Origin of the sequence: Paenibacillus sp. MMO-58 (genome assembly GCF_037146255.1) — a bacterium.
Classification (GTDB): domain Bacteria; phylum Bacillota; class Bacilli; order Paenibacillales; family Paenibacillaceae; genus Pristimantibacillus.
Genome location: NZ_JBBCVY010000002.1, coordinates 1 through 115343, shown reverse-complemented (window position 1 = coordinate 115343; position 115343 = coordinate 1). Strand labels below are relative to the sequence as shown.

Annotated in this window: 113 protein-coding genes and 1 riboswitch (1 of these 114 running past the window's edge); of the genes, 102 read left to right on the top strand and 11 right to left on the bottom strand. The window is 51.0% G+C overall.

Going from position 1 to position 115343, the window contains the following annotated elements; genetic code table 11:
* From WFJ73_RS06275 to WFJ73_RS06115, 33 genes are all read left to right on the top strand, one after another.
* On the top strand, positions 1-613 hold the 3' portion of the coding sequence (locus tag WFJ73_RS06275) for a polysaccharide deacetylase family protein (protein ID WP_336772233.1). It extends 386 nt beyond the left edge of the window; the window shows 613 of its 999 coding nt (coding positions 387-999); its start codon lies off the left edge, out of view; the stop codon is at positions 611-613.
* A gap of 289 nt (positions 614-902) precedes the next feature.
* The gene (locus tag WFJ73_RS06270) at positions 903-2168 is read left to right on the top strand and encodes a M16 family metallopeptidase (protein WP_336772232.1); all 1266 of its coding nucleotides are present in this window, start codon (positions 903-905) and stop codon (positions 2166-2168) included.
* The gene (dut, locus tag WFJ73_RS06265) at positions 2149-2592 is read left to right on the top strand and encodes a dUTP diphosphatase (RefSeq protein ID WP_336772231.1); all 444 of its coding nucleotides are present in this window, start codon (positions 2149-2151) and stop codon (positions 2590-2592) included. Before WFJ73_RS06270 ends, dut begins: the two co-directional genes overlap by 20 nt.
* 239 nt (positions 2593-2831) lie before the next feature.
* The gene (gene dpsA, locus WFJ73_RS06260) at positions 2832-3728 is read left to right on the top strand and encodes a dipicolinate synthase subunit DpsA (protein ID WP_336772230.1); all 897 of its coding nucleotides are present in this window, start codon (positions 2832-2834) and stop codon (positions 3726-3728) included.
* Positions 3728-4321 carry a dipicolinate synthase subunit B gene (locus WFJ73_RS06255; RefSeq protein WP_127495783.1) on the top strand — a complete coding sequence of 198 codons (594 nt, stop codon included), beginning with the start codon at positions 3728-3730 and terminating at the stop codon, positions 4319-4321. The genes dpsA and WFJ73_RS06255 overlap by 1 nt, the downstream gene beginning before the upstream one ends.
* A 232-nt stretch (positions 4322-4553) precedes the next feature.
* Entirely contained in the window at positions 4554-5756 is a 1203-nt protein-coding gene (dapG, locus tag WFJ73_RS06250) for an aspartate kinase (RefSeq protein ID WP_336772229.1), read from the top strand.
* 48 nt (positions 5757-5804) lie between these two features.
* Complete coding sequence (gene dapA, locus WFJ73_RS06245; protein ID WP_015844971.1) at positions 5805-6677, top strand: 4-hydroxy-tetrahydrodipicolinate synthase; 873 nt, start codon at positions 5805-5807, stop codon at positions 6675-6677.
* A gap of 202 nt (positions 6678-6879) precedes the next feature.
* On the top strand, positions 6880-8559 hold the full coding sequence (locus WFJ73_RS06240; protein WP_336772228.1) for a ribonuclease J: 1680 nt from the start codon (positions 6880-6882) through the stop codon (positions 8557-8559).
* A 136-nt stretch (positions 8560-8695) separates the two neighbouring features.
* A complete protein-coding gene (locus tag WFJ73_RS06235) occupies positions 8696-9439 on the top strand; it encodes a ClpP family protease (protein ID WP_336772227.1) in 744 nt (247 codons plus the stop codon).
* A complete protein-coding gene (locus WFJ73_RS06230) occupies positions 9439-9666 on the top strand; it encodes a YlzJ-like family protein (protein ID WP_336772226.1) in 228 nt (75 codons plus the stop codon). The genes WFJ73_RS06235 and WFJ73_RS06230 overlap by 1 nt, the downstream gene beginning before the upstream one ends.
* A 79-nt stretch (positions 9667-9745) precedes the next feature.
* Positions 9746-12490 (top strand): FtsK/SpoIIIE family DNA translocase, encoded by a 2745-nt coding sequence (locus WFJ73_RS06225; protein ID WP_336772225.1) that lies wholly within the window; start codon positions 9746-9748, stop codon positions 12488-12490.
* 120 nt (positions 12491-12610) lie between these two features.
* The gene (gene sleB, locus WFJ73_RS06220) at positions 12611-13405 is read left to right on the top strand and encodes a spore cortex-lytic enzyme (protein WP_336772224.1); all 795 of its coding nucleotides are present in this window, start codon (positions 12611-12613) and stop codon (positions 13403-13405) included.
* A gap of 88 nt (positions 13406-13493) precedes the next feature.
* On the top strand, positions 13494-14816 hold the full coding sequence (gene yfmF, locus WFJ73_RS06215) for an EF-P 5-aminopentanol modification-associated protein YfmF (RefSeq protein WP_336772223.1): 1323 nt from the start codon (positions 13494-13496) through the stop codon (positions 14814-14816).
* 5 nt (positions 14817-14821) lie between these two features.
* Positions 14822-16117 carry an EF-P 5-aminopentanol modification-associated protein YfmH gene (gene yfmH / locus WFJ73_RS06210; RefSeq protein WP_336772222.1) on the top strand — a complete coding sequence of 432 codons (1296 nt, stop codon included), beginning with the start codon at positions 14822-14824 and terminating at the stop codon, positions 16115-16117.
* Positions 16117-16863 (top strand): elongation factor P 5-aminopentanone reductase, encoded by a 747-nt coding sequence (gene ymfI, locus WFJ73_RS06205; RefSeq protein ID WP_336772221.1) that lies wholly within the window; start codon positions 16117-16119, stop codon positions 16861-16863. Before yfmH ends, ymfI begins: the two co-directional genes overlap by 1 nt.
* 100 nt (positions 16864-16963) lie before the next feature.
* Positions 16964-17215, top strand: coding sequence for a DUF3243 domain-containing protein (locus tag WFJ73_RS06200; protein WP_015844962.1), 252 nt, complete (start codon positions 16964-16966; stop codon positions 17213-17215).
* Positions 17216-17362: 147 nt separating this feature from the next.
* Positions 17363-18136 (top strand): DUF3388 domain-containing protein, encoded by a 774-nt coding sequence (locus WFJ73_RS06195; RefSeq protein WP_127495771.1) that lies wholly within the window; start codon positions 17363-17365, stop codon positions 18134-18136.
* An 18-nt stretch (positions 18137-18154) separates the two neighbouring features.
* Positions 18155-19093: a helix-turn-helix domain-containing protein gene (locus WFJ73_RS06190; RefSeq protein ID WP_336772220.1), complete on the top strand. Its 939-nt coding sequence runs from the start codon at positions 18155-18157 to the stop codon at positions 19091-19093.
* A gap of 35 nt (positions 19094-19128) precedes the next feature.
* Positions 19129-19620 (top strand): YajQ family cyclic di-GMP-binding protein, encoded by a 492-nt coding sequence (locus tag WFJ73_RS06185; protein WP_127495769.1) that lies wholly within the window; start codon positions 19129-19131, stop codon positions 19618-19620.
* Between the two features lie 206 nt (positions 19621-19826).
* Positions 19827-20405, top strand: a complete 579-nt coding sequence (pgsA, locus tag WFJ73_RS06180; RefSeq protein WP_127495768.1) for a CDP-diacylglycerol--glycerol-3-phosphate 3-phosphatidyltransferase — start codon at positions 19827-19829, stop codon at positions 20403-20405.
* A gap of 92 nt (positions 20406-20497) precedes the next feature.
* Positions 20498-21748, top strand: coding sequence for a competence/damage-inducible protein A (locus WFJ73_RS06175; protein WP_336772219.1), 1251 nt, complete (start codon positions 20498-20500; stop codon positions 21746-21748).
* Between the two features lie 285 nt (positions 21749-22033).
* A complete protein-coding gene (recA, locus tag WFJ73_RS06170; protein WP_336772218.1) occupies positions 22034-23089 on the top strand; it encodes a recombinase RecA in 1056 nt (351 codons plus the stop codon).
* Between the two features lie 79 nt (positions 23090-23168).
* Positions 23169-23849 (top strand): RecX family transcriptional regulator, encoded by a 681-nt coding sequence (locus tag WFJ73_RS06165; RefSeq protein ID WP_336772217.1) that lies wholly within the window; start codon positions 23169-23171, stop codon positions 23847-23849.
* 181 nt (positions 23850-24030) lie between these two features.
* Positions 24031-25572, top strand: a complete 1542-nt coding sequence (rny, locus tag WFJ73_RS06160) for a ribonuclease Y (protein WP_015844954.1) — start codon at positions 24031-24033, stop codon at positions 25570-25572.
* Positions 25573-25646: 74 nt separating this feature from the next.
* Positions 25647-26444, top strand: a complete 798-nt coding sequence (locus WFJ73_RS06155; protein WP_336772216.1) for a TIGR00282 family metallophosphoesterase — start codon at positions 25647-25649, stop codon at positions 26442-26444.
* 139 nt (positions 26445-26583) lie between these two features.
* Positions 26584-26844, top strand: coding sequence for a stage V sporulation protein S (locus WFJ73_RS06150; RefSeq protein WP_005550495.1), 261 nt, complete (start codon positions 26584-26586; stop codon positions 26842-26844).
* 109 nt (positions 26845-26953) lie between these two features.
* On the top strand, positions 26954-27898 hold the full coding sequence (locus WFJ73_RS06145; protein ID WP_336772215.1) for a dipeptidase: 945 nt from the start codon (positions 26954-26956) through the stop codon (positions 27896-27898).
* A gap of 197 nt (positions 27899-28095) precedes the next feature.
* Positions 28096-29829 (top strand): 2-oxoacid:acceptor oxidoreductase subunit alpha, encoded by a 1734-nt coding sequence (locus WFJ73_RS06140; RefSeq protein WP_336772214.1) that lies wholly within the window; start codon positions 28096-28098, stop codon positions 29827-29829.
* Positions 29830-29831: 2 nt separating this feature from the next.
* Positions 29832-30698: a 2-oxoacid:ferredoxin oxidoreductase subunit beta gene (locus WFJ73_RS06135; RefSeq protein ID WP_336772213.1), complete on the top strand. Its 867-nt coding sequence runs from the start codon at positions 29832-29834 to the stop codon at positions 30696-30698.
* A 182-nt stretch (positions 30699-30880) separates the two neighbouring features.
* The gene (pduL, locus tag WFJ73_RS06130; RefSeq protein WP_336772212.1) at positions 30881-31456 is read left to right on the top strand and encodes a phosphate propanoyltransferase; all 576 of its coding nucleotides are present in this window, start codon (positions 30881-30883) and stop codon (positions 31454-31456) included.
* Positions 31457-31710: 254 nt separating this feature from the next.
* Positions 31711-33288 carry a tRNA (N6-isopentenyl adenosine(37)-C2)-methylthiotransferase MiaB gene (gene miaB / locus WFJ73_RS06125; RefSeq protein WP_336772211.1) on the top strand — a complete coding sequence of 526 codons (1578 nt, stop codon included), beginning with the start codon at positions 31711-31713 and terminating at the stop codon, positions 33286-33288.
* Between the two features lie 31 nt (positions 33289-33319).
* Positions 33320-33793 carry a RicAFT regulatory complex protein RicA family protein gene (locus WFJ73_RS06120; protein WP_336772210.1) on the top strand — a complete coding sequence of 158 codons (474 nt, stop codon included), beginning with the start codon at positions 33320-33322 and terminating at the stop codon, positions 33791-33793.
* Between the two features lie 150 nt (positions 33794-33943).
* On the top strand, positions 33944-35107 hold the full coding sequence (locus WFJ73_RS06115; protein ID WP_336772209.1) for an iron-containing alcohol dehydrogenase: 1164 nt from the start codon (positions 33944-33946) through the stop codon (positions 35105-35107).
* A 405-nt stretch (positions 35108-35512) separates the two neighbouring features.
* Here WFJ73_RS06115 and WFJ73_RS06110 read toward each other — a convergent pair whose 3' ends face one another.
* Positions 35513-36130: a biotin transporter BioY gene (locus WFJ73_RS06110; RefSeq protein ID WP_336772208.1), complete on the bottom strand. Its 618-nt coding sequence runs from the start codon at positions 36128-36130 to the stop codon at positions 35513-35515.
* 113 nt (positions 36131-36243) lie between these two features.
* Between WFJ73_RS06110 and WFJ73_RS06105 the strand changes: the two genes are divergently transcribed.
* Together WFJ73_RS06105 and WFJ73_RS06100 are read left to right on the top strand one after the other, a co-directional pair.
* Positions 36244-37089, top strand: a complete 846-nt coding sequence (locus WFJ73_RS06105; RefSeq protein WP_336772207.1) for an ATP-binding cassette domain-containing protein — start codon at positions 36244-36246, stop codon at positions 37087-37089.
* Positions 37086-38888, top strand: coding sequence for an ATP-binding cassette domain-containing protein (locus WFJ73_RS06100; protein WP_336772206.1), 1803 nt, complete (start codon positions 37086-37088; stop codon positions 38886-38888). The genes WFJ73_RS06105 and WFJ73_RS06100 overlap by 4 nt, the downstream gene beginning before the upstream one ends.
* A 5-nt stretch (positions 38889-38893) precedes the next feature.
* Here the strand turns inward: WFJ73_RS06100 and WFJ73_RS06095 are convergent, their stop codons facing one another.
* Complete coding sequence (locus WFJ73_RS06095; protein ID WP_336772205.1) at positions 38894-40081, bottom strand: MFS transporter; 1188 nt, start codon at positions 40079-40081, stop codon at positions 38894-38896.
* A 149-nt stretch (positions 40082-40230) separates the two neighbouring features.
* Between WFJ73_RS06095 and lepB the strand changes: the two genes are divergently transcribed.
* From lepB to WFJ73_RS06015, 16 genes are all read left to right on the top strand, one after another.
* Positions 40231-40767 (top strand): signal peptidase I, encoded by a 537-nt coding sequence (lepB, locus tag WFJ73_RS06090; RefSeq protein ID WP_336772204.1) that lies wholly within the window; start codon positions 40231-40233, stop codon positions 40765-40767.
* 29 nt (positions 40768-40796) lie between these two features.
* On the top strand, positions 40797-41606 hold the full coding sequence (locus WFJ73_RS06085) for a VanW family protein (protein ID WP_336773070.1): 810 nt from the start codon (positions 40797-40799) through the stop codon (positions 41604-41606).
* 80 nt (positions 41607-41686) lie between these two features.
* Positions 41687-42013, top strand: coding sequence for a YqzG/YhdC family protein (locus WFJ73_RS06080; RefSeq protein WP_336772203.1), 327 nt, complete (start codon positions 41687-41689; stop codon positions 42011-42013).
* A 128-nt stretch (positions 42014-42141) separates the two neighbouring features.
* Entirely contained in the window at positions 42142-42453 is a 312-nt protein-coding gene (locus WFJ73_RS06075) for a YbjQ family protein (protein ID WP_317981937.1), read from the top strand.
* Positions 42454-42559: 106 nt separating this feature from the next.
* Positions 42560-42940: a DnaJ family domain-containing protein gene (locus WFJ73_RS06070; protein ID WP_336772202.1), complete on the top strand. Its 381-nt coding sequence runs from the start codon at positions 42560-42562 to the stop codon at positions 42938-42940.
* Position 42941: 1 nt separating this feature from the next.
* Complete coding sequence (locus WFJ73_RS06065) at positions 42942-43250, top strand: rhodanese-like domain-containing protein (protein ID WP_201000397.1); 309 nt, start codon at positions 42942-42944, stop codon at positions 43248-43250.
* Positions 43251-43395: 145 nt separating this feature from the next.
* Positions 43396-45630 carry a heavy metal translocating P-type ATPase gene (locus tag WFJ73_RS06060; protein WP_336772201.1) on the top strand — a complete coding sequence of 745 codons (2235 nt, stop codon included), beginning with the start codon at positions 43396-43398 and terminating at the stop codon, positions 45628-45630.
* A gap of 32 nt (positions 45631-45662) precedes the next feature.
* Positions 45663-45877, top strand: a riboswitch (cobalamin riboswitch).
* 171 nt (positions 45878-46048) lie between these two features.
* Positions 46049-47032 (top strand): ABC transporter substrate-binding protein, encoded by a 984-nt coding sequence (locus WFJ73_RS06055; RefSeq protein ID WP_336772200.1) that lies wholly within the window; start codon positions 46049-46051, stop codon positions 47030-47032.
* Complete coding sequence (locus tag WFJ73_RS06050; protein WP_336772199.1) at positions 47033-48067, top strand: FecCD family ABC transporter permease; 1035 nt, start codon at positions 47033-47035, stop codon at positions 48065-48067. It abuts the gene before it with no gap.
* Positions 48067-48873: a heme ABC transporter ATP-binding protein gene (locus tag WFJ73_RS06045; protein WP_336772198.1), complete on the top strand. Its 807-nt coding sequence runs from the start codon at positions 48067-48069 to the stop codon at positions 48871-48873. The genes WFJ73_RS06050 and WFJ73_RS06045 overlap by 1 nt, the downstream gene beginning before the upstream one ends.
* Positions 48874-48899: 26 nt before the next feature.
* Positions 48900-49967 carry a nicotinate-nucleotide--dimethylbenzimidazole phosphoribosyltransferase gene (gene cobT / locus WFJ73_RS06040; RefSeq protein WP_336773069.1) on the top strand — a complete coding sequence of 356 codons (1068 nt, stop codon included), beginning with the start codon at positions 48900-48902 and terminating at the stop codon, positions 49965-49967.
* Positions 49968-49978: 11 nt separating this feature from the next.
* The gene (gene cobU, locus WFJ73_RS06035) at positions 49979-50587 is read left to right on the top strand and encodes a bifunctional adenosylcobinamide kinase/adenosylcobinamide-phosphate guanylyltransferase (protein WP_336772197.1); all 609 of its coding nucleotides are present in this window, start codon (positions 49979-49981) and stop codon (positions 50585-50587) included.
* Positions 50584-51564, top strand: coding sequence for an adenosylcobinamide-phosphate synthase CbiB (cbiB, locus tag WFJ73_RS06030; RefSeq protein ID WP_336772196.1), 981 nt, complete (start codon positions 50584-50586; stop codon positions 51562-51564). The genes cobU and cbiB overlap by 4 nt, the downstream gene beginning before the upstream one ends.
* Positions 51546-52358 carry an adenosylcobinamide-GDP ribazoletransferase gene (gene cobS, locus WFJ73_RS06025; RefSeq protein WP_336772195.1) on the top strand — a complete coding sequence of 271 codons (813 nt, stop codon included), beginning with the start codon at positions 51546-51548 and terminating at the stop codon, positions 52356-52358. The genes cbiB and cobS overlap by 19 nt, the downstream gene beginning before the upstream one ends.
* Positions 52359-52379: 21 nt before the next feature.
* The gene (gene cobD / locus WFJ73_RS06020) at positions 52380-53471 is read left to right on the top strand and encodes a threonine-phosphate decarboxylase CobD (RefSeq protein WP_336772194.1); all 1092 of its coding nucleotides are present in this window, start codon (positions 52380-52382) and stop codon (positions 53469-53471) included.
* Positions 53468-54178, top strand: coding sequence for an adenosylcobinamide amidohydrolase (locus WFJ73_RS06015; protein ID WP_336772193.1), 711 nt, complete (start codon positions 53468-53470; stop codon positions 54176-54178). The genes cobD and WFJ73_RS06015 overlap by 4 nt, the downstream gene beginning before the upstream one ends.
* 61 nt (positions 54179-54239) lie before the next feature.
* Here WFJ73_RS06015 and gluQRS read toward each other — a convergent pair whose 3' ends face one another.
* On the bottom strand, positions 54240-55208 hold the full coding sequence (gene gluQRS, locus WFJ73_RS06010) for a tRNA glutamyl-Q(34) synthetase GluQRS (RefSeq protein ID WP_336772192.1): 969 nt from the start codon (positions 55206-55208) through the stop codon (positions 54240-54242).
* 125 nt (positions 55209-55333) lie between these two features.
* On the opposite strand from gluQRS, the gene corA reads away from it, so the two are divergent.
* The 12 genes from corA to bacA all read left to right on the top strand — a co-directional run bounded on the left by corA (position 55334) and on the right by bacA (position 68796).
* Positions 55334-56281 carry a magnesium/cobalt transporter CorA gene (corA, locus tag WFJ73_RS06005; RefSeq protein WP_336772191.1) on the top strand — a complete coding sequence of 316 codons (948 nt, stop codon included), beginning with the start codon at positions 55334-55336 and terminating at the stop codon, positions 56279-56281.
* A gap of 30 nt (positions 56282-56311) precedes the next feature.
* The gene (locus WFJ73_RS06000; protein ID WP_336772190.1) at positions 56312-57136 is read left to right on the top strand and encodes a hypothetical protein; all 825 of its coding nucleotides are present in this window, start codon (positions 56312-56314) and stop codon (positions 57134-57136) included.
* An 85-nt stretch (positions 57137-57221) separates the two neighbouring features.
* Positions 57222-59714, top strand: a complete 2493-nt coding sequence (hrpB, locus tag WFJ73_RS05995) for an ATP-dependent helicase HrpB (RefSeq protein ID WP_336772189.1) — start codon at positions 57222-57224, stop codon at positions 59712-59714.
* 25 nt (positions 59715-59739) lie between these two features.
* Positions 59740-60030 (top strand): DUF1294 domain-containing protein, encoded by a 291-nt coding sequence (locus WFJ73_RS05990; RefSeq protein ID WP_336772188.1) that lies wholly within the window; start codon positions 59740-59742, stop codon positions 60028-60030.
* A gap of 73 nt (positions 60031-60103) precedes the next feature.
* Positions 60104-62185 carry a HelD family protein gene (locus WFJ73_RS05985; protein ID WP_336772187.1) on the top strand — a complete coding sequence of 694 codons (2082 nt, stop codon included), beginning with the start codon at positions 60104-60106 and terminating at the stop codon, positions 62183-62185.
* Between the two features lie 176 nt (positions 62186-62361).
* Positions 62362-63102 carry a DsbA family protein gene (locus WFJ73_RS05980; protein WP_336772186.1) on the top strand — a complete coding sequence of 247 codons (741 nt, stop codon included), beginning with the start codon at positions 62362-62364 and terminating at the stop codon, positions 63100-63102.
* Positions 63103-63107: 5 nt separating this feature from the next.
* Positions 63108-63554: a disulfide oxidoreductase gene (locus WFJ73_RS05975; protein WP_127495163.1), complete on the top strand. Its 447-nt coding sequence runs from the start codon at positions 63108-63110 to the stop codon at positions 63552-63554.
* A 242-nt stretch (positions 63555-63796) separates the two neighbouring features.
* Entirely contained in the window at positions 63797-64891 is a 1095-nt protein-coding gene (locus WFJ73_RS05970) for a nitric oxide synthase oxygenase (RefSeq protein WP_336772185.1), read from the top strand.
* 30 nt (positions 64892-64921) lie between these two features.
* A complete protein-coding gene (locus WFJ73_RS05965; protein WP_442955926.1) occupies positions 64922-66058 on the top strand; it encodes a DUF3900 domain-containing protein in 1137 nt (378 codons plus the stop codon).
* Between the two features lie 14 nt (positions 66059-66072).
* Positions 66073-66432 carry a Lin0512 family protein gene (locus WFJ73_RS05960; protein ID WP_336772183.1) on the top strand — a complete coding sequence of 120 codons (360 nt, stop codon included), beginning with the start codon at positions 66073-66075 and terminating at the stop codon, positions 66430-66432.
* A 127-nt stretch (positions 66433-66559) separates the two neighbouring features.
* Entirely contained in the window at positions 66560-67858 is a 1299-nt protein-coding gene (locus WFJ73_RS05955; RefSeq protein ID WP_336772182.1) for a hemolysin family protein, read from the top strand.
* Positions 67859-68007: 149 nt separating this feature from the next.
* Positions 68008-68796, top strand: a complete 789-nt coding sequence (bacA, locus tag WFJ73_RS05950) for an undecaprenyl-diphosphate phosphatase (protein WP_127495158.1) — start codon at positions 68008-68010, stop codon at positions 68794-68796.
* A 52-nt stretch (positions 68797-68848) separates the two neighbouring features.
* Here bacA and WFJ73_RS05945 read toward each other — a convergent pair whose 3' ends face one another.
* On the bottom strand, positions 68849-70261 hold the full coding sequence (locus tag WFJ73_RS05945) for a hypothetical protein (RefSeq protein WP_336772181.1): 1413 nt from the start codon (positions 70259-70261) through the stop codon (positions 68849-68851).
* A gap of 219 nt (positions 70262-70480) precedes the next feature.
* Between WFJ73_RS05945 and WFJ73_RS05940 the strand changes: the two genes are divergently transcribed.
* A complete protein-coding gene (locus tag WFJ73_RS05940) occupies positions 70481-70759 on the top strand; it encodes a hypothetical protein (RefSeq protein ID WP_336772180.1) in 279 nt (92 codons plus the stop codon).
* 168 nt (positions 70760-70927) lie between these two features.
* Here the strand turns inward: WFJ73_RS05940 and WFJ73_RS05935 are convergent, their stop codons facing one another.
* Complete coding sequence (locus tag WFJ73_RS05935) at positions 70928-71554, bottom strand: DedA family protein (protein ID WP_336772179.1); 627 nt, start codon at positions 71552-71554, stop codon at positions 70928-70930.
* Between the two features lie 207 nt (positions 71555-71761).
* Between WFJ73_RS05935 and WFJ73_RS05930 the strand changes: the two genes are divergently transcribed.
* From WFJ73_RS05930 to WFJ73_RS05805, 26 genes are all read left to right on the top strand, one after another.
* Complete coding sequence (locus WFJ73_RS05930) at positions 71762-73177, top strand: MDR family MFS transporter (RefSeq protein WP_336772178.1); 1416 nt, start codon at positions 71762-71764, stop codon at positions 73175-73177.
* Between the two features lie 23 nt (positions 73178-73200).
* The gene (locus WFJ73_RS05925; RefSeq protein ID WP_336772177.1) at positions 73201-74175 is read left to right on the top strand and encodes a serine hydrolase domain-containing protein; all 975 of its coding nucleotides are present in this window, start codon (positions 73201-73203) and stop codon (positions 74173-74175) included.
* Positions 74176-74256: 81 nt separating this feature from the next.
* Positions 74257-76218 (top strand): copper amine oxidase N-terminal domain-containing protein, encoded by a 1962-nt coding sequence (locus tag WFJ73_RS05920; RefSeq protein ID WP_336772176.1) that lies wholly within the window; start codon positions 74257-74259, stop codon positions 76216-76218.
* 235 nt (positions 76219-76453) lie between these two features.
* The gene (locus tag WFJ73_RS05915; protein ID WP_336772175.1) at positions 76454-78040 is read left to right on the top strand and encodes a PucR family transcriptional regulator; all 1587 of its coding nucleotides are present in this window, start codon (positions 76454-76456) and stop codon (positions 78038-78040) included.
* 45 nt (positions 78041-78085) lie between these two features.
* The gene (locus tag WFJ73_RS05910; RefSeq protein ID WP_336772174.1) at positions 78086-79411 is read left to right on the top strand and encodes a 5'-deoxyadenosine deaminase; all 1326 of its coding nucleotides are present in this window, start codon (positions 78086-78088) and stop codon (positions 79409-79411) included.
* An 83-nt stretch (positions 79412-79494) separates the two neighbouring features.
* Positions 79495-80580 (top strand): XdhC family protein, encoded by a 1086-nt coding sequence (locus tag WFJ73_RS05905; RefSeq protein ID WP_336772173.1) that lies wholly within the window; start codon positions 79495-79497, stop codon positions 80578-80580.
* Positions 80501-81103, top strand: coding sequence for a nucleotidyltransferase family protein (locus WFJ73_RS05900; RefSeq protein ID WP_336773068.1), 603 nt, complete (start codon positions 80501-80503; stop codon positions 81101-81103). The genes WFJ73_RS05905 and WFJ73_RS05900 overlap by 80 nt, the downstream gene beginning before the upstream one ends.
* Before the next feature lie 181 nt (positions 81104-81284).
* Positions 81285-82442, top strand: coding sequence for a BMP family ABC transporter substrate-binding protein (locus WFJ73_RS05895; RefSeq protein WP_336772172.1), 1158 nt, complete (start codon positions 81285-81287; stop codon positions 82440-82442).
* Positions 82443-82655: 213 nt separating this feature from the next.
* On the top strand, positions 82656-84203 hold the full coding sequence (locus WFJ73_RS05890; RefSeq protein WP_336772171.1) for an ABC transporter ATP-binding protein: 1548 nt from the start codon (positions 82656-82658) through the stop codon (positions 84201-84203).
* The gene (locus tag WFJ73_RS05885; RefSeq protein WP_336772170.1) at positions 84200-85321 is read left to right on the top strand and encodes an ABC transporter permease; all 1122 of its coding nucleotides are present in this window, start codon (positions 84200-84202) and stop codon (positions 85319-85321) included. The genes WFJ73_RS05890 and WFJ73_RS05885 overlap by 4 nt, the downstream gene beginning before the upstream one ends.
* Positions 85322-85338: 17 nt before the next feature.
* Positions 85339-86268 (top strand): ABC transporter permease, encoded by a 930-nt coding sequence (locus WFJ73_RS05880; protein WP_336772169.1) that lies wholly within the window; start codon positions 85339-85341, stop codon positions 86266-86268.
* Between the two features lie 17 nt (positions 86269-86285).
* Positions 86286-87179 carry an FAD binding domain-containing protein gene (locus WFJ73_RS05875; protein WP_336772168.1) on the top strand — a complete coding sequence of 298 codons (894 nt, stop codon included), beginning with the start codon at positions 86286-86288 and terminating at the stop codon, positions 87177-87179.
* 122 nt (positions 87180-87301) lie between these two features.
* Positions 87302-89611, top strand: coding sequence for a xanthine dehydrogenase subunit D (gene pucD / locus WFJ73_RS05870; protein WP_336772167.1), 2310 nt, complete (start codon positions 87302-87304; stop codon positions 89609-89611).
* On the top strand, positions 89608-90141 hold the full coding sequence (locus tag WFJ73_RS05865) for a (2Fe-2S)-binding protein (protein WP_336772166.1): 534 nt from the start codon (positions 89608-89610) through the stop codon (positions 90139-90141). The genes pucD and WFJ73_RS05865 overlap by 4 nt, the downstream gene beginning before the upstream one ends.
* The gene (gene uraD, locus WFJ73_RS05860; RefSeq protein WP_336772165.1) at positions 90116-90616 is read left to right on the top strand and encodes a 2-oxo-4-hydroxy-4-carboxy-5-ureidoimidazoline decarboxylase; all 501 of its coding nucleotides are present in this window, start codon (positions 90116-90118) and stop codon (positions 90614-90616) included. Before WFJ73_RS05865 ends, uraD begins: the two co-directional genes overlap by 26 nt.
* A 15-nt stretch (positions 90617-90631) precedes the next feature.
* Positions 90632-91591, top strand: a complete 960-nt coding sequence (gene pucL, locus WFJ73_RS05855; protein WP_336772164.1) for a factor-independent urate hydroxylase — start codon at positions 90632-90634, stop codon at positions 91589-91591.
* Positions 91592-91596: 5 nt separating this feature from the next.
* Entirely contained in the window at positions 91597-91983 is a 387-nt protein-coding gene (gene uraH / locus WFJ73_RS05850) for a hydroxyisourate hydrolase (RefSeq protein ID WP_336772163.1), read from the top strand.
* 18 nt (positions 91984-92001) lie between these two features.
* Entirely contained in the window at positions 92002-93402 is a 1401-nt protein-coding gene (locus tag WFJ73_RS05845; protein WP_336772162.1) for an allantoinase, read from the top strand.
* Positions 93403-93417: 15 nt separating this feature from the next.
* Complete coding sequence (allC, locus tag WFJ73_RS05840; RefSeq protein WP_336772161.1) at positions 93418-94674, top strand: allantoate deiminase; 1257 nt, start codon at positions 93418-93420, stop codon at positions 94672-94674.
* Positions 94671-95903: a pyridoxal-phosphate-dependent aminotransferase family protein gene (locus tag WFJ73_RS05835; RefSeq protein WP_336772160.1), complete on the top strand. Its 1233-nt coding sequence runs from the start codon at positions 94671-94673 to the stop codon at positions 95901-95903. The genes allC and WFJ73_RS05835 overlap by 4 nt, the downstream gene beginning before the upstream one ends.
* Positions 95904-96060: 157 nt before the next feature.
* A complete protein-coding gene (gene add / locus WFJ73_RS05830; RefSeq protein ID WP_336772159.1) occupies positions 96061-97104 on the top strand; it encodes an adenosine deaminase in 1044 nt (347 codons plus the stop codon).
* Between the two features lie 123 nt (positions 97105-97227).
* Positions 97228-97683: a VOC family protein gene (locus tag WFJ73_RS05825; RefSeq protein ID WP_336772158.1), complete on the top strand. Its 456-nt coding sequence runs from the start codon at positions 97228-97230 to the stop codon at positions 97681-97683.
* Positions 97684-97702: 19 nt separating this feature from the next.
* Positions 97703-98374, top strand: a complete 672-nt coding sequence (locus WFJ73_RS05820; RefSeq protein ID WP_336772157.1) for a ThuA domain-containing protein — start codon at positions 97703-97705, stop codon at positions 98372-98374.
* A gap of 89 nt (positions 98375-98463) precedes the next feature.
* Positions 98464-98832, top strand: a complete 369-nt coding sequence (locus WFJ73_RS05815; protein ID WP_336772156.1) for an ArsR/SmtB family transcription factor — start codon at positions 98464-98466, stop codon at positions 98830-98832.
* A 40-nt stretch (positions 98833-98872) separates the two neighbouring features.
* Positions 98873-99379 carry a metallophosphoesterase family protein gene (locus tag WFJ73_RS05810; RefSeq protein ID WP_336772155.1) on the top strand — a complete coding sequence of 169 codons (507 nt, stop codon included), beginning with the start codon at positions 98873-98875 and terminating at the stop codon, positions 99377-99379.
* A 75-nt stretch (positions 99380-99454) separates the two neighbouring features.
* Positions 99455-100177: a metallophosphoesterase gene (locus WFJ73_RS05805; RefSeq protein WP_336772154.1), complete on the top strand. Its 723-nt coding sequence runs from the start codon at positions 99455-99457 to the stop codon at positions 100175-100177.
* Here WFJ73_RS05805 and WFJ73_RS05800 read toward each other — a convergent pair.
* Positions 100168-100308: a hypothetical protein gene (locus WFJ73_RS05800; protein ID WP_336772153.1), complete on the bottom strand. Its 141-nt coding sequence runs from the start codon at positions 100306-100308 to the stop codon at positions 100168-100170. The genes WFJ73_RS05805 and WFJ73_RS05800 overlap by 10 nt on opposite strands.
* 101 nt (positions 100309-100409) lie before the next feature.
* Here WFJ73_RS05800 and WFJ73_RS05795 point away from each other — a divergent pair, with 101 nt between their 5' ends.
* On the top strand, positions 100410-100682 hold the full coding sequence (locus WFJ73_RS05795) for a HesB/YadR/YfhF family protein (protein WP_127495127.1): 273 nt from the start codon (positions 100410-100412) through the stop codon (positions 100680-100682).
* Between the two features lie 93 nt (positions 100683-100775).
* Here WFJ73_RS05795 and WFJ73_RS05790 read toward each other — a convergent pair whose 3' ends face one another.
* The 4 genes from WFJ73_RS05790 to WFJ73_RS05775 form a co-directional block, all read right to left on the bottom strand.
* Entirely contained in the window at positions 100776-101423 is a 648-nt protein-coding gene (locus WFJ73_RS05790) for a metal-dependent hydrolase (protein WP_336772152.1), read from the bottom strand.
* Positions 101424-101561: 138 nt separating this feature from the next.
* Entirely contained in the window at positions 101562-101921 is a 360-nt protein-coding gene (locus WFJ73_RS05785) for a cysteine hydrolase family protein (RefSeq protein ID WP_336772151.1), read from the bottom strand.
* Positions 101891-102181 (bottom strand): isochorismatase family protein, encoded by a 291-nt coding sequence (locus tag WFJ73_RS05780; RefSeq protein WP_336772150.1) that lies wholly within the window; start codon positions 102179-102181, stop codon positions 101891-101893. Before WFJ73_RS05780 ends, WFJ73_RS05785 begins: the two co-directional genes overlap by 31 nt.
* Before the next feature lie 42 nt (positions 102182-102223).
* Positions 102224-102532, bottom strand: a complete 309-nt coding sequence (locus tag WFJ73_RS05775; protein WP_336772149.1) for a hypothetical protein — start codon at positions 102530-102532, stop codon at positions 102224-102226.
* A 155-nt stretch (positions 102533-102687) separates the two neighbouring features.
* Here WFJ73_RS05775 and WFJ73_RS05770 point away from each other — a divergent pair, with 155 nt between their 5' ends.
* The 9 genes from WFJ73_RS05770 (at position 102688) to WFJ73_RS05730 (ending at position 111181) form a co-directional block, all read left to right on the top strand.
* On the top strand, positions 102688-103533 hold the full coding sequence (locus tag WFJ73_RS05770; protein ID WP_336772148.1) for an HAD hydrolase family protein: 846 nt from the start codon (positions 102688-102690) through the stop codon (positions 103531-103533).
* 17 nt (positions 103534-103550) lie between these two features.
* Positions 103551-104831 (top strand): D-alanyl-D-alanine carboxypeptidase family protein, encoded by a 1281-nt coding sequence (locus WFJ73_RS05765; RefSeq protein ID WP_336772147.1) that lies wholly within the window; start codon positions 103551-103553, stop codon positions 104829-104831.
* Between the two features lie 113 nt (positions 104832-104944).
* The gene (locus tag WFJ73_RS05760; RefSeq protein ID WP_336772146.1) at positions 104945-105919 is read left to right on the top strand and encodes a nucleoside hydrolase; all 975 of its coding nucleotides are present in this window, start codon (positions 104945-104947) and stop codon (positions 105917-105919) included.
* A 27-nt stretch (positions 105920-105946) separates the two neighbouring features.
* Positions 105947-106459, top strand: a complete 513-nt coding sequence (locus WFJ73_RS05755; RefSeq protein WP_336772145.1) for an acyl-CoA thioesterase — start codon at positions 105947-105949, stop codon at positions 106457-106459.
* Positions 106460-106759: 300 nt separating this feature from the next.
* The gene (locus WFJ73_RS05750) at positions 106760-107299 is read left to right on the top strand and encodes a hypothetical protein (protein ID WP_336772144.1); all 540 of its coding nucleotides are present in this window, start codon (positions 106760-106762) and stop codon (positions 107297-107299) included.
* 162 nt (positions 107300-107461) lie between these two features.
* Positions 107462-108184, top strand: coding sequence for an SDR family oxidoreductase (locus WFJ73_RS05745; RefSeq protein WP_336772143.1), 723 nt, complete (start codon positions 107462-107464; stop codon positions 108182-108184).
* Positions 108172-109272 (top strand): threonine aldolase family protein, encoded by a 1101-nt coding sequence (locus WFJ73_RS05740; RefSeq protein WP_336773067.1) that lies wholly within the window; start codon positions 108172-108174, stop codon positions 109270-109272. Before WFJ73_RS05745 ends, WFJ73_RS05740 begins: the two co-directional genes overlap by 13 nt.
* 44 nt (positions 109273-109316) lie before the next feature.
* Positions 109317-110273 (top strand): ATP-binding protein, encoded by a 957-nt coding sequence (locus tag WFJ73_RS05735; RefSeq protein ID WP_336772142.1) that lies wholly within the window; start codon positions 109317-109319, stop codon positions 110271-110273.
* Positions 110274-110296: 23 nt separating this feature from the next.
* On the top strand, positions 110297-111181 hold the full coding sequence (locus WFJ73_RS05730) for a tetratricopeptide repeat protein (protein ID WP_336772141.1): 885 nt from the start codon (positions 110297-110299) through the stop codon (positions 111179-111181).
* A 59-nt stretch (positions 111182-111240) separates the two neighbouring features.
* On the opposite strand, the gene WFJ73_RS05725 is transcribed toward WFJ73_RS05730, so the two are convergent.
* Positions 111241-112134 (bottom strand): LysR family transcriptional regulator, encoded by an 894-nt coding sequence (locus WFJ73_RS05725; protein ID WP_336772140.1) that lies wholly within the window; start codon positions 112132-112134, stop codon positions 111241-111243.
* 138 nt (positions 112135-112272) lie between these two features.
* Here WFJ73_RS05725 and WFJ73_RS05720 point away from each other — a divergent pair, with 138 nt between their 5' ends.
* Complete coding sequence (locus tag WFJ73_RS05720; RefSeq protein WP_336772139.1) at positions 112273-113676, top strand: MFS transporter; 1404 nt, start codon at positions 112273-112275, stop codon at positions 113674-113676.
* Between the two features lie 137 nt (positions 113677-113813).
* A complete protein-coding gene (locus tag WFJ73_RS05715) occupies positions 113814-114545 on the top strand; it encodes a MerR family transcriptional regulator (protein ID WP_336772138.1) in 732 nt (243 codons plus the stop codon).
* Positions 114546-115343 lie beyond the last annotated feature (798 nt).

Below are 115343 nucleotides of genomic sequence, written 5' to 3'. Positions count from 1 at the left end.
ATGGCCGATTTACAAAGGCAACCCGAACAAGAAAATGATTGCAATTATGGTTAATGTCGCATGGGGCAACGAATATCTCCCGGCTATATTGGACACCTTCGATAAAGAAAACGTGAAGGCAACCTTTTTCCTGGATGGTTCCTGGTTAAAGAAATATCCGGAGGTTGCGAAGCAGATTCAGGAACGGGGACATGAAATTTCGAATCATGCGTATTCGCATCCCGACATGAAAACCCTAAATAGACAATCCCAGTATACGCAAATTTCCCGTACCGAGGATTTGATAAAGGGAACGCTAGGCGCGCAGAACAAATGGTTCGCTCCGCCTTCCGGCTCGTACAATCAGACAACCGTTCAGGTTGCCAGCGAACAAGGTTTAATGACGGTTATGTGGACGATTGATACGGTGGATTGGCGCAAGCCGTCCCCGGATTGGATCATTCAGAAAATTTCCTCCAAGCTGGAGCCTGGAGCATTGATTCTTATGCATCCTACCGCCTCTTCCAGAGATGCGCTAACAGGCATGATACGAGAAGCGAAGCGGCAAGGATACGCGCTGGGTACGGTCAGCGAAACGCTGTCGCCGAACCGACTGCCTTCTGCGGTTGAGTAGATTCCCTAAATTTGTTATAGTGAAATCATTCATGTTCGGCTCATGCTTACGAAGCATGAATCATGCGGTAAGCTTATGCTTACGAAGCATGAATCACCACAAACGGTTGTGAACCAACCTTTGTGTGGCAATTCATTAAGCTTATGCTTACGAAGCATGAATCACCACATACGGTTGTGAACCAACCTATGTGTGGCAATTCATTAAGCTTATGCTTACGAAGCATGAATCACCACATACGGTTGATAAATCAACCTATGTGTGGCAATTCATTTTAGGAGGATACCAAGTGAATAAATATACGCTCAGCAATGGCCTCCGCGTCGTTGTGGAATATTTGCCGACATTCCGGTCGGTTTCCTTCGGCATTTGGGTAAAGACTGGTTCCCGGAATGAAACTCCCGAGAACAACGGGGTTTCCCATTTTGTCGAGCACATGCTGTTCAAAGGCACAAACGGCCGTACAGCAAAAGACATTGCCGATCTGTTTGACGGGATTGGCGGCAACGTTAATGCATTTACATCCAAGGAATACACCTGCTATTTCGCAAAGGTGCTGGATGAGCATCTGCCGCTTGCGGTAGACGCGCTTTCGGATATGTTCTTCGAATCAAAGCTGGATGCGGAAGAACTGGCGAAAGAGAAAAACGTAATCCTGGAAGAAATCTCAATGTACGAAGATACGCCGGATGACAAGGTTCATGATGAGGCTTCCCGTGCAGCCTATGGCGATCATCCGCTTGCATACTCGATTCTTGGTCTGGAAGAACGCCTAGCAGCCATGAATTCCGAATCGCTGCGCGGTTATATGAAGGATACATACACGATTGAAAATACGGTGATCAGCGTTGCCGGCAACGTAGAGGAAACCAAGCTTTTGGCACTCCTCGAGCAATACTTCGGCCGCTTCCAGAACAAAGGGAAGAGCGGTATAGTAACGGCCCCAACATTCCACGGCGAATATGTTTATTTCAAGAAAAAGACTGAGCAGAACCATCTCTGCCTTACATTCCCTGGCTGTTCCAATTCAGATCCGCAGCTCTATGCCATGATTCTGTTGAATAATGCGCTTGGCGGGGGAATGAGCTCAAGACTGTTCCAGGAAATCCGCGAGAAGCGGGGCTTGGCTTATTCCGTCTATTCGTATCATACGTCTTATGCAGACAGCGGATTGTTCACGGTCTATGCGGGAACAGCGCCGAAGCAGACGAAGGAAGTGCTTGATCTGACCCTTGAGCAGATGGAAGAGCTCTCGGTGAAAGGACTTAGCGACGAAGAGCTTCATCGCGGGAAAGAGCAGCTGAAAGGCAGTTTGATCCTTAGCCTTGAAAGCACAAGCAGCCGGATGAACCGTCTAGGCAAAAACGAATTGATGATCGGAAGACACTTTACGCTGGACGAAATGCTGCAACGCATCGACAATGTCACGATGAAGGATGTACGGGAAGTAACGGAGCGGATGTTGTCCGTGCCGTTTGCCGTTGCCATGGTTGGAACAAACGATAAAGCCGCAGCTCAGATCGGGAGGGATCGTTTTGTTTCAAATTCTGTTTAAACGGCTGCCGGGTAATGAAGATATCGCATTGCCTAGCAAAATGTCGGAATGGGCAGCAGGTTTTGACCTGCAAGCTGCGGTAACCGATCCAGTCGTGCTGGCGCCAGGGGAGCGCAAGCTGGTACCGACAGGTCTTGCGATGGCGATGCCGCCGCAAGTGGAAGCTCAAGTCCGTCCTAGAAGCGGACTGGCATTCAAGCATGGCATTACCTGCTTGAATTCGCCGGGTACCATTGATGCGGATTACCGCGGTGAAGTTAAGGTATTGCTCATTAACCATGGCCAAGAACCATTCACGATCAATCGCGGCGAGCGTATTGCCCAAATGGTCATCCAGCAGCTGCCGGAAATTGCGATCGCCGAAGCGGATGAGCTTCCGGATACTGTTCGCGGAGCAGGCGGCTTCGGGCATACCGGCGTGTAGTTGGTTTAACAATGCTTGAGGGGCATAATGGGACGGGGTATCCCCTTACCCAAGCCGCTTTCAAGCACAATTGAAAACCAAAAATATCCGGTCTGCACTCAATAGAACCATATAAGCACCAAAACCAGGTTAACCTTGGTTTTGGTGCTTTTTTGCGTTCCGAAATATTGGCTTTCACCATTCTGGGCGCAGGGCATAAGATGGTCTATAACTAGTGCGCAGAAAGGAGTGAAGCCTACATGCTAACAGGCGTTCAAATACTGCTGCTAGGAGGCGATGCGAGACAGCTTGAAGTTATTCGCAAGTTTACCGAGCTGGATGCAACGGTAACGGTGTCCGGCTTTGACGGACTGCATTCTTCCTTGGACGGCGCAGTGCAAGCCGAATTTGACGAGAGCTTGTTTGATGATGTTGATGCACTGCTGCTGCCTGCAGTAGGCACGGACGATAACGGCTTTATTCATGCTGTATTCAGTGACCGCCAGATGCAGTTGGAGGATCGACATATCGCTAGACTTCCTAAGCATTGCAAGGTGTATGCCGGGATGGCTAGACCCTATTTAAGGGATCTTTGCGATAAGCATCAGATTGGTCTTATCGAGCTGTTTGACCGGGATGATGTTGCGATCTACAACTCCATTCCGACGGCAGAAGGGGCCATTATGATGGCCATTCAGAATACGGATATTACGATACATGGATCTACAAGCATGGTATTGGGATTTGGCAGAACCGGGTTTACCATGGCCCGGACCTTGCAGAGCTTAGGTGCGAAAGTACTGATTGGAGTAAGGCGGAGCGAGCATTTCGCAAGGGCCGCCGAGATGGGTTTTACGCCGTTTTACACAAGTCAACTACTCCAAAATACGGGTAATATTGACTTGCTTTTTAATACAATTCCGACTATGATAGTCACAGCGCAAATTATAGCAAATTTGCCCTCGCGAACCGTTATTATTGACCTTGCTTCAAAGCCTGGCGGAACCGATTTCCGCTTCGCCGAGAAGAGGGGCATTAAAGCGATACTCGCGCCCGGACTTCCCGGTATCGTCGCACCCAAAACAGCTGGACGAATCATAGCGGATTGCTTGACTCAGTTGATTACGGACGATTCGATAAAGCGGGGGAATGGGTAATGGATTGGACTGGGAAAACAGTCGGGTATGCGCTGTCTGGCTCGCACTGTACTTTGGCTGAAATAATGCCTCAAATTAAACGGTTTGTGGATGCTGGCGCAAATGTGGTGCCAATCGTATCGCAGACCATTATGACAACAGACACGCGATTCGGATCGTCTGAAGAATGGCAGACGCAGCTGAAGGCGATAACCGGTAACGAAATTATTTCGACGATTGTGCAGGCTGAACCTCTTGGTCCGGCGAAGCTTTTCGATGTGCTTCTGATCGCGCCATGCACGGGCAGCACAACCAGCAGACTCGCTAACGCGATTACCGATAGTGCCGTGCTCATGGCGGCGAAAGCTCAAATGCGCAATTTAAGGCCTTTGGTGCTTGCGATCTCTACAAACGATGGGCTCGGGCTAAACGCTGCTAATATTGCAAAGCTGTTAGTAGCTAAAAATATTTATTTCGTCCCGTTTGGCCAGGATAACCCGGTACAAAAGCCAAACTCGCTTGTCGCGAGAATGGATCTGGCATTGGAAGCATGCGAAGCAGCCTTGCAGGGGAAACAACTGCAGCCGTTACTGATTGAGCGGTTTAACTATTAAAATGCTCTTATAGGTGTATCATCTATTACAAGCAGGCGGCGACGAATTAGGGACGCGGGCGACTCAGCCGGCAAACTTGGATTCGAATACGCCGCTTGTTTTGCCTTCATTTATTCAAAATTGAAATTGTTCGACTAGTGCCACAAAAACAACTACGATCGGGAAGATGTCTGCCTTCGGTTAGGCTTATCCGTTCAGACATCTTTGTATCGGTTACGGAGGAAAGACAGCAATGCGCATCCTGGTACAAAAGTTCGGGGGCACTTCACTTTCGACCGATCATGCTAGAAGCTATTGTCTTCAACATATTGCAAGAGAGCTCGCAAATGGCTATAGCGTAGTGGTCGTTGTTTCGGCAATGGGACGATCAGGGGATCCGTACGCCACGGATACTTTGCTTCAGCTCATCCGCAACAACGGCGATAAGCTGCCGGCGCGGGAGCGGGATATGCTGCTGGGCTGCGGAGAGATTATTTCGGCCGCGGCGTTATGCAGCTTGCTTTGCTCTGAAGGTATACCATCCGTCGTTTTAAACGGCGGTCAAGCAGGCATTATTACGGATGATCAATACGGCCACGCCCGGATTAAGGAGCTGCGTCCCGAGAGGATTTTACAGCATTTACGGGATTCGAAGGTCGTAATTGTAACCGGTTTTCAAGGAAGTACCGAAAGCGGCGATATGACGACGCTAGGCCGAGGCGGAAGCGACACTTCGGCAACGGCGCTTGGTGCCGCGCTTCGTGCGGAAATGGTTGATATTTATACGGATGTTAACGGGATATTGACGGCAGATCCCCGCATAGTGGAAAACGCAAAGCCTCTTCAGGTTGTTAGCTATGCCGAGATCTGCAATATGGCCCGCCAAGGAGCAAAGGTCATTCATCCGCGCGCTGTGGAGATTGCGCAGCAGGCCAGAATTCCCGTTCGGGTAAGATCGACCTTCTCCATGGAAGAAGGGACTCTCGTCTCCGATGCGGCATTTACCCCGGTAACCGACCGTCAGGCTACGGGGATTGCGCATGTATCGGGAGTAACGCAGATTACGGTTAAAGCAATCGAGGGAAGAAGCGATGTGCAGCTTCAAGTATTCCAGACGATGGCAAAGCATCATATCAGCGTTGATTTTATCAACGTGACGCCAAGCGGAGCGGTATACACTGTTTTCGATCAGGACGCTGACCGGGCAGTATCGGTTCTTCAGGAATGCGGATACGATCCTTTAGCTGTTCGCGGTTGCGCGAAAGTGTCGGTCATCGGCGGCGGTATGAACGGCGTGCCGGGCGTTATGGCCCGCATCGTGGAAGCCTTAACCGAAGAAGGTATTACAATCATGCAATCTGCCGACTCCAATACAACGATCTGGGTACTGGTGAAGGCTGAGGATATGGTGAAGGCCGTCAGGGCGCTTCATGCGAAGTTTGAACTTCATATATAGTATTTTGATACGCTAACGAAGTGAAGTACTTTTCAGGAGGTCATAACAATGGATTTTGGTAGATTAATTACTGCAATGGTCACGCCTTTTGATGAAAACGGTCAAATTGACTGGGACACGACCGGTCGCTTGATCGATTATTTGATTGAAGAACAGCAAAGCGACACGCTTGTTGTATCCGGCACTACGGGTGAATCTCCAACATTGACGGAAGAAGAGAAAGCGGAATTGTTCCGTTATGCTGTGAAGCATGCTGCCGGACGCTGCAAAATTATTGCCGGTACGGGAAGCAACAATACGGCGCATTCGATTCATTTGACGAAAGTTGCGGAAGATGCCGGTGTAGACGGAGTGCTTCTGGTTGCTCCGTACTATAACAAGCCAAATCAAGAAGGTTTGTATCAACATTTCAAAGCAATCGCTGAATCTACCAAATTACCTGTCATGCTCTATAACGTTCCGGGCCGTACAGGCATTAATATCTCCGTAGAAACCACACTCCGCCTTGCGGAACTGGATAACGTGGTTGCAACAAAAGATTGTGCGTCCTCCGATCAATTGTCGCAGATTATTGCGGCAGCTCCGGATAGCTTCCGGGTATACAGCGGTGATGACAGCGCTACGCTGCCTACACTTGCGATCGGCGGTTACGGTATTGTAAGTGTGGCCAGCCACATTATCGGCACAAAAATGAAGCAGCTCATCGAATCTTATCTGAGCGGCGATGTGAAGCAGGCAGCTAAGCTGCACGCGGAATGCTACCCAGTATTCAAAGGCTTGTTCGAATGTCCTCATCCGGTTCCTAATCCGGTTGCTGTCAAATACGCGCTTGAACTGCGCGGCATGCCCGTAGGCGGTGTTAGACTTCCGCTTGTGGCAGCCAGCGAAGCCGAGGCGGCTTTTATCAGCAAGCTGGTCTAATATAATACTAGTTTGACCCCGATAAGCAGGGCGGAGTATGTTCTCCGGCCTGCTTATTTGCGTTCAAGCGTGGACAAGCGGGCAGTTGTTTCACCTTGTTTTCCGTCTTTTTCATCATGTATAATGAGGTCAAGTGAAATGGACGGAAAATTCATACAATTGGCTGGAACGGAGACTGGCTTCATTCGAAGGAGGTAAGCACTTGTCGAAGAAAATGCAGGATAAGCTGCTCGTATTTGCCCTTGGCGGGGTTGGCGAGATTGGGAAGAATATGTATGTGGTTCAATATTCGAATGATATTGTTGTCGTGGACGCGGGACTTAAGTTCCCCGAAGAAGATATGCTGGGGATCGATATTGTTATTCCGGATATTTCTTATTTAACGGAAAATCGGGATAAGGTCAAAGCCATTTTGATAACACACGGTCATGAAGACCATATCGGCGGTCTGTCCTATGTATTGAAGCAGCTAAATGTACCCGTTTATGGAACAAAGCTGACATTAGGCCTGATTGAAGGGAAGCTGAAGGAGTCCGGTCTTCTTGGCGAGACGAAGCGGATCGTCATCGATGCGGATTCCGAGGTGCAGCTCGGGACGATCCGGGCAAGCTTTTTTAAGACGAATCATAGTATTCCAGACTCTATAGGCGTTGCGCTTGATACACCGGAAGGGACTATCGTTCATACCGGCGACTTTAAATTTGACTATACGCCGGTGAATGGACAATACGCGGATTTACAACGGATGGCGGAGATCGGCAAAAAAGGCGTGCTTGCCCTCCTGTCGGACAGTACGAATGCGGAAAGACCCGGATTTACACCGTCGGAGAAAAACGTCGGGGAAGAGCTTGAAGATATCTTCCATAAATCGTCTCAACGCGTGGTTGTGGCAACCTTTGCTTCTAACGTGCATCGGATTCAACAAGTGATCAACGCCGCAATCGCAACTAAGCGGTATGTGGCTGTTGTTGGGCGCAGTATGGTTAACGTTGTTACGATAGCATCGGATCTTGGTTATCTGCACATCCCGGACGGTATGATAATCGAGCCCGAGGAAGTGAACAAGCTGGCTGTCGATCGTGTCGTAATTCTGTGCACGGGCAGCCAAGGCGAGCCAATGTCGGCCTTAACGAGGATGGCGCGGTCGACTCATCGCAAGGTTGATATTTTGCCGGGGGATACCGTTATCATCGCCGCTACGCCAATACCGGGGAATGAGCGTTATGTCGGCAGAACGGTAGATGAGCTGTTCCGCTTGGGCGCCCACGTCATTTACGGTCCCGGTTCCATATCGGGAGTTCATGTGTCGGGCCACGGAAGCCAGGAAGAATTAAAGCTGATGCTTAACCTAATCAAACCGAAATATTTTATACCGATTCATGGGGAGTACCGAATGCTAAGGCAGCATGCTCAGCTTGGAGAAGCCGTAGGGATTGAGCGGAGTCATATTTTCGTCATTGAAAACGGGGAAACCGTCGAGTTCCAAGGCGGTCTTGCCCGCAAAGGATCCAAGGTGCAAGCCGGCAATATACTGATTGACGGGCTTGGCGTGGGGGATGTAGGGAATATTGTGCTTAGGGACCGCAAGCTGTTATCCCAGGACGGCATTCTTGTTGTCGTTGTTACTCTGAGCAAGCAGGATGGTGGATCGATCGTTTCCGGTCCGGATATCATCTCCCGCGGCTTTGTTTATGTGCGTGAATCTGAAGGGCTTCTGGATGAGGCAACCAAGATAGTCGCCTCAACGCTTAATAAATTGATGCATGATAAAGTAAACGAGTGGGCTTCACTTAAAACGAATGTAAAAGATGCCCTTGGGCGCTTTTTATACGAACAGACGAGACGACGGCCAATGATTCTTCCGATTATCATGGAAGTATAATAACGAATTTGAAAGAACGTTCCAATATGGGGGATTAGCTCCCTGAGGGACGTTCTTTTTTACTGGCGAAACCGTATAAATTCGCCATTCCACCTCATACTATGACGAGCGTTTACGTTAAGAAGGGGGAGCAAATATGAATTACATGAATGAAGATCAGCCTCAGCAGCCGGATCCGGCAGAGAGCGAGAAGAAGAAGCAAAATTCGATCGTGGAAACGATTCAGCAATTAGGGCAGACGACTACCCCTGCATCGGAATCCAATATTTTCTGTATGACGATTATTGGGCAGGTGGAAGGCCATATCGTCCTGCCGCCGCAAAATAAAACAACCAAATATGAGCATCTCATTCCTCAGCTTGTTGCCGCTGAGCAAAATCCGAAGATCGAAGGTATTCTGATCGTTCTTAATACGGTCGGCGGCGACGTGGAAGCGGGACTTGCCATTGCCGAGATGATTTCATCCTTGTCGAAGCCGACTGTTACGCTGGTGCTTGGCGGAGGCCATTCCATTGGCGTTCCGATTGCGGTAGCGGGCAACATGTCTATTATTGCCGCGACGGCCACCATGACGATTCATCCGATCCGTCTGAACGGGCTTGTTATCGGAGTGCCTCAAACGTTCGAATATTTGGATAAAATGCAGGAGCGCATCTTGAAGTTTGTAACCATGCACTCCAATGTAACGGAAGAAAAATTTAAAGAGTTGATGTTCAAGACCGGCGAGCTGACTAGAGATATCGGGACAACCGTAATTGGTTCGGATGCGGTAAAGTACGGGCTGATTGACGCCGTAGGCGGGTTAGGGGATGCGCTTCGTGAGCTTAACAACCGGATAGCCGAGCGTAAGCCGGCAGCGCAGACTGGGGTGTATAACTAATGACGCTTTATACGATTATGCCGCTTGAGAACGTGCTCGACGGCATACACGGGGAACCGGAATCTTACCAGGAAGTATGGGTTAACGGCGTGTTTATGCAGGTTTCACCCGTAGCGCCGGGAATGGGGAAAATCGTTCGCCTGATTCATTGCGGCCTCGATGATTACTTGAAGCCGGAGCTGGCTCCGGGTAATTTCGTCATGTTCGGACAACCCCCCGTGTCGTAAAAATACGCACAAAGGTTCTTATGTCCAATAGGAACCTTTGCCTGGATATGGTATAATGCTAGGCAGAGGTGACGGAACATTGGCTAAGAAAAGACGAAAGAAAAAATCGATTACAACGCAATTAAAATATGAAGTATACGGTATTTTGCTTATTACGGTATCGGTTATTGCTTTATCAGGAGAGGCTACGGTCGGACGCTCCTTGTCCAAGCTGTTTGGCTTGTTCCTGGGCAAGTTTTATTTTGTATTGGCACTGGTCGGCATCTACGTCGGACTGGTCGTCATGGTCAAAAGGGCTTGGCCGCGCGGTTGGACCAATCGTCGGACAGGCCTTCTTGTGTTTGTTTTGGCTCTCACGTTATCCAGCAGTATAGCCGAAATCGACCGCAAGCTGCTACCGACTTCCGACCTTACGGGTGGAGCTATTCTTCACCAGCTGGGCCAGGATATGAAGGACGAGCTGCTGGCATTTGACGCTACCGATGACAGGCCCATCAGCCAGCGGGCGATAAGTGGCGGCTATATTGGGGCGATTGAATATTCGATGCTGTTTTCGCTGTTTGGTTATTTTGGCTCCAAGCTGATTGCAGGCGTTATGTACGCCATAGCGATTATGCTGCTTACGGGTAAATCATATGTTGAGCTTGCCCGAATCGGCCGGGACAAGAGTTTACGGATATTCAAGCTGCTGGCCGCCAAATGGTCGAAAGGGGCAGTCCTCCGGAGCGCTGCCAAGTCGAATAAAGCCGTTAAACCGCCGGTATTCGCGCAATCCGATGCGATTGACGACGATGACGACGAGGATGATTACGCGGCAGCAATGCCGCCACGGCGCAAGAAGTCCCTGTTCTTCTCCTGGAGACATCAGGAGCAGAATAATCCGCAGGAAGCTCAAATGGCCAACGACGATTGGTCGATGAACGAAGAGCCTTACAACGGAGGGCATGATAACGGCGCGAAGCCGCATTGGGCCAATGCCCAGGCTTGGGATGATAACGAGAACTGGGACCGAAATGGCGAGGATGATTCCGGTTCTGATCATAAACAGCAGGACGACGGGCTTCCTCCTTGGGAAGAGCAGCAGCCAGACCGTGTGAACCCGTCTTCTGCTTCTCCTGCGTATAGCGAGTTTGAGGAAGACGAGGAGCCGGCCGTTATTACAAGAATCGTTCCGCGTGCAGATACATACGACGAAGATGATGAACAAGAGAATTATCCTGTACCTGCAGCGTTGAATGCGGATGCGGCGAGATATACGGAAGATGACGATCAAACCGAGATTGAACCTGCTGCCCTTAATGAAGTTTACGAGGGTCAAGATATACAGGAAGATATAGCGGAAACGGACAAATCCGCAACAACGGGAATCCATCAACCGGCATCGGATGCGCCAATTAAGAAGCCTTACTTGCTGCCGCCTTTTTCTCTGCTTGCCAAGCCCAGCTTGTTGGCAAGAGGCGGAGACGGAGCGGATGCCATGGATTCGAAGCGCAAGTTGGAAGCGACGTTAGAGAGCTTTGGAGTCAAGGCTAAAGTTCTCGACGTAGTACGCGGTCCTGCGGTTACTCGCTATGAGGTGCAGCCGGCATCCGGCGTGAAGGTAAGCCGAATCGTAAGCCTCACAGACGATATCGCCTTGGCTTTGGCGGCAAAAGATATTCGTATGGAAGCGCCTATTCCGGGTAAGTCGGCTATCGGTATAGAAGTTCCTAATATGGAAGTATCGATGGTAACCATGCGCGAAGTCATGGAAACCGCCATCTTCCAAAATGCTCCGTCCAAGCTGTCGATCGCTTTCGGCCGGGATATTTCGGGTCAACCGATTATCGGCAATCTGGCGAGAATGCCCCATCTGCTGGTAGCGGGAGCTACGGGTTCGGGTAAATCGGTATGTATTAACGGCATTATCACAAGTATTCTGTACAAGGCTGCTCCGGATGAAGTAAAGTTTCTGATGGTTGACCCTAAGATGGTCGAATTAAATGTATATAACGGAATTCCGCATTTGCTTGCGCCGGTAGTAACCGACCCAAGACGTGCGGCATTAGCTTTGAAAAAGATCGTTGTAGAGATGGAGAAACGGTATGAGCTGTTCTCCAAATCGAGCACGAGAAATATTGAAGGCTATAACGCCTTAATGGCGGAGAATCCCAAAGCCGTCTTGCCCTATATCGTCGTTATTGTCGACGAGCTTGCGGATTTGATGATGGTCGCCTCTAACGACGTCGAGGATTCCATTGCAAGGCTTGCACAGATGGCCCGCGCAGCGGGTATTCATCTCATTATCGCTACGCAGCGACCGTCTGTAGACGTTATTACCGGGGTTATTAAAGCGAATATCCCGTCCAGGATTGCCTTTGGCGTATCTTCTCAGGTCGACTCCCGTACCATTCTGGATATGGTCGGCGCAGAGAAGCTGCTTGGCAGAGGAGATATGCTGTATCTGCCGGTCGGCATGTCGAAGCCGATTCGCGTCCAGGGAGCCTTCTTGTCCGACCAGGAGGTCGAGGCGCTTGTCGACTACGCAAGAGGCCAGGCTGAAGCGGAGTATAAGGAGGACCTTGTACCTGAAGTAGAGGAAGATTCGGCAGATCCGGAGGAAATTCTGGACGAATTGTATGATCAAGCCGTGCAGATCGTTCTTGAAGCGAAGCAGGCATCCGTGTCGCTTCTGCAGCGGCGGATGCGGGTTGGTTATACCCGCGCGGCAAGGCTTGTGGACCAGATGGAAGCGCGGGGGATCGTTGGCCCTTACGAGGGCAGCAAACCGCGGGAGGTCTTGATGTCGATGGAGCAATACCAGGCCAGCCGTATTCCTTCCTAATCCGCGTAACCGTCTTAAGCAATTGGCAATGATGAATAGAAGCAGGATTCCCTTCTCATACTAGAGTTAGGTAACGCAGCTAATCGCGGACTAACTTGCAAGAGAAAGGCAGAATCCTACATGAAAAATCGATTACTTGTCGTCACTATCATCATTGTGTCGGTATTGTTCGGAATGCATTCCCTCCAGCGATATTCGCAGGATGATGCGAAAGCAACGTTCAGCAATGCTACTTTAACGGTAGGTTCCTCCGGCTCGGATGTATACGAGCTGCAGGGTAGGCTTAAATATTTGGGCTATTACAATGGTGCAATCGACGGAAGCTTCGGTACCAAAACCAAAAATGCGGTGACCTGGTTCCAATGGAAGTTCGGGATGAAATCCGACGGCGTAGTTGGGGCAAAAACGAAGCTCAAGCTATGGGAAGCTACGAAGAATTGGCAACCATCTGCTGCGGACACAGGCAATGCGACCGGCGGCTCGGACAATAGCAATAACAGTGGTTCAAACTCAGGATCGTCGGGTGGCAGTACGCCATCGAAATCCAATAATCTCGGGCTTTCGGAAAGCGATTTGAAGATTATGGCGAATGCGGTATACGGGGAATCGCGCGGTGAACCGTACGAAGGTCAGGTAGCGGTAGCTGCGGTTATCCTGAATCGCTTGAAGTCGCCAAGCTTCCCGAACACGATCTCGGGAGTCATTTTCCAGCCTCTTGCGTTTACAGCCGTTGCGGACGGTCAGATCTGGCTTACGCCAAACGAAACGGCACGCAAAGCCGTGCAGGACGCCATCAACGGATGGGATCCGACAGGCGGCTGCACGTACTATTTCAATCCTGAGACAGCAACGTCCAAATGGATCTGGTCCAGACCTCAAGTCAAGACCATCGGCAAGCATATTTTCTGTATGTAACGATTATCAGAAGCAGCCTTTCTGCCTTGGGGCAGGCAGGTTGCTTCTTCCATTTCGTATCGGTTAGAATGGTATAGGAAGCAAGAAAATGGAATACATTACTATATTCCATTTTACTCGGAAGGAGCAAACGGAAGTGACATTATTCGAAAGAGGGCAAATAGGCCGGATCAGGCTGCATGTAATGCCAACAAAACGTTTCAAGACGTTTGCGATATCGCTGTTCGCAGGACTGCCTTTATCTGAAAACGCTGTAACCAAAACCGCACTAGCCCCGTTTGTATTGCGTCGAGGCACGGTATCTACGCCCGAGACCAAGGCTTTCCGCGAGAGGCTGGATGATTTGTATGGCGCCGGATTCGGCTTTGATGTATATAAAAGAGGCGATTCTCAAATCGTTCAATTCCGCATGGACGTTATCAACGATCATTTTGTATCGTCCGATGTGCCTTTATTGAGTTCGTCCTTGCGATTCCTTGGCGAAGTCGTAACGGAGCCGGTAACGGAAGACGGAGTGTTCCGCCGCAAGTACGTAGATGCGGAGAAGCAGACGTTGACGAAGCGGCTGGAATCCATCGTGAACGATAAAATCCGATATGCGGCTGAGCGCTGCATGGAAGAGATGTGTGCCGGTGAGCCTTACCGTCTTCATCCGCTCGGCAAGCTGGAGGAAATCGGCTCCATTACGCCGGAATCTTTATATAGTCAATACAAAAAGTGGCTTAGCGAAGCCGCGTTTGATTTATATGTCGTTGGCGATACAACGATGGAGGAAGTCACTGCGCTTGCAAAAGAAGCTTTCCGTATTGAGGATGGCAGTCCTGCAAGCTATTCAACTCCGTATATTGCCCATGAAGTCCGCAATGTCAAAACCGTTGTGGAACGCATGGACGTCAACCAGGGCAAGCTGAACATGGGACTGCGTACGAATGTCGGCTATGGCGACGAAGACTACGCCGCTTCCTTGATGTATAACGGCATACTGGGTGGTTATCCGCATTCCAAGCTGTTTTTGAATGTCCGGGAAAAAGAAAGCCTTGCTTATTACGCTGCATCCAGATTGGATGGACATAAAGGCCTGCTCACGATTCAATCGGGTATCGAGATTACCAACTATGAGAAGGCTGTCACCATTATCAAGGAGCAGCTGGAGAGCATGCGTCAAGGCAATCTCTCCGACCTCGAGATGAACCAGACGAAAGCGATGATAGCGAATCATTTGCGGGAGCTGCAGGATTCCGCTTACGAGATGATCGCTTATGACTTTAATGCCGTGCTTTCCGGCAAAGAAAGAACGGCACAGCAGCTGCTTGACCAGATTGAAGCGGTAACGGCAGATGACATCGTGCGGGTTGCGGGATTGGCGCAGCTCGATACGATTTACTTCTTGCGCGACCAGAAGGAGGCATAACGGCAATGGAGACACTCGACTATAAAGGCGTTCAGGAAACGCTATACCGCGAAGTGCTGGATAACGGCCTCGAAGTGATCGTCTTGCCTAAGGAAGGCTTCCAGAAGACCTACGCCACCTTTGCGACCAAGTACGGCTCCGTCGATAATAAGTTTTCCGTAGGCGATCAAGAGCCGGTACGCGTGCCGGACGGTATTGCCCATTTTCTGGAGCATAAAATGTTCGAAGAACCAACCGGCGATATTTTCGCGACCTTTGCATCGCAAGGGGCATCGGCGAACGCATTCACAAGCTTCGACCGTACGGTGTATCTGTTCTCGGCAACGGAGCAGATTCCGGCCAATCTCGAAACTTTGATCGATTTTGTCCAGCATCCTTATTTCACCGATCAGAACGTGGATAAGGAAAAAGGCATCATCGCTCAAGAGATCAATATGTATAAAGACAACCCGGATTGGCGCGTATATTTCGGCCTGATTGACGCCATGTATCACACGCATCCGATTCATATCGATATTGCCGGTACCGTGGAGTCGATCTATCAGATCGATAAGGAAACGTTGTACCGCTGTTATGAAACATTTTACCATCCGTCCAATATGCTGCTGTTTGTAGTGGGCGGGGTGAAGGCAGAGGAAGTGTTCGAGCTTGTCCGTCAGAATCAAGCCCGCAAGACGTTCAAGCCGCAAGGGGAAATCAAACGTTTCTTCGAGCATGAGCCAGAGAGCGTTAAGGAACCTAGGAAAGTAACGAAGCTTCCGGTATCGCTTCCGAAAGTCATGTTTGGCTTCAAGGAGAAAAAAACCGGACTTACCGGCGAGGCGCTGTTGAGCCACGAAGTGACTTCCAAGCTGATGCTTGACGCCTTGTTTGGCGCAAGCTCGGCCTTGTATCAGGATTTGTATGAGCAAAATTTAATCTCCGATTCCTTCGGAACGGAATTCAATGTAAGCACGGATTATGCTTTTTCGGTTATTGGCGGCGACTCGCCAAATCCGGATGAACTGCTTGGTCGAATCCGCACGGCCGTTGAAGAAGCGCTGCGTACGGGTATTGAACCTGCCGCTTTTGAACGGTCGAAGCGGAAGAAAATCGGTGGATATTTGCGGATGCTGAACTCCCCTGAAGCGATTGCCGGCGAATTTACGCGTTACCGGTTCCGCGACAGCGACATGTTTGATCTCTTGTCCCTGTACGAGAATTGCACGCTGGAGCAAGTGAATGAACGGATTCGCGAGCATTTTGACTTCCAGCAGTTGGCGATTTCCATTGTCGAGAAGCCGGACGGACAGCCGGTTTAATGAAACCTTTTAAACAAATGACGGTGTTAATAACCGGGGGAAGCCGCGGCATCGGCGCTGCAATTGCGCAGCGCTTTGCCGCGGAGGGACTTAACATCGTCATCCACTATAGGGAATCGCATGAAGCGGCTAACGAAACAGCCAGAGCCTGCATGCGCCTGGGCGCGAATGTCATGACCATTTCGGCCGACCTTCGTTCGAAGGAACAGCTCACGAGGATGAAGGAAAAGCTGGAGGCTCATGAAATGCTGCCCGATATCCTTGTTAATAACGGAGGAATCTCCCATTATGGCATGCTGATGGATGTGACGGAGCAAGAATGGGACGATGTAATGGCCGTCAATCTAAAGGGCATGTTTTTGTCCAGTCAGCTTTTTATGCCGAATATGATTTCGAACAGGTTCGGCCGCATTATTAATGTGTCGTCCATTTGGGGGATGTCCGGCGCTTCCTGTGAAGTGCTGTACTCCACGACCAAAGGGGGCATGAATGCCTTCACGAAGGCGCTGGCCAAGGAACTTGCTCCTTCCGGGGTAACCGTTAATGCCGTGGCGCCCGGAGCAGTCGATACAAAGATGATGAGCGGCTTTAACGATGAGGAGAAGGCGGCGCTGGAGCAGGAAATTCCGCTGGGCCGTTTTGGACAACCTGATGAAGTCGCTTCTCTAGTCTACTTCTTGTCCTTGCCGGAATCATCGTACATAACGGGGCAAATCATTAGTCCAAACGGCGGCTGGCATACTTAACACCTTGCTTTTCGTATAATTTGTTTCGCCTCTACGCAGAATAACATTTGTTGAGTGCTACACTCTTCTTAAAATGTACTTATCCAGGAGGCGAAATAAAATGTCTAACGTTCTTTCAAGTTTCGACAATTGGAAAGAATTTTTGTCGGACCGCGTAGCACAAGCTAAAAACAACGGGATGTCTGAGGAAACCATTCATAATTTGGCTTACGAGATTGGTTCCTTCCTCGATGAGAAGGTTGATCCTAAAAATGAGCAACAGCGTGTACTGAAGCAGCTATGGGATGCGGGCGACGAGCATGAGCGCAAAACGGTAGCCGGTCTTATGGTCAAGCTGGTTGAACAAACTTAATTGCTCGCATCTGCAGAAAAGCCTCCCAATTTGGAGGCTTTTCTGCAATGTCTGCGAATAGGTTGCAGGAATGTGACGAAAATTGTAGAATAAATTTTTATAAGCGAGTCAATCAATGGGATTGGTAACAACAAGGGACGGTGTGAAATGGGATCAAAGCAGCAATACTACATGGAATACAAAATACATAAGAACCGGCCGGGTCTTCTTGGCGATATTGCCTCACTGCTCGGTATGCTTGAAGTGAACATTATGACGATTAATGGCGTAGAGGACCGTACGCGGGGCATGCTGCTCCAGACGGATGATGAAGAAAAAATCGTCCTGCTGGGCAAAATGCTTCAGAAGGTTGATAACATCACGGTTAACAAGCTTCGTACGCCTACGATCGTTGACATATTGGCTGTCCGTCACGGACGTTATATCGAACGCGACTCGGATGACCGGAAAACCTTCCGTTTTACAAGAGACGAGCTGGGTATTTTGGTCGATTTTCTCGGGGAAGTGTTTAAACGGGACGGCAATCAGGTTATTGGTTTGCGTGGCATGCCGCGTGTCGGCAAGACGGAGTCGATTATTGCGGGGAGCGTATGCTCGAACAAGCGTTGGACTTTTGTTTCGTCGACGTTGCTGAGACAAACCGTTCGCAGCCAGCTGTCCGAGGATGAAATGAATGATAACAACATCTTTATCATTGACGGAATCGTAAGCACAATCCGATCCAACGAAAAGCACTATTCGCTGCTGCAGGAAATTATGGCAATGCCTTCTACGAAGGTCATTGAGCATCCGGATATCTTTATTAAGGAGTCGCAATACGATTACAGCCATTTTGATATGATTATTGAGCTGCGCAATACACCTGACGAAGAGATTACATACGAATCGTTTACGGCCAATTATTCGGATAATGAATTCTAGCAGAGAGGAGTAGACACCATGTCGGATTTAGGAGCGTTGCTGCGTAAAGCAAGGGAAGAGCGCGGATTAACGCTTGATGATGTTCAGGAAATAACAAAAATAAGGAAGCGCTACTTAGAAGCAATCGAGAGCGGCGACCATAGCGTGTTGCCGGGAACGTTCTATTTACGCGCTTTCGTGAAAAACTACTGTGATGCCGTTGGCCTGGATGCGGAGGAAGTTCTTCGTCTGTATCAGCATGAGATTCCTGCTTCCGTTACGGATCAAATCGTAGAAGCAGTTCCGGCTAGACAGCCAAAGCGGGTTCGTACCCGTTCCTCGGAACGGATCAGCAAGCTTGGCTTCAATATCATGATGTGGTCGTTCCTGATCCTCATCGTCGTTGTTGTTTGGGTTTATTTCGTTAATCAGAAAGCCGATAATCCAAAAGAAATCGACAATACGAACATTACGGATCAGGCTTCGCCGGCCCCGCCAAGCCAATCGCCTAATTCGTCGAACGACGGCGGAACAACGACGCCTACCGCAACGCCTACGCCAACTCCAAGCCAATCGCCGACTACCTTGACGTTCTCGTCCAAGGTCGGCAAGGTTGATCACTATGATGTCTCGCCGGCTGGCGTGGTACATAAAGTGGAGATCAAGATTTCCGGCGGGCCAAGCTGGACGGAAGTGCGCTCGGGAAGCTCTTCCGGCAAAGCGATTATTTCGGAGACGGCTCCCGATGGCTCGGCCTTTACGTACGATCTGGATCAACCCCTTTACATTAATGTCGGGCGGGCCGACCTGAGTACCATTACAGTCGACGGTGTGCAAATTAACGACGGAGACCGTGCAGGCTCCAAGAAAATTCAGCTGAACCCCGTGCAGGGCACCGGAGGAACCGAAGGGACATCGTCTCAAAATCCGGACAATTCATCCACGCCTGGGGACACGGCAGGTACAGAGAATCAGTAAGGATTGAATAAGATACAAAGGGAGAGTTGTCAACAATGAGTTCTGAAAGTTCATTTGATATCGTTTCGAAGATGGATATGCAAGAGCTGAACAATGCGATTCAGCAAGCGGAGCGGGAGATTGAAACACGCTTCGACTTCAAAGGAAGCAAAAGCAGCATTAAGCTGGAGAAAGAAGAGCTTGTTGTCGTTTCCGATGATGATTTCAAGCTGGAAAGCGTTCTTGATATTTTGAAATCGAAGATGGTCAAGCGCGGCGTGCCGATTAAAAACCTGGAATACGGCAAGGTTGAATCGGCTTCGGCGAGCACCGTCCGTCAGCGTATTAAGCTGAAGTCGGGAATCGATCAAGACAATTCCAAAAAAATTAATATCCTGATCCGGGATTCGAAGATTAAGGTGAAAAGCCAGATTCAAGGCGACCAAATCCGCGTAACCGGTAAAAGCCGCGATGATTTGCAAGCGGTTATGGCTCTTCTCCGCGCAGCGGATTTGACCGTCGAACTGCAGTTCACCAATTACCGTTAATAAGCCTTTTCTAGCCCTTCGCTGCCTCGTCATTTGGGGCAAGAAGGGCTTTCGCTCTATGACGTTCGATATTTTGACATAGGAAATGGCATGTATTATACTTGGTTAGATAGTTTTGGAAACGATCCGGGGGACATACATATGACAGTACAAGCAATCATGCATCAATGCAGGAACACGGCTAGACGGTCCGGGGGTGTGAACGAATGAACCTGGCAAATAGGATTACGCTGGCCAGAATTATTTTAGTGCCGATCATTATGGTATTTCTGCTCGTCAATATCGATATCAAGCCTCTTGCTTTCGGCGATGATTACTCCATTACATACAATCAGATTATAGCGGCTATAATCTTTATCATAGCGGCAAGCACCGACGGTCTCGATGGTTATATCGCCAGGAAGAACAAAATCGTAACCAACCTCGGCAAGCTTCTTGATCCGCTGGCGGACAAGCTGCTTGTGGCGGCTGTACTGATCTCGCTCGTTCAAATGGATAAGCTGGCGGCATGGATGGCCATCATTATTATCAGCCGCGAATTCGCGGTTACGGGTTTGCGTCAGATCGCTTTGCTGGAAGGCAGCGTAATGGCGGCGAGCAAATGGGGCAAATGGAAAACAGCCGTACAAATTACGATGATCATTTCGCTTCTGCTCAACAACTTCCCGTTTACGTTTATCGATTTTCCGTTTGACGATATCGTAAGCTGGATTGCCGTTATTATTACGGTGTATTCCGGATTCGACTATTTCTTCAAGAACAAACATTTGATTCCTGTGCAATAATCAGGATCATATAAGCAACAATAAAGCATCTTTCCATTCGTGGAGAGATGCTTTTGCTTCCTAATGCTGCAGGATTCGAAGGGGGAAATCGTATGAAAGCTGAAATTATCGCAGTGGGCACCGAGCTTTTGCTTGGTCAAATCGTCAATACAAACGCACAATTCTTGTCCAGAAAGCTTGCATCGCTTGGCATTGATGTTTACTTTCAGACGGTCGTTGGCGATAACCCGAACCGGATCCGCCAAGCGATTGAGATTGCCCGCCAGCGTGCCGACCTGCTTGTGTTTACCGGCGGACTTGGTCCTACGCAAGATGATCTGACGAAGGACGTCCTCGCGGCCTATCTGAACCGCGGCCTGTCCCTTCATCAGCCTTCCATGGATAAGATCGAGCAAATGTTCAGCTCTCGCGGCATCCATATGGTAGAGAGCAACCGCAGACAAGCGCTGATGATTGACGGCAGCGCCCCGATTGATAATGAAGCCGGGCTTGCCGTCGGCAACGGCCTGTCCGAAGACGGGACGCATTATTTGCTTCTGCCCGGGCCTCCTCGCGAGATGAAGCCGATGATGGAGGGGCCGGCGTCGGATTGGCTCCGGTCTATTCTGGGGGCAGAAGAACCGCTTTATTCGAGACTGCTTATGTTTGCAGGGATTGGGGAATCGACGCTAGAAGCTAAGCTGATTGATCTGATCGAAGCCCAATCGGATCCTACTATCGCGCCATATGCGAAGGAAGGCGAGGTCGCCATTCGGGTATCTACGAAAGCGGCGAACGAAACCGATGCGATAGTCAAGCTGGATCAAACCGTCGATGCGATCAAGCAGCGGGTGGGCGAGTACTTATATGCGCAGGAAGAGATTACGCTGGAAGAGCAGGTCGTGCAGCTGCTTCGGACATCGAGAAGAAAGCTCTCGACAGCCGAAAGCATCAGCGGAGGCTTGCTTGCAGAGCTTATTACCGGCATTCCCGGCAGCAGTGGGGAATATTCCGGCGGCGTTGTTACTTATACGAACGAGATGAAGCATAAGCTGCTCGGCATCCCGATGGCGCAGCTTGAAGGAGACGGAGCGCCGGGAGCGATCAGTGAATCTACGGCAGCAATGATGGCCGAACGCGTCAGACAAATCGGAGATTCCGATTTTGGCGTGTCGCTCACGGGGGTAGCCGGCCCGGCTCAGGCGGAAGGCAAGCCCGTTGGCTTGGTCTATTACGCGGTTGCCGAGAGGGGCAAGCCGACAGCCGTATTTACCGGCCATTTTTCCGGTACCCGCGCCATCATCCGCATCCGTGCGGTAAAGGCTGCCTTATATCAATTGTGGCTGAAGCTGCGCGAACATTAATTTGTCGGATTAACGCGAAAAATACTTGCCTGTTTGTACCATTTCCGCTATAATTGGTCTCATGCGGAAGAACCGTGGCGAAGATTACTTTGCTGCGGTTTTTTTATGTCTATTTTTAGAATCATGACGAATCGCGCATAGTTGCCCAAGAGGGCAAAAGCCGTTTCGCCATGCGTCTGGAAAGGACGTGGAAACAAAAAGACGAATGTATGTTCGAAAAAAAGCTTGGCAATTGAGCGGAAACAAGGTATCATACAATTATAAATAACGAAGGATGTGAGTAGCTTGTCGGATCGTCGTGCTGCTTTGGAGATGGCTTTACGTCAAATTGAGAAGCAATTTGGTAAAGGCTCCATCATGAAATTAGGGGAATCCACACATATGCAAGTTGAAACCGTACCAAGCGGTTCAATTGCTTTAGATATTGCTCTTGGAATCGGCGGTTTGCCAAGAGGCCGTATTATTGAATGCTACGGACCGGAATCTTCCGGTAAAACAACCGTTGCGCTTCACGCTATTGCGGAAGTACAACGGATCGGCGGACAAGCTGCGTTTATCGATGCGGAGCATGCGCTTGATCCATTGTACGCGAGCAAGCTTGGCGTAAATATCGACGAACTGCTGTTGTCGCAGCCGGATACGGGCGAACAGGCGCTTGAGATCGCAGAAGCGCTTGTACGAAGCGGCGCGGTCGATATTATCGTTATCGACTCGGTAGCAGCGCTTGTACCGAAAGCAGAGATTGAAGGCGATATGGGGGATTCACATGTCGGTCTGCAGGCACGTCTGATGTCGCAGGCTCTGCGTAAACTGGGTGGCGCGATCAGCAAGTCGAAAACAATCGCCATCTTTATTAACCAGTTGCGCGAGAAAGTCGGCGTTATGTTCGGTAACCCGGAAACTACGCCTGGCGGCCGTGCACTGAAGTTCTATTCCAGCGTACGTCTGGAAGTACGCCGGATTGAGACGATCAAGCAAGGCAACGATATGGTTGGTAACCGTACGCGGATTAAAGTCGTGAAGAACAAAGTAGCTCCTCCGTTCAAGCAAGCGGAGATTGATATCATGTACGGCGAAGGCATTTCGAGAGAAGGCAGCCTTGTAGATATTGGTGTAGAGATGGATATCGTTCAGAAGAGCGGTGCTTGGTTCTCCTATAATGGCGATCGCTTGGGCCAAGGACGCGAGAACGCGAAGCAGTTCTTGAAGGATCATCCGGAAGTTGCTGCGGTAATCGAGAAGCAGATCCGCGAAGCAAGCAACTTGTCGGCTTCTGCACAGCCAGCAGACTTCTCGAAAGATGATGACGATGACTTTGATGAGTCGGAACTTGACGATTAATAGTAATAATTAAGGAAGAAGCAGCGCCGTCCTTTCGAGGGCGGCGCTGCTTCTTTGCAATGAACGGGGTGTAACCAGGATGTTAATCGAGATTTCTGCGGTAGAGCAGGACCGCAAGGATCGTAAGCGATACCATGTGTATGCAAACGGCATGGAAGAGCCGTTGTTATCCGTCCACGAGGATCTTCTTATAAAATACACGTTGTTTAAAGGGAAGGAGCTTACAAGGGAAGCTATTGCCGAGATTGCCGATGAGGACGAAAGATACCGGGCTTACTCGCTTGCCGTCACCTATCTTGGCATAAAAGCAAGAACCCGCAAACAGATCGAGCAATATTTGCTCCGCAAGGAATTTGAACCCGAACCAATTGCTTACGCTCTTGAACGTTTAGAATCGGAACATATTGTTGATGATGGAGAGTATGCGCGGCATTTCGCCATGCAGCGTATCCGTTACAGTCAGAAGGGTCGCCGCTGGATCAAGCAGGAGCTGCAGCAACGCGGAGTATCGAAGCAGGCGGCTTCCGACGCGCTTGAAGCTATCGACAAGGAAGACGAACTCGCATCCGCCGTGCATGCGGCGAAGAAGAAATGGCGTTCTCTCAAAGGAGAGAACAGAGAGAAACGGCAGAAGCTGATGGCCTTTTTATTGCGTCGGGGCTTTCCTTCGGATGTCGTTAAACAAGCGGCTAAAGCGGCTATAGATGAAGCGGAAATCGAGCAGGCGGATGAGGATGAAGGGCTTTTGCTTGACAATTGATTTTGCCAAAAGATAAAATAAAATTGTATTCCTTTTATATCAAATCAATTTTCCTTCCAAAAGTTGATTTGAAACGATTATTTTCGTCAATAAGTTTGAGAATCAATCGGTATGGAAACCGGCTAAAAACCTAATATCATCCCAAGCTTGCCTTGGTGAATGCAACGAGGAGGTGAACAAGATGGACCCTATTTGGACGGTGTTGATCTGTCTCGTTGTTGGCGTTATTTTCTTTGGGATTGGTTATTTTATTCGTAAGTCGATTGCCGAAGCCAAGATTTCCAGCGCTGAGCAAGCTGCTGTTCAAATCGTAGAGAATGCGAAGAAGGAAGCAGAAGCCCAGAAGAAAGAAACGGTGCTCGAAGCAAAAGATGAAATCCACAAACTCCGTACGGAGGCTGAAAAAGACATCCGTGAGCGGCGTAACGAGTCCTTGCGTCAAGAAAGACGCTTGCTCCAGAAAGAGGAGTCGCTGGATAAAAAGATAGAAGCGCTTGAACGCAAAGAAGAATTAGTTGCCAACAAAGAGAAACGGATCGATGAAACACAAGAACAAATTGAATCCATTTACAAGCAGCAGCTTAGTGAATTGGAGCGCATCTCCAGCTTGACTATGGAGGATGCGAAATCGATTATTTTGTCGAATGTGGAGCAAGAAGTGCGTCACGAAACAGCACAGATGATCAAAGAGATCGAGCAGCAAGCGAAAGAAGAAGCCGATCGAAAGGCGCGGGACATTATTTCACTCGCTATTCAACGATGTGCGGCGGATCACGTAGCAGAGACGACTGTATCGGTCGTTACCCTGCCTAACGAAGAAATGAAAGGCCGTATTATTGGACGTGAGGGCCGTAATATCCGTGCACTCGAAACATTGACTGGTATCGATTTGATTATCGACGATACACCGGAAGCGGTCATTCTGTCTGGCTTTGACCCGATTAGACGCGAAATTGCTCGGACTTCACTTGAGAAGCTTGTTGCAGATGGTCGTATACATCCGGCTCGCATTGAAGAGATGGTCGAGAAGTCCCGCAAGGAAGTGGACGAGCGGATTCGCGAATACGGCGAACAAGCTACTTTCGAAGTTGGGGTTCATGGTTTGCACCCTGATTTGATTAAAATTCTGGGACGTCTCAAGTATCGGACAAGCTACGGTCAGAACGTTTTGAAGCACTCGATGGAAGTTGCTTATTTGACCGGCCTTATGGCTGCAGAGCTTGGCGAAGATATCACGCTTGCTAAGCGCGCAGGCCTTCTGCACGATATCGGCAAGGCGCTTGACCACGAGGTTGAGGGCTCGCACGTTGAAATCGGCGTAGAACTGGCGAAGAAGTACAAGGAGCATCCTGTTGTAATCAACAGTATCGCTTCCCACCATGGTGATGTCGAAGCAACTTCCGTTATCGCAATGCTGGTAGGAGCAGCAGACGCCTTGTCTGCCGCACGTCCTGGCGCAAGACGCGAGACGCTTGAAACGTACATCAAACGCCTGGAGAAGCTGGAAGATATCTCGGAGTCGTTCGACGGCGTAGAGAAGTCTTTCGCCATTCAAGCGGGACGCGAAGTCCGTGTTATGGTTCAACCTGAGAAGATTGACGATACGGAAGCATTCCGGCTTGCACGCGATATTACGAAGAAGATCGAGAGTGAACTCGATTATCCGGGACATATTAAAGTTACGGTTATTCGTGAGACCCGTGCAGTTGAATATGCGAAGTAGATCACAAGCAAATAGCAAGAACGAAAAGTGGCTGCTTGTCAGCCACTTTTTTTGCATACTAAAGGAGTGACAGAGTGAACGTATTATTTATTGGCGATATCGTAGGAAGCGTAGGACGCAAAGCATTAAAGCAGGTGCTGCCGGCACTCAGAAGCAAGTATAACCCGCATATTATTATCGTGAACGGCGAGAACGCTGCAGCGGGCCGGGGTATCACGGCTGCGATAGCCCGCGAGTTTTTTGAATGGGGCGTTCACGGCATTACGATGGGCAATCATACTTGGGACAATAAAGATATCTTCGAATGGATTGACGATGAGCCGCGCATGGTGCGTCCGGCCAACTTCCCGGAAGGCACTCCAGGTCAAGGTCACGCGCTTATTAAAGCCAATGGCAAGCAACTCGCGATTATTAATTTGCAAGGCCGGACTTTCCTGCCTCCGATTGACTGCCCGTTCCGGAAAGCGGAAGAGCTGGTCGCGCTAGCGAAAGAGAAAACGAAAAACATTCTGGTGGATTTCCATGCGGAAGCGACCTCCGAGAAAATTGCGATGGGCTGGCATTTGGCTGGCCAAGCTTCGATTGTTGTTGGCACTCATACGCATGTACAAACCAACGATGACCGGATCCTGCCGGGTGGTACAGCCTACTTAACGGATGTAGGCATGACAGGGCCTCGCGATGGCGTACTCGGAATGGAGCGCAACGCTGTTCTGCACAAGTTCTTGACCCAGCTGCCAACACGCTTTGTGGTGGATGAAGGCGATTGGCATTTGCATGCGGTATCGGTTCAGATTGACGACGCCACGGGGCATGCGACTAAAATCCAGAAAATTCGCCTAACCGAAGATGACTGGCTGCTCATGCAGTAGTTATATGAATATTCTAAAAGTTTAGCCAATTCAGAATTGATATGAAAGTTATTGCGGGCATAGCAGGAATTTTTTAACCTCTCTCGAATACTATCTAAATAGTGGAATCCATCCATCATTCCCGAGGAGGTCCTTTTTCATGGAAGTATTAAAAGTTTCAGCAAAGTCCAATCCAAATTCCGTTGCAGGTGCGCTGGCCGGAGTTTTGCGTGAACGCGGCGCCGCTGAATTGCAAGCCATCGGGGCGGGTGCACTCAATCAAGCGATCAAGGCAGTAGCAATTGCTCGCGGATTCGTAGCTCCGAGCGGGGTGGATTTGATTTGCGTACCGGCATTTACTGACATTGTCATTGATGGAGAAGACCGAACAGCGATAAAACTGATTGTTGAGCCTAGGTAATATCTAACCGAATAAGGCTGGATTGTACCGGGTATTGAAACCTGTTTACGAAGTAGACAGGTTTTTTGCTTTGTTGAAGCTGGAGGAGTAAGCGGAGAGGTGATCGATTGTGTCATTTGGCATAGCGGATTTTCATTGCGATGTATTAAGCAAGCTGCTTGTGCATCCCCATCTGACTTTTCAAAAAAGTGAACCGGGTATGCTTGATGTAACGTATGAACGGTTAAAGGAATCGGGTGCCGTCCTTCAAACGTTTGCGGTATACATACCGGAGAAGCTGAACGGTTCAATCGAACCTATACTAGAGTGCATAGACCATTTTTATGAGAAGGTGCTTGCTTGTCCGGATATGAAGTTGATTCGCAATCAATCCGATCTGGCAGAAAGCCTCACTAACGGAAAGATTGGCGCTTTGCTATCACTGGAAGGCGTTGATGGCCTGCAAGGGAGTTTACCGATTCTAAGGCTCCTGCACCGGCTTGGCGTGCGGGCGGCAGGATTGACCTGGAACCATGCGAACTGGGCCGCAGACGGCGTTATGGAGCCCCGTGGAGGCGGTCTGACAGCCAAGGGGAAAGACTTTGTCGCCGAATGCGACAAACTGGGCATTCTAGTGGATGTATCCCACTTATCGGAACGAGCATTTTGGGATGTCGCCGATTTGGCCGAGAGAACGATTATTGCCTCCCATTCCAATGCAAAAGCGCTTCTCCAGCATCCCCGCAACCTGACGGATGACCAGATTAAGGCTATCATCGCTCTGCAGGGTCTTATCGGCATTACTTACGTGCCTTGGTTTGTAGCGGAGGGGGAGCAGGTATCGGTTGACGATGTGTTACGGCACATCGATCATGTCGGCGGACTAGGCGGGGAGAATCATATCATGCTTGGTTCCGACTTTGACGGAATCGACAAATATGTGAACGGACTGACCCATCCCGGAGAAGTGTACAGGCTGCGCGAAGCGCTTCTTAAACACTACTCGGAGGAGCAGACCAAACGGTTCCTGTCGGGTAATGCGCTTTCATTTTTGAATGAAAATCTGCCGGAGTAGCAAGCGACTCGCAACAAATCTGAATACGGTATATAAACAATCGAAAATGATTATCATTCATTAAACGTTTACATCTTGCAATTTTCAAACCGCACCTTTACACTTGGTTTGACTGTTCATTCATTATATAAATTATTGTTGGATATTGCCTTAGTAATGTACGCGGCTTAAGCCATCAAAAAGAGGAGATGGGCGTTTTGATTAGTCAATTGTCTTGGAAGATCGGAGGGCAACAAGGGGAAGGCGTCGAAAGTACGGACCGTATTTTTTCCACGGCGCTTAACCGGCTTGGGTATTACCTTTACGGATATCGTCATTTCTCGTCTCGGATCAAGGGCGGACATACAAATAATAAAATTCGAATCAGCACATATCCGATCCGGGCGATCTCCGATGATCTGGACATCCTCGTGGCGTTCGACCAAGAAAGCATAGATTTGAATGCAAAAGAGCTTCGCAGCGGCGGCGTTATCGTGGCAGATGCGAAGTTTAATCCCGTTGTACCGGAAGGAATCGATGCACGACTGTTCGCTGTTCCGATTACGGCAATGGCGGAAGAGCTTGGTACTTCCCTGATGAAGAACATGGTTGCTTCAGGCGCATCCTGGGCTTTGCTTGGTTTGCCTCTTGAGGTATTTAATAAAGCGGTAGAAGAAGAGTTCGGACGCAAAGGCGCGGCAGTCGTGGAGAAGAACATCGAAGCGGTTAAGCAAGGCGCCGAGTTCGTATTGGAGCAAGCGGGCGGACCGCTTAACGAATTCAAGCTGGAGGAGGCGGACGGCCGTCAGAAGCTGTTCATGATCGGCAACGAAGCGATTGGCCTCGGCTCCCTGGCTGCAGGCTGCCGCCTGATGTCCGCTTATCCGATTACGCCGGCATCCGAAATAATGGAATACCTGATCAAGAAGCTGCCGGCGCTTGGCGGTACCGTCGTTCAGACGGAGGACGAAATCGCGGCGGTAACGATGGCGATTGGCGCCAACTATGCGGGTGTGCGTACAATGACGGCTTCCGCGGGTCCCGGTCTGTCCTTGATGATGGAAGCCATCGGTCTTGCCGGTATGACGGAAACTCCGCTTGTAATCGTGGATACGCAGCGTGGCGGCCCATCGACGGGGCTGCCTACCAAGCAGGAGCAATCCGATCTTAACGCAATGGTCTACGGCACTCACGGGGAGATTCCGAAGATCGTTATCGCTCCGGCGTCGATCGAAGACTGCTTCTATGATATGATCGAAGCTTTCAACCTTTCGGAGCAATATCAAGTGCCGGTTATCGTGATGACCGACCTTCAGCTGTCGCTCGGCAAGCAGTCCTGCGAGCCGTTTGATTTCCAATCGATTCAAATCAACCGCGGCAAGCTCCTTCAGGAAGCGCCGGAACTGGAAGCACAGCAGCTGTTCAAGCGTTACGAATTGACGGAGGACGGCGTATCGCCGCGCGTATTGCCTGGCGCTAAGAACGGTATCCACCACGTAACCGGGGTTGAGCATGACGAAACGGGCCGTCCTTCCGAAAGCGCCGTTAACCGCCAGAATATGATGGATAAACGTCTGAACAAGCTGAACGGCTTACAAATTCGCGACGGTCTTCGCATCGATGCGGCTAACGATACGCCGGATCTTCTGATTATCGGCATGGGCTCTACGGGCGGAACGATCGATCAAGCCCGCGAATGGCTGGCTAACGACGGAATTACTTCGAATCATATTACGATCCGTCAAATTCACCCGTTCCCGACGGAGCAACTGATTCCTCACCTGCAGCAAGCGAAGAAAGTGGTTGTTATCGAGAACAACGCAACCGCACAGCTCGCCGGCCAAATTAAGATGCATGCGGGCTTCGCGGAGAAGATCCGCAACCTGCTGAAATATGACGGTAATCCGTTCCTGCCATCCGAAGTTTATAAAGCGTGCAAGGAGTTGGACTAATCATGGCAACATTTAAAGAGTTTCGAAATAATGTGAAGCCGAACTGGTGCCCGGGCTGCGGAGACTTCTCCATCCAAGCCGCTATTCAGCGCGCAGCAGCTAACGTGGGCCTTGAGCCGGAAGACCTTGCGGTGATTTCGGGTATCGGCTGCTCCGGCCGTATTTCCGGTTATATCAATGCTTACGGCCTTCACGGGATACACGGCCGCGCATTGCCAATCGCGCAAGGCGTTAAGCTTGCCAACCGCGAGCTGACCGTTATCGCATCGGGCGGCGACGGAGACGGGTTTGCGATCGGGATGGGACATACCGTTCATGCTATTCGCCGCAACCTGAATATTACGTATATCGTAATGGATAACCAGATCTACGGTCTGACTAAAGGCCAGACATCGCCCCGCAGCGCGGAAGGCTTCAAAACGAAGTCGACGCCTGAAGGATCGATCGAATCAACATTGTCGCCGCTTGAGATTGCGATGTCAGCAGGCGCCACGTTTGTTGCCCAATCGTTCTCGAGCGATTTGAAACAGCTGACGGCTCTGATCGAAGCGGGTATCAAGCATGAAGGCTTCTCTCTAATCAACGTGTTCAGCCCATGCGTTACGTTCAATAAAATCAACACTTACGATTGGTTCAAACAAAACATCGTGAACCTGGAGCAATTCCCGGATTACGATCCTTCGAACCGCATTATGGCGATGAACAAGATCATGGAAACTGAAGGCATGCTGACGGGTCTGATCTATCAGAACACGCAGCGCAAATCGTACGAGGATATGATCAGCGGCTTTGGCACTGACGCGCTTGCGAAGCAGGAGCTTTCCTTGTCGGAAGAACAGTTCAATAAGCTTGTGGCCGAATTTAAATAAGTGTATGATGGGCATACGGCATTTTTATCAACTGCCGTATGCTTTTTTTAAACTTTAAGGAAGTATAAGTTTTTATCTATACCGTGCTTATATTTCATTCGCGAAACGTACGCTGCTCCTCCTAAGGACGGCGCAGCCGTTTACGCTTGTTACCCTACATAGATACAAAGGAGTAGAAACATATGGAACAAAAATTGGTGCCCGTAGGCGTATCGGCAAGACATATTCACCTTTCTGCGGAGCATGTCGCTATATTATTTGGAGCTGGCAGCGAACTCACGGAAGCGAAACCATTGTCCCAGCCGGGGCAATACGCGGCGAACGAGACGGTTGCGGTTATCGGTCCAAAGGGCTCCTTCCCGAAAGTGAGAATTTTGGGTCCGGTACGCAATGCCACCCAGCTGGAAGTATCGCGTACGGATGCTTTTGCCCTGGGCATTAACCCTCCTGTCAGAGAATCCGGCAACATCCAAGGATCCGCAGGCATCACAATCAAAGGTCCAGCAGGCGAGGTTGCGATTGAAGAAGGCGTTATCGTTGCGGCACGCCACATTCACTTCCATACAACCGATGCGGAAAAATGGGGAATCGCCGACAAGCAGCACCTGAAGGTTCGCTTCCAAGGCGAGCGCGGAGTCGTATTCGAGCAGGTTGTTGCCCGCGTATCACCGGATTTTGCGCTGGATATGCATATCGATACGGATGAAGCGAATGCGGCAGGCATCAAAAATGGCGATACGGCTGAAATCATCGAATAGGAGCCTAGCATAGGCTGATTTAAAAGGCTGACAAGCGATCCCGTATCGTTGGTCGGCCTTTTTTGAATTTTAAGCGGTTTATAAAGTTTTTTTAAACATTGCTTAGAATTCTACGGATGGAAACGCGCCACCGCCTAAGGACGCTGAAATGGATATCCTTGCTATAGTTGTGCTATAATTTTTTAATGGGCAAAGATATGATTAAATTAAAGGGCAAACCGCAATATTTCATGTAGAGGGAAGTGTGAACAACCATGTCAAAGGGGAACACGGCAGCTCAATCCGACAAGGTTAAAGACTATTCCAAATACTTTGACTTCTCGGATGCTAAAGTGCTAAGCGAGGAAGACGGGGTAACGACCTACCGCATTAAGGGCAGGAACGTACAGATTAACTCCACTCCGAACTATAAAGACGAAAAGAAACGCGGTAAAGAAGACATAGAGGTTCATTACGATTTCTCGATTCCGGAAGAGCTGCAAAACATCGGCAAAGGGAAATTCTACTTAATACAAACATACGGCTGCCAAATGAACGAGCATGACACGGAAGTAATGAAGGGCATGTTCGAAGAGATGGGTTATACCGGAACCGAAGACCGCATGCAGGCGGACGTCATTCTTCTGAATACTTGCGCGATTCGAGAGAATGCCGAGGATAAAGTATTCGGAGAGCTTGGACATCTCAAAACTCTCAAGCTGCAAAAGCCGGACCTGCTGCTAGGAGTTTGCGGTTGTATGTCGCAGGAAGAGTCGGTTGTGGGCAAAATTCTGCAAAAGCATGCTTTTGTGGACATGATCTTTGGCACGCATAACATTCACCGTCTGCCGCACCTGCTGCAAAACGCTTATTTCAGCAAGGAGATGGTTGTTGAGGTATGGTCCAAGGAAGGCGACATTATCGAGAATATGCCGAAGAAACGGGACGGCATGCGTGCATGGGTGAACATTATGTACGGCTGCGACAAGTTCTGTACGTATTGCATCGTTCCTTACACGCGCGGCAAAGAGAGAAGCCGCCGTCCGGACGATGTCATTGCGGAAGTACGCGAGCTGGCACGCCAAGGCTTCAAGGAGATTACTTTGCTAGGTCAAAATGTAAACGCCTACGGGAAGGATTTTGAAGACATTTCTTATCGCTTTGGCGATTTGATGCACGATATTTCAAAGATTGACATTCCGCGTATCCGCTATACGACAAGCCATCCTCGGGATTTCGACGATCATCTGATCGAGGTGCTGGCGCAAGGCGGCAATCTGGTCGAACATATCCATCTGCCGATTCAATCGGGCAGCACGGAAGTGCTGAAGCGGATGAGCCGGAAGTATTCCCGGGAACAAATTTTTGAGCTTGTGGCGAAAATCAAACGGGCGATCCCCAATGTGTCCCTCTCAACCGACATTATCGTAGGTTTCCCGGGCGAGACGGACGAACAGTTTGAGGATACGATGACCTTGGTCCGCCAGGTTGGTTTTGATTTTGCCTATACCTTCATCTATTCGCCGCGCGAAGGCACTCCTGCTGCAGGTATGGAAGATAACGTGCCGATGGATGTGAAGAAGAATCGCTTGAAGCGGCTGAATGAGCTGATGGCCGAGCTTGGCCGCAGAAGCAATGAACGGATGGAAGGCGAGATTGTCGAAGTGCTGGTGGAAGGCGAGAGCAAGAACAATCCGAATATTTTGGCCGGCCGGACGCGCACGAATAAGCTGGTGCACCTGGAAGGTCCAAAAGAATGGATCGGACAATTTATACATGTTCGTGTAACGGAAGCAAAAACATGGTATATTAAAGCGGAACCGTTGGCGAATTCCGCCAGCAACGTATCCTAAAACCGACTCAAATTAGTGGGAGAGATGATAGATGTCCGAACAACAGACTGCAGTTAATTCGCACCATGACCATGAACATGGTTGCAATGTCCCGAAATTCAATACCCGCGATTTTCTGGTCCGTGAAGATATTATGCACAAGGCGAAGGAACTGGCGGATCTTATCTTTACATCCGAGGAAGTTCAGCAGTACCGCCGCGCCGAGAAGCAGATTCAAGGCAATGATCGCGTTCAATCGCTGATCGCGCTTATCAAGAAGAAGCAAAAAGAAGTCGTTGCATTCGAAACAACGTTCAAAAACGAGCAAATGGTGAAGAAGATCGAAGGCGAAATGGAAACCCTTCAAGACGAGCTGGACGGCATTCCGATCGTATCGGAGTTCCAGCAAAGCCAGACGGACATCAACTATTTGCTGCAGCTTGTTATTTCGATCGTGCGCGATACGGTATCCGAGAAAATCAATGTCGAGGACGCTACGGTAGAAGCGCCGGCTGAATGCGACTAGAATAAAGAGAGAGGCGGTCTGAATCAGAACGCTTCTCTTTATTTTTCCCTATTTTTTTGGCGAACTCTCATAATATCCCCGAGAATGTGCCAAAATGAACTGTCGGAGCATGTAAGCCCTAAAAACCAATTAGAATAGGAGAAATACGACATGAATCCATTTACATACTATAATCCGACTCGCCTTCACTTTGGTGAAGGGCAGTTGAAGCAGCTTCCCCTCGAAGCGGCTAAGCTTGGCAAACGCGTTCTGCTTGTTTACGGCGGAGGAAGCATTAAGCGAAACGGTCTTTACGAGCAAGTACTCGCAAAGCTGGATGAAGCGGGTTGTACGGTTACCGAATTGAGCGGCGTTGAACCTAACCCGCGTCTGTCGACGGTCCATCGCGGAGCCGAGTTATGCCGCTCCGAGTCGATCGACTGGGTGCTGGCTGTCGGCGGCGGCAGCACGATTGACTGCGCGAAAGCAATTATAATTTCGGCGAAATACGAGGGCAGCTTCTGGGATGTCGTAACGCGCAAAGCAAAGCCGGAAGCAGCTCTTCCGCTTGGCACTGTGCTTACGCTTGCGGCAACGGGCTCCGAGATGAACTCCGGTTCGGTTATTACCAATCAAGAAACGCTTGAGAAGCATGGCTGGGGCAACGTGCTGGCTTATCCGACGTTCTCCATCCTTGATCCGGTATTTACGGCTAGCGCACCAAAAGATCATACCGTCTACGGCATGGTAGATATGATGGCTCACGTTTTGGAGCAATATTTCCATCATGATGCGAATACTCCTGTGCAAGACGGCTTCTGCGAAACGATTCTGCGCACCGTCATTGCGACAGCTCCGGGTCTAGTGAACGATCTGACAAACGTGAAGCTGCGCGAGACGATTCTGTATTGCGGTACAATGGCGCTGAACGGAACTTTGTCGATGGGCGTTATCGGCGACTGGGCGAACCATGACATGGAGCATGCGGTGTCCGCGGTGTACGATATTCCTCATGGCGGCGGCCTCGCCATTTTGTTCCCGAACTGGATGAACTATGTGGTGGAAGACAACGTGGCACGCTTTAAACAGTTCGCGGTAAATGTATTCGGCGTTAACGCCGAAGGCCGTAACGATCTTGAAGTAGCTCGTGAAGGAATTGCGAAGCTCCGCGAGTTCTGGAATTCGATTGGCGCTCCGTCGCGCCTCGCGGATTACGGGATCGACGACAGCCGACTGGAAGAGATGGCGGAGAAAACAACCGGAAGCGGTACCCGCGGCAACTTCCGCAAGCTGACGAAGGAAGATGTCGTCGCGATTTATCGTTTATCGCTTTAATGATATAAGGTTGATAGGCAGATCAGGCGAACCTGGTCTGCCTTTTTTATTTTCCGTGGAATGGAGGGTTTTCCTAAATGGACGTCGTATTTCCGTATCCATAGAGCAGATCGAAAGGGGAAGTGGCATGATTCGATATCCGCAGCTTCAAAAAGGAGCCGTAATCGGGGTAACCGCGTTTTCATCGGGAATTGGAACATAGCTTCACCCGATGCTGAAGCTGGTTGCGGCCATGTTCCTCCTCAGATTACCTTTGTTAACGGAGCTTATGCCGAAATTGAAGCCGGTAACGGAAAAGGAACGGTAAGGCAGACTTTCATTCCTTAATGGGGTTAATTAATAAGAATGCTAAAAGCGGCTGTGCAGGATATGATCTGGCGCAGCCGCTTTTGTTTTAAGTATTTATTATATCGTTGTATGAACCTGGCTGCCGTCCTGTGCGGAATGGATTGACGATTGAATTCTAAGAATGTATGGTTTGAGAGACAGCACGATAACAGCCGCAACAAAAGATTTGATCGCGTCACCGGGCAGGTAAGGATAACAGCCGGCCGTCATGGCTTTGCCAAAATCAAGACCGGTTACATGCATCAGCCAAGGTACGCCGGGTACATAAGTAAGGAAAGAACCAAACAGCTCAAACACGATAAATAACGCGATAAAACCGACAATCCGGTTACGCATAAGAGCTTCGCTGCGGAAGATGGCTTGCGTTGCAAAGCCGACCAGCAGTGCGCTGAACGGGAAGGCAAAGATAAATCCGCCCGTATGCCCGGTCAAGGTCTCCAGACCACCCCTGCCGCTTAATAGAGGAAGGCCGGTTGCCGTTAGGGCTATGACGATCCAAAGCGAGATAAAGCTTTTGCGAGGGCCCAGAATGGCGCCGGCAAGCGTGACTGCAAGCGTCTGAAGGGTAATAGGCACATAGGAACCAACTTTGATCTGAATGGCGCTCATTACAATAAAGAGAGCGGCGAATAAGGCGATAAATACGGTGCTTCGAATATTACTGCTGGTGCGCATGGCGGATCGACTCCTTTAGTGATTGCGTTTTAAATGTTAACCGTTTATAGTTTATTTAGGTTAACAAATCGGATTTTAGCACAGCTTTTTCATTTGGGGAAGAGGTTGAAGGAATGTTTTCGGAAAAAAATTTGGCAGAGCTGACCAAGGTGTCAGTCAAGCCGCTTACATACGGGGAGCAAATGAAGGCCCAGCCATTTCTGTTGCGCAATGTGACGTTAACGATAGCTGAGGGCGAATGGATTAACCTGATTGGCAGAAACGGAAGCGGGAAAAGCACGCTGGCGAGGCTGATCGCCGGTTTTGGCGCTTTTCAGGTGGAAGGCAAGGTTAAGAAGGATCAATCGCGGTTCATAACGGGTCAGGTTCCAATGGTGCTGCAGCAGCCGGATGCTTCCATGGTGGGTTCTACTCCCTGGGAAGATGTCGTGATGATGCTGGAGCAGCATGGCGTAGAAGGAAACGGGATAGCGGCTCTCTCGGAGGATGCCCTTCGTCAGACTGGTCTGCATGCCCGCATGCATCAACCGGTGGAATCGTTGTCCGGCGGACAGAAGCAGCTGACGGCAATTGCGGGCTGCCTTGCCGTCCAGACCCCGATGCTGATTCTGGATGAAGTAACGGCAATGCTGGACCCGGAAGCTTGTATCTATGTGATGGAAAAGGTTAGAGAGCTGAACAACCGCGGGGTAACGGTCATCTGGATTACGCAAAAGCTGGAGGAGCTTGCTGCCGGCGACCGTGTCCTGGCGCTGGAGCAAGGAGAGCTCCGGTTCGATGGAACGGCGGAACGGCTGTTCGAGCGACGTTCTGCCGGGGAAAGCAGTCCATGCGAGAAGCTGGGCTTTTCTGCTCCTTACGTTATTCAGACGGCCTGGGAGCTTGAGAAGCTTGGGGTAAAGCTTGATCCGCTGCCTATGACGCCCGAGATGCTTGCGAAGGCGGTGACAGCGGTATGACGGGAGATTGGAAGCTAAAGCAGGTAGCGGTTGCCGCGGCCAATGAGCCGGACAAGCTGCTGTTAAGCGAAATTAACCTGACCTTCCGTAAAGGAGCGATTACTTTGCTTGTTGGTCACAACGGTTCGGGCAAATCAACGCTGCTGGAGACAATGGCGGGTTTGCGGCGTTTAACCGGCGGGCAAATCGATCAAGGCAACGAATCGCTTTGGACCAACATGGGGAAAAAGCAGCGGTTGAATAAAACGATTGTGATGAGAACCGGCATTGCCCTTCAACAATCCGAATCGCAATGGTTCGCATCGACGGTAAGGGAAGAGTTCGACTACTCCTTGAAACCTTATGGACTGCAGACGGAAGAGAAGGAAAGCCGCATACAAAAAGCAATGGAGCAGGCGGGACTGCCTAGGGAGCTGCTGGAGCGCGATCCTTGGACGCTAAGCGGCGGGCAGCAGCGGAGGCTTGCCATGGCCTGCCTGATGGCATGCGAGCCGGAATGGCTGCTGCTCGACGAGCCGACGGCGGGGTTAGACGCCGACGGCATCCGCCGCTTATGCGCGATCCTTGACGCGCATAGGGCGGCGGGGCGCGGAGCGGTCGTGGCCACGCACGACCTCGACGCGCTGCTGCCGCTCGCGGACGAGGTCGCCGTGCTTGCCGGCGGCTCCGTCCGCGAAGCGGCTCCCGCGGCGTCGTGGGCGGAGCACCACGCCGCAGACGCCGCCGCGCCGCAGGCGCAGCGCGCGCTGGCGCAGCTGCGCGCGACAGGCTTTGCGCCGCCGGCTGCGCCAGGCGGCGCGCCGTGGCCGGCGCCGCGCGAGCTCGCGGCGCTGCTGGCGGCGCAGCGCGCCGCCCACGGCGCAAGGACGGCGGAACGCCCGTCCTTGCGAGCCGCTGCCGCAAGTGCTGCTGCACCAACATCGGCAGCAGCACTTGCGCCGGAGCCACAGGCTCCGCCCGCTGCGGCTCCGCCCGCTACGGCTCCGCCTGCTACGGCTCCGCCTGCTACGGCTCCGCCTGCTACGGCTCCGCTCGCATTGGCTCCGCCCGCTACGGCTCCGCCTGCAGCGGCTGCGCTCGCTGCGAGGTTCGATCCGAGGGCGTTAATCGCCGCTTACCTCTTGCTCGCCACAACCATCCTGCTCCAGCACAGCTGGGCGGGGCTGGCTGTTGCAACGGCCATTTCCCTTGCGGTGATCATCCCGCTGCGGGCACAAATAAGGCCCTGGATGAAAGCCATCCGGGCCTACGTCATCATGACGGCGGTAATCGCCATTATTTCGGGCGTGCATTTTGCGCCATTTACCTTTGATTGGGAAGCCGCCCTTCAGACCATCCAGCGCTTCAGCGGTTTGCTGCTTGTAATGATGCTAGGGCTGCCTCTTATGGGGCTCGTGACGCCGCTGCGAGTCCAGCGAAGCTTGGAGCAGACGTTTGGCTGGCTGAGCCGGTTCAAAGTCCCCGTGATGTCCATCGCGCTTACGGTAACCCTGATTTTCCGCTTTATACCGCTGCTTGCGGGGGAATGGGAGCGTTACGTGAAGATCGCGCATGCGCGGGGTAAAGTCACAACGGCCGCCCGTTCGCTTCCGTTCCGGATGCTGCTGCCTGCCATGGTGCCCTACATCCGTTCCTTGCTGCGCATGGCTGAGCAAATGGCGGATGCGCTTGAAGCCCGCGGGATCGGTCATCCGCTTGCGAAGCCAACGCAAGGGCTGAGATTGAAGTTCAGCAGGGAGGATATCGGCATCGTTATCTCTGCGGCTGCCGCTGCAATCATTCTTTTTTTAATTAGATAATAGCATTAATTGTTAATGGACTTAATTAATTTGCGATCCGAACGGTAATAGACCAGACAAAGCACGGCGGCGATAAAACCAAACATCCCGCCAAGCGCAAACCCGCTGTTTAACCCCCAGCTTTCGTTCAGCCAGCCCGCAAGAAATGGTCCGGCGAACATGCCTGCCGCGTAGACCGCCTGGTACAGACCCATAGCGGTAGCGCGGCCGGGAGGATCCACGTCTCGGATCGCAAGCCCAAGCAGAAGAGGGATATGCAAGCCCTGCGCAAATCCGTTAATCATTTGCGTAAGCATAAGAACCCAGATGGAATGCACATAGCAGATCGAGACGGTGCAGATGGCGCTTAGAATAAATCCGGTGCCAATCGTCGTCCAATTACCGAAGCGCGGCGCAAACCATCTGGCCGTAAACATGGAAGCGAGGGCATGCGGCGCCATAAAAGCGAATACGAGTAACGTAAGCTCGAGTCCGCTGCCGCCCATGTCCTCCGCTTTTAACGGCGTAAATCCGAACATCGTAATGAACAGCACGCAATGCGCGAGCAAAGAGAGCAGGGCGACCTGCAGCAGCAGCTTCGTCCGGATTACGCTTTGAATCTTCGAGAACGATATTCCGCTCCGCTCATGAAGCGGTTTGGCCGGCTCGTGAATGATAAGCGCCAGCAAAAGCCCCAATGCTCCGATTACCGCCCCAAGCACAAAAGGAGCATCCGCTCCAAATCCCTCGGACATCCAGCCGCTTAACAGCATCCCGATCATTTGGCCGGACACGGTCATTACGCTAATATTTCCCATCGCCTTCGTGGCATCCTCCGCCGCGAAATAATTCGCGTACATCACCGTAAAAGCAACCCAAGTCGATGCGCATAACCCCGCCATCGCTCGCCCCGCAAGCGGCCACAGCCAGCTTCCCGGAATGATGAACAGAAGACAGCTGACACTGGCGGCAAGCATGCCGAGCAGGATAAATGGCTTTCTTTTACCGTAGCGGTCCGACAACATCCCTAGCGGAAAACGGATTAACAGCTGGACAAAGCCATAACTGCCAAGCACAACCCCGATTAAATCAAGCGAAAGCCCTCTCGAGCTCAAATAAGGCGACAAAGTCGGCACGTATGTATACATCGCAATCCAGAACATTAACGTTACCGTCATAAAAAGTAGTCGCTGCGATCGTGTTGATGGTTCCATTCTGGCTACCTCCCTCATATAAATCTACTTTATAAGACATGCCACGCACCTGTCACGGTATTTTTTGGCCTCAGGTAACTTTTTGCCGGGCGAAAACGTTATAGGTGATGGTTATGTTGAATTCCTATTTATTCAAGGAGTGCCAGGTAATGGATGATCAACTAACCGGGAAACGCAAGTTGCTGCGTGAGCTGAGAGAGTGGCTGATTTCGCTTACGGCTGCCATCATCATCGCCTTGCTGTTCCAAAACTATGTTTACGCGCAGGCAGAGGTACATAATATCTCGATGCAAAAAACGCTTGTGGAAGGCCAGCGCCTGATCGAAAACAAATGGTCCTACCGTTTCAAATCCCCGGAGCGTGGAGATATCGTTATTATCCATGGTCCGGAGAGCCCCTTGCGTTTGGTGAAAAGAGTCATAGGCGTGCCAGGCGATGTTATCGATGTCCGGGAAGGAATGGTCGTCTTGAACGGGCAGCAGCTAAATGAGACTTACACCGAAGGGATAACGAAGCCGGGCGGGATGCAATTCCCTTACACGGTTGCCCGGAAAGAGCTTTTTGTTCTTGGCGACAACCGCGAGCATAGCGTCGACAGCCGGTCAATCGGGCCGATTGCCTTTTCCAGCATTGAAGGGAAGGCAGTATACCGGATATGGCCGCTTAACAAAATTGGACTTCTGTAAAGGAGAGAAGAGGGAAGTTGAATAATCAGATGCAGCATCGGCCCGTCAAACGTTCGTACCTGCGACTGCAGGCGGGTAAATGGTGGTTTACGAATAAAAGGCGGGTAAAATGGCTGTTCAGCGCCGGAAAGCTAGCGCGAATCAATAATGATCTGTCCTTGCCGTATGTGGTATTCACTCACGCAACTCCTCTTAGGAGACAGCTTCGAAATGTAGACATGTGGCTGCAGACCAACAAAGTGATCAATTTGCGGCTGGCGGCAGAGAAGTTGAATGGCATCGTATTGATGCCCGGCGAAACCTTCTCCTATTGGCGGGCCATAGGCAAACCGACAAGAAGGAAGGGTTATGTGGACGGCATGATTTTATTTTATGGCGGATATAAGTCCGGAATAGGCGGCGGGTTATGCCAGATGTCCAATCTCATCTATTGGATGACGCTGCATACCCCACTGCAGGTCACTGAGCGGCACAGGCACAGCTATGATGTCTTTCCGGACGCCGGGCGGACGCAGCCATTCGGAAGCGGGGCAACCTGTGCATACAATTATCTGGATCTGCAGATCCATAATCCGACGCAGCAGCCTTTTCAGCTGATCGTAGGTCTTACGGAAGAGAAGCTGGTTGGCGAGTGGCGCTCTTCTCTTCCGGTGAATTACCGGTATGAAGTCGTGGAAAAGGATCACCGGATCGAGCTGAAGCCATGGGGCGGTTACGTCAGAAGCAATTCGATCTATCGCAGGAAATACGCGCTGGATGAAGGGGAGCTGCTGGACGAGGAGTTCGTGACGGGCAATGAAGCCGTTATGATGTATGCCCCTATGCTTGAACCCGTGTGAAATAGAATAGCATGTATGCCCGCCTCCGCGAACAGCCACACTAACGGGAGTACCAAAAATGTGGTCAGGGAGGTGGCAGTATGGGATTCAAAAAAGGCAGACTATTGATCTATATGGTGATTGTCGCTTTATTTGCGATTGCGGTGCCTTCAGCGGCGTATGCGGAGCCGTCTTATGCCAAATACGGTAAAATCGCGATGGAGGAAACCGCAAACAAATATCCGGATGCCGATATTATCGATTACAAATACGAGGGACATTTCACCGCCTCGGATTCCAGGACGGAAGAGCGGTTTAAGTTATGGCTTAGAGGCAGCGGTGCCGAATTTGGGGTACGCGTCCATATTTTTGTGGCAGCAGATACCGGCCAAGTAAGAGATGTTCGGATTGAGGAGCTCAGCGGCTGAAATCGACCGCAACTCCGTATCCTAAATTTATCAAGCACTGATTTTCCTTAGTACTGAATGAAACGTTTTTTCGCACGCAACGTATTCCTCTTATTATCGGCTTAACTATTATCGGGAGGGGTCATTTTATGTTAGTAACAACAACCGCAGCGATTGAAGGACGTCCGATTATCGAATATTCCGGCATTGTAACCGGCGAAGCGATTATGGGGGCCAACGTTGTCCGCGACTTTTTCGCATCCATTACGGATATTGTGGGAGGACGTTCAGGGGCTTACGAGAGCAAGCTGAAGGAAGCAAGGGATGTTGCGTTTGAAGAAATGAAAAACCAGGCTTTCCGCATGGGAGCAAATGCGATCGTTGGCATTGATATCGACTACGAGGTCGTGCGCGACGGTATGCTGATGGTGGCCGTCAGCGGCACGGCTGTTCGTATCTGATAGAAGGTTGGGAAAGAAGCTTCTCATTGCCGGGAGGCTTCTTTTTCGTTACAATGCTTAAAGAAAGCGCTAGGGATGGCGGGCAATGACAGGAGGCGGGCAAGGCATGGATTTTATGTCCTCGTTAGTAGAGCAGCGGATTAAGGAATCCATGGCGAAAGGCGAGTTTGACGACCTGAAAGGGAAAGGCAAACCGCTGGAACTGGAGGATAACTCCCATGTACCGGAGGAGCTCCGGGTTGCCTACAAGCTTCTTAGCAACGCCGGAATGATTCCGGAAGAGATGGTTGTGAAGAAGGAAATCGTCAGCCTCCGCGACATGATCCGCCTATGCCGGAATCCGGATGAACAAGCCGTTCTCAAGAAGAAGCTGACGGAGAAAGAGCTGAGGTTCAAGATGCTCATGGAAGCGCGCGGACTCCGGCAATCGCCGGTTTTTCAGCAATATGAATCGAAGATTCTGAAGAAATACGAAGGAGTGGAATGAAGTGTACCCAGAGATTACGCCAGCCGAAGTTGAAGAGCGCCTGAAAAACGGCGAGAAGCTGAATCTGATTGACGTGCGCGAAGATGACGAGTGGGAAGCAGGACATATCGCGGAAGCGGTCAGCGTTCCTCTCTCGCAATTCGGCGAGCGCTACGAAGAGCTGCCGAAGGACCAGGCTCTGATCATGGTTTGCCGCAGCGGCGGACGCAGCGGAAGAGCTTGCGATTTCCTTCATGCCCAAGGCTATAACGTAACCAACATGACCGGAGGCATGCTCGCCTGGAATGGCGATGTCGCATACGGCAAATAAAAGGTAAAGCGTGCTTGTTAGGCGGCAATGGCCCCCTCAAGCACGCTTTTTTAATTCTACATCCCCCATTCGAATCATATAGATTAACGCAGGAGCTTGTTCAATTACGGCGGTAGAATGGACAAGCGGAAGGCGGGTGAGCTGTATGGACGAGAAGGGAATTACGATCGATTTATCCGTGCAAGGAATGAGCTGCACCGCTTGCGCGGCCAGAATAGAGAAGAATGTCGGAAAAATGCCAGGCGTTGAAGCCGTAGCGGTCAGCTATTCGGCACGTACGGCCTGGGTGCAATATAAGCCTGGAATGATTGAGCCGTCAGCCATCATGCAGCAGATCGCCAAGCTGGGCTTCAAAGCTGATCTGCCCGAAAATGCGAAGGAAGGCTTCGAGAAGGAACGAAGCCGGCTGCGGCTGAGATTGATCATCTCCATGATTCTAACTGCGCCTCTGCTCTCGGCGATGGTACAGCATCTGGCTCCGTTTGCCCGGATTGAGCTTCCCGAGCTTCTGACCAATCCGTGGCTCCAGCTGGTTCTTGCGACCGTTATCCAGTTCGTCATAGGTCTGCCGTTCTATATCGGGGCCTATCACGCCATCCGGTCGCGGGCGACCAATATGGATGTCTTGGTGGCAACCGGAACCTCGGCTGCTTATTTGTACAGTCATTTTCTCGTATTTAATGCGGATCGGACCGCTTTGTACGCCCACGAGGTTCCTCTGTATTTCGAGACATCCGCAGTCGTCATAACGGCCGTGCTGCTTGGCAAGTTTATTGAAGCCTCCGTTACTTCGCGCGCGCAGCAGGATGCCTCGGGATACAGCAAGCTGCTGAATACGGTAGTAAAAGTGGAGCGGGCCGGCGTAGAAATGGAAATCAAGACGGAGTTTGTCCGGGAGAACGATTACGTACTTGTGCCTGCCGGACAGATTATTCCCGTTGACGGCGTTATTGCAACCGGAGAATCGGAAATTAACGAGTCCTTGTTGACGGGCGAGAGCGTTCCGCTTGCCAAGCGCCCCGGCGACCAAGTATGGGCAGGGACTCGGAATGAAAGCAGCAGCCTCCGTATCCGTACAACCGCTGCCGGTTACGCCACCATGCTGAGCCGGATTGTTGATCTCGTCAGGCAGGCGCAACGTTCGAAGTCGCTGATTCAGCGGCAGGTCGATGCGGTATCGGCTTGGTTTGTACCGGCGATGCTGCTTCTCTCGTTAGGTACGTTTGTGATTTGGGTTTCGGCTGTTGAACCGGGCAATTGGACGACGGCCTTCCGTTGTGCCGTCGCGGTTGTATTGGCGGCTTGCCCATGCGCTCTCGGACTCGCAACTCCGATTTCCCTTGTCGTAGCCTCGGGGCGGCTCGCCAAAAGAGGGATTGTGGTAAAGGAAGCGGGTGCGCTTGAACGGCTGGCGCAGCTTAACATGCTTGTGCTTGATAAAACGGGAACGTTAACGGAAGGAAAACCGAAGATCGGCAGCATGCACGTTACGCAGGGGAGCAAGCAGGGACTCTTGAGGCTTGCAGCCGCCGTGGAAGCCAATTCGACTCATCCGCTAGCCGTCGCCATTCGGGCGGAGGCCGTGCAGACCGGCCTGGTTCCTCCTGCCGCAACCGATTTCTCCTATACGACAGGCAAAGGGGTAGAAGCATCGGTAGAGCAGAGGAGAATAGGAATCGGCAATGCCGGGTTTGCCGCACTGAAAAAGTGGGGCATCGGCAGTCCAACTATTCAAAGATTCGCGGAAGAACGCCAGAAGCTTGGGGAAACGGTGCTGTACGTAGCGGATAATAATCGAGTAATTGGAGCTATATCCTTCATCGATGCGGTAAAGGCTTTTGCCAAACCGGCCGTAACGCAGCTTCGGAAAGCAGGAGTAACCGTGGTTCTGGCAACGGGAGATCATCCTGCGCCTGCTTTGAGCGCGGCCCAAACGGCGGGGATCGATCCTTCAAAGGTCTATGCCAATATGCTGCCCGAAGATAAATTGGAGCTGGTGGACCGCCTGAAGGAGCAGGACTACAAGGTCGGAATGGCCGGGGACGGCTGGAATGACGCTCCGGCACTAGCCGCGGCGGATGTAGGCCTCGCGATGGGAGACGGTACGGATGCGGCATTAACAGCCGGTCACATTACGCTTCTCCAGCCCCGGATGACCGCTATTCCGGAGGCTTTGCTGATCAGCCGTCTAACGGTGCGCAATGTTCGGCAGAATCTGACTTTCGCTTTCATCTATAACGCGCTTATCATTCCGTTTGCCGCTTGCGGCATGCTTCAGCCGTGGATGGCAGGTACGGCAATGGCCTTCAGTTCGGTATCGGTGGTGGGTAACGCGATCAGGCTTGGAGCAAGATTAAGAAGAGCTGCTGGACAATTCTAGAATATGGGTGGTATAGTTACGTTGGTCGAAAACGAATAAATCATGGAACAGGTGCTGCAGGAGCCGACAGGCTTTTGCAAGCTTAATAGGGAAGTCCGGTTAAAATCCGGCACGGACCCGCCACTGTAAGAAGCGGTCTAATTTTATTTAGACCCGTGTGCCAGCTTACGTCACTGAATGCAAAATTCGGGAAGACGCTGGCGCTACTGCTTCAAGTCAGGAGACCTGCCTGTTCGCATAACGCTATACCTACGCGGAATTAGGGAAGTGTTGGAATGAAGGAAACCGTCTTTTTTTGCGCGCAAGCAAAAAGGACTTCCGGCATTTCCGGCACCTTTGCCGGGAATGCCTTTTTTTGTTTTCGATTCAAGATAAATAGAAGGGGTGCTTGGAAACTATGGTTGGGAGAAACAAAAGATTGTCGAAATTAATGCTGGCAATGTTGATGACCGCAATTCTGGTCTTTATGGCGGCATGCGGCGCTAACAAAGCGAACACGAACGATGCGGGGAATACGGGGAATGCCAACGCGTCGGCATCGCCGGTTCAAAGCGAGCAGCCAGCCGAAAGCCCGGCAGTGGAGACGGTATATCCGTTTAAGGTGACGGATGCTACGGGAACGGAATTGACGTTTGAGAAAGCACCAACGAAGGTCGTATCTCTCGCGCCAAGCGAGACGGAAGTTCTTTATGCGGTCGGCGCAGGCGAAGAAGTTGCCGGCGTTGACAGCTACAGCAATTATCCGGAGGAAGCGGCGTCCAAGCCTAAAGTAGGCGACATGACGACCAATATCGAAGCAGTCGCGGCTCTTAATCCCGATCTTGTAGTGGCTTCCTCTTCGATGAATACCGATGCGGTCGAGCAGCTTCGCAAGCTGAACATTACGGTTCTTGCCACGGACCCGAAAACTTACGATGAAACAATTGCCAAAATCGAGACAATCGGTAAAATAATGAATAAGAACACGGAAGCTGCGCAAGTTGCAACGCATATGCGCGATGTGAAGCAGCAGGTGACGGATGCCGTGAAGGACGCTCCGAAAAAGCTGGTTTACCTGGAATTCTCGCCAGGCTGGACGGTAGGTTCCGGCACGTTCCTGGATGAACTGCTTACGATTGCCGGCGGTACGAACGTGGGCGCTTCGCAAGCAGGCTGGTATGAAGTTAGCGCGGAAGAAGTCGTGAAGCAAAACCCTGAAATTATCCTTTATCCTGATCTGGGAGAGGATCCGAATCCAATCGTTACCGGAATAAACAGCCGTCCAGGCTGGGATGCGATTGATGCGGTGAAGAACAAGCAGATGTTCGAAGTTGGCAATGACGAGACTTCACGCGTAGGTCCGCGTCTTGCGGATGCCCTGCTGCAGGTTGCGAAAGCTCTTCACCCGGATCTTGTGAAGTAGATGAAAAGAAAATTAGCGGTCTATGGAGGAGCAGCTTTGCTCCTTCTTGCTGTTTCTATCGTTCTAAGTTTGTCGATTGGGTCCTCCATGCTCCCGTTTGCCGATGTATGGGGAATCCTCTGGCATCAGCTTCCTTGGACGGATGACGCCGGAAGTCATTGGAGTACCGGAGAGATCGCGATTGTTACGCAGGTCAGATTGTCACGCGTGCTGCTAGGCGTGCTTGTTGGCGCGTGTCTCGGGCTTGCCGGAGCGGGCTTTCAAGGCGTGCTCCGCAATCCGCTTGCCGATCCGTATACGTTAGGGGTATCATCCGGCAGCTCGGTAGGGGCGGCTTTTCTTATTTTGTTTGGTTATCAAGCCGTGCTGGGCGAATGGACGATTCCGGTTGTTGCTTTTATGACGGGAACGCTGACGCTGCTCGGCGTCTTTTTCCTGGCGCGCAGCAGAGGCGTCATGCAGATTGAGACTTTGATCCTGTCCGGTGTCATCATTCAATCCTTCTTAGGCGCGTTTGTATCGTTTATGGTATCGATGTCTGACGAAGTCATTAACCAGATTCTGTTCTGGCTGATGGGCTCTTTGGCTATGAAAAACTGGGCGGACGTGTATATTGTGCTTCCGTGCCTTGTGATTGGCTTGCCGATTTTATTTGCATACGGACAAGCGCTGAATCTATTTGTGCTTGGCGAGAGGCATGCGGCACATCTGGGAATCCGGGTTGAACGGACAAAGCTGATCGTTCTGATCGGCTCGACGCTGCTTACCGCGGCGGCGGTGTCGGTCAGCGGAGTTATCGGGTTCGTAGGCTTGGTTGTGCCGCATCTCATCCGGTTAATGGTTGGTCCCGATTACCGGCTGCTGATTCCGCTCTCGGCGATTGGCGGAGGGATATTCGTGTTATGGTCCGATACGCTAGCAAGAATAGCCCTTGCCCCGAAAGAAATTCCGCTAGGGGTCGTAACCGCTTTACTAGGCGCGCCATTCTTCGCGTATCTGCTGTACCGGCGCAAAAAAGGACAGGAGGGCTATTAATGATCTCGGTTCAACAAGTGAGCAAGAAAGTTAACGGCCGTTCTGTCCTGGAGAACCTCTCGTTTAAGCTTGAGCCCGGCCGGATTCATGGCATTATCGGGCCAAACGGCGTAGGGAAGTCAACGCTGCTGCAGCTATTATCAGGCGTGACAAAGCCTTCTTCGGGCGATGTCAGCTTATCCGGCGTGAATCTGTCGAATTATTCCCGCAAAGCGCTCGCGAGACGTTTGGCGGTGCTGCAGCAAGGCGGGTTGCCCCCAGCGGGCTTTACCGTCCGTCAAGTGGTTGAGATGGGACGTTTTCCTTATCAGAATTGGTTTGGCGATGAGCGGGAGGATCATTCTGCACTAATCGATTTCACGCTGGATTCGATGGGGCTGACGCCTTTGTCGAACCGGCCTCTTGATCAGCTAAGCGGCGGGGAGCGTCAGCGGGTAGCTCTAGCGAAGGTGGTGGTGCAGGAGCCGGAGGTTATTTTGCTGGATGAGCCAACGACATATCTGGATATCGGTTATCAAGTGCAGCTGCTGGATACCGTACGGCAGTGGCAGCAGGAACGCAATTTGACCGTTGTAGCGGTTCTGCACGATCTGAATTTGGCTTCCCTGTATTGCAATCGGATACTCGTCTTGCATAAGGGCGGAATAGCGGCAACGGGTGCTCCTGCGGAGGTGCTTAGCGTTGACCTGATTCGTGAGGTTTATCAGACGGAGGCATCGATCGTGAAGCATCCTTTAACCGGTACGCCTCAAATTTTATTGCAGCCGAAGCAACAGGATGCCGGCAGATTAATTGAAATGACATAGAGTTGTACATACGGAGAGGAGAAAACATTGTGGCAAATGAATTAGCTGCCGAGTTACAACAGATTATCGAACGAATCAGACCTTTCCAGGAACAGGCTGTAATTGAAGCAAAGGCGCATTCCGATCAGCTGACAAAGCCAACCGGCAGTCTCGGGAAGCTTGAAGAGATTGCTTTTCGCTTAGCCGGGATTTCAGGCAGTCTCTGGCCGGATTTGAGCCGCAAAGCGGTAGTCGTGATGGCTGGAGATCACGGCGTGTGCGAGGAAGGGGTCAGCGCGTATCCGCAAGAAGTGACTCCGCAAATGGTCCTTAATTTCTTAAGCGGCGGAGCGGCGGTAAACGTACTCGCGCGACAGGCGGGAGCCGATGTCTATTGCGTGGATATTGGCGTAAACGCCGAGCTTGAGCATCCGGGGCTGATCAGCCGGAAGGTGGTTCGAGGAACTGCCAATATGGCAAAGCAGCCTGCGATGAGCAGGGAGGAAGCGCTTCGGGCTATTATGGCAGGCGTTCAAGTAGCTAATGAATTAGCTGAAAAAGGCTACCGGCTGTTCGCAACGGGAGAGATGGGAATCGGCAACACGACCCCAAGCGCGGCTCTGACAACCGTATTGACGGGATTAGCGCCCGAATTATCCGTTGGCAGGGGAACCGGCATTAATGATGAAAGCTGGCGGCATAAGATTGAAGTCGTGAAACGCGCTATTGCCGTTAATAAGCCCAATGCCTCGGATCCGCTTGATGTACTCGCCAAGGTAGGCGGTGCGGAAATTGCGGGCTTGGCCGGATTTATCATCGGCGCGGCTGCAAACGGCTGTCCGGTTGTCGTTGACGGGTTTATTTCCTCGGTTGCCGCTCTGGTGGCCGTTCGGCTGGCAGAGCAGGCGAAGCCTTATTTGTTCGCCTCCCATTTGTCCCAGGAACAAGGGCATGCGGTTGTACTGGAGTCAATGGGGCTGTCTCCGATGATTCAGCTCGATATGCGGCTTGGAGAAGGAACGGGCGCCGTCTTGTGCTTCCATTTCGTTGATGCCGCCTTAAAGCTGATGCAGGAAATGGCGACCTTCTCAAGCGCCGGAGTTTCCAGGGAGTAGGTGAGGCGAAGTTGGCAATGTTGGTAACCGGCGGAGCAAGAAGCGGCAAAAGCTCCTTCGCCGAAAAGCTTGCAGCCCGGCTTGGGGAGCAAGGGATCTATTTGGCGACCAGCCGGGTCTGGGATGAGGAAATGGCGGAACGGATCGCTTTGCACCAGCAGAACCGGGAACAAGGCGGCTTTCGTTGGACGACCATTGAGGAGCCGATGGAGCTTCCGGACAGGCTGCGGCAGCTGGCGAAGGAAGCCTATGAGCTGGAGCGGATGGATGGAAAGCCGCCCGTGGTATTGGTTGATTGCTTAACCTTATGGCTGACAAACGTGCTGATGGAGGCGGAGGAAAGGGAAAAATCCGAAGCTGCGGAGAAAGCCCGCGATTGGCTGAATGAACAGGTCAATGAATTGTCAGCTGCCGTACAGGAGTATAATTATCCGCTTATCCTTGTGACCAATGAAGTTGGGGACGGCATCGTGCCGGCTTATCCGCTCGGCAGAAAATTCCGCGATGAAGCCGGACGGTTGAATCAACGGATGGCTGCCTTGTCGGACAAGGTTTTCCTCGTGACCGCCGGCATTCCGGTCGAGCTGAAAGCCTTGCAATTTCGGTGGGAGAGCTTATGATCTATTATTCTTTGCAGGAAACGCTGCTGCTTGTTGCGGCAGCTATCGTCATAGACTGGATTATCGGCGATCCGAAGTGGCCGACCCATCCCGTTATCTGGATCGGTCGGCTTATTCGCGTACTCGAGAAGCGTTTGCGCAGGAAGGAAGAAGGACGGGGCGCCAGGCGCATTAAGGGCAGGGGCATTATTTTGACGATCGTTACTTTAGCCGTATCCTATGGCATCATGTGGGTAGTAACGGCTGCAGCAGCATGGATCCATCCATGGCTGGGATATGTAGTAAGCGCCTGGTTCATCTCTACCACGATAGCTGTAAAAGGGCTGAAGGATGCGGCCATGCTTGTCTACCGTCCTCTTGCTGCCGGCAAATTGGAAGATGCGCGCAAATTCGTAGGATATATTGTGGGACGAGATACGGGAAGCCTCACACCATCCGAAGCTTCGCGGGCAGCGGTAGAGACGGTAGCGGAAAATACGGTAGATGCGTTTGTATCGCCTATTTTGTTTGCCATCCTCGGCGGTGCGCCTCTGGCCATGCTGTACCGGGCAACAAATACGCTGGATTCCATGGTTGGTTACCGTAATGATAATTATGTAAACTTCGGTTGGTGCTCCGCCCGAACGGATGATGCGTTGAATTATATTCCGGCACGCCTAACCGGCCTCCTGCTCACGCTTGCCGCATTTCTGAATAGAGGAATGTCGGCTGCAGGGTCCTGGGCTTCCGTTCGCCGGTTCGCCCGTTATCATCCAAGTCCAAACAGCGGTATTCCGGAATCCGCCGTGGCCGGAGCGCTTGGCATTGAGCTAGGCGGACTGAATTATTATTTCGGACAGCCCAGCGAACGGGCCAGGATGGGGTGGCCGACTAGAGCCATGGAGCCTTATGATATCGTCCGTTCCGTCCGACTCTTGTACACGGTTAGTATTCTTATGATGGCTGGAGTGTTGGGGTTATGGTTATTGCTGCGTTAAAACGCCATACGTTGGCAGCCGTCGCGGCTCTGCAATTTCTTACGCGGATTCCTATACCGGTAACGGTACCTTTTGAACCGGTGACGTTGGCGCGGACGGTTATTTATTTTCCCGCGGCCGGTGTGCTTATTGGTGCGATATTGGCAGGAAGCTTTGCCGTGTTGGATTTGTTCTCCCCCGCTATGCCGGCGGCCTTACTGCTGCTGGCCATTTGGACAGCGCTCAGCGGAGGTCTGCACTTGGACGGATGGATGGATACGGCAGACGGCGTGCTCAGCCACCGGTCCCGGGAGCGGATGCTGGAGATCATGAAGGACAGCCGCGTTGGGGCTATGGGCGTCATCGCGGCGGTGCTGCTGCTGCTCTTTAAATTTTCCTTGCTTGCGGAATGGTTTGGTCAGCAGGACGGCGGCCGCGCATTATCTCTTCTTGTGATCGTACCGGTCTGGAGCAGATGGTGGATGGGAGCCGCTATCGCGGGCTGGCCGAATGCCCGGCAAGGAGAAGGGATCGGAGCTTTATTCCATCTGGCTTCGGGACGACAGGTTGCGGCAGGCTTAATCGCAGCTGCCGTAGTAACGGTTCTGTGCTTGTCCCTTAACGGATTGGCTTGGCAGGAAACCCTGCTAATTCTTGCAGGATGTATGGTCTTAACGATACTTACGGGATTACTATTTGCCGTTTGGCTCAGCCGCAAGCTTGGCGGTTTGACAGGGGATACCTACGGTGCGCTGAATGAAGCCGTTGAGGCTGTATTATTATTTGCGGGAGTATTGGCTATTCACGTAATTTAGCAATGGAAGAGGGAGATATCCATGCTTGAACGCTATGGACATGGGGGAGATTTACGGACGGCGGAAGAAACCTTCGGCTTCCCGGCCCGGCAATTTATCGATTTCAGCTCGAATATGAATCCGTTTGGCCCGCCGGATGGAGTTAAACGCGCCTTGGTGCATTATGCGGAGCAGATTGACCGTTATCCGGATCCAGCTGTACGCGGGCTCCGGACCAAGCTGGCGCAGCTTCATCGCGTAGACGAGCAATCCATTCTGATCGGCAACGGCGCCGCCGAGTTGATCGATTTGGTCGTGAGGGCGCTTCGCCCGGCCGTTACGGCATTAGCTTATCCATGCTTTACGGAATACGGTGACGCGGTGATGAAGACAGGCGGTTCAATTACACCAATCATGTTGTCTGCCGATAATAATTTTGTTTTAAATTCATCGATGGTAGAAAATTCGGAAGCAGCCTTTTATATGATTGGATCGCCTAACAATCCAACCGGTCAACTGGTGGATCCTGCACTTATCATGAAGCTGGTATATAGCGGCGCAACGGTTGTTATTGACGAAGCCTTTATGGATTTTGTGCCGGAGGAAGAGAGCTATACGCTTCTGAGGGAAGCGGCGGTGCATGAGCGGTTATTCGTCATCCGGTCGATGACCAAATTTTATGCAGTACCGGGTATTCGTCTAGGCTATATGGTAGGAGCCCCACATAAAATCGCGGAATTGCGCAGACTTCAAGTGCCTTGGAGCGTAAATTCCTTGGCACAGCAGATTGGAGAAGCGGTGCTGGAAGAGAAGGAGTATGCCGCGCGCACGATGGATTGGCTGCAGGGGGAGCGTCCTTGGCTGATCGGCAAGCTTGAAGTGCTTGGCTTCCGGGTTATTCCGGGGAAGGTGAATTACTTGCTTGTTCGGCTGCCGGATATTCAGGGATTAACGGCCGCAGGTCTGCAGCACGAAATGGGACGAATGGGAATTCTCATCCGCGATGCCTCGCATTTTATCGGTTTGGATGAGTCGTACTGCCGCTTTGCGGTGAAGCTCCGCCATCAGAATGAATGGCTGCTGGAGGCGCTGGAGCGCTCTCTGTCCAAGTTCCGGGAGGCGGCAATGCAATGAGTCAGCCTTTCAGGCATGGGCAGCATTATTCTTCGAGGTTGTGGAGCGGAATAAGTATAACGCATCGGGAAGAACGTCTGGAAATTTGTTGTCCAGGAAAGTTAAGGACGTTAAGCAATGCAATTCATACCGGAGGCTTGGCCGAGGCGAATGTTATCGTTAACTGGAAGGTGCCTCTGCATTACAGCGGTAACGATCCTGCCCGTGATACGTCGACTCAATTGAGGCAATGGGGCTATAATCCGGAGCATACGATCGGCCTGCTGACCGCGGCGAAGCTGACGCATGCTTCCGTTGCAGAGCTGGAAGGGGATTGCTTCAAGCTGCTGTGCCTGACGACGGCGGGAACCCGGAATGCGGCCAGGGCGGGCTTGCCGAGGGAAACATTCTCCGCGTATTCCTCCGGCACTATTAATACGATACTGCTTGTGGATGGTCAAATGACCGATTCGGCGATGACAAACGCGATTATTACGTACGCCGAAGCGAAAGCTGCGGCCCTTGCCGATCTGCAGCTTATGGATCCGGAGACAAACCGGATTGCAACCGGTACGACGACGGACGCCGTCGTGGTTGGGGTTAGCGGCAATCCTGCCTATCAGGCTGTGCATGCTTATGCGGGAGCAGCCACAACCATAGGCAATGCGATTGGACGCCTAGTTTACGAAACCGTGCATGAGGCTTGCCGGACACAACATGAGAGCTGATTCCGCCAGTCACGTCTTGCGTGAAGGGCTGGAACCAGCTCTCGTGTTTTTGCCGATCCATTTAGTTGAACAGCTGCTTCATCACGGTCTCGCGGATCGTAATCGGTTCATTGGGGATCCGGCTTTGATCGAAATACCCGATGAGCTCGGTTGCGGCAATGGGCTCGAATCGGTCCGTTTGCCCGGCAAGAAAAGCTAGCCAGCCTATAATACGCTCGGGCCCAACGCCAGCTTCCTTTAAACCGGCAATTGAGGTATCGCCATGCCGTTTTGCCAGCCTTTTGCCATCCTCTCCCATCAAAAGGGGCACATGGGCGAATCGGGGAGCGGGAAGCCCAAGCGCTTCGTACAAGAGCAGCTGGCGCGGAGTGGAATCCATCAAGTCTGCTCCGCGCAGAACATCGGTAATATCCATGGCGGCATCATCAATAACGACGGCTAACTGATAGCTGATAATACCGTCCGCACGGCGGACCACAAAGTCGCCGCCAACGCCGGGCGGGAATTGTAACGTCCCTGCAATACCGTCTTCGTAAGTAATAGCTCTATCCTCGTCAACTTTAAAGCGCAGGGAAGGGGTTTTGACTTCGCGCCGTTCCCGCTGCTGCTCCGTCGTCAAATGCCGGCATGTACCGGCATAAGCGGGGCCCTCGGAGGATAACCCGTGTGGGGCGCTGGCAACCGCAAGCAGCTCCGCTCGGCTGCAGAAGCAGGGATACAGCCTATCGCTTGCAAGCAGCTTATCCAATGCCTCTTCATAAAGAGGGATACGCTCGCTTTGCGTATACGGAGAATGGGGGCCTCCGATATCGGGTCCCTCATCCCAATCCAGTCCTAGCCATCGAAGATCGGCAAGTGCTTGCAAGGCAAGCTCCGGACGGCATCTCGGACCGTCGATGTCTTCCATCCGCAGCACGAATTGCCCGTTTTGGCTGCGGATCTGCAGCCAGGCGAGAAGCGCTGCCCAGGCATTGCCTACATGCATCAGACCGGACGGAGTAGGAGCAAAGCGTCCGCGTATATTCGACATATCGATCGACTCTCCTTTATTGACACCGATGATAGCATGACTATTTTGAACGGCGCAACTTTTTTACAGAATGGCTGTAACACGTTAAAATAAGAGAATCGGTTAACACGTTGGAGGATTCGGCTATGATTCGGATAAAAGGTTATACGAAAGAAAAAACATGGGTTAACGACATCCCTTTGGATGATCTCAAAAAGCTTGATCTTGACTGGTATTGGGTCGATTTCAACGAGCCGGAAGCCTCGGAGACAAAGCTTCTCGATACATACTTTCATTTTCATCCGCTGGCGATTGAGGACTGTTGTCATCTGCTGCAGCGGCCTAAGCTGGACCACTATGACGATACGCATTTCTTCGTGCTGCATTCGGTTAATCCGCGCAGCCTGGACGTGGAGGAGGTCAATTTATTTATTGGCCCCCGGTTTATCGTGACCTATCACGTAAAACAATCCGAAGAAATTAACGAAGCATGGGCAAAAATACAAGCTGCCTCCAAACTGGGAAACGACGGCTTTTTGTTTGCGGCTTACATGGTTATCGACCAGCTAGTTGACGAGTATTTCCCTGCCGTACAGGAACTGGAGGAGCAGGTGCTTGATATGGAGATCGGCAGCGAAAGCGCGAATCAAATGACGATGGACGAAATCTTCAACATTCGTTCAAGGCTGCTGCGTCTCCGCAAGACGATCCTGCCAATGCGGGACCTGCTCTATCGAACACTGAATACGGAACGGATTGAAGGATTAAAAGGTTATCTGGCGTTCTATCACGACGTGTACGACCATCTTCTGAAGCTGACTGAAATGACCGACGCCTCGCGCGAAATGACATCGGATTTGCGCGACAGCTTTATGTCGTACAACGCGAACCGGATGAATGCCATCATGAAGACGTTAACGGTCATTACGACGATTTTTATGCCGCTGACGTTTCTGGCCGGGATCTACGGGATGAACTTCGAGAACATGCCGGAGTTGAAATGGCATTGGGGATATTTTGGGCTAATCGGATTTATGGTCATGATCGGTATAGCCATGTACATTTGGTTCCGCAGAAAAGGCTGGTTTGATTAGAAAAACAATTTTCAAGGATTGGGGTCTTTTATGGAGAATCCATCTGTTGCGGGCTTGGATAGGAAAAGAAAGCTGCAAATCGCCGGTATCATGGCGGGCATCTTTCTAATGTTAGGGCTGTTGTTTGCTGTGATGATCTACGCCTTGCAAGTGAAAAGCGAAGGGCCGAAGCGGGATGCCCATGCTCCGTCTGCCTATATCTATGAAGAGCTTAAAGCATCAAACGGCATGAAGCTTCACGTGCTGGAGACAAGACCGTCGAACATCACTCTAGCCTCCATTCAAAACAACATCTCTTTAACGCCTTTTTATGGAGTAAACGGGGGATTCTTTTATGAGAATTCCCTGCTAAGCATCGCCGTAGTAGACGGACTGCCGGTCAATGGGGCTCTGGATGATTATGGCTCGGGTGCTGAGAATGTCAAATATGCCCGAGGAACGTTAGTCTGGGATGGAGCTTCGGACAAGCTGTCCGTGCAGGTGGTACGCCAAGCAGCCGATTTAAAAATTATGGATCACACCAGGTTTTGGGCGCAGGGGGGCATAAGCATGAGTCTCGGACAGGATCAGAATTGGCTTGAGCAGATCGAGACGGAGCAAGCACCTTACCCGGACGATGATCGTTTGCGTTCTGCGGCCGTATATGACCGAGAGGGATTGCTCTATTTGGTTGTAAGCAGCTCGAAGGGCTCAATGCAGGCTTTTCGCGATGCGATAGTAGAAAAGGTTGGCAGAGGCATGCTGGTGGACGGGGTTTTTCTTGACGGGGACGGTTCGTCTCAGCTGCGTTCAGCGGAAAAAACATTAACCGGGGATAACCGGCCGGTGGTTCAAATGATCAGACTGGTCAAATAATTCATGCCATTAAATATAATGGTTAATGGCATTAAATAAAACATATTTAATGACATTAAATAAACGCGAAGGAATGTATAACTTTATGAAGCAACTGCCTATTGACGCCGTACTGCCGGAGCTGTTGCAAGCGTTGCGGGACGGTACAAACGCGGTGCTTGTCGCAGAGCCCGGAGCCGGTAAGACAACCCGGGTTCCGCTGGCGCTTCTTCAAGAGGATTGGTTAAACGGGCGGAAAATCGTGATGCTGGAGCCGCGCCGGCTTGCCGCGCGGTCCGCCGCCAAATATATGGCTGCCTCATTAGGGGAACAAGTCGGAGAGACTGTCGGCTACCGTGTAAGGTTGGATACGAAGGTAAGCGCCAAAACGAGAATCGAAGTGGTCACGGAAGGCGTCCTGACCCGCATGCTGCAGGAAGATCAGGCGCTTGAACAGGTTGGGGCGGTTCTGTTCGACGAATTCCACGAACGCCATCTTCACGGCGATCTTGGGCTGGCGTTAACCCTGCAGTCCCAGTCGCTGCTGAGGGAGGATCTTCGCCTTCTCGTTATGTCAGCCACGCTTGACGCGGAGCCTGTCGCAGAATTGCTTGGCGGGGCACCTGTGATCCAAAGCAGCGGGCGCGTCTTTCCGGTTGAGACCGTCTACCGTAGAACGAGGGTAGAAGGCAGGATTGAGACGCAAGTTGCGTCCGTTATAGTAGAAGCTATTCGGGAATATGAGGGCGACGTCCTAGTCTTCCTGCCCGGCGTAGGAGAAATCAGGCGAACGGCAGGCCTTCTTGCCCAATCCGGACTAACTTCATCGATTCGAATCGCCGAGCTTCACGGCAATCTCCCACTGGAGGCGCAGGATGCGGCTGTTGCCCCCTGCAAGCCCGGAGAGCGCAAGGTGGTATTGGCGACTTCCATTGCGGAATCCAGCCTGACCGTCGAAGGGATTCGTATCGTTGTGGATTGCGGGCTGATGAGGGTTCCGAAGTTTTCTCCCCGCACCGGGATGACACGTCTGGAGACAGTGCCTGTCTCGCAAGCCTCAGCCGATCAACGCAGAGGCCGGGCAGGACGTCTTGCGCCTGGCGTCTGCTACCGGCTGTGGACGGAGCAAGAGCATCCTTATTTACCGCCGCATAACACGCCGGAGCTGCTTGATGCGGATCTGGCTCCGCTTGCTCTGGAGCTGTCCGCATGGGGGGCCGCCGAACCCGGCGAATTGATGTGGCTGGATGCTCCCCCGCAGGCTGCCTACCGTCAAGCGCTTGAGCTCTTGATGCTGCTCCAGGCTCTTGATCCGGATGGCCGGATAACCAGCCGGGGAGCCCGAATGGCTAAGCTTGGCCTTCATCCAAGGCTAGGGTTTATGCTGCTTAAGGCCGAAGAGTTGAATCTATTAGATGAAGCTTGCGAGCTGGCCGGTCTGCTTAGCGAGCGTGATTTATTGCCTCAGGAGCGGAATGTCGATGTATCGCTACGGCTGGAAGCTCTGCACGGAGCAGGCGGTAGACTCGAGGCTGACCGCGGTGCCGTGCAGCGGATTAAAGCACAAGCAAAGCAGTGGAGGCAGATGGTGAAGGATAAGGAGCAGGAGGATGAACGCAAACGGGATTGGAAGGGAACTTCCTATGTGGGTCTGCTGATTGCTTTGGCTTACCCGGACCGGATCGCGCAAAGACGGGCCGATGGGCGTTATTTGCTGGCGAATGGCCGCGGTGCTGCGCTGCCCGAGCTTCAGCCCTTGTCGCGGTCTGCCTTTCTGGCTGCTGCTGAGCTTGACGATGCGGGCGGCGAAAGCCGCATACGCCTGGCAGCCGAGCTGGATCTGGATATGCTGGAGCGGGCAGCCGGTGAGCAGTTCCAAACGGAAGAGAGCGTGGAATGGGATTCCGGAGCGCAAGCGGTGCGCGCACGAAGACGCATACGGCTTGGCTCGATTATATTAAAGGAAACGCCAATTCAGCAGCCAGCGCCGGAGCTGATTGCAGCAGCGTTAGCTGACGGCATAGCAAGCGTTGGTCTTGGTCTGCTCTCAATGTCAAAGGCCGCAAGGCAGTTACAGGCAAGAATGCAGCTGATGGCGCATCATAACAGCGGATGGCCGGATGTATCCGAGGCGGCGCTGCTTGCTACCGTTCACGATTGGCTGCTTCCGCATCTGTACGGCATGAAGAACAAGTCGGATTTGCAGCGTCTTAACATGGTGCAGCTGCTGGAAGGGCTGTTGTCTTGGGGGCAGCGGCAGGAGCTTGACGAGCAGGTGCCTACGCATATGACAGTGCCTAGCGGCTCGAGGATTCCGATTGATTACAGCGATCCGGACGCGCCTTTTATTGCCGTAAGGCTTCAGGAGCTGTTCGGACTGCAAGAGACGCCGCGCCTTGCCGGCGGAAGGCTGCCATTGACCCTTCATCTGTTATCGCCTTCCCAAAGACCGGTGCAGGTGACCAGAGATTTAAGAAGCTTCTGGAACGAAGCCTATTTCGAAGTCAAGAAAGATCTGAAGGGACGGTATCCGAAGCATTATTGGCCGGATGATCCGTATGCGGCGCAGCCTACGAACCGGGTAAAGCCGCGTACGTAATCGAATGCAAGAAGGGGACACGAGAATGGTACTGTTGATTATTTATTTGCTTGTCATTAATATAATCGCGTTTGCGATGATGGGAATGGACAAAAGCTATGCTAGACACAAGAAGCGGCGCATACCGGAAAAAAGGCTGTTTGGAGTAAGCGCAATCGGCGGAGCGTTAGGGGCCTGGATTGGCATGCAGGTATGGCGGCACAAAACGAAGCATACCTCTTTCCGGGTCGGAATTCCGTTGTTGTTCATTTTTAACCTTGTCGTGATTTATTATCTGACGGGATTGATCGGGATGAATTTCAATTTCGTTGCTTAAGGCATTTGTCCTGTGGTATATTGGTTACTCGTTTTTTGCAAACTAAAATTTTTATTCTTAGGAGGTAACTGACATGACCACGGTTCAAAGTGCCTATCAAGAAGAGCAAGAGAGGCTGGCTCGATCGCTGGACGATATCAAGAGTCAGCTGGCAGGCATAGGTCCGCGTTATACGGGCGATGATTTTACGGAGCAGATGCTCGATCTGCAGCGCGAGGAGCGCAAACAGCGTCTGGAGGTTGCTTTCCGCGAGCCTTATTTCGGGCGAATTGATTTCGAAGAGCTGCCGGAAGGCGAGAAGAAGCCGCTGTATATCGGCAAGGCAGGAGTTGCCAAGCAAGGCAGCAACGAGCTGCTTGTCATCGATTGGCGCGCGCCGGTCGCCAGCTTGTTCTATTCTTTTACGGGCGGGGAGGATGCGGCTACATACACGGCGCCGGAAGGCGATATCGAAGGTTATGTGCATCTGAAGCGCAATTTTATGGTGCGGCAGGGCGAGCTTGTCCGCATGGTTGACAGCTACGTGCGCGGGAAGGAAGAAGAGTCCGTCACGGATGAATTCCTCTTGTACCGCCTGGGCGAGAACAAAGATAACAAATTGCGGGATATCGTCTCGACGATCCAGCATGAACAGGACCGGATTATCCGGTCGGAACGAAGCAAAGCACTGTTCATTCAAGGGGTAGCCGGCAGTGGTAAGACGACGGTTGCCCTTCACAGGCTTGCGTTCCTTCTCTATCAATACGCGGACCGGGTGAAAGCGGAACGAATGATTATATTCGCTCCAAACCGAATGTTCCTGGATTACATTTCCGGCGTTCTTCCCGAGCTTGGCGTAGGCGATATCTTGCAGACGACGTTTGCGGACTGGTCGCTTGAGCTGTTAGGGCACGAGGTGAAGCTGAGAAGCGCATCGGATGCCTTGGCTTACTGGTTCGAGCAGCATCGTTCGGCGGTTGAGATGGCAAATGCGCCAGGCCGGATCAAAGGCTCGCTTGCCTTCAAAGAAGCGATCGATTCCCGGATTGAAGAGCTGGCGCAGCGGATCGTTCCGGTAATCCCGTTTGAACCGCTGCCAGGTCTTGTGCTGCAGCCGGAGCAAATGAAGGAATGGTACGAGACGGATTACGGCGACGAGACTTTGATGCAGAAGCGCGATCGGCTCGTAAACCGCATCCGCCGCTGGTATGAATCGGAGCTTAAGCTTCGCAAGGTTGTGGATAAGAAGCTGCGCGCCAAAGCGCAGACCAAGCTTACCGCCTTTGCGAAAAAGATCCCATCTTACACGGCACCTCAGCTCTATTCGGCTTTATTCCAAGGCAAGCAAGCCGTTTCCGTCATTCCGAAGGCTATAGCAACAGCTACGGCGGCTGCGTTGAAGGATGGCGTGGTTGAAGCGGAGGATCTGGCACCGCTTGTCTATATTCATCTCCGTTTGTACGGACTAAAGATTCCGGCTTACGATCATATCGTCATTGACGAAGCGCAGGATTATTCGCCATTCCAGCTGGAAGCCCTGAAGCTTTGCCAACGAACGCCGTCGATGACGGTTCTGGGCGATCTTCAGCAAGGCATTCATGCTTACGCAGGAATTAACAGCTGGACGGAGCTGATTCAGCTCTTTAACGAGGAACAGACCGGCTTCTTCGAGCTGAACCGCAGCTATCGCTCGACAATGGAAATCATCGAATTCGCGAACCGGATCCTTGGCGCGATGGGCGGCGGCGTAAAGCCGGCCGTACCAGTGTTCCGGAGCGGAGATCCGGTTGAGGTTGCGCAGGTGGACCAAGCGGCTTGGCAGAAGCAGATTGCGCAGTCCATCCGTGAATGGCAGGCAGCCGGCCAATTCCAGACGATTTCGGTGATCGGCCGTACCGCGGAGCAATGCGCGGAGCTGCATGATTATCTGATTGGCGAAGGACTTGAAGCATCGCTGGTACAGAGCAAGCAGCCGGAGTACGGCGGCGGGCTATCGGTCGTTCCGGTCTATTTGTCGAAGGGGCTGGAATTCGACGCGGTATTAATTGCTGACGCCGGGGCCGATATGTATACGCAGGACGACTCTAAACTTTTATATGTAGGCTGCACGCGTGCTCTTCATAAGCTGAAGCTGCTGCACCGAGATTTTTTAACGACATTAATTAATGAAAAATAGCTATTCAAATATGACAGTATTTCGTCATGTCACAGCTTGTTATTGACATTAAAGCACGTTGTAACTACACTGGTCACAAGTACAGGCATTATCATCGGCGCCAGGCATTGGAAATTGTGCCTGGCGCTGGATACGGCCAACGACATTATTCAAATGCCGGGGAGGAATGGACAAGTTTGGGCACTCAAGCAAAAGCAAAGGCCAAGCAGCAGCGGCCAAGACAAGGCACTTACAAGCAGCCGGTGAGGAAGCAATCCAATAAATCGCTTATTGTTTTGACGCTGGCGATCGTAGCCGTAATCGTAGTTATCATTTTAGGTATTAATCATCAATCGAAGCAGCAGGCTGATCTTGCAAACAAGGTATACGATATCGATTATACCGGACTGCCGGTTAAGGGTAATGCGGAAGCTCCCGTCAAGATTGTAGAATTCGGCGATTACAAGTGCCCGATTTGTCAGTATTTTGCGCAAAACGTAGAACCGCAGCTCGAAAAGGATTTTATTGATACGGGTAAAGCGGCTTTGTATTTCGCGAACTACACCTTTATCGGTCCCGATTCAACAACCGCCGCATTGGCTGCCGAGGCTGTGCAGCAGCAAGCCGGCGACGAAGCGTTCTGGACGTATTACAAAACGATCTATGATAATCAGAAGGACGAGAAGACCAAATGGGCAACCTCGGACTACCTTGTTCAGCTCGCGAAGGACGCGAAGCTTACGCTTGACTTCGACAAGCTGAAGAAGGATATCGACGATAAAACGTATCAAAGCGAAGTGAACAAAGACAACGCAAAAGTAGGCCCGCTTAATGTAACGGGTACGCCAACGCTCTTTATTAACGGCGTCCAATATGCCGGCAACCTTGATTACGCGAGTATCAAAGCGGCAATCGACGAAGCTGTGAATAAGGAGTAGGGAACTTGACAACGACAACCGAATCCGAAATCTATGAAAGCTGGTTTCAGCGATATGGTTTATATTTGGCTTGGCTTGTCGCTTTAGTCGCTACCGGCGGGTCCTTGTATTTTAGCGAAATCCGCGGATTTATTCCATGCGATTTGTGTTGGTACCAGCGAATTTTTATGTACCCGCAGGTCATTCTGCTTGGAATCGCGGCTTATCGCGGCGACCGCCGCATCATCGGATATGTTCTGCCGCTTAGCATCATCGGAATGCTGATCTCGATCTACCACAACTTCGAAATCTGGTTTCCAAAGGTGGGCGATATGATGCCATGCCGTTCGGGTATTCCGTGCAACTATGATTATCTAAACTGGCTGGGCTTCATCACCATTCCGCTGATGGCCTTGACCGCTTTTATTTTAATTACCGTTCTTCTGGTGCTTGGCCGCCAAAAAAGCGAGTAATGAAAAAATGAAATCGCCTATTTCCCTCATTGGCAGGAAAGCTTTCAACAGCTTCTTCTTGCCTAGAGGGAGAGGGCGATTTTCTTATGAGAGTATCCTTTCTATTGCAATTGTGACAAGCCGGTTAAATGAAACCATGAACAATAAGTGAACGCCCCTTTTTCGCTCGCGGCAAAGTGGCATGCTCTTTCAAAATACGTTATCTTAAGAAGAAAGTTGTTGGATAGAGAGCAGGTGCGAGCATGATTGCAACAGAATTATATAAAGAGGCGGAGCAGTTCATCGGGAATTGTTATAGTGAGCTGGGCAAGACGGAAGCAGAAGCATTGGACCGTCTGAAGGAAATCGAGCAGTCGATTGAGAGTAAGGGTTATTACGTACATACGTTGGAGGAGCTCCGCCATGGAGCGAGAATGGCCTGGCGGAACAGCAATCGTTGTATCGGCCGGTTATTCTGGCAATCGCTTGAGGTCATCGACGCGCGTTCTTTACAGGATGCCGACCAAATAGCTGAACAGATATTTAACCATATTAATTATGCCACAAACGAAGGGCGCGTGCGTCCGGCTATTACGGTATTCGCTCCGCAATACGGGAACCGGCAGATCCGGATTTGGAATCATCAGCTGGTGCGGTACGCAGGATACGATACGGAAAACGGAATACTGGGCGATCCGGCATCTTTGGATTTTACCCGGGTGTGCATAGCTCTGGGCTGGAAAGGGGCGGGAACCGCATTTGACGTGCTTCCGCTCGTTATTCAGGTGAATGACGATCCTCCAAGCTGGTACGAGCTTCCGGAAGGACTGGTCAAGGAAGTGCCGCTGTCTCATCCCGAAATTGAACGATTTGAAGAACTGGCGCTGCAATGGTACGCGGTCCCTTTTATTTCGGATATGAAGCTGGAGATCGGCGGTATTTCGTACACGGCCGCACCGTTTAACGGCTGGTATATGGGGACGGAGATTGGGGCACGCAATTTGGCGGACTTCAACCGTTATAACAAGCTTCCTGAAGTTGCCCGGCTGATGGGGCTTGATATGTCGACCAATACATCGTTATGGAAGGATCGTGCGTTAATCGAGCTTAATGTCGCGGTCATTCACTCATTCAAGAAGCATGGCGTGAGCATAGTAGACCATCATACGGCAGCAGAGCAGTTCATGCGGTTTGCCCAGCAGGAGCAAAATAACGGACGGCCGCTGACCGGCCGGTGGTCCTGGCTCATCCCGCCGATGTCGCCTTCTACGACTCCGGTATGGCATCGCGGATTTGACAATACGGAGCTGAAGCCGGCTTACGGCTATCAGAAGGCTCCATATATTCAGAATAATTAATAAGCCTAGGTCATGGGGGAAAACTAAAAAGTGGATTTCAGAATGGAATATCTCTCTTTCTTCGTTATTGTAACGGATGGCGAAGACAGCTCTTCCACGAAGCGGTATAAGCATTTTCAAACGCTGGAGGAAGACGATTATGAAGACAGCGAGATCAAACGGTTTCTCGACGGGGAATTTACGCGGATAGTCAAAAGAAAAGTAGAACGTAACCCAAATACTGAAAATGCGCCTACGAAAATCGGCCGTTTCATGGTTGAGCCGGGTTACGAGCTGGGGAGCAACCAGAACTATAACCTGTTCCAACGCTTGCGGGAGGCTGACTCTAAAGAGCGCTTCATTGGGATCGCCGACGAGCTTGTACATATCTACATGGATACGACGGCCGTTCGGGGCGGAGCTTTTATCATTGCGCGGGCAAAGCTTAATACGTATTTCGACGAACCGTTTCTCTTCCTGCTTAAATGCGATTTCGAACCAAAGATTGCAAGGATTTCCGATGAGCGGAGCCTGATTTCGCATGTCGAAATGGCGATCAGCGCACGCGGGATGAAGTCGATTCAATATCCGCATATGCCGGAGGAAGGCTCGCTTGACCATTGGGAGCTCAAAATCCATCAGGCATCGCATGCCCGTTATTTCGAGGATTTTCTGAAGTTTGTATCTTATGAAAAGCCGCTTCCCGAAGTAATGGGCGAGCAAGTGCTTGGCATGGTCCAGCAATACATGGAGGATAAGTGGCAGGCCGAGCCGGAAAGCGTGGAAAGACGCGAGGAAGAGAATGCTATCGAGGTATGGGCAGCCAGCGAGAAGCGCGAGCTTCAGGAATACTGGACGCATGAGCAGGTAAGCACGGCTTCGGCTGCGCTTGTTGAGCAAAAGCCGGATCTGCCGTTTTCGTTCAAGCTTGGCGGCGTGACGGTCAGGGGATTACTGGCTGACTTCGGAATCACGCTGCATTTTGCTAAACATAATGGACGTTATGTTGCCGTTATTGAAGGAGATGCCTTCCAGTTCGAGAAAGGGGTCTCGCCTGTCGAATTGCTCCTGCCTCCGGATCTTGAACAGCTTTTGCCGATTATCGGCACTAACGTCAAGGAAGAAGAACCGGCTATACAGCCGTATGTTGAGGAATCATCTGCTCAGGATGATGGCGTACCTTGGTAACGGAGGGGAAGATAATGGACAAATTATTTTTTATTGAGATCGGCATGGGCTGCGATCTGCACGGACAGAACGTAACGAAAGCTGCGGTAAGAGCGGTTCAGAACGCGATCCATCATAATTCGATGCCCGGACTGCGCTCGGTCCTGCCGGGTGGAACGTTGGACAACATGAAGGTCCATATCAAGCTTGCTGTGCCTTGCGACAAAGAGCTTCTTGACGTAGAGCAAGTGAAGGCCGTATTGCCTTACGGTCAGGTCACGGTGGAAATTATGGATGGCGGTATGATGACGACAAGCGGAATTGTACTGCCGGACAAGGATGACAAAAACGATCTGATTTACATCGTAAACGCGTCGGTGGAGGTTGGGTATTAATAAGAATCGTTAGTCGAACCGTATCCGGATCTTGCTGATCCGGATACGGTTTATTTTTTCAGGATTCATGAACGGCCGGGAAGGGTAAAATACATGTAATTACGAACAGTGCCGAGGAGAGACGCTTATGCTTCTGAAACTGATCTTGTTTGCGGTGCTGCTGTTTTGTTCTGCATTCTTCGTAGCGACAGAATTCGCAGTTGTCCGTCTCCGCCCCAGCCGGGTAAACCAAATGGTCGCGGAAGGTGTCCGAAATGGGGCAGCGGTGCAAAATGTAATTACGCATCTTGACAGTTATTTGTCCGCCTGCCAGTTAGGCATCACGATTACTGCGCTGGGTTTAGGTTGGCTTGGAGAACCAACCGTTCATGACTTGCTGGACCCATTGTTTCACAGCTTGCATATTGGCGGAAATCTGGTTAATGTGCTGTCCTTTATTATATCCTTTGCAGTGGTGACCTATCTTCACGTCGTGCTTGGCGAGCTTGCGCCAAAGACGGTTGCTATCATTAAACCGGAGCAAATTAGCTTAACCTCCGCTCCAATCATTATTGTTTTTTATAAAGTGATGTTCCCGTTTATTTGGCTGCTTAACGGCTCAGCCAACAGCATCGTCCGATTGATGGGTTTCAAGCCGACGGGCGAGCATGAGGCTCATTCGGAGGAAGAGATCAAAAGTATCATGTCAGAAAGCTTCGAGAACGGCAAAATCAATCAAAGCGAGCTCAGCTATGTGAACCGGATCTTCGAATTCGACGAACGTCTGGCACGGGAGATCATGGTGCCGCGTACCGACATGGTTTGTTTGTTTATCGAGAATTCGAAAGTCGATAACATCTCGATTATCCGTCGCGAGCAATATACGCGGTTCCCGGTTGCGAAAGGCAGCAAGGACAATATTATCGGCATCATCAATACGAAGCAGTTCTTCATGCAGTACTTCGGCAATGACGAGACCGATGTGGCTACGCTGCTGCAGCCGGTTATGTCCGTTCCGGAAGTGATGCCAATCAAGAAGCTTCTCCGAAAAATGCAGCAGGAGCGGGTGCATATCGCTATTCTGCTTGACGAATACGGCGGGACCTCGGGGTTGATCACCATTGAGGATATTCTTGAGGAAATTGTCGGCGAGATCCGTGACGAATTTGATGCCGACGAGGTAAAGGAAATCGATGCGATCGAGCCGAATCGTTTTATAGTAGACGGCAAAGCATTAATCAGCGAAGTTAATGAAGCGCTTGGATCCCATCTGGAAAGCCATGACGTGGACTCGATCGGAGGCTGGTTGTTTAATCAATATCCTGATTTGCAGGTCGGGGTGCCTCAGGATTACGAAGAGCTGACTTTTATTATCCGCGAGAAAGAACGGCATCGCATCCGCAAGATTGAAATCATCGTCAATATCGTTGACCTCGTTAATGAATAAGGACTAACGAGCCGTATTCCGGTAACAGGGATGCGGCTTTTCTCCTAAAACGTTGGTTGCTTTCGCTTGTCTCTTCCTTGTGCTATTATAATAAGGTTGGTTAACTCAGAAAATAAGCGAAAGAAAATTTAGGAGATGGAGGACTACATTTGGGAGATTTATTTAATGCCATTATTATGGGCATCATTGAAGGGCTTACGGAATTTTTGCCTGTCTCTTCAACAGGCCACTTGATTCTGACAGCAGAGTTGTTAAACTTTCAGGATGACCGGGCAAAGGTCTTTGAGGTTGTTATTCAATTAGGCGCCGTACTTGCTGTCCTCGTGTTGTACTGGAGAAAGTTTCTAGGCTTGCTGAAATTCGATTTCAGAAAAGGATCGGGCGTTAACGCCATTCACTTTGTGCTTGCCATGATTCCCGCCGGAGTAATTGGAGTTTTGTTTCATGATGTTATCAAAGATTATTTATTCAGCTCCGCAACGGTGCTTGTCGGTCTCGTAGCAGGCGGTATTCTGATGATCGTAGCAGACCGGTTGAAAAAGAAAGTTACTGCGGAAGAGCTGGATGACATTACATACAAGCAAGCTTTTGCAATCGGTATGTTCCAGGTTCTTGCATTGTGGCCAGGCTTTTCCCGTTCCGGTTCGACGATCTCAGGCGGCATGTTCTTTGGCGCAAGCCAAAAGGCGGCAGCCGAATTCACGTTTATGGTATCGGTGCCGATTATGGCGGGGGCCAGCGGTATCGACTTGATCAAAAGCCGCGAGTTCCTCACGGCATCGGATGCGCCGCTCTTTATTATCGGATTCGTTGCTGCATTTATCGTTGCGATGATCGCGATTGTTACTTTCCTGAATCTGATCAAGCGCCTTAGCTTGTCCTGGTTCGCGTATTACCGCTTTGCTCTTGCGATTGTATTTGCCTTTATTATATTGTAAACAGCAAAAGGATGATCCTGTTGGCCATGTGCCAAAGGGATCATCCTTTTTGTTAGACTAAGAACATGGCAACAACGGTTGTAACGCAGAGACCGATAATAACGGGTTTTAGGTTGCGTCGCGCCAGCTCGAACGGGCTAACACCGCATATTGCGGCTGCAGGAATAAGCGCCCATGGTACAAGCGTACCGCCGCCTACCCAGATCGCCGCGACTTGACCAAGAGCGGTCAGGGTGGCTACCCCGGAACCGATTGCCCCTCCGAATAGCTGGGCAATGGAGCCTGCCAGCGATATACCCGAGAAGCCGGATCCGTCAAGACCGGTAACAGCGCCCACGAGAGTCAGCGTAACGGAGCCAACCTCGCTATTCACCGGTACATTATTCGCAAGGGCAACACCAAGGTCGTTGACGATGCCTTGAGAGCCGGCAGGAAGCGTATCGCCAAAGATGGCGGTGAAGCCTGAGTCGCCCAGGTAGAAAAATGCTGCGATCGGAATGACGGGGCCAAACATTTTAAAACCGAACAAGAAGCCTTCAATCAGATAATTCGTTGTTTTCTCCAAGCCTTTGTTCTTATGAGCGAGCATCGTGATGATAAGAAGAATAAAGATCGCGGTACCGCCGACAAGCGCGGTCGCGTCGCCTCCCTGCAAATCCATGACGAACATGGTCACAACGTCGATGGCAAACAGTACGGGAATCAGGATGGCCAACGTTAGCTTGGTGCCGTGAGACAGTACATTTTTGAAAGCAAGATCATCTTCGCCGGTTAGCTCTTTATCGCCTTCCACCTTGGAGATGATGCCGTCATTCCATTTCCCGGTCTTCATATCGCGGCGCATCATCCAGAAAGCCGTAACCGTCGTAACGAGCCCCATTACGATAACAAGCGGGATACTTGCCTGCATGACATCGCTAACCGGCAAGCCAGCCGCATCAGCCGTTAGTTTTGGAGCGCCTTGAATGATGTAGTCGCCGGATAACGCAATGCCGTGGCCGAATAAGTTCATAGCCATCGCGGCTCCTAATGCGGGAAGGCCAACTCTTAGCGCAACCGGCAGCAACACGGCGCCAATCAACGCTACGGCAGGGGAGGGCCAGAAGAACCATGAGGTAACCATCATGATCAGGCCAATTCCCCAGAAGGCCAGGGTAGGCGTCCGCAAGAAGCGGGCAAATGGGGAGATCATCACTTCATTTATGCCAGTTCGGATCAACACCCGGCTCATTGCGACAATTATGGATATAATGAGGATAGTGCCCATTAGTTCTTTAATGGCATAAATAAAGCTGTTAAATACACCGCTGACGGAGTCGCTTAGCGATTCGGTTGCCAGTAGGCCAAGCACAAAGATGCCAACGATACAAAGGAGCGACGTATCTCTGCGCATCACCATAAAGCCGATAATGGCGACGATAAAGACGAGGTACACCCAATGCAGCGCCTCTAAATCAATGGCCATAAAATCACCCTCTCATGGGATACACGGCTTCGGTAACCGCTGCCGTAATGTACAGTATGCAAGGCCGCCTATAGGCGTTCATCACGGTTTACATGAGAATGTGACTAATCGCAGTGAACATTTGTTGACGAATGCGGTAAACCATATACAATTAGAGGGCAGGCTATTTTTAGCATTTTCAATCGCAAACTTAAATGATCGGAAGGAAGTATAGAACAGATGGATAACGTTAAAATTTTGGATGCATCGATGACTTACACGAAGGAAGAAGGATATGTTGGCCGTATTCAATTCGAAATTACCGGCCAGCCGAATCAATATGAGATGACCATTCATAGCAGGAAAAGAACGGAGTGGGGGTATGGTCTCTTCTTCCTTCACGAATCGGGTGACGAGGATCAGCTGCTGGCGGTAGAGGACATGCTCGAAGAGGATGACGAGCTGTTTGATTACCTGGTGAACGCGGCGGAAGAGAAATTGGATCCGAAGTTCAAATAAAAAAACCTCCGGTTTCCCTAAATGTAGGGATCCGGAGGTTTTTTTGATTTTTTTCTCCACATTAGAATTTCACGTTTCCAAACAATTGGAAACATAAATTCTAATTGGCGATTAAATCTACCGCTAACCGCGGTCGCTCATCTTCGAATTACTTCGATAAAGATTTCATCACATCGGACGCTCTGCCTTATCGTTCTTCTTGGCCGCACGGTTACGGATGAACATCCAGGCTGCCGCGCCAGCGATAACGGCAATTAAGGCGTAAACAACGATCATTCCATTATTGGCAATCGAGTCGCCAATCGCTTGCACACGGTCGCCGACAAACGTACCAAGGATAAAGTAGATCAGCGTCCAGACAAAAGCGCTTGGATAAGCAAATAACGCAAAACGTTTATAAGTCATCTTGTTGGTTCCTCCGACAAACGGCATCACATGCCGCAGTACGGGAAGAATAAGGCCGATGCTAAGCGCAAAGCCGCCGTACTTTTCGCTCATGTTTTGAGCTTGATGTATGAATTTATCCATATTCTTTTTTCTCATGAACCAGTCGAAAATTTTGCTGCCCGCGAACCGGCCGATCGAATAATTAAAAGTCATCGCCGAGCATATTCCAAGGAATACCATCAGATAAGCCGGCACGGGACTTAACAGACCCGAAGCAACAAAAGCGCCGCCAGTCATAACGACAACTTCGTTCGGAACGGGAAGGCCGATTAAGCCAAGGCACAGTACCAGAAAAAGCGAGACGTAGCCGAACTGATCGATAATGGATATTAAATAATCATATCCCATTTGTTTATTCATCCCTTACATCATCAACGTATTTGATCAAAAAGACGCTTTTATAAAGCTAACATAAAATATGGCTTTCCGATAGGTCAAAATGGTTGTGTTCTTTGCCAAAAACCGCAAAAAGCATTGATCTTTTCCATGAACAAGTATCATAATAGAGTGTTTCGCATTTTTACCAAGTCATAAGACGTACGGAAAGGAGAAATAATGAGTACAACAACCAACAGACGTACTGTAACCGTTGCCTTGTATGTTGCGACCTTCCTTGCGGCTATCGAAGGAACCATCGTAAGTACTGCAATGCCGAGCATTACCGGTGAATTGCACGGGATCCAGCAGTACAGCTGGATTATCTCGATTTATCTGCTTGCAACGGTGATCACAACCCCGATTTACGGCAAACTGTCCGATCTGTTCGGGCGCAAAAAAATGTTTATTGCCGGAGCTGGCATTTTCCTGCTGGGCTCCATGTTGTCCGGACTTGCCGAATCCATGCCGCAGCTGATTGCTTTCAGGGCGATTCAGGGCCTTGGAGCGGGAGCGTTAACCACGATTCCATATACCATTATCGGCGACTTATACCCGTTCGAGCAACGGGCTAAAGTCCAGGGCTGGATGTCGAGTATTTGGGGCATCGCCGGAATCACCGGACCGCTTGCCGGCGGTTTGCTTGTCGATTATGTGTCCTGGCGGGCTATCTTTTATATGAATCTTCCGTTCGGCATCGTGGCGCTTGTGCTTCTGATGGTGTCGTTGAAGGAAGTGTCCGTGAAGCAGAAGCGGCATATCGATTACCCCGGCATTGCAGCTTTTGCGGCAGGGATGTTTGCTTTTCTGTATGCGCTAACGATTCTTCGTGAGCCGGATGCGGCTCAATCCAGGACTGAAATTATTTTGCTTCTGGCTTCCGCGGTAATCCTCCTGACACTGTTCTATTATGTTGAAAAGCGTTCGCGCGAGCCGATTATTCCGCTCAAGATTTTTAAAATCCGTACGATTAGCGCCGTAAACGCAATCAGCTTTTTGATTTGCGTCATTAATGTTGTTGCGATTTTTTACCTTCCGCTGTGGATTCAAGGCGTACTAGGCGAAAGCGCGACATACTCCGGAATGGCCATGATCCCGCTGTCCATAGGTTGGCCCCTTGGGGCTATTCTAGCCGGTAATTTTATTGCCAAGTATGGCATGCGACGAATCGCGGTAACGGGTTCGCTCTTTCTTATTGCAGGCAGCGCCGGCTTCATGCTTATGAACGCCCACACCTCCATCGTGCTGTTTATGATCTATACATGCTTATCCGGCTTGTCGTTTGGCTTATCGTTAACAAGCTTTACCGTCGCGGTAACCTCGGCTGTCAGCTGGGAGCTGCGTGGAGCGGCGGTTGGCAGCAACAACTTTATCCGCACGCTTGGGCAGACGGTGGGGATAGCCATGTTTGGACTGCTTCTTAACACCGGGAATACGGAATCGATTGACGCGCTTAAGCTGGAACATAGCCTTCACCGGATCTTTATGATCCTGGGCGTCATGTCGGTCGTGGTGCTGCTGTCTATGTTTATGCTGCCAAAAGCCGGCACAGAAGGCAGCCATGCCCCATCGGATACGGCCGATGCATCCTCTTAGAACCAGAAAGGCTGATGAATGGCATGACAACTTTAATCGATGATCCTTATTTACGTATCGTTGAGCCATCCGTTGCAGATCTGGATGAATCAAAGCTGGAACAGATGAAGGAATGGCTGGAGCCTTGGAAAATGACTTCCGTCATTATTATGCGCGATGATGCGATAGCCTGGGAGTGGCATGCCAAGGGCGAGGATTCGGTGGGGCCGCTCTTATCCTGTACCAAAAGCGTGTTGTCCGCGCTTATCGGAGTTGCCATCGAGGACGGTCATATCCAAAGCGTAGACCAGCCTATTTCGGATTATTTCGAAGGAGCGGCAGACTCCTCCATTCAAATCAAGCATCTGCTGACGATGACCTCCGGTTGGGACTGGCCGGACTTCGATAAGCCTTATAAAGCGATGAAAAAAGCTACTGACCCTATCCGGTTTGTGCTTGAGAGATCCATGATAAGCGAACCGGGCAACGCCTATCTCTACAATTCGGGTGGCTCCCATCTCTTATCCGCTATTCTGACGGCAGCTACGGGCCATAGCGCGCTTGATTATGCCACAAGCCGGCTCTTCCGGCCAATGGGCTTCCGACAAGCGAAATGGACCTCTCATAAAGGGATTAATGAAGGAGGCACCGGTCTTCAATTATTCGGAAGGGACTTGGCGAAGCTGGGGCTTTTGCATTTAAGAGAAGGCGATTGGTTCGGAGAGAGGTTGATTTCATCTTCATGGGTTCAGGAGTCGACCAAGCGGCATCATAGAGGACTTCTTCACTATGAACCGCCTATTTACGGGGCTTACGGGTACCACTGGTGGCAGTCGCCATCCGAGCACAACGGAGCGTTTGACTGCTATTTTGCTTTTGGGCACGGCGGTCAATATTTGCTTGTTGCGCCTGAAGAACGACTGGTTATTGTGCTGAGAAAAGCACTGGCGGGACGGAACGAAGCGGTCAAATCCCGTAATCTAATATTTGAACATATTGCAGGAGCCTTAAAAAAGTAGGCTGTTTGGTGCAACCTTTTGCTCTGGGATGCGTTTAATCTATGTCTGTTCAAACCATCTCAAAGAGAAAAGGAGAATCCAATGTTTAAGAAAGTCAGCTTAGTTGTCCTTGCCGCATTGATGTTGTTTGCTATACCTATAGCAGCGCAAGGAGCTTCCAACGGTCAGAATCAATTAATTCTTCTTCAAAAAACAAAGCAAATGTACCATAACGGCAAGCTTTACATGGCTGCACAGCCGCTCACCGAATTGAAAGGCACGACTTACATTTCCGCTACTGCTATTGCAGGCAGACTCGGAGGATCCGTGCTTTATGATGCGAACAAGAAGGAGTATGTACTTCGCAGCGCAACAAACGAACTCCGTTATGCGGTGAATAAGTCTTCCTATACGGTAAATGGTACTCGCGCAGCGTTTACGGGTGCGCCTTTTGTGCAAAACGGAAGTCTGATGATCCCGCTCCGTTCGGTTCTTCAGCCGTTCGGGATGACATTGTCTACGATCCCGGCGCAGAAGAAGATTGTCTTGACTTGGACAACTAAGCCGGTAGCCAAGTTTAACATTACCACTGGCGTTGTTTATGCCGGCCAAACCGAAGTGACCTATGGCGATATGTCGTATTCGCCAAGCGGCGCAGCCATCGTTAACGAACGTTGGGATGGCAAACAAACCGTATTCGAAGCAGCAGGAACGTATACGGTAACCAAATGGGTCCAAGATGCAAACGGTGTTTGGAGCGATCCGTATTCGGTGACCATTAACGTACTACCGCCGAATCTTCCGCCGGAAGCCCGTTTTGCAACGGACAAGTCCTATTACAAGATGGGCGAACTTATTCAATACAATGATATCAGCTCCGATGACGAGAACAAGATTACAAAACGCGAATGGGTTAATAACGCTAAGGCTTTCTTCGAACCAGGCGAACAGACGGTAACGTTGAAAGTAACGGATGCGCATGGCCTTACTAGCGAATTCTCGCAGACGATTACGATTACGAATGATACGCTGTATACGAAGCAGGAATTCGATCAGCTTTACACGGATCAAGGCGAGAAATTCACGATTGACGGCGCAAGCGTACTTAAGCTTCCTACTCAGCCTTACACCGTCGTTTCGAATGGCCAGCAAACGTTTATCCGCAGCAACAGCCCCGAGATGATTAACGACGAGGGGATTTACTACCAGGATACGGCAAACGGCAATGTCCGTTTCTTGATTCACAATCAGAATAACCGTCCTAATCCGGTTAAGGTTTATATTGTAGCAACTAACGAAAACTCCACGGCAGCTACCGTAACCGATGAGCGTATCGGCGTTGGCGGTCCGGCACCTTACGTAACGCAAGCAGGCAAAGCCGCTACGGCGAACTACCTGCTGTCGAGAACCGTTAACCCGGTTGGAACGGTGACTACCATTCCTGCGGGACAAAGCCGTGTTGTACTTAGCCCGTTAAGCGGCAAAGAAGTTGTGAATGGCCGCGTCATTACGATGTATGCGGACGTAACGACTTCCGCGCCTATCAAATTCAGCGTTATCGTTGTAGATGCTAGCAAAGACGTGCTGCAGGCGCTTCCGCAGCTTCCGATTCTGCCTCGCGACGGCAAACACGTACGCGGTACATTTGAACAAGCGAACCGCAGCATTAACGTTCTGCAGACCATTGGAGATGTTCCTTCCCGTATGATTCTTGCCGACAAAGTAGTAGATACCCGCTTGTCCGGCTTTGATGTACTGACAGGAGACGCGATGTCCAATGACGGCAACAACGGTGCTTTGTACGTCCTGAATTTGTGGCATGTACAGCCTCACACGCTTATTGCGTTGAATCCACGCGGCGGTCATTACGGCGGTGCGTTCCTGATCAACAATAAGCTGGTCTATGCAACAAATACAACCATTCTGAGCAATGCGAACGAAGCAGGCGTTCTTTACCGGACGGGAGATACCGAAGAATCGGTGTCGATCGTATTTACGCCGGCATCCGGCAGCAACCTGCCGATTAACCTTCTGTTCCTGCCATTGCCTCAAGAGAAACAATAATCGAATGTACGAAAAAATGCCGATAAGAGCGATTTTGCTGTTATCGGCATTTTTGCGTTCAAAAAGCGTTATATATATGTTAGATGTTCGAGCGTAGAAGTAAAGTGTTACAAGATTAAGAGTTTATATGGTTAATTATATTCACATAACTATTGATAAAAGGAAATCTCTGATTTATGATGTTATATAAAGTGACACAAACTATGTGTTTACAAGGTGATCGGAGGTGCGCGCAATGCATTTGACAGTGGAACAGGCGCTAAACGTGTTTCCTTTATCGGAAGGGAAGCTGGTTGCCGGTAAAGCAGGGCGCAATCGGATCGTGAAATCCGTCAATGTGATGGATGCTCCGGATATTACGGATTGGATCAAGGAAGGGGAGATGTTGTTTACGACCGCCTACCTGATCAAGGACCATCCGCAGGATGCAACGGAGCTGCTAGTTAAGCTGAACCAGCGTGGCTCTTCGGGCCTTGGGATCAAGCTAGGCCGATTCTGGGACGCGATCCCCGAGCAGTTGATTGCTTTCGCCAATGAGCTGGGGTTTCCCCTTATAGAGCTTCCTTATCAATTCACGTTCTCCGATCAGATGAGCGGCTTGTTCAAGGAAGAGCTTAGGCGCAACACCGGCGTGCTGCAGGATATTTTCGACAAGCAGGTCCGGCTGATGAGGATGGCTCTCAAGACGGATCATATTAACGAATTGTTTGATGCGGTAGCGGATATTATCGGATTCCCGATGGCGATTGTCGGGTCAAGGGGCCAGATCGTTTACAACAGCTCGCAGGTGGCGGATACGGAATTAACAAGCAGCTGGCCATGGCCGCAGCAGCAAAAGTGGATGAAGAGCAAGCAATGGCAGGCGTTCCGAATACCGCTAATGAAGCAGTCCCGCTGTACGGGATTTGTTTTATTTTTTAACCCGCAGCTATTTCTGTCTACGATAGAAGAAAGTCTCTACCTGCAGGCGGCGGAACTATTATCCTATCAAATGAATTTTAATTACGAGGATTATTTCGAGTTGTCCGTGCAAAAGGATTTTGGCGTGTTAATCAAACGTTACCTGAGAAATGGGTTGCCGATAGATAAGGTTATCGAATATGCGGATCGTTGGGAGCTCGAGGTGTTCCAAAGCCATTATGTCTGCGTACTGAGCGACATTACTCATGCTTCCGCGCTGCAAAGGGCTGAGAAGCTCGAGAAGCTGAAATCGGATTTTTTAAGCCACACGAAACTTCAAGAATTAAAAGGCATGCATATTGTAATGGAAGAGGGCCTTTTATCCGTTTTTCCCGAGCCTGAAGGGCAAGCGGAAGGTAGTCTTCTGTCCGCATTAAACGTATGCTTTGCATCTATTCAGCGGGAGAGCGGCGAAAGTCCCCGGGCGGCGGTCAGCAGCCGTAAGAAACGGGCGGACCAGCTTTACGAAGCGTTTGACGAATGCAGGCAGACGCAAAGGCTTGCTTCCGAATGGCGTGTCGGGCAATCGATTACTTCCTTTGATACAATGGACTTGGCGATCGTGTTCGAGCATGTATCGAAGGATCGGATGGAGGCCTTCTGCAATCGTTGGCTGGGCGGACTCGTAAACAAGGATGCGGATTATGCCCACGAAATGCTTCGTACGCTCGAGACCTATTTAGAGCAGGATGGCCAGTTAAACGAAACCGCGAAGAAGCTGTATATTCACCGCAATACGGCTACTTACCGGATCGAGAAGCTGAGCGAAATATTAGGGGTAGATTTCAAGAAAATGAACGATCTTCTCAGGCTCAAGATTGCTTTCTTGTTCCGAAAGCTCTTAATTAACGAACAATCATAATCAGCCATTATTAAACGACTGTGCTACAACAAAGGAGCGGAACACATGAGTTCGACTTTGATCCGAAATGCCGTCATTATGACGATGAATGCATCAGATGATATTTTGATTGGCGATGTGCTTGTGATAGGCAAGAAGATCGCTCAAATTGGTCCGAATATTCAGGAAAATGAAGTTGATCGCATCGTCGATGCTGGAGGTAAAGTGCTGCTGCCAGGCTTCATTCAAACGCACATTCACCTGTGTCAGACTCTATTCCGCGGAAGAGCGGATGATCTGGAGCTGATCGATTGGCTGAGACAGCGGATCTGGCCTCTTGAAGCCGCGCATAATGAGGAATCGGTCTATTATTCGGCGCTGCTTGGCATTGGAGAACTGATTCGAAGCGGCACCACGACCATACTCGATATGGAGACTGTTAATCATACGGAGTCGGCTTTTCAGGCGATTCTCGAGAGCGGGATTCGAGCGGTCTCCGGCAAGGTCATGATGGATTACGGAACGGAGGTTCCGCTTCCGCTTCAGGAGAAAACGGAGCAGTCGCTGAAGGAAAGCGTGGAGCTGCTGGAGAAGTGGCATGGAGCTGCGGGAGGACGAATCGAATACGCTTTTTGCCCGCGTTTCGTTGTCTCTTGTACGGAAGAGCTTCTTATTGGAGTAAGGAATTTGTCTGCGCAATACGGCGTAAAGGTACATACCCATGCGTCGGAAAACAGGGAAGAGATCTCGATCGTCGAATCCGAACGCGGCATGCGCAACGTGATTTATCTGGATCATATCGGTCTCGCCCGACCGAATCTTATTTTGGCACATAGCATCTGGTTGGATGAAGAGGAAAAGCGGATTATCAAGGAACGGGGCGTTAAGGTTACGCATTGCCCGGGCTCGAACCTGAAGCTGGCATCCGGTGTTGCGCAAGTTCCCGAATTGCTGCAGGAAGGGATTGACATTGGCATCGGCGCGGACGGAGCGCCTTGCAATAACAATCTGGATATGTTCCAGGAAATGCGGCTTACAGCCTTTATCCAGAAGGTGAAGCATGGTCCAACCGTCATGAACGCAAAGACTGTGCTTCGCATGGCGACAATGGGCGGAGCTCACGTATTAGGGCTGGAGGAGAAAATCGGCAGCATCGAAGTTGGAAAGCTTGCTGATCTGCAGCTGCTTGATCTGGAGGACTTCCATGTCTATCCTTCGTTTGATGCGGACTGGTATTCCAGAGTGGTCTACGCGGCTACTCGCGGCGATGTGGATACCGTGATGATTGACGGGCAGATTGTAATGGAGAACAGAATCATGAAGACTATTGATAAACCGCTTGTGTTGCGCGAGGCAGACCGAACTTTGAAGGAGCTGTTGGCAAGACTCTAATTAACCGGTTAAGTGATTGTTCTTTCGAATGCTTACTCAGTAAGTTGCTTCGTAAAACTATAGGCTTTCAGGAGGGGTTGCCGATGGACATGATTCACATCCTGCGAACGATCCGGCAGCTAGATCGGCCGGCAGTCCTGGCAACCATTATCGGAGTTGAAGGACACGCATATCGTAAGACGGGAGCAGCCATGCTGATCCCGTTAAGCGGAGATACCGTCGGCACGGTTAGTCCGGGCTGTATCGAATCCGATCTCCTGGAGCGGGTTCCCTCCATTTGGGAAGCAAACCGGTATGAGATTGCGGAATATAACATGGACCCGGACGACGATCCCATCTGGGGTGAAGCTCTGGGCTGCGGTGGAGTTATCCGGGTGCTTCTTGAGCCGATAGAAGGGACGCTTCGGACCATTCTGACCGATGCTTTGGATCTGCTTGATAGAGGCAGGGAGGTTCAGCTTGTGCGCAGGCTGAAGGGAGGAAAGCTCGGTTATGAGCTTACGGTGGAAGAGGTTATGCCGCTCCCTTCCGGCCAGTCAAGCTACGATTGGCAGTTTAGTCTCCGTTTAACGAATAGGCAACGGGTTATTCTGTTTGGCGCAGGTCCGGATGCCGTTCCCATCTATCAGCTTTTGACGCAAAGCAGCTTTCAAGTCATAGTCGCGGACTGGCGTCCACGTTTGCTGGCTGCTTATCCGGGCGCCGAGCATTATCTCGGCACGCCGGAGCAGCTCAAAGAAAAGCTGCGGATGAGTATCGACGATGCGGTTATCGTCTGCAGCCATCATCTCCATTACGACCGGGAAATGATCGAATGGTCATTAGAATCAAAGCCAAGGTATATAGGAGTAATGGGTTCGACCAAACGAATTGGCATGTTGTTTAATGGGGAGGTTCCGCCTGTTAACGTGAAGGCTCCTATTGGATTATCCATAGGAGCCGAGGGTCCTTATGAGATTGCGGTCAGTATTGCCGCGGAATTAATAGCTTTGCGATATCAATGGCGGAATAAGCAAAAGGCCGATCGGCAAAAGGAGGAGCGGCATGAACCTATCCGCAATTTATTTGGCGGCGGGACAGAGCAGCCGAATGGGCAAGCCGAAGCTGCCGCTCGAGCTTTCGCCGGGCGTAGCGCTCGGCAGTATGGCGCTTCGTGCTTTCTTGGCTAGCGGAATCGGGCGGATACACCTTGTGGTCCGTCCGGATGACCCGTTAACCTGGCTGCAGGATATAAGGAAAAGCTCACTATACGCAACTCAATTAAATATCGTCGTCTGCGAAGAAGCAAGTCTTGGCATGTCTTATTCCATTCGTGCCGGTGTAGACGCCGTGCTATCCAGCCTGCCGGTTCCCGATGCTGTCGTCATTGGGCTTGGCGACCAACCTTTTGTCACGGCTGCTATGGTGCGGCGTCTTCTTGTCATTATGGAGGAGAATCCGGCTTTAGATTTTGCTGCTTCCTCTATGCGGGGAGTTGTTATGCCGCCCGCGGTTATCCGCCACACCATGTACAAGGCGCTTCGCGGATTGAAGGGGGACATGGGTGCGCGCAAGTTGTTTGCGTTGCCGAATTACGCCGGAGAAATCGTGGAATTCGGCGGAGAGGATGATGAATTACTGCTTGATGTAGATGACGAATACAGTCTAGGACTAGCGGCTAAGCGATACCGCCAAACCCGAAGTCGCAGATAACATGTGATACATTGTTACATGATTGTTATTAGACGTGCATCATGCACAATGAGTTTTCGTTATTTTATTTGCCTTTCCAATATCATGTTAGATATATTGACGTGTTAATGACACGCAAGTATATTGAGACTACATCATCCATTGCGGTCATGATGATGATAGAGAGTTGGGGAGGAACCATATGAAATATCTTGCAAAAGCACGTACAGTGGGGTTGGCATTACTCGTATTCATGGTCGTTATTTTATCTGCTTGTTCCAGCAACAGCAATAACAAAACAAACGAAACGGCAAGCGGCGGCAATACACAAGCATCATCAGAGCCGTCAGCAACAGATAGCGGCAAGAAGCTGCCGCGGGTCGCATTCGTTTATATCGGACCTCCCGGAGACGGCGGTTGGACTTTCGAGCATGATAACGGCAGGAAGTACATGGAAGAGAAGCTTGGCATTAAAGCTGACACGGTAGAAAACGTTCCGGAAAGCGCGGACGCGGAACGCGTCATTACGGAGCTGGCTCAAAACCACGACATCATTTTCACGACAAGCTTTGGTTACATGGATCCGACGCTAAATGTGGCGAAGAAATTCCCGAATGTGAAGTTCATGCATACGGCCGGCTACAAAACGGCGGACAACATGAGCACTTACTTCGGCAAGAACTATGAAGCCAGCTACCTGACCGGTATTGCGGCAGGGAAAATGACGAAGTCGAATGTCATTGGTTACGTTGGCGCATTCCCGATTCCCGAAGTTATTTATAACATCAATGCCTTTGCGCTTGGCATTCAAAGCGTCAATCCGGACGCGAAAGTAGACGTCGTATGGAGCAACACCTGGTATGATCCGACTGCAGAGCGCCAAGCGGCGATCAGCTTGCTGGATAAAGGCGCGGACGTCCTGCTTGCTTATCAGGATTCCCCTGCAACCCTGCAGGCGGCTGCCGAACGCGGTGCGCTGGCAGGCGGCAACGACTCCGACATGACCCGATACGCACCGGATGCATACTTAACGAACCCGACTTGGAACTGGGGTCCTTATTATACGAAGGTTGTGCAATCCGTGATCGACGGAACCTGGAAGAGCGAGCAATACTCCGGCGATATGGTGGACGGCATGGTTGGCCTTGCTCCGCTTGGACCTAGCATTCCTGACGATGTGAAGAAGCTTGTAGAGGATGCAAAAGCGAAAATCATCAACGGCGAGTTGGATGTATTCAGCGGTCCAATAACGGATGCATCCGGCGCTTCGAAGCAGGAAGCTGGCCAAACGATGAGTCTGGAGCAAATTCTGGAGATGAACTGGTTCGTCAAAGGCATAGAAGGAACGATTCCTAAATAGCCTTGAGCCTGCCAAAATGGCCGATCAACAAATCCCTTGCTTAAGGGATTTGTTGATTTATTGGCCTCCATCTATTCCTAAATCATCGCAAGTGGCCGGAAAGAGGCCAACTCGTGTGACAATTCTTTAAGTCAATGCTTACGAAGCAAGAATTATCACAAGAGGCTGGGAAGAAGCCTACTTGTGTGATCATTCTTTTAAGGAGGAAGCGGAATGCTCGAAACCTACTCCGTAGAAATGCAGCGTATCGTCAAGCAGTTCGGCTCCGTTGTCGCGAATGACCAGGTCGATTTCAAGGCGAAGGCAGGAGAGATTCACGCCTTGCTAGGAGAAAACGGAGCCGGCAAAAGCACGATGATGTGCATGCTCTCCGGCGTCTATCGTCCAACAAGCGGCGAGATCTATATTCACGGCGAGAAAGCAAAGATTCGCTCGCCCAAGGACGCCATGAAGCTAGGCATCGGGATGGTCTTTCAAAACTTCCGTCTCGTTCAGACGTTAACGGCTGCCGAGAATATTATTTTAGGCGAAAAATCCTCCTTCTGGCGCGGCCCGGGCTGGATGAAGAAGAAGCAGGAAGAGATTGAGGCGATAGCAGTCAAGTTTGGGCTAACCTTCCCGGTGGACCGCCCAATCTGGCAGCTATCCGTCGGCGAGCAGCAGCGGGTGGAGATCGTCAAGACGCTGTATCGCGGCGCCGATCTGATTATTCTGGATGAACCCACTTCGGTTCTTACGCCGGGCGAAGCGGAGCAGTTGTTCGTCACGCTTGCGCAGATGAAGGCGGAAGGCAAGACCGTTATTATTACGACTCATAAATTAAAGGAAGTTATGGCGATCTCCGACAGCATCTCGATTATGAGGAAAGGCAAACTCACTCATACGATGATGAAAACCGAGACGAATGAACGCGAGCTTGCGAGATTTATGGTAGGCAAAGAGCTAACCGTTCCAAAGCCGCTTGCGAGCCGTCCGAAAGGCAAACCGCTCCTTATCGTTGATCAACTGGATGTATTTGCCGACCATGGACGAAAGGCTTTGAATCAGATGGAGTTTGAGGTGCATGAAGGCGAGATCGTGGGGGTTGCGGGCGTAGCGGGCAACGGCCAGAAGGAGCTTGCGGAGGTGCTGACCGGACTTCGCTCATGGCGCAAAGGCAGCATTACCTTTAACGGCAGCCCGCTGAAGAATGCTTCGGTTCGCGGAGCGATCGAAGCCCGTATCGCCCATGTGCCGGAGAACCGGATGAAAAGCGGTCTTGCCGGAAGCCTGGGCATTGTCGATAATCTGCTGTTCAAATCCTACCGCACAAGCGATCGCTCCCGCTTCGGATTCCTTCGATCGCGTGCGAATCGCAGCTGGTCGCAATCGCTTGTGGAGCAGTTCGACGTAAAGACTCCCGGGCTGGATGCTCCCGTAAGGCAGCTATCCGGGGGCAATCAGCAGAAGCTGCTTTTTGCTAGGGAGGTTGAGCAGGACCCGCTCTTTATGGTGGCCGTTCATCCCACGCAAGGGCTGGATGTCGGAGCAACGGAAGGCGTTCACCGGCTCCTGACGGAGATGCGCGGACAAGGCAAGAGCATCCTTCTTATTTCGGAGGATCTGGATGAGGTTATGCAGCTGTCCGACCGCATATTAGTAATCTATAACGGCCGAATGGTCGGCGAATTGGCGCGAGGGGAAGCGACCCGCGAGCAGATCGGCTTATACATGGCCGGAATTAGGGATGCGGAAGAATCGGAGGAGGAGAAGGTCGTATGAGCAAGCAGCCGGTACAAAGCACTTTAGCCATCGAACAACCGGATACAGCAACGCGCCGCAGCAAGCTGCTGTCTCTTCGAATCGAGCTGGATCCATCCAGAAAAGAAAGCCCGTGGTGGATGACCATCGTCTCTATCCTGCTTGCTTTAGTCTTCTGCGGCATCTTTATCGCAGCTAACGGCATGAACCCGATTACGGTTTATTCGAAAATGATCACAGGGGCGTTCGGAACGTCATTTGGCATTACGGAAACGCTGGTGAAGTCGATCCCGCTTCTCTTGTGCGGTATCGGGGTTGCGATTGCTTACCGCATATCGGTCTGGAATATCGGAGCGGAGGGGCAATTTCTCGCCGGTGCGATGGCGGCGACGGCGGTAACGGTCTATTTTCCGAATATGCCCGTGTACCTCGTGATTCCCGCGATGGTCGTGTTCAGTATACTAGGCGGCGGGATTTGGGGACTGTTGACAGCAATCCCGAGGACGTATTTCCAGGTAAACGAGCTGATTACGTCACTTATGCTTAACTACGTGGCACTCTTGGCCTTGAACTACTTCGTCTTTGGTCCATGGAAGGATCCAAAGGGCTTTAATTTCCCGGGTACTCCGGTATTTACGGATGCGCAATCGCTTCCGGTGCTTGGGGATACAAGGCTGCATCTTGGTCTCGTGTTTGCCATTGTTGGCGTTCTGCTGTATGCCTTCCTGATGAAATATACCCGCTGGGGTTACGAGCTTCGCTTGATTGGCGCTAACCCGGAAGCGGCGAAAAACGCAGGCATCAAGATCAGCCGTCATATTCTGCTCGTTATGCTGATCAGCGGCGGCATGGCCGGCCTCGCCGGAATGGCGGAAGTATCGGGCGTCACCCACCGCCTCATGTACGGAATATCGCCGGGCTACGGGTATACGGCGATTATCGTTGCTTGGCTTGCGAAGCTGAATCCGCTTGGTCTTGTTATTTCGTCGTTCCTGTTCGGCGGACTGATCGTGGGAGGCTTCAGCGTTCAAACGATTGGCCTTCCGTCCTCCATCTCGTCCATGATCCAAGGGGCGATCCTGTTCTTCCTCATTGCAGGCAGCATGGCCAGCAAATTCCGTATCCGGAGAAATGCATAGAAGGGATGGTGTAGACCATGGATTTATTCGTACAAATCATAGTAGCTGCCATCTCTTCCGGCACACCTCTCTTATTCGCCACGCTTGGAGGCATTTTGATCGAACGGTCAGGCATAATCCAGCTCGGCGCGGAAGGTCTAATGCTGATGGGGGCCGTCATAGCCTGTATGACATACCTGCACACCGGCAGCCTGGCTCTAACCTTGCTTGCCGCCTGCGCGATAAGCGCGGTGCTCGGTATCGTCCATGCCTTTATGTGCGTGACGCTTCGGGCCAATCAGATTGTCAGCGGCTTGGCTTTAACGTTATTTGGCACCGGGCTCAGCGCCTATCTTGGCAAAAGCATTACCGGGCAGCCTGTGGCTGGCGCCGTTCCGAAGGTGAACCTGAATGGGCTTGAAGATGTGCCCGTAATTGGCGGAATATTCGCTCATCTCGATATTTTAACCTGGTTCAGCTTTATTCTGGTTATCGTCTTGCACTTATACATTCATCGCACCTCATGGGGACTTCACCTAAGAGCGATTGGGGATAACCCGCCGACGGCCGACGTGATGGGGATCCGGGTACAGACCTTCCGTTATGGCTATATCATCGTTGGCTCCATGCTGATCGGCCTTGCAGGCGCGGATCTGCTTATGGTGTATTCGCCAACTTGGATTGAAGGCATGACGGCAGGCAGGGGCTGGATCGCCGTGGCTCTCATTATTTTTGCAAGATGGAATCCGATCCGCGCTTTATTCTGCGCTTACTTCTTCGGCGCACTGGATACAATCGGCTTCCGTATTCAATTGATTGGCAGCGAGATTCCGTCCTATTTCCTCAAGATGATTCCTTACATTGTAACAATTCTGGTTCTGATGTTCCTTGGCTGGCGCAACCGCAATAAGCCTTCGGGCTCGCCGGAGTCGCTGGGTACACCGTATATTCGCGAACAAAGATTTTAAAGGAAGGGGATGGCGTTATGGCTGCAAATGCTCAAGGAGTAGCGGAAGCACCTTTCGTCTGGCATCCGGCAACCGCCGAGGAAGCCTGGCAGCTTAAGGCAACGCTTGGCGCGGAGGGCGTGTTCACCGCAGGAGGCACGCTGCTGCGGACGCAATGGGAATCGGGGCTGGCGGCCATGCCGAACCATCTGATCAATATTGGGGCAATCGAAGATCTGCATGGAACTCAGACGGACAGCGAGAGCGGAACAGTCTCCTTCGGAGCCATGATGACTCTATCGGACATACGGACCAGTCCGCTTGTTAATGCGAGTTTCCCGATTCTGACGGAAGCGGCACGCAGCATTGCCGCACCGTCTATCCGCAACCTGGCAACGATCGGCGGCAATATACTGTCAATGGTTGGCGACTCGATACCGGCCTTGCTTATCTATGATCCGGTTCTCCATTGGCATGACGGCACAAGCGGACTTGAGGAGTTTTTATCGGAATGGCTGTCCACCGCAGCGGTGCACCCGGCCTGGAAAGAACGGCTGCTCCTCTCGGTTGCGCTGACACAGCCAGCCTCGGATTCGAATACGAAGCGATTCGTCGCTTACCATAAAGTCGGCAGAAGGGATGCTTTTACCCCTTCCGTCGTAACCGCCGCATTCAGCATACAGCTTGATCCGGACAATCGGCTGAGAGACGTTCGGCTCGCGCTTGGAGGCGGGCAGACCATCCCGCATCGGCTGGAGCCGGTGGAGCATTTTTTGACCGGGAAGCCGGCCGATAAGAAGACCATTACGGAGGTTTATTCCATGATTCTCGAGCATTATGAGCCTAAAGGAGATGCTTTTGTGCCGGTCAGTTACCGGAAGAAAGCAGCGGCGAATCTGATCGCTTCGGAGTTATGGAAAGCTGTAAGGTGAAACGGCTTTTGCCAGCCTTTGGCGGCAAGGCGCGTTTCAATCCGGCAAATTCTAAGTCCGACTATAAGGAGAAACTTATACATTCTTAGAATTCAAGGTAAAGAGAGGACGGGTGGTCAACTATGCTCTTGAACAAAAAAGGAAGCGGGGCTCGCTGGCGAGTTCGTCCCGACGGGCCCGATAAAGTAACCGGCAAGCTGGCTTATCTGACCGATATGACAGCACCGGATATGCTAATTGGCCGTGTACTGCGCAGTCCTCATGCGCATGCGCGGATTACGGCTATTCGAACCGAGCATGCCGCGGCTTTGGATGGCGTGCATGCCGTCATTACCCATAAAGACGTACCGGGGCTTAACCGGTTTGGAATCGCGCATCCCGATCAGCCTGTTCTTTGCGAGGACCGAGTGCGGTATGTCGGAGATGCGGTTGCAGCCGTAGCGGCCGATACCCTTGAGATTGCGGAGCATGCGCTTCGGTTAATCGAAGTTGATTACGAGCTGCTGCCGATTGTAGAGAATGCGGAATATGCGCTTACGGACGAGGCGCCGCTGCTTCATCCGCAAGGCAATCTGCTACACCGGAACGGATTCCAGCGTGGCGACGTAGCTGCAGGCTTTGAGAGCTGCGCCCACGTCATTGAAGAAACCTACTTTACGCCGCGGCAGATGCATACGTACATGGAGACCGAAGGCGGCCTGTTTATCCCGGGGGAGGACGGACGGCTTACCGTTTATTCGCCAACCCAACATGGCTTTATGGACCGCATGCAGCTGGCTCGCATTCTAGCGATTCCGCAAAGCGAGATTCGGATCGTGTCCAGCCCGATCGGCGGTTCCTTCGGAGGAAAAGACGAGCTTAACGTTCAGCCCTACGGAGCGCTGCTCGCCCGGATAACCAAACGCCCGGTAAAGCTTCATAATTCGAGGTGGGAATCGGTTCGAGCCGGTCTTAAGCGGCATCCGATGAAAATTACGATGAAGACCGGCGTTGACGAGAACGGCCGGCTGATCGCCCACCAAGTCCGAATTATCGCGGATACCGGTCCTTACGCCACGCTTGGCGCGGAAGTGCTAAACTTCGCGGTGGAGCATGTGATTGGTCCTTACCGGTACGAGCATCTGGACGTGGATGGCTTCTCGGTCTACACGAACAACGGAATGTCAGGCGAATTCCGGGGGTTTGGCGGCAATCAGGCGATATTTGCCCTGGAAGGGCAGTTCGACCGGCTGGCTGAAAAGCTAGGCATCGATCCATGGGAGCTCCGGCTGCTTAATATGCGCAGGATCGATGATCCCGGCCCGTTTGATCAGCCTATCGCCCTGACGGAAGGCGCGAAACAGGTCTCGGCCGCGATGACTTCCAGCCCGCTATGGCAGGAGCGCAGCAATCCGGGGGCCAAGGCAGAGCAAGACGAACCGTGGATACGTACGGGAATCGGCGCGGCATTTACGATGCATGGAGCGGGACTTGGCTTCGGGATACCCGATCCGGCCGGAGGGCGATTGACGCTCGCGGCGGACGGCAAGATTGAAGCGGTATTCGGCTACGAGGAATTCGGGCAAGGCCTGATCGCTTCCCTTGAGCAAATGCTGATTGAGCAATTCGGCTTCGCTTCCGAGGACATCCGAATCGTTATCGGCGATACGGATGTCGTGCCGGACAGCGGATCAACCACCGCATCCCGCGCCACAAGCATGATGTGGAAGTCGCTGCAAAATCTGCGTCCGCTGTTCGAAGAAGCCGTTCTCGGCAAAGCAGCGGATCTCTTGCAGCTTCCCGTAAGCCAGCTTAGGTTTGGCGAAGGCGGCGTTTACGCCATTGAAGCCAGCCCCGAGTCTGGTAACTCGCATTGCCTCATGACTTATCCGGCACTCGCGGCAGCTTGCGGGGAACCAATCACCAGCTCAACGCAATTTCATTTCCCTACCTCCGCAACGCAAAAGGTAGGCGCCCATTTCCTCTATACGTACTCCGCGGTTGCCGTAAAGGTAGAGGTGAACCAGCTGACCGGCCGAGTCCGGGTGCTGCATCAATACCATGCGGTAGCAGCCGGGCCGGTGATCAACCCGCAAGGCTTTCTGGGGCAGATCGAAGGCGGCAGCAGCATGGCTATCGGCTTCGCCCTTACGGAGGACGCGGTTATGAGCGGCGGGCAATATTTGACGAAAAATCTGGATACGTACCTGGTCCCAACGATAGCGGAGCATCGAGGCACCATTGACGTTCATCCGATTGAAGAGCTGCCGGAAGAGGACAATTACGGTCCCCGCGGCATTGGCGAAGTAGGATCGGTAACGCTGGCACCTGCAATCGCCGCAGCCGTCTATGACGCAATCGGCGTTCGGGTAACTAAGCTTCCGATAGATTCGGAGCTGCTGCTCGCGCAATCTTTTGATTCATTCCTAGACAAGGCGGTGAGCGGAGAATGAAAGATTCGGCAAAGTCTGTTACACCGCTTGCGGCAAGCTCAATTCCGATAACGATTAACGGTCATGAAGTCAGCTTGAACGTGCCGCCGGCCAAGCGGCTGCTTCATGTGCTGCGCGAAGACCTGGCGATGACGGGGGCGAAGCGTTCCTGCGAAATCGGCCGATGCGGCGCCTGCATGGTTATGGTGGGCGGCGTTCCCGTTAACTCCTGTCTTACGATGGCCTATCAATGCTCGGGCAAATCTATTACAACCATTGAAGGAGTCTCGGCGCAAGCCGGCGGCATCGACCCGATCCAGAGAGCTTTTCTCGAGGAAGGGGGATTCCAATGCGGCTACTGCACGCCGGGAATGATTATATCGGTCAAGGCGCTGCTCGATCAAAATCCGGATCCGACCTCGCTTGAGATCGAAGAAGCGTTATCCGGCAACATATGCCGGTGCACCGGCTACGGAGGCATTAAGAGAGCCGTACAAAAAGCGATAGAGTGGAGGAAGGAAGCTTATGAATCTGAATCTATCCGCGATTAACGAAATGCCGAAGGAATCTTTTATCGAAGCGCTGGGCGCTATCTTCGAGCATTCGCCTTGGGTCGCCGAATCCGCCTTTGCTGCCAGGCCCTTCCGATCGGTGGATGAGCTGCATGACGCCATGGTGAAGGTTGTCGTACATTCTTCGGAAGAAACGAAGCTTAAGCTGTTCCGCGAGCATCCCGATCTGGCTACCCGAATCAAGATCGGCGATTATTCGACGAAGGAGCAGCAAGGAGCGGGACTCGACAGGCTGACGCCGGAAGAGTTCGAGGTATTTACGGCAAGCAACCGCGAATATACCGGCAAATTCGGCTTTCCGTTTATCCTGGCCGTCCGCGGCAAGGATAAATCCGATATTTTAGCCGCTATGGAAGCAAGAATCAACAACAGCCTGGAAGAAGAAGCCGACGAGGCCTTATGGCAAATCGCCCGCATTACGAAATTCCGGTTGCAGGATCTTATTACAGAATAGAAGGGATTGGTATTCATGCTTAAACTCCGCAGCGGTCGCACTCTCTATTATGGTAAAGGCGATGTTCTTACTTACCGCACTTATGCTAATCCGTTATCCGTAGCTGCCGTTCCCGAATCCGACTATACCGGTGACAGCAATGTCATCTTTGCCCATAACATAACGTTTGCCGTTAGCGGCGAACAGCTCCTCACTTCGTTTACCGAAGGCGACAACTCGCTTGTCGTGGCAACCGACTCGATGAAAAATTTTATTCTGCGCAACACGGCCGCATACGAAGGCAGCACAACGGAAGGCTTATTGGCGTTTATCAGCCAAAAGTTTATGGACCGGTACCCCCATATTGATGCCGTGGAGCTTAGCGCGGACCGGATCCCGTTCCATACGCTGGAGGTTGCCTCCCAAGCTGGCGAAGGGCTGGAGCCAAGTCCTCTCGTCTACCGCCGCTCGCATAACGATCATGCCAGCGCTTCGATGAAGCTGACCCGGAAGGACGGAGCACCAAGCATTGAATCGCATGAATGCGCCATTACCGATTTGCAGTTGATTAAGGTAAGCGGGAGCTCGTTCTACGGCTTTGTCCGCGACGAATATACAACGCTGCCCGAGAGCTATGACCGTCCGCTCTTTATCTTCCTGGACATCTTCTGGAAATATGATCAAGCAGACGATGCCGTTGATGCCGGGTTAGGACGTTACGTCCCTGCCGAGCAAATTCGGGATATCACCCATAACGTCTTCCATGAAATGAAATCTCCGTCCATTCAGTTCCTAATCTATCATGTCGGCCGCCGGATTCTAACCCGCTTCCCGCAGCTAGCCGAAGTCCGATTCGAGTCGAATAACCGGACTTGGGAGACTATCGTGGACAACACCGAGAATGATCCGGCCGGCGTCTATACCGAGCCTCGCCCGCCGTATGGTTTCCAAGGCTTTACGATGACGCAAGAAGATTTGACTACGGACGGAGAGTGAAGCCAATGAACGGCGGACGCATTACAACCCATGTGCTGGACACGTCGAGAGGGAAGCCTGCCGTAGGCATCAAGGTTGAACTCTACCTGATCGAGTCAGCCGAAAGCTCCGCGTTGCCCGAAGGACGCACCTTGTTGCGGACGGCAGCCACCAACGAGGACGGACGTCTGGATGCCCCGCTGCTAGGCAGCGAGGAGATGCTGGCGTCCGTGTATGAACTCGTCTTTTGCGCCGGGGACTACTTCCGGGATGAACAGAGACGCCATATTCTCGATTCAGACCCGGTATTCGACCGGATTCCGATCCGATTCTCCGTAACGGATGCAAATTCCCATTACCATATCCCGCTGCTTGTCGCCCCCGGCGGCTATAGCACCTACCGCGGAAGCTGAACAAAAGGAGGCTGCAGGATGAACCAGGTACATGATCGCATCATCCGCAATGGGCAGGTTGTTCTCCCAGACGGCACTTATAGATTGGACATAGGCATTATCGGCGGGAAAATCGCGGCAATCTCCGAATCGCTTGCACATTCCGCAGCAGATGAAATACTGGATGCCGAGGGCAAATATGTCCTTCCCGGCATGATCGATATCCATGTTCATTTCAATGAACCCAATTTCGGCCATTGGGAAGGCTTCGCGACCGGTTCTTCCGCACTTGCCGCCGGCGGCTGCACGACTTACGCCGATATGCCGCTGAACGGCAATCCGCCGACGGTTACCCCGGAGGCTCTAGCCTTAAAGGGAGAGCTAGCCAATGGAAACTCGGCCGTCGATTATACGTTCTGGGGCGGTCTCGTCCCGGGCAAGCTGGATCAGTTAGAAAAGCTGGCGGCGGAAGGCGTCCGCGGCTTCAAAGCCTTTATGTCCAATCCCGGCGGAGAAGGCGAAGGCCGCTTCCGCGAGGTTGACGACTTAACGCTATATGAAGGAATGAAGAAGATCGCGGCATTGGGAGGCTTTGTTGCTCTCCATGCGGAGAGTGACGCGATTACCTCTGCGCTGGCGGAACAAGCTATTCTGGAAGGACGGACAGATGCACGGGCTTTTGTGGATTCCCGTCCGGTTATCGCCGAGCTGGAGGCGGTGAATAAAGCCATTTTGTTCTCCGAGCAGACGGGCTGCGAGGTCCATTTTGTCCATATTAGCAGCGTGGAAGCGGTGGAGTTGATCGACAGGGCGAAAAAGCGCGGCATTCCGGTCACCGTAGAGACATGCCCGCATTATCTTCTGCTGACGGATGAGGATATGGCGGATATAGGTCCGGCCGCCAAATGCGCGCCTCCTCTTCGAAGCAAAGAGCAGAAGGAGGGATTGTGGCGGCTGCTTGCGGAGGGCAAGCTGGATGTCGTCGCTTCCGATCATTCTCCTTGCCCGCCGGAGCTCAAGCTGGGCGAATCCCTTTCCTTCTTCGAAGCTTGGGGCGGTATTGCCGGCGCGCAAAGCAGCCTCGAACTTATGCTTGACGAAGGCTTTATAAAGCGAGGAATCCCGCTGCACAAGCTGGTTGAGCTATTGTCTTCGGGACCTGCGAAACGGTTTGGATTATATCCGCAAAAAGGTCAAATAGCCGTTGGCGCGGATGCGGATCTGGTCCTCGTGGATGCAAGCCGTTCCTATACGCTGACGGAAGATCAATTGTGGCAAAGACATAAATTCAGCCCTTACCTCGGAAGGGAAATTGCCTGTAAGGTGACAACAACGCTTGTACGAGGCATTCCGGTCTATACCGATGAACTAGGCGTAAATCCGGTGAAGCAAGGTCAACTGCTGCTGCAGCGGGTTCATACGCCCCAAAAAACCCCATAACAGGAGGCTGTTACGATGAGGATTCCGATGGAACAAGAAGCGGCCTCTTTTGTATCCCGCCTTCTTGATGAGCTTGCCTCCTTTGGGGCCGATGAACAAGGAGGCGTTACGCGGCTGTTATATACGCCGGAATGGCTGCAGGCGCAGCTGTTCCTGGCTGAGAAGATGAAATCGCTAGGCATGGATGTAAGGTTCGACCGGGTAGGCAATCTATTCGGCCGGCTGGAAGGAAGCAGCAAGGAGGCACCGGTTATACTTACCGGCTCGCATATCGATACAGTACGTTCCGGAGGCCATTATGACGGCGCGTACGGCATAGCGGCTGGTATTGCGGCTGTAACCTATCTGAAGGATACGTACGGACAGCCGGTTAACACGCTTGAGATCGTCTCCTTCTGCGAGGAAGAAGGGAGCCGGTTTCCGCTCACCTATTGGGGCTCCGGCAATATGACCGGTGTCTACGATTGGCAGAGCGGCGGGATCGTGTTTGATTCGGGCGGCGTCAGCCTTCAGGAAGCGATGGAAATCGCGGGCTTCGGCAAGCAGGAGCAGGAGGCAAGCAAGCGGGAAGATATCGGGGCTTTTGTCGAGATTCATATCGAGCAAGGTCCGGTTCTGGAGCGTCAGCGCAAAAGAATCGGAATTGTTGAAGCGATAGTCGGTCAGCGCCGGTATGTCGTTACGGTGAGAGGGGAAACGAACCATGCCGGCACGACGCCAATGTCGATGCGCCATGATACGCTCGTTGGAGCGGCGGAGATGATTCTTCAGCTTGAAGCCGATGCTCTCGTCTGCGGAGAACCGCTTGTTGCCACGGTCGGACGGATCGAATGCATTCCGAATACGCCTAACGTAGTGCCTGGCGAAGTAAGCTTTACAGTAGATGTCCGTCATATAGACGAAGCCGTCATTGCGAAATTCTGCGAGAACGCGATCGCCAAGTTTTATGAAATTGCCAAATGGCGGGGATTAGAGCTCTCGATTGTTCCTTGGCTGGAAGCCAAGCCTGCGCCGATGAACAAGGAGCTGAGCGACAAGCTTGAGCGCATCTCCAATGACTTGTCTCTTCCTTACCGCCGGATGGTCAGCGGGGCGGGTCATGATGCTCAAATGTTCACGAGCCATTGCCCAACCGCGATGCTGTTTGTGCCAAGCCAATCCGGCATCAGTCATTCGCCGCAGGAATTTACATCGCCTGAAGAGCTGGCCGAAGGGGTATCCGTATTGGCCGCTTTATTATACGAGTTAGCTTACGAGGGGATATTGCCATGAAACGATACGCCGAATTAGCCCCATCGCAAAGAACGATTATGACCCCCGGTCCGGTGGAAGTGGATCCAAGAGTGCTTCGTGCGCTCTCTTATCCGATTCTGGGCCAATTCGATCCTGAATTTACGTCTTACATGAACGATACGATGGAAATGCTCCGCTCCTTGTTCCGTACAACCAATCATTGGGCGTTCCCGATAGACGGAACCTCCCGCTCCGGAATAGAAGCGGTACTTACCAGTCTGATCGAGCCAGGGGATAAGGTGCTCATTCCGATCTACGGCCGGTTCGGCAATCTTTTGTACGAAATTGCGGAGCGGGTTGGCGCCGAAGTCGCTTTTATCGAGGCAGAATGGGGAACCGTCTTTGATCCTGGGGACGTAATCAACGCTATTCATCGGGAGAAGCCGGCGCTTGTGCTGATGGTTCATGGGGAAACCTCGACCGGACGGATGCAGCCGCTAGCCGAGATTGGCAAGGTATGCCGCGAGCTGGGCATTCTGTTTGTGGTTGATGCGGTTGCAACGATCGGCGGCGTTCCGGTGAATACGGATGAATGGTTTATAGACGCGGTTATCGGCGGAACGCAAAAATGCCTCTCCGTGCCTTCCGGAATGGCACCGATAACGTACAATGACATCGCAGCGGCCAAGATTAACGCCCGCAAATCTATTGAACGAGGGCTGCGTACACCGCACGAATCCAATCTCAACGCGTCTACACGCCGCCCTGTCATCCAAAGCAACTATTTCGATCTTGCCCAGCTGCAGGATTACTGGAGTCCTGCCCGGCTTAACCACCATACCGAGATGACCTCCATGCTTTATGCGCTGCGCGAAGGTCTTCGCCTGGTTCTGGAGGAAGGTCTGGAGGAGCGCTTCGCCCGCCATCGGTTGAACGAAACCGCGCTTATAGCCGGATTGGAAGCAATGGGCCTTGCTTTGTACGGCGACCCGTCCTGCAAGCTGCCGGTTGTGACCTGCATTTCGATTCCGGATGGTATCGACGGGGAATCCGTGCGCGGTATGCTGCTGAACGCCTTTGGCATCGAAATCGCCAGCTCCTTTGGCAGTTTGAAGGGTAAAATATGGCGAATCGGCACAATGGGCTATAGCTGCCGCCAGCAGAATGTCCTTCAATTGCTAGGCGCGCTGGAGGCCGTGTTAATTCGTCACGGGGCGAAGCTTCATACCGGAGCGGGCTTGCAGGCTGCGCTGGATGTTTACGATTAAACATAGTAAAATGACGGAACAACATAAGTTTCGAGAGCTGAACGATGTGAATATGTTGAGAAACGGTGTCCACCTTTTTGCTTGCCGCAGGAAGGGAGATGCCGTTTTCACTTACCGATATCCATTATCGTCACGGAAGGAAGGTGTACATTTCATCATGAATGAACAACTACTGGAACAAATAAAAGAGCTCCCCAAGATTGATCTGCATGTGCATTTGGACGGCAGCGTAAAGCCGGATACAATCCGGGAGCTCGCGAAGGAACAAGGAAAATCGCTTCCGGCAGGCGCGGAAGGCGATCTGACGCCATGGATGCAAATCGATGAGACCTGTACCAGCCTGGTTGAATATTTGAGCAAGTTCAGCTTTGTGCTGCCGTTTATGCAGACGGCCGAATCGCTTGAACGTATTGCGGAGGAGGTCGTCGAACAGGCGGCGGCTTCAGGATGTCTTTATATTGAAGTTCGTTTCGCACCTTTGCTTCATACCCTTGAAGGCCTATCGGCAGGCGAAGCGATTCTGCATACGATTGCAGGATTACAGAAGGGCGAACAAATGTTTGGTATTAAAGCTAGAGTCATCGTTATCTGCATGCGCCATGATGCGGTAGAGAGAAATCTTGAGGTCATCGAAGCGGCCCGCGAGTATTACGGAAAAGGCGTGGTTGCCGTCGATCTGGCTGGCGACGAAGCGGGATTCCCTCCAGCCCTCCACCAAGAAGTATTCGAGCTGGCGAACCGTTACGAGCTGCCAATAACGATTCATGCCGGTGAAGCGGGCGGCTCGGTTAACGTGAGAGAATCCATTACGAGATTAGGTGCCAGCCGGATTGGCCATGGCGTTCGCATTACCGAAGATTCGTCGGTTATCGAGTTGGTAAGAACAACCCGAACCCCGCTCGAAATGTGTCCGGTCAGCAATATTCAGACCAAAGCGGTAACGGGCTGGGATGCTTATCCGATCCGCAGATTTCTGGAGGAGGGACTTCTGGTTACGGTGAATACGGATAACATGACGGTGTCGGGCACTACGATGAATCACGAATTCGAGATGCTTGCGGAGCATTGCGGCTTTACGACCGAAGAGCTTGCGCAACTGACCGTCAATAGCGCTGAAGCAGCCTTCCTTCAAGGCGAGGAAAAGGAAGAGCTTAAAGCAGCCGTTCATAGCGCCTTGCAAAAGCTTGGTTATACTCTCTAATCTTTTTTATGCCTATTGGCAGGGATCATAGAGAAAACGGCGAACCTCCCAAGTAGGGAGAAAACGTTTTTTATTTACTCAACTCCTGCCTATTACAGCGTCCGGAAAGAAAGGGGTATAAGAATGAGTCAATCGGCAATCGGAACAAAAATGATTACCCAAATCGGGATTCTTGTGCATGACATTGAGGCCGTAAGCGAAGCGTATGCGAATTTCTTCGGAGTAGAAAAACCGGGGTGGAATTGGACGGATACTCCTGACAAAGCGCAGACCGAGTTTCAAGGCGAGCCTTCGCAGGCGCGGGCCAAGCTGGCTTTTTTCGATATGGATTCGCTCCAGCTCGAGCTGATCGAGCCGGACCTGCACCCGAGCACCTGGCGGAACTATCTGGAGGAGCATGGGGAAGGACCGCATCATATCGCGTTTGTAATCGAAGGCATGAAAGAGAAAATCGCCATCATGGAAAGCAAAGGCATGAAGCTGCAGCAGAAGGGCGAATATACTGGCGGGCGTTATGCGTATTTCGATTCCGTCCCGCAGCTTAAGGTATTGATCGAACTGTTGGAGAACGATAAATAACAGCGGGGAGGGCATCATCATGCATAGACTATTAGCGGTAGTCGGGGATTATTATCACCCGGAGTCGGTCATTGAAGAAGGACTTGAAGAAAGCCTCGCATCCTGGCTGGCAAGCGGTAACGTCAGCCTTGTTTATACGACGGTCGACCATCTTGCGAAAGCGCTTCTGGATAAGCCGGACGCAGTGATCCTCTTCAAGGACGATAAAATCAATCCGGCGGACGAGAATCCCACGCATTGGCTGGATTCCGAGACGGAGCAGGCGATGCTTCAATACGTCTATGAAGGCGGCGGCTGGTTTTCCTGGCATTCCGGCCTTGCCTCCTACCCGGAGGACGGCGCGTACATCTCGATGACGCGCGGATATTTCAAGTACCATCCCGAGCAGAAGCTGGTTCGCTTTGAACCTGTGGCGAGCCATTCCTCGGATTCAACGGACCATTTTGTCGTTAACCCGGCGCTTGGCTTTGAATCGGTAGAAGAGCACTATTTCGTCTATTGTGACGAAGCGAACACCAATGTGTTCATGCGTACCTACTCGGAGGACGGAGAATCCATCGGCGGCTGGTCGCATTCTTACGGCAAAGGAAGGGTGTGCTGCCTGACCCCTGCCCATAATCATCATTCTCTTATCCAAACTGAGATGAAGCAATTGGTTGAAGCCTGCATCCGCTGGTGCGCACGGGCATAAAACCGCATATTCCGTATTAAGCTCCTTCTATAGAGGAGCTTCTTCTTTTTCTGCTATAATGTCGGTATGTACATAAGGTGGTGCTCGTAATGGAAAAAATGATCGATGATCAATGCGACGATACGTGCCATGGCACGGAGCTTCATAGCGATAATCTGGCAAATGCCAGGATGGAAGAGCCAACGGCCATGGATTTGGCGGAAATGTTCAAGGCGCTTGGCGACCCAACCCGGGTAAAAATGATTTACGCGCTGCTGGACCGGGAGCTTTGCGTACATGATTTATGCCAGGTACTCGACATGGCGCAGTCGGCTGTCTCCCATCAGCTGCGGTATTTGCGCAACGTCCGGATTGTCAAACGGCGGAAGGCAGGCAAGACGGTCTATTATTCGCTTGACGATGATCATGTGAAGGAAATCTTTATTCAGACGCTCCAGCATGTGCAGCATTATGCCTGATTGACCCGAAATCCGGAAGGCAAAAGGAGTGTTGCTCACTATGAAAATTGTCGTTGTCTCGGACACCCATATGCCGCGTATGGCGAAGGCTTTTCCGCCTAGGCTTCTGGCCGAGCTTGCGAACGCTGATCTGATCCTGCACGCGGGGGACTGGACCAGCTCCGACGTATTCAAGGAGCTGTCAAAGTTTGCACCGGTAAAAGGCGTAGCCGGCAACAATGACGGAGAAACAATCGTCAAGAAGCTGGGCTTTAAGAAAATCGTCAACGCCGGAGGGAAACGGATTGGCCTTGTGCATGGCCATCTTCCCTATTCCATTAAGAAGGCGGAACAGAACGCGGCCTTGTCTTTTGACGCGGGCCAGGTCGATGCGATCGTATTTGGCCACTCCCATGTACCATTTTTAAAGGAACAGAACGGAATCCTGCTGTTTAATCCCGGTTCGGCGACGGCCAAGCGCAAGCAGCCCCAATATTCGTTTGGCATTATGAGCATTACAGAGGGCGAATTGAAGGCCAGGCATATTTTTTACGATAATAAAGTCTGAAAAGCTGCAGGGGAGGCTGGTAAAATCGTCTATATCCTAATCGGGCTTGTAGCCCTAATTACGCTGATCTACGGTTTGTTTATTCTCCCCACGCAATGGCTGAAGGTCGAGAGAGTCCATTACAAGACGGGAGCAGGTATAAAAGTTCTCCAGATTAGCGATATTCATATCGAGCATATTCGTATTCCGGCCAGCCGGCTAACCCGGTTAATAAAGGCGGAGCGGCCTTCGCATATCGTGATAACGGGAGATTTCACGGAGCTTGCCCCGTATCTTCACAAGATGCAGCGTTACATAAAAGAACTGGCATCGGCTGGTGTACCTATCCTTGCGGTGTACGGGAATCATGATCATCATCTTCCTCCCGATGCTCTGAAGCAATTAACGAAGATACTGGTAGGCGCCGGGGTTCGTCTGCTGCACAACGAGGTTCTGGATCAAGGGCATTATCAGTTTATTGGCATCGATGATTGGACCAGCAAAAAAAGCGACCCCGAACATGCGTTCGCGAAGGCTGATTCAAGCAAACCATCCATTGTGCTGACGCATGATCCCAATGTTGTTTTGCATATCAAGGATTCGTTCGCGTACCTGATGGCGGGACATTTTCACGGGATGCAGTTCCATCTTCCGTTCCTGTTCAAGTATTTGAAGAAGGGCGCGTTGCCTGCGGCAGGAATCTATAAAGGGATGCATCGGATGGAGAACGGCATGATTTATATCTCGAAAGGAATCAGCCAGACCGGCACGAATGCACGGTTCCTCATTCGAAGCGAAGTCACCATCCATCAATTGTAGCAGGCGGGGAGCGGGAAGCCGTGGCAGATCAGGATCAACAGCCGAAATCGTGCAAAATGGAACGCATCGGTATAGTCGTAGACATTACGGACGATCAGGTGCAGCTCGAAGTAGAAGGAAAGTCTGTTCATGTCCCCCGTAGCAAAACCTCGGAAACCCTGGTTTCTGGTGATCGGGTGAGCTGGAGCGGGAAAGTCTGGGTGAAAATACGGGAAGAGGAGGTGAAGAACCGATGAAAATGAGCGTTACTTCTGCCGCAACGGCACTTTTCAAACAAGAATGGGGTTTCAAGAACAACGACAGCGTGCGGATCTTTGTCCGGTACAGCGGCGGCGGAGAGGACGCCTTCGCATTTGGCATCATGAAGGATACCGCCCGTTATCCGGCCGTATCGACGGTGGAGGACGGCATTACGTTCTACATGGAGGAAAATGATGCGTGGTATATGGATGGAAAGGATCTTACCATCGACTGCCGCAATGACAATATCGTGTTTATTCGGTAATCCCGCTTACAACGATACAAAGAAAGACGCTTCAACCTTGTAAACACATGGTCTTGAAGCGTCTTTTCTTCATGTTGCGGCCGGCCGTAGTCGTTATAGGAAAGGCAGCTTGAAGGATTTCTTAACAAGCGGATACAGCCATTTCACTCCGCTGGGCGTTAACGTGTCGGCAATCAAATGCGATAAGTAGCCGGCGACCGCAATCTGCATAATGCCTTCCAGCTGCAGCTGCTGCTCTAGACCCCAAGCAATGGCGCCCCATGCAACAACCGCCCATATCGTGTGGGTCAAACCGCGATGTTTTAGCCAAGGCACCCAAGCGACAAACACGCCAAAGCCGATTAACCAAGTCATGCTCATCGTTATTCCGCCATAGATATGCGCAGCTCCAACCGCGCTAACCAAGGCATTCCGAATCGTGCCGCTGCGTACGACGAGACCCAGCAGCAGAAGAGCGGCGCAGGCAATGCCAAGCGGGATGTTTATGTAATGATCGCTGAAGTACAAATACGCCGTAACGGCGGTTAGCAGCCAGCCGCTTCCAAGAAGCAGTCCATGCAGCCATCTGGAAATTTTGCTTGCTTTCGAGCTTAATAGGCTAGGCCCGTCAAGATCGGCGCTTAAGGCGGAAAATGCGGCGACGGCAATATAAGTTGCTGCATTAACGAGAGTAAACGGATAATGAGCCGCAGCGGCTGAGCCAATCGCAACGCCGATAGTAAGATGAGTCGTGCCTTTCATTGGACCTCCTGTGACTGATTTGCAGTAATCAAACGTATGTTCGCCTGTCTATTATAGCGCATACGTTCGGTTATTACCACATTAGTTAACATAAATAATCATACGTTAACTCATCCCATTTTAAGTCCAATAAGGCTTCTATTGATGCAGTTCATTAATGAATTGTTTGGTCTGATAGATCCGAACGCCAATGTTCTTCATTTCGGTTATCCCTTTTTCATAAACGCCCGAGAGGGAATCTTCCACCAATATAATTTTGAAGTCCCGTTCGCTTGCTTGATAAATACTGGTTCGCGGGCAGTTGGGAAAGTTGCAGCCGATAAAAATCAACGTATCAACGTCTTTATCCCGTAGAAAGGCTTCAAGCTCCGTCTGGTAAAAAGCGCCCCAGCGCGGTTTATACATCATCCATTCGGAAGGCCCTATAAGGGGAAGGCTGCCCCGCAGCAGATCCCGTGGATCAGCAGCTATGGCATTAGGCGGCATGATCTCTTCCACAAGCTCTGCACCTTTAGTGCCCGGACGGACAGCTCTTTGCGGTAGAGGTCGACGTTCGAGCCATTTTCCATGTAAAGCCGCACTACATGAATAATCGGAATCCCTAATGTTCTTGCGGCATTCAATATAAGCTTCATCTTTGGAATGACTGTGTAGGTTCCTTCAATTTCGGCAACCGCTCCAGGCAGAGTGAAATCATTTTGCGTATCGATTGTGATGACTGCACAGCGGTTAAAGTTTGGTTTTGTATATTTTTCCATATAACAACCTCCTTTATTTGGATGCAGTTACGTATTCGTATGCTAACGATACTTGCGTGGACGGCGGTCGATCTCTTCGGACACGACAAAGGCAAGCTCTTCATTGCCAAATAGCGACAGCACCTGCAAAACCGTAGCATCGTCAATATCGCCGGCTTCTTCCTTAGGCGCCGTTAAAGGTATTGCTTCGAGCAGACGGGGATTTCCGCCTTGCTGCGGATAGGCGCGGGAATAGAGCTCTGCAGCATCCAGACCATGATTAACGCACCACTGGGCGAATACAAGAATCATCGTATCTTCATCCCGTTTATATCTTTCTATGATAAACTGTTCCATTTCTTTTGAATTCATTGCTATTTCTCCTTTAAGACGGTAATATAATTTACGAAAAATTATTCATAATAGACGGATTGTAATATGAAAGCAGTCAGAAGACAATTGTCTATTTTGCCATAGCGACTCATGGTTTTCGGACGGACTAATCGAATCTAATGGAGGAATCTATTATGCCATCCTGCTATTTAACGGATCTGGACGGCACGCTGCTTCGTTCGGATCAGTCTTTATCGGATTTTACGATAGCGCAGCTTAAGGAAGCGCTGGAAGCGGGTACAATTATCAGCTATGCAACGGCAAGAAGTTATACGAGCTCTTATAAAGTTACTTCGTCCATTCCATGGCGTTATCCTGTTGTGCTGTATAACGGCGCACTCATTTTCGATCCTGAAGGGAAGCGGGTGCTAGGCGGTCATTGGCTTAGTCCTCAATTATCGAATGATATTCTGGAAGCGGGACGGCAGCACGGACTTGCTCCGCTGGTATTCGCGCTGAATGAAGACGATGAGGAGAAGGTGCTGCATGAGAAACTGACACGGGCCGGTGACCTTGCCTTTTATGAGAGCAGACTCAATGACCCGCGGTTTACGGAGCTGGAGTTTCTTCATATCCATGATTCCTACCGTTCTCTCATCCTCTCCTTTATCGGACTTTATGAGGAGCTTGTGCCATTGAAGCAAACGGCCGAGCAGTTGTTTGGCGGGCTTGTTCACATGGAGTTCATAAAAGACGCGTATATTAAAGATCATTATTTTCTCGAAATGAGTCATCCCTTGGCGAATAAAGGCGAAGGGGCAAGGTTATGGGCAAAGCTCGTTGGAGCGGAGATAAAGGACGTAACGGTATTTGGAGACAACCTGAATGACCTAGGCATGTTCCGTGAGGCTGGTACCCGAATAGCTGTCGCGGACGCGCATGAACAAATCATACAATTGGCGGATCGCATCGTCGGCACTAGTAATGAAGATGCAGTCGCCCGATATATAGCAGTAGAACGGTCTCGTTTGACTACATGAGAATAAAGAGGGGAATTATGAGAAGACTTCCTGGCTTGATAGCAATGATGTTCATTATTCTCGTTTTACTAGCACCCATACCTGTTTTTGCTGAAGAAGCCCTGCAGCCGCCGGAAGAACAGACCAAGCAGCCCGCAGACCAGACGGTAGAGCAGCTGCCGGAAACGCCGCATTCCGAAGCGGCGATCCTTATCGATGCCAAGTCCGGCGCCGTGTTGTTCGCCAAGAATGAAACGGAGCGGCTATACCCGGCCAGCATAACCAAAATTGTAACCGGCATCATCGCGCTGGAGCAGTCCAATCCATCCGACATCGTAACCGTCTCCAAGACGGCTCGGAACGAAGACGGCACCCGGATCTATCTGGCGGAAGGCGAGCAGAAGCCCATGCTGGATCTAATCGAAGGTATGCTCATTAACTCCGGGAATGACGCGGCAACCGCCATTGCGGAGCATATCGACGGTACAAAAGAGCAATTTGCCGAGCGAATGAATGAATTCGTGCGCAAGCTTGGGCTTTGGGATACGAATTTCGTGAACCCAAGCGGCTTGCCGGATGAGAATCAATATACGACAGCCAGAGATATGGCCAGGATCGCGCAATATGCCATGCAAAACGAGCAGTTCCGGCAGGTTGTAGCAACCAAATCGAGGCCATGGGTCGGAGAAGAGTGGGTCTCCAAGCTCGAAAATCATAACAAGATGCTGGGGAGCTACGATGGCGCCATTGGCGTCAAAAACGGCTTTACGCAAGCCGCAGGGTATACCTTGGTTTCCGCGGCTCAGCGTGGCAATATGGAGCTTATTGGCGTTATTCTAAAGGGCGCTACCGATTCGGGCGTATATAAGGATATGACGCAGCTTCTCGATTACGGTTTTGCCCATTTTACAAGCATGCAGGTTATGGCTGCCGACGAGAAGCGGACTTTCGTAACGCGGGATACCGGAAAACCGGCGGAATTTATAGCCGATAAACCGTTTTATGTGACGGTCAAGGACGGAGTTGTTCCGACCGTAGCGGTCGACTCCAATGGCAAAGCTTATGTTCAGTCTTCGGAGGTCTATAATCCGGCCGAAACAGCGGGGGCATTAGTACCGATCGTTCCGCTTGCCGAACAGGCGGAGGTCCAGATTGCTTCGGTAACCAATTCCAATCCGCTTAAAGGCAGCGGGCAATCCGCAAAATCCTCCGGCTGGAATCTGGGAGTTACGATTACCTGGTCCGTCATGCTTCTATTCATGTTGTTAGCAGGAAGAATCATGTATGTAAGACAACGCAGAAGAAGATTATATAAATAACCAAGCAGAAGAGCCAGGACTTAAGAAGTCTTGGCTCTTCCGTTTCGTCTAGGGTAGGCAAAATTTGTCGAATTCGATTACAATAGAGGTATTCGGACAGGAGGAATAGCAATATGAACACAAAGACACGTATTATTTTGGATGTAGACACGGGGATTGACGATGCACTGGCTATTTTGTATGCCTTGCTCTCGCCGGAAATTCATGTTGAAGGATTAACAACCGGCTTCGGAAATATTAACGTGGAACAAGCTACGGAAAACACACTTCGGCTTATTAAGCTGGCGAATTGCGGCTATGAGGTGCCGGTAGCGGCAGGCGCTTCCGGACCGCTTAAACGCGAATATGCCGGCCCGGTGCCGCATATTCACGGCTATAACGGAATTGGCGATGCGGAGATTCCGCCGACAGAGCAGCAGCCTCTGAAGGAATCGGCAGCAGAGTTTATCGTCCGCAAAGCTCATGAACTTCCTGGCGAGCTGGTTGTAATCACGGTTGGCCGCATGACCAATCTGGCCTTGGCCTTGTCGCTGGATCCATCCATCGCGGGCAAGATCCGCAATGTTGTCGTGATGGGCGGAACCGTCTTTGCACCGGGTAACGTTACTCCGGTCAGCGAAGCGAATCTGTGGGGCGATCCGGAGGCGGCTCAGCAAGTATTCCGGTCCGAGGTGCCGCTTACGATTGTAGGTCTGGATGTTACGCTGGAAACGAGACTATCCAAAGGTCATCTGGCCCAGCTTCGTCAGCTTGCACCGGATAACAAACAGCCAATCGTCGACTTTTTACATACATCGCTCGAAAAGTATTTTGATTTCTATCTCCAAACCAATCAATACCTGGGCGAATGTCCGATGCATGACCCGCTCGCGGTGCTGGTAGCGGTTAACCCGTCTCTTGTGAACACAAGAGTCATGCATGCGGATATTGACTGCGGAGACGGTTTGACGGCAGGCATGATCATTACGGATCGTCGGGTTATTCCGGCTGTCGGCAGAGAGATTACGTTCTGCCTGGAAGTAGATGCCGACCGTGCTCTGCGGCAAATGTTGTCCGTGTTTCTTGCTCCTAAAGGACATGTAGGTTGAAATATACAAGGAAAGAGGATGGCTGATATGGAACAACGTTATTCCCGCGAATCCAGATGTTACAAGACATCTAGAATTTTTCCAACGGATGTGAATAACCACAACACGTTATTTGGCGGCAAGTTAATGGCGTATATCGATGATATCGCATCCATTGCCGCAACCAAGCATTGCCGGCATACCGTCGTAACGGCGTCAACCGACTCCGTCGATTTTCTGCAGCCGATCCGGCCATCGGATTCCGTCTGCCTGGAGTCCTTCGTTACTTGGACGGGCCGTACGTCCGTCGAGGTATTCGTTAAGGTCATTAAAGAAGATCTGTTAACCGGGGAGCGTATCGTTGCGGCAACCTCTTTCCTGACCTTTGTTGCTCTGGATCAGAATAAGCACCCTGTACCGGTGCCTAAGGTCATTCCGGAGTCCGAAGAGGAGTTCAAGCTGTATGAGACGGCCCCGCATCGCGCGGAGATGCGGAGAATCCGCCGCGAGGAAAGCAAGAAATTCGCGGATTATTTGACAGTTGCCCATCCGTGGGATTAATAGCGGACAGAAAAAAATGCGCATTCAGCTCGAATGCGCATTTACTACATAGTGGATACACCCGTATACGAATAAGGCTAGAACCACGCATAATCCTATGATAATATATACCGCTTTACGTCCATTCATGTAAGCACCAGCTTTCTATGTACATCGATCTTTGATCTATTATATACGAATATGGTAGTAAAGTCATGGCTGCCCGGTCTTGCGTCATTCCGCGATGTTACATATACTTTTAGAATCGGGTTATGCTTAACCCGGCTTAAGGAAGTATGGCAAGAGGGGAATGACGACAAAATGGAGCAAGCTTCCAAACCGCAGCAGGATGCTACCAACATTCCGCAGGAGGAATTTTTCGCTGCTGCCGCATTATTTTGCCGCGCATATCCAGTATTCGTCGCGGAGATTGACCGTGTAGAAGCCGAGCGCGGAAGATTAAACGACTTCCAGCTCATGCGTGCGGTGAACAAAGCCAAAGAAGGTCTTGTTATTTTAGGCTGGGATTGCCGAAAAGCCGTTAATGCGCTGTTTGATACGTATGTGGAAATTTATAAGCATAGCAGCAAGGATGGCGCCAACGAATGGGCGGAATCAACCTTCGGCTGCAGCAGGACCCTAATCTACGAGTCTCCTCTTGAAGAGGAAGAGATACTGGAACATGGCTTGTCTCTGGATTTGCGCATTGAGCAGCTTACGGCTCTTATTCATGAACAAGAGGCAACCCTTTTGCAAAATTACAGGGACCTCTACCGGCTTAAGATCGCTGCTGCCCATGAGGCGGAGGCAGAGAACAGCCTGGAAGAATTGGAGCAGAGCAACAAGCAGCTTGAAGAGTAAAACGAAAAACCGTTGTCGAACCCGGCAGCGGTTTTTCGTTACGCGGTTTGCGTAAACGATTTCATGCGGATGGTTGTATGCTATACTTAGGAAGCAACACCTGCTCTGGCCGGATTAGATCGGTATACGCATGAGCAGACAGGGAGAGGAGACGGGATGCGGATGATCAGAACAACGCTAGTGACAGGCGCGGATCGCGGGGTTGGCTTGGCGCTTGCCGCCAAATGGCTGGAGGACGGCAACCGCGTTTTCGCGGGACAATACGCGGACAGCCCCGGACTGCAAGAGCTGCAGCAGCAGTACGGCGAGCAGCTGACGGTGTTCCCGCTGGATGTAGCAAGCGATGCAAGCGTGAAGCAGGCTTATGAATGGGTACAGTCCCGGACCGATAAGCTTGATGTCCTTATAAATAATGCAGCGATACTGGGAGATATTAGAAATACCATTCTCGGAGAGCTTCAGTACGAAGAAATGCTAAGCGTATTCAATGTGAATGCCTTGGGCAGCCTGCGCATGAGCCAAACGTTCACGCCCCTACTGCTGCAAAGCGATTCTAAGCTGATCGCAAATATTTCTTCGGAAGCAGGCAGCATTACCGATTGCTGGAGAGATGCCTGGTATGCGTACTGCATGTCCAAGTCGGCGGTAAACATGCAGTCGAAGCTTATACATAACGGCCTGAAGCCGCATGGAGGACGCGTGCTTGTCTTTCATCCGGGCTGGGTGAAGACGCATATGCAGGGCAAGCTGGATGAAGCGGCTGAATTGACTCCCCAGCAGTCTGCGGCAGGGATTACGAAGGTTATCCAGTCGGCTTTAACCAGGGATGCAGCTGAAATGGAATGCGAATACGTAGATTATGAAGGTAGGAAATTAAATTGGTAAAGACACTTCTAGAAGCTTTCAACACAGCGGAATACCCGGTTGTCGGTCATGGAAAACGCAATGTTCAGGTTCTTAAGGATACTTTTGATCATCTGGACGGCGAATTAGATAGCGATATTTACGGTACGGGAACCGTTATCGAAGATTTTCAAACGAAAATAGCGGCTTATTTAGGAAAACCTTCGGCGGTCTTTTTCCCAAGCGGAACGATGGCTCAACAAATCGCGCTGCGGCTATGGTGCGAGGAAAAGGGCAACCGTAAGGTTGCGTACCATCCATTATGCCATCTGGAGATACATGAGCAGGACGGGTTGAAGGAGCTTCATCATATAGAGCCGGTACTGCTGGCGGATAAAGACCGGCTAATCACGCTTGACGATGTGAAGAGCATGGATGATGACATTGCTTGTCTCCTGCTCGAACTGCCCCAGAGGGAAATCGGGGGACAGCTGCCTGCATTTGAGGAGCTCGAGGAGATTGCGGCCTATTGCCGCGCGAAAGGCATCAAGCTACATCTTGACGGAGCAAGACTATATGAGATATTGCCTTATTACGGGAAGACGGCAGCGGAAGTATGCAGCATGTTCGATAGTGTTTATGTGTCCTTTTACAAAGGCATCGGCGGAATTGCGGGAGCCATTCTTGCCGGCGGGGAAGAGTTCACCAAGCAGTCGAAGATCTGGAAACGGCGCCATGGCGGCGATTTGATCAGTCTTTATCCTTATATTCTGAATGCGGATCAAGCGTTTGACGAACGGCTTCCGAAGATGGAACAGTATTACCGTTCTGCCGTAGAATTGGCCGGTTTGTACAATAGCGGAATAGAAGGCATAACGACCCGCCCTTTGGTGCCGGTGTCGAATATGTTCCATGTTCACGCGGCATTGCCGAAAGAAGCCTTTGAGAAGATTTTGATCGCCGTATATGAGGAGACCGGTATCGGCCTGACGGGTAATGTCCGTGACGCGGGGGAAGGCGCATCTTACTATGAAGTAAGCCTGGGGGATCGTTACCCTGCTATTCCGAAGGACCGGTTAAAGCAGGCATTCGAGCTGCTTCACGAGAAAGTAAAACAAACGGCGAAATGAATATGATACTATTTTCTATATAGCGGTGAAGGAGGAATCCCAGAATGTCGGATTATGATGAACTTTCGGAGAGGCGAAGAAATAAGCTGAAGCTGATGCAGTTCGATAAGGATGAGCATTCCCTGGTCGAATCGGATAAGCCGAAAGAAACCTTTGAGGATGTTGGCGGGCTGGAAGAAGTGAAAAAGAAGATCCGCATGAACTTTATTTTGCCATTGCAGAAGCCGGAAATCTTCAAAGCTTATGGCAAAGAGGCCGGCGGCAGCCTTCTCTTGTTCGGACCTCCCGGATGCGGCAAGACGTTCCTTGCCCGGGCGGTTGCCGGCGAGATTGACGCAAATTTTATTCATATCGAGCTGCAGGCGATCCTGTCGATGTATGTCGGTCAAAGCGAGCATAACCTGCACGATGTATTCCAGAAAGCCCGGGAAAATAAGCCATGCGTCATCTTTATCGATGAGCTGGACGCGATGGGCGGCAGCCGTCATCAGATGCGGCAGCATCATGAGCGCATGCTTGTCAATCAGCTTCTGACGGAGCTGGACGGGCTGCAGTCCGGCAACGACCAGGTATTTGTCATTGGGGCAACCAATACGCCTTGGTATCTGGATTCCGCCTTGCGCCGCCCCGGAAGGTTTAATCATCTTGTGTTTGTACCTCCGCCGGAGGAGGAAGAACGTTCTACTATTTTGCAGCTGAAGCTTGCAGGCAAGCCTACTAGCTCGCTGAGTCTTGGAAAACTGGCCGCAGAGACCAAGCTGTTCTCGGGGGCCGATCTGGAGCAGGTTGTTAATGATGCCGTAACATCGGCAATGGAGAGAACGTTCGAGACAGGCGATATTCAGCCGATTACCCAGGATGATCTTCGGAAAGCGCTAAAGGAGCGGAAGGCGACAACGATCGAATGGTTTGCGACAGCCCGAAACTACGCTACCTTCAGTGACGTGAACGGGGATTACAAGATTGTGCTGGATTACGCGAAGAAGCATGGGATAAAATAGACGATTCGGAGGAGGATGAAGTAGTGGAAGAAGAGACATTAACCCCATCCTCTCATACAGGCTACACAAACGTATACCAGCTGATGTCCTGGAAGAAATATAAGGAAGCCTTGATTGAAACGGAGAAGCTTCTAAGGGATGATCCTCATAGCCCGGATCCCTACGCTTTATACGCGCAAATTTGCGTGTTAATGGGGGATTACGAGAAAGCCCGGCATTGGGTGGATGAGGCGTTAAAACGGGATCCCGAGCATCATCTAGGCTGGTATGTCCGCGTTTCGTTGTTTTATGAGACCGGCAACGAGGCTGCCTTTAATGAAGCGGTCAGGGAAGCGCTGCGAATTGACCCATATGAGGCGCATTATTATTACTTGCAGGCTAATCAATTGAACAAGAAGGGTAAATTTAAGGAAGCGAAGGAACAAATCGAGATTGCCCTTGAGCTGGAACCCGAGAATCCGCAATATTTGTCCATTCTTAGCTACACGGAAGCTCTGCTTGGAAATGATGCCGTATCCAGAGAGGCGGAACGCGAAGCGCTGAGGTATGGTGCGGAGGAACCGATTGTGTTAATGTACCTAGCTTGGTCCGCTGCCAGACGAGGGGATTATAAGCTGCACGAGACCTATATGCGAAGCGCGGTAAGATTAAATCCGGACGAGAAGCAGTACCAGGACGAATACCTGGAGTCGCTTCAGAATCAATATGTACTCTACCGAATCTGTTTGTGGCCTAATAAATTGTTTCGTAAAATGAAGCCTTGGCAAATTTTTGTAATGTGGGCGGTATGTTGGTTGTTGTTCAAGCCCCTGGTCTTTGCCTTTATTATCCTTCATCTCATTGCTCATTGGTCGACCAAAGCCATCGTTCACGTAAAGATCTTTGGCTGGCGCAGACGGCGGACTTAAGCATATAGCGGACACATACGAAACCGGATCGATCCTCTCATGGAGAATGATCCGGTTTTTTATTTTCCTATTAGATCATCATGTTGATTGTAAGACTTCAAGAATTCCAGGTATTGCCTTGAAGCTCTTGACAAGTAACGCTTCTCATTCCAGGCGATGGAGAATTCGCGTTCACAAATCGGTGATTGAATGTACAGCAGCTTAACATGGGGATCATCATTCGTATTGCGTGGCACAAAGGCAACGCCAAGCCCCGCTTGGACAAGACTCCATAAAGCGGAAGGTTCATCCACCTCGCATATGATATTTCTGGAGATACCCGCAGCTTCGCAATAAGCTTCGTTAATTTGACGGAATGGATGCCCCGCATGATATTCGATATAGGCCTCATTGGCTGTCTCAATCAAGGTAATCGTGTCTCTGCTTGCAAGTGGGTGAGTGATCGGTACGGCAAGGCAAACTTCCGCCTTCAATACGATTTGCTCTTTGATCCAGGATTGATTCAACGGAGCGGCAATGAAGCAGAGGTCTACATCGCCGCGCTCCAGCAATCCGATCATATCGCTCGACGAGGCCGGAGGGATCTGGGTCACTCGAAAAATAATATCCGGATTCTTCTTGCGAAATTCGCTTATGGTGGAAGAAAGCCGGTTAAGCGTTGGGGTAGCGAGCCTTATGGTTCCTTGCTCCGTGCCCAGCATATCCGCCAATTCCCTTCGCCCTTCGTCAAGCGCTCCAAGCGCAATCTCAACCTGCTGCAGAAAAGCCCTGCCAAAACGATTTAACCGGATTTGCCGGTTATTCCGGTCAAACAGGGGGACGCCAACGTCTTCTTCGAGACGCGAGATGGTTTTGCTAAGCGCAGGTTGAGCAATACGAAGCACTTCGGCGGCTTTTGTCATATGCTCGTATTTCGCGACCGTACGAAAATAATGAAGCTGCAACAGTTCCAATTAAGTTAACCTCCCAATCCTTAATCTCTTCGTTTCCATATACCTGAGTGTATAATAACATACAATAATATATATTATCATTTATCGATCGTGAGGGGTATATTGGTAAGTATAAAGAGATGCAGGAGGGAAATCACAATGCCGTCAGAACAACCTGATGTGACACAACCAGCTATAGGAAACGTGCTCATTAAGCTTCTTGCGTTCACCCTGATTATATCTTCCATGAGCGCAACGATGTTCAATATTGTTCTTCCCGAGATCCGGACCGACTTTGAATTGTCCGTCGCTCAAGTCAGTTGGGTATCAACGGCCTATTTACTGATCTATGCAGTGGGTTCCGTAATTTACGGCAAGCTGCTTGATCGTTATCAGGCCAAAAATCTGATCACCTTTGGGCTTCTTGTATTTGCTTCAGGCTCTTTGTTAGGGCTGCTCGCGGGATCGTTTCCTTTCGTGCTGATAGCCAGAATTATGCAAGCAGTTGGCGCATCCGTAATTCCGGCACTAGCCATGTTAATTCCAGTCCGCTATTTTCCGCCGGAAAGAAGGGGGCATGCCTTGGGAATTTCGGCTACCGGATTAGCGCTTGGCAATGCGATTGGACCTATTGTTTCTTCACTCTTGGTGTCATTTGTCCATTGGAGATGGCTTTTCGCGATTCCTTTGCTAATTCTGTTCACTTTGCCGTTCTACCGTAAGCATTTGAGCTCGGATATAAAAGAAGGAGGAAATATTGATTGGCTTGGAGGCGGACTTCTTACGGGGACGGTAGCTTTATTGCTGCTTGCCATTACGCAAGGGAACTTGTGGCTGGGAGCCGGCAGTGCATTGATGCTTATCGGTTTCTTGTGGCGTATACGTTCAGCTACCGATCCCTTTATCTCCAGCGCGCTTATGAGAGACCGAACCTATTTAATGGGGTTAATGATTGCGGCAATCGTGATGAGCGTCAGTTATGCACTGCCGTTTCTAACGCCTCAATTGTTGGCGGATATCAATCGGTTGGAGCCAGGCCTAATTGGCTTTGTCATGGTTCCCGGAGCATGCTTGTCCGCTTATTTGGGTAGAAAAGTAGGGAAGTTGGCGGATTCCAAGGGCAATTCCTTCGTCTATCATACGGCGTCGTTATTATTATTCAGCTGTTTTCTACTGTTATCGTTATTTGTAGGGAGTCCGGCCGTTCTGATTGGCTTGATTTTCACCCTTGGCAATGTTGGTCAGATGTTTATGCAAATCGTACTTTCCAACACCATCTCGTGCAGCATTCCCAGGGATCAGATTGGGGTTGGAATGGGATTGTTGACGTTATGCAATTTCCTATCCGGAGCAGTATCTACGGGGATCTACGGCAAAGTGATGGATCACGGCGCCCGGTCGAGCTGGATCCCTTGGCATTCAAACGAAGCTTCCTATGTATTCAGCAACCTATATCTTGTTCTGGCTCTTATTCATATCGGCTTGCTTCTTCTGTATCGCAGTATATATGTGAGCAAGAAAAAGACGAATACCACTGGGCATATGTTGAGTAATCAGCGATAAAGAATGACGAATCGATTCTAGCGGAATCGGTTCGTTTTTTATTTTAAAAAAAAGCATTGACTCTCCTCTTAGGGGAGACTATAAACTTCATTATGTGAACGGCCGTTCCAAAAGAAAGGGAAATAGGAGGTTGCTGCATGTTGTTTTCCGTGAAAGAGGTCTCCGAGATGGCAGATGTGACCATCAAAACACTGCATCATTATCATAAAATCGGTCTGCTTATGCCAAGCGAAATCAGCGAAGCCGGTTACCGGTTTTATGGTGAAAAAGAGCTGCAGCGCCTGCAGGAAATTCTATTTTATCGCGAGTTGGAATTTTCATTGGTTCAGATCAAAGAAATCATGAACACGAATCCGGACCGCAGAACGATTCTCGAGAAGCAGGAAGCTTTGCTAATCAGTAAAAGTCGAAGACTTCATACCCTGATTGATACGATTAAATTATCTATAACGTCGATGAAAGAAGGAATACCTTTGGAGAACAAACAATTATTTGACGGTTTTACGAACGAGCAGCAATGGAATAAGGCCCTTGAAGAGCAGAGTAAACACCTGGAGGAAACCTACGGCATGGAGCCATTATCGGTTCAGGAGGCGGATGTTCAGAAAATGAACGAGCAAGCTGCTGAGGCGACTTTTATGAGCAACATGGCTGACTCGTTGAGAACTGGAGTGAAGCATAACGATGCGAAAGCAACGGATCTTATCAAAATGCATATAGATTTCCTGAATGGACATGGGCATAAACTCTCGGCCTTGGATTTTGCTGCACAAACGAAGTTTTTTCTCCAGGATGATTTCCATTTAAGCATGCTGGAGAGTCAAAAAACCGGGCTGGCCTATTATTTGGCGTCTGCAGCTAGCGGTTGATAAGTATTTTCCTCCTACGCAGGCATCCTTTGGGCACTATGCCGCATGAGGATGTTATGAAAGCTATTGAGCTGCTTGGTATGGAAGTTGCTCCAAGAGTTCGTGAAGAAGTCGCGAAATGGGAAGTTAATGAGGTAAGCTGATAAAAAATGCGCATGTAAATAGAAAAATATTGTAAACGTTTTCATTTATTAAAAGCCAAGTTGAATCGGAGTTGCGATTTAGCTTGGTTTTTTTATGCGTAATACGAAGAATAATGATGAAATTGATGATCAGCAAAATCAATCCAGTTGGATTTTAGCAGCAAATTTAATTAATCAAACAATCTAAAGATATTTAAAGATCAAATCTAGGATCAAAATCTAAAGATCAAAATCTAATGATCAAAAAATCTAAAGAGATCAAATCTAAGATCAAAATCTAAAGACCAAAATCTAAAGACCAAAATCTAAAGACCAAAATCTAAAGACCAAAATCTAATCTAGAGAATCTAAAGAAAAAAATGCAGATATATTGTTGAGACAAAAAGCCCTAAAAACAAAACATGCAAAATAACAGCGAATTGGGTGAAATCCGAGAAATCCCTTAGTGGCCAAGGTTTCCTTAATATCTTTTTCACAAAACCCGTATTTTATACATATGTCATTGACGCGGACTTTTCCTGGCTCAATTTCGTTTTAAATGAGTTCCCATTAAAAGCACTTTTCCTTGAACAGGAAATGAAATGCCGCCTATTACTTTGCCATTGCATACCATGACAGAGACGTTGGTCTCGGTATTGTATTTTTTTTCAAGGGG

What these genes read in the sequence shown, in the direction of transcription:
- dpsA (WP_336772230.1), top strand. Translation starts at nt 2,832, where the DNA reads ATGCTAACAGGCGTTCAAATACTGCTGCTAGGAGGCGATGCGAGACAG.
- WFJ73_RS06255 (WP_127495783.1), top strand. Translation starts at nt 3,728, where the DNA reads ATGGATTGGACTGGGAAAACAGTCGGGTATGCGCTGTCTGGCTCGCAC.
- dapG (WP_336772229.1), top strand. Translation starts at nt 4,554, where the DNA reads ATGCGCATCCTGGTACAAAAGTTCGGGGGCACTTCACTTTCGACCGAT.
- dapA (WP_015844971.1), top strand. Translation starts at nt 5,805, where the DNA reads ATGGATTTTGGTAGATTAATTACTGCAATGGTCACGCCTTTTGATGAA.
- WFJ73_RS06235 (WP_336772227.1), top strand. Translation starts at nt 8,696, where the DNA reads ATGAATTACATGAATGAAGATCAGCCTCAGCAGCCGGATCCGGCAGAG.
- WFJ73_RS06230 (WP_336772226.1), top strand. Translation starts at nt 9,439, where the DNA reads ATGACGCTTTATACGATTATGCCGCTTGAGAACGTGCTCGACGGCATA.
- sleB (WP_336772224.1), top strand. Translation starts at nt 12,611, where the DNA reads ATGAAAAATCGATTACTTGTCGTCACTATCATCATTGTGTCGGTATTG.
- yfmF (WP_336772223.1), top strand. Translation starts at nt 13,494, where the DNA reads ATGGAATACATTACTATATTCCATTTTACTCGGAAGGAGCAAACGGAA.
- yfmH (WP_336772222.1), top strand. Translation starts at nt 14,822, where the DNA reads ATGGAGACACTCGACTATAAAGGCGTTCAGGAAACGCTATACCGCGAA.
- ymfI (WP_336772221.1), top strand. Translation starts at nt 16,117, where the DNA reads ATGAAACCTTTTAAACAAATGACGGTGTTAATAACCGGGGGAAGCCGC.
- WFJ73_RS06200 (WP_015844962.1), top strand. Translation starts at nt 16,964, where the DNA reads ATGTCTAACGTTCTTTCAAGTTTCGACAATTGGAAAGAATTTTTGTCG.
- WFJ73_RS06195 (WP_127495771.1), top strand. Translation starts at nt 17,363, where the DNA reads ATGGGATCAAAGCAGCAATACTACATGGAATACAAAATACATAAGAAC.
- WFJ73_RS06190 (WP_336772220.1), top strand. Translation starts at nt 18,155, where the DNA reads ATGTCGGATTTAGGAGCGTTGCTGCGTAAAGCAAGGGAAGAGCGCGGA.
- WFJ73_RS06185 (WP_127495769.1), top strand. Translation starts at nt 19,129, where the DNA reads ATGAGTTCTGAAAGTTCATTTGATATCGTTTCGAAGATGGATATGCAA.
- pgsA (WP_127495768.1), top strand. Translation starts at nt 19,827, where the DNA reads ATGAACCTGGCAAATAGGATTACGCTGGCCAGAATTATTTTAGTGCCG.
- WFJ73_RS06175 (WP_336772219.1), top strand. Translation starts at nt 20,498, where the DNA reads ATGAAAGCTGAAATTATCGCAGTGGGCACCGAGCTTTTGCTTGGTCAA.
- WFJ73_RS06165 (WP_336772217.1), top strand. Translation starts at nt 23,169, where the DNA reads ATGTTAATCGAGATTTCTGCGGTAGAGCAGGACCGCAAGGATCGTAAG.
- rny (WP_015844954.1), top strand. Translation starts at nt 24,031, where the DNA reads ATGGACCCTATTTGGACGGTGTTGATCTGTCTCGTTGTTGGCGTTATT.
- WFJ73_RS06150 (WP_005550495.1), top strand. Translation starts at nt 26,584, where the DNA reads ATGGAAGTATTAAAAGTTTCAGCAAAGTCCAATCCAAATTCCGTTGCA.
- WFJ73_RS06135 (WP_336772213.1), top strand. Translation starts at nt 29,832, where the DNA reads ATGGCAACATTTAAAGAGTTTCGAAATAATGTGAAGCCGAACTGGTGC.
- pduL (WP_336772212.1), top strand. Translation starts at nt 30,881, where the DNA reads ATGGAACAAAAATTGGTGCCCGTAGGCGTATCGGCAAGACATATTCAC.
- miaB (WP_336772211.1), top strand. Translation starts at nt 31,711, where the DNA reads ATGTCAAAGGGGAACACGGCAGCTCAATCCGACAAGGTTAAAGACTAT.
- WFJ73_RS06120 (WP_336772210.1), top strand. Translation starts at nt 33,320, where the DNA reads ATGTCCGAACAACAGACTGCAGTTAATTCGCACCATGACCATGAACAT.
- WFJ73_RS06115 (WP_336772209.1), top strand. Translation starts at nt 33,944, where the DNA reads ATGAATCCATTTACATACTATAATCCGACTCGCCTTCACTTTGGTGAA.
- WFJ73_RS06110 (WP_336772208.1), bottom strand. Translation starts at nt 36,130, where the DNA reads ATGCGCACCAGCAGTAATATTCGAAGCACCGTATTTATCGCCTTATTC.
- WFJ73_RS06105 (WP_336772207.1), top strand. Translation starts at nt 36,244, where the DNA reads ATGTTTTCGGAAAAAAATTTGGCAGAGCTGACCAAGGTGTCAGTCAAG.
- WFJ73_RS06100 (WP_336772206.1), top strand. Translation starts at nt 37,086, where the DNA reads ATGACGGGAGATTGGAAGCTAAAGCAGGTAGCGGTTGCCGCGGCCAAT.
- WFJ73_RS06095 (WP_336772205.1), bottom strand. Translation starts at nt 40,081, where the DNA reads ATGGAACCATCAACACGATCGCAGCGACTACTTTTTATGACGGTAACG.
- lepB (WP_336772204.1), top strand. Translation starts at nt 40,231, where the DNA reads ATGGATGATCAACTAACCGGGAAACGCAAGTTGCTGCGTGAGCTGAGA.
- WFJ73_RS06085 (WP_336773070.1), top strand. Translation starts at nt 40,797, where the DNA reads ATGCAGCATCGGCCCGTCAAACGTTCGTACCTGCGACTGCAGGCGGGT.
- WFJ73_RS06080 (WP_336772203.1), top strand. Translation starts at nt 41,687, where the DNA reads ATGGGATTCAAAAAAGGCAGACTATTGATCTATATGGTGATTGTCGCT.
- WFJ73_RS06075 (WP_317981937.1), top strand. Translation starts at nt 42,142, where the DNA reads ATGTTAGTAACAACAACCGCAGCGATTGAAGGACGTCCGATTATCGAA.
- WFJ73_RS06070 (WP_336772202.1), top strand. Translation starts at nt 42,560, where the DNA reads ATGGATTTTATGTCCTCGTTAGTAGAGCAGCGGATTAAGGAATCCATG.
- WFJ73_RS06060 (WP_336772201.1), top strand. Translation starts at nt 43,396, where the DNA reads ATGGACGAGAAGGGAATTACGATCGATTTATCCGTGCAAGGAATGAGC.
- WFJ73_RS06050 (WP_336772199.1), top strand. Translation starts at nt 47,033, where the DNA reads ATGAAAAGAAAATTAGCGGTCTATGGAGGAGCAGCTTTGCTCCTTCTT.
- WFJ73_RS06045 (WP_336772198.1), top strand. Translation starts at nt 48,067, where the DNA reads ATGATCTCGGTTCAACAAGTGAGCAAGAAAGTTAACGGCCGTTCTGTC.
- cbiB (WP_336772196.1), top strand. Translation starts at nt 50,584, where the DNA reads ATGATCTATTATTCTTTGCAGGAAACGCTGCTGCTTGTTGCGGCAGCT.
- cobS (WP_336772195.1), top strand. Translation starts at nt 51,546, where the DNA reads ATGGTTATTGCTGCGTTAAAACGCCATACGTTGGCAGCCGTCGCGGCT.
- cobD (WP_336772194.1), top strand. Translation starts at nt 52,380, where the DNA reads ATGCTTGAACGCTATGGACATGGGGGAGATTTACGGACGGCGGAAGAA.
- WFJ73_RS06015 (WP_336772193.1), top strand. Translation starts at nt 53,468, where the DNA reads ATGAGTCAGCCTTTCAGGCATGGGCAGCATTATTCTTCGAGGTTGTGG.
- gluQRS (WP_336772192.1), bottom strand. Translation starts at nt 55,208, where the DNA reads ATGTCGAATATACGCGGACGCTTTGCTCCTACTCCGTCCGGTCTGATG.
- corA (WP_336772191.1), top strand. Translation starts at nt 55,334, where the DNA reads ATGATTCGGATAAAAGGTTATACGAAAGAAAAAACATGGGTTAACGAC.
- WFJ73_RS06000 (WP_336772190.1), top strand. Translation starts at nt 56,312, where the DNA reads ATGGAGAATCCATCTGTTGCGGGCTTGGATAGGAAAAGAAAGCTGCAA.
- hrpB (WP_336772189.1), top strand. Translation starts at nt 57,222, where the DNA reads ATGAAGCAACTGCCTATTGACGCCGTACTGCCGGAGCTGTTGCAAGCG.
- WFJ73_RS05990 (WP_336772188.1), top strand. Translation starts at nt 59,740, where the DNA reads ATGGTACTGTTGATTATTTATTTGCTTGTCATTAATATAATCGCGTTT.
- WFJ73_RS05985 (WP_336772187.1), top strand. Translation starts at nt 60,104, where the DNA reads ATGACCACGGTTCAAAGTGCCTATCAAGAAGAGCAAGAGAGGCTGGCT.
- WFJ73_RS05970 (WP_336772185.1), top strand. Translation starts at nt 63,797, where the DNA reads ATGATTGCAACAGAATTATATAAAGAGGCGGAGCAGTTCATCGGGAAT.
- WFJ73_RS05960 (WP_336772183.1), top strand. Translation starts at nt 66,073, where the DNA reads ATGGACAAATTATTTTTTATTGAGATCGGCATGGGCTGCGATCTGCAC.
- WFJ73_RS05955 (WP_336772182.1), top strand. Translation starts at nt 66,560, where the DNA reads ATGCTTCTGAAACTGATCTTGTTTGCGGTGCTGCTGTTTTGTTCTGCA.
- WFJ73_RS05945 (WP_336772181.1), bottom strand. Translation starts at nt 70,261, where the DNA reads ATGGCCATTGATTTAGAGGCGCTGCATTGGGTGTACCTCGTCTTTATC.
- WFJ73_RS05940 (WP_336772180.1), top strand. Translation starts at nt 70,481, where the DNA reads ATGGATAACGTTAAAATTTTGGATGCATCGATGACTTACACGAAGGAA.
- WFJ73_RS05935 (WP_336772179.1), bottom strand. Translation starts at nt 71,554, where the DNA reads ATGGGATATGATTATTTAATATCCATTATCGATCAGTTCGGCTACGTC.
- WFJ73_RS05930 (WP_336772178.1), top strand. Translation starts at nt 71,762, where the DNA reads ATGAGTACAACAACCAACAGACGTACTGTAACCGTTGCCTTGTATGTT.
- WFJ73_RS05925 (WP_336772177.1), top strand. Translation starts at nt 73,201, where the DNA reads ATGACAACTTTAATCGATGATCCTTATTTACGTATCGTTGAGCCATCC.
- WFJ73_RS05920 (WP_336772176.1), top strand. Translation starts at nt 74,257, where the DNA reads ATGTTTAAGAAAGTCAGCTTAGTTGTCCTTGCCGCATTGATGTTGTTT.
- WFJ73_RS05915 (WP_336772175.1), top strand. Translation starts at nt 76,454, where the DNA reads ATGCATTTGACAGTGGAACAGGCGCTAAACGTGTTTCCTTTATCGGAA.
- WFJ73_RS05910 (WP_336772174.1), top strand. Translation starts at nt 78,086, where the DNA reads ATGAGTTCGACTTTGATCCGAAATGCCGTCATTATGACGATGAATGCA.
- WFJ73_RS05905 (WP_336772173.1), top strand. Translation starts at nt 79,495, where the DNA reads ATGGACATGATTCACATCCTGCGAACGATCCGGCAGCTAGATCGGCCG.
- WFJ73_RS05900 (WP_336773068.1), top strand. Translation starts at nt 80,501, where the DNA reads ATGGGCAAGCCGAAGCTGCCGCTCGAGCTTTCGCCGGGCGTAGCGCTC.
- WFJ73_RS05895 (WP_336772172.1), top strand. Translation starts at nt 81,285, where the DNA reads ATGAAATATCTTGCAAAAGCACGTACAGTGGGGTTGGCATTACTCGTA.
- WFJ73_RS05890 (WP_336772171.1), top strand. Translation starts at nt 82,656, where the DNA reads ATGCTCGAAACCTACTCCGTAGAAATGCAGCGTATCGTCAAGCAGTTC.
- WFJ73_RS05885 (WP_336772170.1), top strand. Translation starts at nt 84,200, where the DNA reads ATGAGCAAGCAGCCGGTACAAAGCACTTTAGCCATCGAACAACCGGAT.
- WFJ73_RS05880 (WP_336772169.1), top strand. Translation starts at nt 85,339, where the DNA reads ATGGATTTATTCGTACAAATCATAGTAGCTGCCATCTCTTCCGGCACA.
- WFJ73_RS05875 (WP_336772168.1), top strand. Translation starts at nt 86,286, where the DNA reads ATGGCTGCAAATGCTCAAGGAGTAGCGGAAGCACCTTTCGTCTGGCAT.
- pucD (WP_336772167.1), top strand. Translation starts at nt 87,302, where the DNA reads ATGCTCTTGAACAAAAAAGGAAGCGGGGCTCGCTGGCGAGTTCGTCCC.
- WFJ73_RS05865 (WP_336772166.1), top strand. Translation starts at nt 89,608, where the DNA reads ATGAAAGATTCGGCAAAGTCTGTTACACCGCTTGCGGCAAGCTCAATT.
- uraD (WP_336772165.1), top strand. Translation starts at nt 90,116, where the DNA reads ATGAATCTGAATCTATCCGCGATTAACGAAATGCCGAAGGAATCTTTT.
- pucL (WP_336772164.1), top strand. Translation starts at nt 90,632, where the DNA reads ATGCTTAAACTCCGCAGCGGTCGCACTCTCTATTATGGTAAAGGCGAT.
- uraH (WP_336772163.1), top strand. Translation starts at nt 91,597, where the DNA reads ATGAACGGCGGACGCATTACAACCCATGTGCTGGACACGTCGAGAGGG.
- WFJ73_RS05845 (WP_336772162.1), top strand. Translation starts at nt 92,002, where the DNA reads ATGAACCAGGTACATGATCGCATCATCCGCAATGGGCAGGTTGTTCTC.
- allC (WP_336772161.1), top strand. Translation starts at nt 93,418, where the DNA reads ATGAGGATTCCGATGGAACAAGAAGCGGCCTCTTTTGTATCCCGCCTT.
- WFJ73_RS05835 (WP_336772160.1), top strand. Translation starts at nt 94,671, where the DNA reads ATGAAACGATACGCCGAATTAGCCCCATCGCAAAGAACGATTATGACC.
- add (WP_336772159.1), top strand. Translation starts at nt 96,061, where the DNA reads ATGAATGAACAACTACTGGAACAAATAAAAGAGCTCCCCAAGATTGAT.
- WFJ73_RS05825 (WP_336772158.1), top strand. Translation starts at nt 97,228, where the DNA reads ATGAGTCAATCGGCAATCGGAACAAAAATGATTACCCAAATCGGGATT.
- WFJ73_RS05820 (WP_336772157.1), top strand. Translation starts at nt 97,703, where the DNA reads ATGCATAGACTATTAGCGGTAGTCGGGGATTATTATCACCCGGAGTCG.
- WFJ73_RS05815 (WP_336772156.1), top strand. Translation starts at nt 98,464, where the DNA reads ATGGAAAAAATGATCGATGATCAATGCGACGATACGTGCCATGGCACG.
- WFJ73_RS05810 (WP_336772155.1), top strand. Translation starts at nt 98,873, where the DNA reads ATGAAAATTGTCGTTGTCTCGGACACCCATATGCCGCGTATGGCGAAG.
- WFJ73_RS05800 (WP_336772153.1), bottom strand. Translation starts at nt 100,308, where the DNA reads ATGAACAGACTTTCCTTCTACTTCGAGCTGCACCTGATCGTCCGTAAT.
- WFJ73_RS05795 (WP_127495127.1), top strand. Translation starts at nt 100,410, where the DNA reads ATGAAAATGAGCGTTACTTCTGCCGCAACGGCACTTTTCAAACAAGAA.
- WFJ73_RS05790 (WP_336772152.1), bottom strand. Translation starts at nt 101,423, where the DNA reads ATGAAAGGCACGACTCATCTTACTATCGGCGTTGCGATTGGCTCAGCC.
- WFJ73_RS05780 (WP_336772150.1), bottom strand. Translation starts at nt 102,181, where the DNA reads ATGGAAAAATATACAAAACCAAACTTTAACCGCTGTGCAGTCATCACA.
- WFJ73_RS05775 (WP_336772149.1), bottom strand. Translation starts at nt 102,532, where the DNA reads ATGAATTCAAAAGAAATGGAACAGTTTATCATAGAAAGATATAAACGG.
- WFJ73_RS05770 (WP_336772148.1), top strand. Translation starts at nt 102,688, where the DNA reads ATGCCATCCTGCTATTTAACGGATCTGGACGGCACGCTGCTTCGTTCG.
- WFJ73_RS05765 (WP_336772147.1), top strand. Translation starts at nt 103,551, where the DNA reads ATGAGAAGACTTCCTGGCTTGATAGCAATGATGTTCATTATTCTCGTT.
- WFJ73_RS05760 (WP_336772146.1), top strand. Translation starts at nt 104,945, where the DNA reads ATGAACACAAAGACACGTATTATTTTGGATGTAGACACGGGGATTGAC.
- WFJ73_RS05755 (WP_336772145.1), top strand. Translation starts at nt 105,947, where the DNA reads ATGGAACAACGTTATTCCCGCGAATCCAGATGTTACAAGACATCTAGA.
- WFJ73_RS05750 (WP_336772144.1), top strand. Translation starts at nt 106,760, where the DNA reads ATGGAGCAAGCTTCCAAACCGCAGCAGGATGCTACCAACATTCCGCAG.
- WFJ73_RS05745 (WP_336772143.1), top strand. Translation starts at nt 107,462, where the DNA reads ATGATCAGAACAACGCTAGTGACAGGCGCGGATCGCGGGGTTGGCTTG.
- WFJ73_RS05735 (WP_336772142.1), top strand. Translation starts at nt 109,317, where the DNA reads ATGTCGGATTATGATGAACTTTCGGAGAGGCGAAGAAATAAGCTGAAG.
- WFJ73_RS05720 (WP_336772139.1), top strand. Translation starts at nt 112,273, where the DNA reads ATGCCGTCAGAACAACCTGATGTGACACAACCAGCTATAGGAAACGTG.
- WFJ73_RS05715 (WP_336772138.1), top strand. Translation starts at nt 113,814, where the DNA reads ATGTTGTTTTCCGTGAAAGAGGTCTCCGAGATGGCAGATGTGACCATC.